The sequence below is a fragment of the Massilia norwichensis genome, from assembly GCF_024753245.1.
Lineage (GTDB): Bacteria > Pseudomonadota > Gammaproteobacteria > Burkholderiales > Burkholderiaceae_D > Telluria > Telluria norwichensis.
The window spans coordinates 1-108,283 of record NZ_JANUGX010000024.1 but is presented as its reverse complement, the minus strand read 5'-3'; the positions used below and the strand labels follow the sequence as shown (position 1 = coordinate 108,283).

Genomic DNA, 108,283 nt, shown 5'->3' with positions numbered 1-108,283 from the left:
CACCCCGTGCCCACGTCCACATCAACCGGCGCGCTTCGCCAATAAGGCATTCCCGGCCCGGCTCACGCCCTTGCGGCCCAGATGCTGCGAAATGAAGGCCCCCGCATCCACCACCTGATCGAGATCGATCCCGGTCTCGATCCCCAGCCCGTTCAGCATGTAGATGACGTCTTCAGTCGCCACGTTGCCGGTCGCGCCCTTCGCATACGGGCAGCCGCCCAGGCCGGACACCGAGGAGTGGAAGATCGCCACGCCCACTTCCAGGCTGGCGTAGATGTTGGCCAGCGCCTGGCCATAGGTATCGTGGAAGTGGCCGGAGATGCCTTCGAGCCTGAACGCGCGCGCCGCGGTCTCCATCACCGCCTGGGTTTTACGCGGGGTCGAGACGCCGATGGTGTCGGCGATGTCGATCTCGTCGCAGCCGAGGTCGCGCATGCGGCCCACCACGTCGGCCACGGACGCCAAAGGGACCTCGCCCTGATACGGGCAGCCGAACGAGCAGCTGATGCTGCCGCGCAGGCGCAGGCCGTGTTCCTTGGCGGCGCGTGCCACCGCTTCGAAGCGCGCGATCGATTCGGCGATCGAGCAGTTGATGTTCTTCTGCGAGAAGGCTTCCGAGGCCGAGCCGAAGATCACGACTTCATCGGCGCGGCTGGCCAGGGCCGCCTCGAAACCCTGCATGTTCGGCGTCAGCGCGGAATAGAGGGTGCCGGCACGGCGCTCGATGCCGGCCATGACCTCGCTGCTGGTGGCCATTTGCGGCACCCATTTCGGCGACACGAAGGACGCCGCCTCGATGTTCGTAAAACCGGCGCGCGACAGGCGGTCGACCAGCTCGATCTTCACCGCGGCGGAGACATTTTCTTTTTCGTTCTGCAGCCCGTCGCGCGGGCCGACTTCGACGATCTTGACGTGTTTGGGCAGGCTCATTTTTCAGTATCCTCGTTGGCGGTCGACCACGTCGGCGACGTGTTCTCCCTGTTCCAGCAGTGTGATCTTGTGCGCGATCTGGCGCACGGCTTCCTCGCGGATCGTGAGCGCCGAGATGTGCGGCGTGATGGTGATGCGCGCTTCGCTCCAGAACGGGTGCGGCGCCGGCAGCGGTTCGTTGCGGAACACGTCCAGCATGGCGCCGGCGATGTGACCCGAGCGGATCAGGGCCAGCAGGTCCGGCTCGGCCACCAGGGCGCCGCGCGCGACGTTAACCAGATAAGCGCCCGCGGGCAGCTGCGACAGCCGCGCGCGGTCCAGCAGGTTATTCGTTTCCGGCGTCAGCGGCAGCAGGCAGACCAGCACCTGGGTCCCGCGCAGGAAGTCGTCGAGCGCCGCCATGCCGGTATAGCAGTCGACGCCGGCGATCGCCTTGTGCGAGCGGCTCCAGCCGCGCACCGGAAAGCCGAGCTGGCGCAGCGCCTGCACCACCGGCAGGCCGAGCTTGCCGAGGCCCAGCACGCCGACCGTGAAATCTTCTTTTCTACGCGCGGCCAGCGGCTGCCACATGCCCTGGCGTCCCTGCCGTTCGTACTCGTCGAAGCGGCGGAAGTAGCGCAGCACGGCGTAGGCCACGTACTCCGCCATCTGCTCGGCCATGCCGGCGTCGCCGAGGCGGATCACCGGCACGTTGGGCAGCGCATCGCCGAATTTCAGGATGGCGTCGACGCCGGCGCCCATCAGGAAGATCGCCCTGACGTGCGCGAGCTGGCCGAGCAGGGCAGGGGTGGGCGCCCACAAAATCGCGTAGTCGCAGGGCGCCAGTTCGCGGCCTTCTTCCCAGACCACGGTCTCGGCCTGCGGCAGCACCTGTGCCAGATCGCGCGCCCACGGCGCGATCACGCCGTCGCCGCGGTACAGGAGAATGCGCATGCCTGGCCTCAAGCCGCGGCCTTGAAGGCCAGCAGCGGGGCGCCATCGGCCACCTGGTCGCCGACCTGGTACAGGATCTCCTCGACCAGGCCGTCGCCCGGCGCGGCGATCGTGTGCTCCATCTTCATCGCTTCCATGATCACCAGCGGCTCGCCCTTCTTGACGGTCTGGCCGTTCTTCGCGATCACAGCGACCACCTTGCCCGGCATCGGCGCGGTGAGGCGCCCGCCCGCCGCTTCGGCTTCGCCGGCGTGCGCCATTGGATCGTTGTACTGCAGCGTGTAGTGCTGGCCGCCGGTGAAGACGTGCAGCAGCTCGCCGTCGCGGCGCACGGTGCCGTGCAGGGCGGTGCCATCCAGGCGGATCGCGTATTCGCCGCCGCGCTTGCCGACCAGCGCCAGCGGGTGGGCTGCGCCGTCCAGCTCCAGCACCCAGCCGTGCGGGTGATAGGCCAGGCTGGTGGTATAGGCCTTGGCGTCGAGCGTGGCGCTGTATTCGTCGCCGAAGGAGAGCTGGCGGCGGTAGGTGCCGTTCAGGCGCCAGCCGTGGGTGCTGGTCCACGGGTCGGCCGGGTTGGCCGAGACGGACAAGGCCTGCTCGGCGTCAAGCAGCGCCACCGCGGCCAGTGCCAGCGCGCCCTTGGGCGCCGGACCAGCAGCCGGGAACAGAGCATCGTGGTTGCGTTCGATGAGCCCCGTGTCCAGGTCGGCGCTGGAGAAGGCCTGGCCTTCGACCAGGCGTTTCAAAAAGGCGATGTTGGTTGCCAGGCCGACGATGTGGAACTCGGACAGCGCCTGCGCCATCCGCGACAGCGCCTGGGTGCGGTCCGCGCCCCAGACGATCAGCTTGGCGATCATCGGGTCGTAGAACGGCGAGATCGCATCGCCTTCGTGCACGCCCGAATCGATGCGCACGCCGGCCGGTGCGTTGATTGTGCCGCCCAGTTCAAACGACACGTGCGCCGGCACGTCCATGAAGCGCAGCGTGCCGATCGAAGGCAGGAAACCCTTCTCCGGATTCTCGGCGTAGACGCGCGCCTCGATCGCATGGCCGTTGATCGTCAGTTCGTGCTGCTGCTTCGGCAGCGGCTGGCCGGCGGCCACGCGCAACTGCCACTCGACCAGGTCGGTGCCGGTGATCATCTCCGTCACCGGGTGCTCGACCTGCAGGCGCGTGTTCATCTCCATGAAGTAGAACGAGCCGTCCTGGTTGGCGATGAATTCGACCGTGCCGGCGCCGACGTAGTCGACCGCCCGCGCTGCGGCGACGGCCGCTTCGCCCATCGCCGCGCGGCGTTCGAGCGTCATGCCCGGTGCCGGCGCTTCTTCCAGCACCTTCTGGTGACGGCGCTGCACCGAGCAGTCGCGCTCGTGCAGGTAGACGCAGTTGCCCAGTTTATCGGCGAACACCTGGATCTCGATGTGGCGCGGCCGGGTCAGGTACTTCTCGACCAGCACCTTGTCGTCGCCGAAGGAGGAGATGGCCTCGCGCTTGCAGGAAGCCAGCGCGGCCTGGAAGTCTTCCGAACGTTCCACCACGCGCATGCCCTTGCCGCCGCCGCCGGCGCTGGCCTTCAGCAGCACCGGATAGCCGATGCGATTGGCCTCGCTCTGCAGCAGTTCCGGATCCTGCTCGTCGCCGTGGTAGCCCGGCACCAGCGGCACCTTCGCCTGCTCCATCAACTGCTTGGCCGCCGACTTCGAACCCATCGCCCGCATCGACGCGCCCGACGGGCCGATGAAGACCAGGCCGGCCGCCTCGACGGCTTCGGCGAATTCCGCGTTCTCGGACAGGAAGCCATAACCCGGGTGGATCGCCTGGGCGCCGGTCGCTTTCGCGACTTCGAGGATCTTGTCGCCGCGCAGATAGCTGTCCTTGGCGCTTGCGCCGCCGATCAAGACCGCCTCATCGCAGACCGCGACGTGCTTCGCGCCGGCGTCGGCTTCCGAATAAACGGCAACGGTACGGATGCCCATGCGGCGCGCGGTAGCGGCGACACGGCAGGCGATTTCGCCACGGTTGGCGATGAGGATCTTGGTGAACATGTGGTGTCTCGTCTTTATTTATAAGTGTTAGCGTTCGATCCGTCGTTCCCGCGAAGGCGGGAACCCAAGTTCTGCATGCATCTCGACTACTTGACCAACTTGGGCCCCCGCCTTCGCGGGGGCGACGTGCTTAGGTACGTGGGCTTAACAACCGCAGCTTTCCTTCTGCACCGACTCCAGCGTCGCCGAGCGGGTCTTGAGGCCCAGCTTCTCCAGCAGTGCACGGTCGTCGTTGGCTTCCGGGTTATCGGTGGTCAGCAGCTTGTCGCCGTAGAAGATGGAATTCGCGCCGGCCATGAAGCACATCGCCTGCACCGCCTCGCCCAGCTCGCGCCGGCCGGCCGACAGGCGCACGCGTGCCTTCGGCATCGTGATGCGGGCCACGGCGATGGTGCGCACGAATTCGATCGGGTCCAGCGGGTCCAGGCCGTGCAGCGGCGTGCCCTCGACCTGCACCAGATGGTTGATCGGCACCGATTCCGGATACGGGTTCATGTTGGCCAGCTGGGCGATCAGGCCGGCGCGCTGGGCACGCGTCTCGCCCATGCCGACGATGCCGCCGCAGCAGATCTTGAGGCCCGCATTACGCACGCGGCCCAGCGTATCGAGGCGGTCGTTGTACTGGCGGGTCGAGATCACGTCGCCGTAGAAGTCGGGCGAGGTGTCGATGTTGTGGTTGTAGTAGTCCAGGCCGGCCTGCTTCAGCTGCTCGGCTTGTCCTTCTTCGAGCATGCCGAGGGTGGCGCAGGTTTCCATGCCGAGCGCCTTCACGCCGCGCACCATGGCTTCGACTTTCTCCATGTCGCGCTCTTTCGGGCTGCGCCAGGCGGCGCCCATGCAGAAGCGGGTTGCGCCCTTGGCCTTCGCTTCGGCGGCAGCGGCCAGCACGGTGTCCAGCTCGAGGATTTTTTTCGCTTCGACGCCGGTGTCGTAGCGCGCCGCCTGCGGGCAGTAGCCGCAGTCTTCCTCGCAGCCGCCGGTCTTGATCGACAGCAGCGTGGCCAGTTCGACGTCGCCGTCGGGGAAGTTGGCGCGGTGCGCTTGGCTGGCGCGGAACATCAGCTCCGGCAGCGGCAGCTCGAACAGGGCCAGCACCTCGTGCAGGGGCCAGGTGGCGTCCTTCGGCAGCGAGGCCGGGGTGACGGGCGGGTGGAGGGTGACGACTTGGGTCATGCTGTGATTCCTTGTTCTGAAGTTCAGGCGTATTTCAAACACCACGCGACGGCCATCCCGGCACGCCCGCGAGCTCGATGTAGGAGGCCGCCGCGGCAGCCGTCGGTTGGTCCAGGCGCGGCACGCGGCCCAGCAGCGGTGCCGGCATGCGCTGCTCGAGCGCGGCCACGTTTTCGTCGGCGAAGCGCATGTCCGGGTCGACCTGGTTGGCGACCCAGCCTGCCAGCACCAGGCCGCGCGAGATGACCGCTTCGGCGGTGAGCAGCGCGTGGTTGATGCAGCCCAGGCGCAGGCCGACCACCAGGATCACGGGCAGGCCGAGCTGCACCGCCAGGTCGGCGCTGTCGAAATCGTCGGAGAAGGGCACGCAGAAGCCGCCCACGCCCTCGACCACGGTGGCGTCCGACGCCGCCAGGATCTCGGCATAGGCGGTCAGGATAGTCACCGGTTCGATGCGCACGCCTTCGAGTTCGGCCGCGATGTGCGGGGCGCAGGGCTCGCGCAGCATGAAGGGCGTGGTGATCGACTGCGGCAGGTGCACGTTGCCGGCGGCGCGCAGCATGGCGGCATCGTCGTTGTGCAATTCGCCGTCGCGCTCTTCGGCGCCGGCCGCGATCGGCTTCATGCCGCAGGCGCGCTGGCCGCGCTGCACCAGCTTGTACAGGATCGCCGCGGAGATCAGGGTCTTGCCGATCTCGGTGTCGGTGCCGGTGACGAAGCAGGCGAAGCGCGTCGGCACGCCTTCCGCCGCCAGCGGTGCCGGCACGGTGGCGACCGCCGGTGCGCTGCTGGTGGCCGGTTCGGCAAAGCCGACCTCGGGCTGCGACGGCGTGCCGCCTGTTTGTTCGGGATCGTTGAGGGTCATGCTGCGTTCCTTTCCAGCTGCTCGGGTGCCAGCTTCTGCTCGAGCGTGTTCAATGCGGCGGCCAGCTGCGCCACGTCTTGTTCGGTATGCGATGCGCACAGGGTTACGCGCAGGCGCGCGGTGCCCGGCGCCACGGTCGGCGGACGGATCGCCGGCACCCACAAGCCTTGCGCGTGCAGGTGCGCGGCCACCTGCAGCGCTTCGTCGTTGGCGCCGATGAGGATCGGTTGAATCGCCGTGTGCGAGCGCGGGCGCTGCCAGCGCCGCAGCTGCAGTTCGCTGTCGAGCAGCGCGATCGACTGCGCCAGCTGCGTGCGGCGCTGCCGGCCTTCTTCGCCCTCGATGATGTCGAGGCTGGCCAGCAGCGCATGCGCCAGCGCCGGCGGCGCCGCGGTCGTGTAGATATACGGGCGCGCGCGCTGGATCATCAGCTCGACCACCGAAGCGTGCGCGGCGATGAAGGCGCCACCCACGCCGGCCGCCTTGCCCAGTGTGCCGACGTAGACCAGATTCGGCGAACGCAGACCGAAATGCTCGAGGGCGCCGCGGCCGTTCGCACCCAGCACGCCGAAGCCGTGGGCATCGTCGACGACCAGCCAGGCGCCGTACCGTTCGCACAGGGCCAGCAGCGCCGGCAGCGGTGAAAGAATGCCATCCATGCTGAACACGCTGTCGGTGACGACGATGTTGGTCGGCGCCGTGCTGGCCGCGAGTTTCGCTTCCAAGGCGGCCACGTCGCCGTGCGGGTAGACCGTGACCCCGGCCCGCGCCAGGCGTGCACCGTCGATCAGCGAGGCATGGTTCAGCGCCTCCGAAAAGATCATCGCTTCCGGATCGCTGCCCAGCGCAGTCAGCACCGCCAGGTTGGCCATGTAGCCGGTGCAGAAGTAGAGCGCACGCGCATCGACCAGGTGCGGCGCTTCGAACGCGGCCAGCCGCTCTTCCAGCAGCGCGTGCGCGCGGCTGTGGCCGGACACCAGGTGCGAGGCGCCGCTGCCGGCGCCATACAGTTCCGCACCCTCGCGCAAGGCCGCGACCACCTTTGGATGCGCGGCCAGGCCCAGGTAATCGTTGCTGCAGAAAGCGAGCATGGGACGGCCGTCGACGACCTGGCGCGGCGCGGCAGGCGAGTCGGCGGTGCGGCGGCGGCGCGTGAGGCTCTGCGCCGCCAGCGCATCCAGCTGCCGGGTGATGCCTGCGATCAGATCCACGCTCATTCCGCGATCACCTTTTCGAACACGGTGCGCGTGCGCGCCGCCAGGCCGACGATGTCTTCTTCGTCCAGCACATACGGCGGCATCAGGTAGACGGTGCGGCCGATCGGGCGCAGCAGCAGTTCGTTCTCGACCGCGCTGGTGAAGAAGCGGCGCGCGAAGGTCGAGGCACGCTTGGCATCCGGCTCGACCGCGTCGAAGGCCAGGATCATGCCGCGCTGGCGGAAGTTGGTGACGCGCTCGTGCTCGAGCAGCGGCGCCATTTCCAGCATCAGGCGGGTGGCGGTTTCGCGGTTTTTGTTCAGCACATCGTCCTCGCGGAAGATCTGCAGCGTCGCGAGCGCGGCGCGGCAGGCCAGCGCGTTGCCGGTGTAGGAGTGCGAGTGCAGGAAGCCGCGCGTGATGTCTTCGCTGTAGAAGGCTTCGTAGATCTGGTCGGTGCTGAGCACCAGCGACAGCGGCAGGTAGCCGCCGCTGATTCCTTTCGACAGGCACAGGAAATCCGGCCAGATCGCGGCCTGCTCGCAGGCGAAGAAGGTGCCGGTGCGGCCGCAGCCGACCGCGATTTCGTCGGCGATCAGGTGCACGTGGTGCTTGTCGCACAGCTCGCGCAGCAGTTCCAGGTAGAGCGGATCGTGCATCGCCATGCCGGTCGCGCACTGCACCAGCGGCTCGACGATGATGGCGGCGATGCTGTCGCCGCTCTCCTCGAACAGGGTTTCGACATCCTTGATCGCACGGCGCGCCACGTCCTGCGCCGACTCCCCGTCGACGGCGTTGCGGGCGTCGGGCGAAGCCACGGTGCGCGATGCCCTCAGCAGCGGGCCGTAGGCATCCTTGAACAGGGCGACGTCGGTGACCGACAGCGCCCCGATGGTCTCGCCGTGATACGAGCCCTGCAGGCAGACGAACTCGCGCTTGTTCGGGTAGCCGGCGTTGCGCCAGTAATGAAAACTCATCTTCAGCGCGATCTCGACGGCGGAGGCACCGTCGGAGGCGTAGAAGGCGTGGCCCAGCGCATGGCCGGTCAGGCTTGCGAGCTGCTCGGACAGTTCGACCACCGGCTCGTGCGTGAAGCCGGCCAGCATCGCGTGTTCGAGCTTATCCAGCTGGTCCTTCAGCGCGGCGTTGATGCGCGGGTTGGCGTGGCCGAACAGGTTGACCCACCACGAGCTGATCCCGTCCAGGTAGCGCCGGCCCTCATGGTCGTAGAGCCACGGGCCTTTGCCGTGGCTGACGGCGATCAGCGGCACCTCTTCGTGGTGCTGCATCTGCGTGCATGGGTGCCAGACGCTGCGCAGGCTGCGCGCGATCCAGTCGGAAGAGCTTTGGTGTGTCGGGTGATTCAAGATACTTATTCCAGCCAAGAGGGTTTGCGCTTTTCGAGGAAGGACGCGACCCCTTCGCGTCCCTCGGCGGATGCACGGATATTGGCGATGCGCCCGGCGGTATCGGCCAGCAGCACATCGTCGATCGGCAGCCCGGCGATGTCGCGCACCAGCTTCTTCGCTTCGCGCACCGCATTCGGGCTGTTGTTCACCAGGGCCTTGGCGATGCCGGCCACGGTGGCGTCTAGTTCTTCGCTCGGCACGACTTCGTGGGCCAGGCCCAGGCGCTTTGCGCAGCTGGCATCGAAGCGCTCGGCGGTGAGGAAATAGCGGCGCGAGGCCTGGTCGCCCATCGCCTTGATGACGTAGGGCGAGATTGTCGCCGGGATCAGACCCAATTTGACTTCGGACAGGCAGAAGTTCACGCCCTCGGCGGCGACCACGATGTCGCAGGCCGCGACCAGGCCCATGCCGCCGGCGTAGCAGTCGCCCTGGACTTTCGCCACCACTGGCTTGGGGCTGAAGTAGATGGTGCGCAGCATGTCGGCCAGACGCAGCGCATCGGCTTCGTTCTCTTCGAACGAGTAGCCGGCCATCTTCTTCATCCAGTTCAGGTCCGCGCCGGCGCAGAAGGCCGGGCCGTTCGCAGCCAGCACGATGGCGCGGATATCCGCTTCCTGGCTGACTTCGTCGAAGGCCATGGTGAGATCCGCAATCGCCGTTTCGTTGAAGGCATTGCGCACGTCCGGGCGGTTCAGGGTGATGGTTGCGACCTTGCCTTCAACCGTGATCTCGAGGGTGTCGTAGGTGTCCATGTTCTCTCCCTTACATCCTGAATACGCCGAACTTCGTGTCTTCGATCGGGGCGTTGAGCGCGGCCGAGAGACCCAGGCCCAGCACCATGCGGGTGTCGGCCGGATCGATCACGCCGTCGTCCCACAGGCGCGCGCTGGCAAAATACGGGTGGCCCTGGTGCTCGTACTGGTCCTTGATCGGCTGCTTGAACGCGGCTTCTTCCTCTGGCGACCACTGGCCGCCCTTGGCTTCGATGCCGTCGCGCTTGACGGTGGCCAGCACCGACGCCGCCTGGTCGCCGCCCATCACCGAGATGCGCGCGTTCGGCCACATCCACAGGAAGCGCGGCGAGAACGCGCGGCCGCACATACCGTAGTTGCCGGCGCCAAAGGAGCCGCCGATGATCACGGTGAACTTCGGCACCGCGGCGGTGGCCACCGCGGTCACCATCTTGGCGCCGTTGCGGGCGATGCCTTCGTTCTCGTACTTGCGGCCGACCATGAAGCCGGTGATGTTCTGCAGGAACACCAGCGGGATTTTTCTCTGGCAGCACAGCTCGATGAAGTGGGTGCCCTTCAGCGCCGATTCCGAGAACAGGATGCCGTTGTTGGCGATGATGCCGACCTTCATGCCGAAGATGTGGGCGAAGCCGCAGACGAGGGTGGTGCCGTAGCGTGCCTTGAACTCGTCGAACTCGCTGCCGTCGACGATGCGGGCGATCACTTCGCGTACGTCGAAGGGTTTGCGGGTATCGACCGGGATCACGCCGTACAGCTCTTCCGGCGAATATTTCGGCTCGACCGCTTCGCGCAGCGCGCCCTGTTGCGGCTTGGTGCGGTTCAGATTCGAGACGATGGTGCGCGCCAGCGACAGCGCGTGGGTGTCGTTCTGGGCCAGGTGGTCGGCCACGCCGGACAGACGCGTGTGGACGTCGCCGCCGCCCAGGTCTTCGGCGCTCACCACTTCGCCGGTCGCCGCTTTTACCAGAGGTGGGCCGCCCAGGAAGATGGTGCCCTGTTCCTTGACGATGATGGACTCGTCGCTCATCGCCGGCACGTAGGCGCCGCCGGCGGTGCAGGAACCCATCACCACCGCGATCTGCGGGATGCCTTTGGCGGACAGGTTCGCCTGGTTATAGAAGATGCGGCCGAAGTGGTCGCGGTCCGGGAAGACGTCGTCCTGGTTCGGCAGGTTGGCGCCGCCTGAGTCGACCAGGTAGATGCACGGTAAATTGTTCTGCTCGGCGATCTCCTGGGCACGCAGGTGTTTTTTCACCGTCATCGGATAGTAGGTGCCGCCCTTGACGGTGGCATCGTTACAGACGATCACGCATTCCTGGCCGGCGACGCGGCCGATGCCGGTGATGATGCCGGCTGCCGGGGCGGCATTGTCGTACATCTCGTAGGCCGCCAGCTGAGAGAATTCCAGGAAGGGCGTGCCCGGATCGAGCAGCATCTGCACGCGGTCGCGCGGCAGCAGCTTGCCACGGGCGACGTGCTTGGCGCTGGCGGCCTCGCCACCACCTTTGGCGATGGCGGCGACTTTCGCGCGCAGGTCGTCCACCACGGCTTGCATGGCCGCGGCATTGGCCTTGAAATCCTCGCCGCGCGGGTTGAGCTTACTTTCGATCTGGGGCATCGCGTCTCCTGCGTATTCTATTTGGTTCCTTGCTCGGGGAAGCTGCCGTCCACATAGAACCAGCGCGGGACCCCGCCCGGCGTTTCAGGTTCGCGCACGAAGTTGCTGATCTCGTGCAGCCGCTGGCCGCGGCCCTGGACCCTGAAGCGGGCGACGAATTCGACGGTGTCCTGGTCTATCTGTTCCGGCAGATCTGCTTTACGTTGACGTAAACGTAAAGCAGATTTTATCTCAAGTCCGAGCCATTGAATCTTTTCATTTTTGTCGATGATCGGCTCTTCCGGGCGGGTGCTGGGATGCCAGGTGGCGCGCAGGTAGGCTTCGTCTCCCATCACATAGGCGGTGTAGCGCGAACGCATCAGCGCCTCGGCCGTGGGCGGCAGCTCGGCGCCGGCGATGTAGGGGCCGCAGCAGCGCAGGATGGGCAGATTGCTGCCGCAGGGGCAGCCGGGTTTGGACGGGGTAGACATGGCGGCAATTATCCGCCATTTCAGGAGCGCAGGTGAGGGGGCGTGCCTGTTCGGAATTTCCAAGAAGAAAGCACGTTACGCGCAGTTGCCGCATCTTCGGCCATCTTTTGCCGAAAATAAATTTAACGAACGCGAAAAAATTTCCAAAACGCGGGGTCAGACACCGATTTTAGGAAATTGCCCAAAATCGGGGTCTGACCCCGGTTTGATTTAGCGCAGGGTGAGGCCTTCGAGCGTGAACGGTGGGGCTTTGCCCTGTACCAGGTCGGTCAGCACGCTGGCGGTGCCGCAGGCGAAGGTGAAGCCGAGCGGGCCGTGGCCGATGTTCAGCCACAGGTTCGTATAGGGCGAGGGACCGACGATCGGGGCGCTGTTCGGGGTGGCGGGGCGCAGGCCGGCCCAGGGGGTGATGTTGTTGTAGTCGGCCGCCTGCGGCATGGTCTCGCGCACCTGGCGCGTGAGGCTGTCCAGGCGGCGCGCGTCCAGGCGCAGGTCTTCGCCCATCATGTCGACCATGGCCGCCACCCGCAGGTTGCCGCCGATGCGCGCATACAGCACCTTGCGTTCAAAGTCGGTGACGCTGATTTCCGGCGCCACGTCCTGCGGGCGGATCGGCGCTGTCAGACTATAACCTTTCAGCGGATAGATCGGCAGCGAGATGCCGGCGCTCTTCGCCAGCGTGCGGCTCTGCATGCCGGCCGCCAGCACGTAGGCGTCGGCTTTCGCCAGGCCGGTGCTGGTCTGCAGGCCGGTGACTTTATCGCCGGCGGTGACGAATTTCAGCGCGTCGGCATGCAGGAAACCCGCAAAGCGCGGATGCGAGGCGATGCGTTCGGCCAGCGTCACGCAGAAGGCGTAGCAGTCGGCCACGGCTTCGCCGCCGTTGTAGATGCCGCCTTCCAGCTTGTCCTCGACCGCCGCCAGCGCCGGCTCGTGGGCCACGCAGTCGGCCGCGCTCCAGACCTGGGCCGTGCTGGACGAATCGGATTTGGCGGTGGCGGCCTCGAAGGCCTTACGGGTGCGGTAGACCACCAGCTTGCCGGCGTCGCGCCATTCGAAAGAGGCGGGCGGCACCACGGTGTCGAGCTGCACCATCGCGCGGCGCGACAGCTCGCCCAGCTGCAGCAGCTTGTTCGTGGTCTTGCGGTTGGCGTCGGCGCGGCAATTGGCCAGGAAGGCGGCGAGCCAGGTCCATTGGTGCAGGTCGAGCTGGGGTTTGAAGCGCAGCGGACCGTATTCCTGGAACATCCATTGCAGGGCTTTGAAGGGCACGCCGACGTCGGCCAGCGGCGACACATAACGGTAGCTCAGCTGCCCGCCATTGCTGAAACTGGTGCCGGTGCCCACTTGTGGTGCACGTTCGAGCAGCGTGACCTTGTGGCCTGCCTCGAGCAGCCACCAGGCCGAGGTCAGGCCGACGACACCTCCGCCGATCACGATGATTTCTTGCATCTGCGCACACTATTTTTATTCGACAATAGGCAGGAGCTTAGGGGCTGCCCCCGGCTTTCGCTAATGAATGTAGCGCAGGAAGGCATAACCGCCAGTCATGCACGCACCAGGATGGCGCCCCGGTGCATCGCGGTGAGGATCTGTTCCTGGAAACGGGCCAGCGACGAATATGCGCCCTTGTAGGCCAGCGGATCGGTCGAGGTGCCGCCCACCAGCGCGATCATGCCGTTGCGCTTCTTTAGATCCGCAGCGAACACCGACATCAAACCGTAGGCGTCGCCCAGGTGGCCGACCGCCGCGAAGCCGCCGCCCTCGACCAGGCGGGTGCGCTTCGCCGGATCGTCCGGGAACTGCTCGTTGCCCAGGCCCCAGCAATTAAATAAGCCGTCGAGGCTGTCGCCGTTGGCGCCTTTGCCGCTCATTGCTTCCTGATAGGTCCACTGGCGCGCGAACATCCGGTCCAGCGTCGCCTGCTGCAGGATGCGTCGGCAGTCGTGCACGCCGCCGTTCATCAGCATCCGCATCACGGAGCCCATGTCGCGCGCGGAGATGCGCAGGCCGCCGGTCGGGCTGAACGGCGTCGCATTCGCGCCGACCACGTAGCGCTCGATGCCCGGCGGCGGCGCTGGCGGCTTGCTGCTGTAGTCGTCGGCCTGCGCGATCCAAGGGCCGTTCGCATCCCAGACTTCGGTGTCGACGGTGCGCTTGCGGTACAGCGTGGCGATGTTGGCGATGTCGCTTGCCGGCAGTTCCGACGGGTTGTAGCCGGCGTGCAGGCCCAGCGGCTCGATTAGCAGGCGCCGCATCAGGCGGTCGAAGCGTTCGCCGCTCACCTTTTCCATCAGCGTGCCGATCACGCCCCAGCCGAGGTTGCAATACGTGAAATAAGCGCTCGGCCCGGCGTTCGCCGCCCACATCTTGCCTTCGCCGTACAGGCGGCTGCCCGGGACCAGCACGTCCTTCAAGGCCGTATCGGCACCCCAGGAATAGCCGGCTTCGTCGCGCAGGGAAGACGTATGCGTCAGCAGGTGGCGCAGCAGGATGGGCTGGTCCGGGAAGTGCGGATTGCGCAGGCTGAAACCCAGGTAGCCGGAGACGTCGGCGTCCAGGTTGACTTTACCTTCCTCGACCAGGCGCATCAGGCCGAGGGTGGTCATCATCTTCGAGATCGAGGCGATGCGGAACAGGGTGTGCGCATCGACCGGCTTGTCGGACAGGCCATTCACGCCAATGGAGCGGCGGCCGAACTGCGCCTCGTAGGCGATGCGGCCGTCGCGGATCGCCAGCACCGACAGGCTGGCCAGCTCGCAGGCCGGGTTGGCGACGATCGCCGCCAGTTCGCGGTCGAGTGTCCGCTTCAGCGCGGCCGGCATCGCGGCAACCGCTGCGCCGGCGGGGCAGGGCGTGGCCGCCATCAGCGGATCGAGCATGCCCAATAAAGCCATTCCCAACACCTTGCGTCTGCCCTGCTGCATGCGGTCTCCTCGTTTTGATCGTTTCCAGCATACGGAGTCGGCGTACACCCTGCCAATGAATAGGCCGCAGCTGTGCATAACTTTTCGGAATGATAACGCCCGATCCTTTCATGGCAGGCTGTTGTGATTGGTATTACACTGGTTTTACTATGCTGAACACCGAAACCCCCGCCGCACAACACGCTTCCCTGGACCAATATCCCACCACCGAGCTGGTGAATGTGCTGGTCGACGACCAGTTCAAGGCCGTCGAGGCCGTCCGCGCCGCCGCACCGCGCATCGCCGCCGCCGTGACGGCCGCGCTGCCGCGCATGGAAGCGGGCGGACGCCTGATCTATGTCGGTGCCGGCACCTCTGGCCGCCTGGGCGTGCTGGACAGCGTCGAACTCTACCCCACTTTCTCCTGGCCGCATGGACGCGCGGTGGCGCTGCTGGCCGGCGGCAGCGATGCGATGTTTGTCGCCGTCGAGGGCGCCGAGGACGACCTCGAACAGGGCGCGGCCGACCTGCAGAGCGTGAACGTCACCAGGGACGACGTGGTGCTGTGCATCGCCGCATCGGGCGGTACCCCTTACGTGCTGGGCGCCCTGCGCGCCGCCCGCGCCGCCGGTGCGCTGACGGTCGGTTTCGCCAACAACCCGGACGCGCCGGTCGCGAACGAGGCGGAAATCGGCGTCACCCTGGATACCGGTCCGGAAGCCATCTCGGGCAGCACCCGCCTGAAGGCCGGCACTTCGCAGAAGATCGCGCTGAACAGTTTTTCGAGCGCCCTGATGGTGCGTTTGAACAAGGTTTATGGCAACCTGATGGTAGACTTGAAGGCAACCAACGCCAAGCTGGTGCGCCGGGCGATCCGCCTGACCACCTTTGCGACGGGCGCCGACGACGAATCGGCGCGTCAGGTGCTGGAGCAGTGCGGCTTCCACGTCAAGGTTGCGATCGTGGCCTTGTCCAAGAAAATCCAGGTCGAGCAGGCGCGCGCTTTATTGGACAGCGCGAACGGCAGCGTGCGCGAAGCCCTCGCCAGCTGACTCAGTTCAGCTGACCAGGCGGCAGCGCGCCGCGGCCCGGGATCACGAAAGAGTTATGCAGACATCGCAAGCAAAGAGCCCGTGGCTGTGGGTACCTTCTCTGTACTTCGGCCAGGCGATTCCCTACATCGTCGCCAACTACCTGTCGGTCGTCATGTACAAGGACATGGGGATCTCCAACACCGACATCGCGTTTTACACCAGCCTGCTCTACCTGCCCTGGGTGATCAAGCCGCTGTGGTCGCCGCTGGTCGACATGTTCGGCGCCAAGCGCGGCTGGACCGTCTCGCTGCAGCTGGCGATGGCCGCCGCCCTCGCCGCGGTCGGCACCACACTGCATTTGCCCGCCTTCTTCATGGTCAGCCTGGCCGTCATGTGGCTGATGGCCTTCGCCTCGGCCACCCACGACATCTCGGCCGACGGCTTTTATATGCTCGGCCTGCGCCAGCAGCAGCAGGCGGCCTTCGTCGGCGTGCGCTCCACGTTTTACCGGCTTGCCACATTGGCGGGGCAGGGACCGCTGGTGATCCTGGCCGGCACGCTGGCAGTGACCTTGAACGACGTGTACCAGGCCTGGGCCATCGTGTTCTTCGTGCTGGCCGGCCTGTTCCTGGCGCTGTTTGCCTGGCACCAGGCGGTGCTGCCGCGGCCCGAGGCCGACCGGCCGGCGGCGCCGGGGACGAATCCGCTGCGCGCCTTCCTCGCCACCTTCGGCAGCTTCTTCGGCAAGCGCGACATCTGGCTGATCCTCGGCTTCATTCTGACCTTCCGCCTGGGCGAGGCGCAGCTCCTGAAACTGGTGGCGCCCTTCCTGAAGGACCCGCTGGACAAGGGGGGCCTCGGCCTCACCACCGCCCAATACGGCACCGCCTACGGCACCATCGGCATCATCGCGCTGACCGTCGGCGGCCTGTTCGGCGGCTGGCTCATTTCGCGCCTGGGCCTGAAGCGCTGCCTGTGGCTGATGGTGTTCGCGGTGCACCTGCCGGACCTGGTGTTCGTCTACCTGTCCTCCGCGCAGCCGCAGAACTTCGCCGTGATCTCCGCCTTCCTGGCGATCGAGCAGTTCGGCTACGGCTTCGGCTTCACCGCGATGATGCTGTACATGATCATGGTCTGCGAGGGTCCATATAAAACCGCGCACTACGCGATCTGCACCGGCCTGATGGCGCTGGGGATGATGGTGCCGGGCATGTGGAGCGGCAAACTGCAGGAGATGATCGGCTACCAGCACTTCTTCGTCTGGGTGTGCGTGGCGACGATCCCGGCCTTCGTCATGGCGGCGCTGGTGCGCATCGATCCGGAATTCGGCAAGAAGTGAAGCAGGTGCGCGACGCAAGCAGCCGCCTGGTGTCGCTGGACGCCTTCCGCGGCTTCACCATCGCCGCGATGGTGCTGGTGAATAACCCCGGCGACTGGGGCCATTTGTATTCGCAGCTCGAGCACGCGAAGTGGAACGGCTGGACCTTCACCGACTGCATCTTCCCCTTCTTCCTGTTCATCGGCGGCGTCGCGATGGCGCTGTCGCTGGGCCGCCTGGCCGCCGCCGGCGCCGACCGCCCGAAGCTGCTGCTGAAACTGGCCAAGCGCGCCGCGCTGATCTTCCTGATCGGCTTCCTGCTCAACTTCATGCCCTATTTTAATGTGGAGAAGGTGCGGATACCCGGCGTGCTGCAGCGGATCGCGCTGTGTACGCTGCTGGCCGCGCCCATCGTCGTCTACTGCGGCTGGCGCATGCAACTGGCCGTGATCGCCGGCTTGCTGAGTCTCTATAGCGTGCTGATGCTGCTGGTGCCGGTACCCGGCATCGGCGCCGGCGTGCTCGAGCCCGGGCAGGATTTCGGCGCCTGGATCGACCACGCCTTGCTGGGCAATCACCTGTGGGTGCAAAGTAAAACCTGGGACCCGGAAGGGCTGGTGTCGACGCTGCCGGCCCTGTGCAGCCAGCTGTTCGGCGTGCTGGCCGGGCGCTGGCTGGCCGCCAATGTGAACCGCACCGAACAGACCGTCTGGATGCTGCTGGCTGGCCTGCTGTGTTGCTGGATCGGCGTGATCCTGGATACCATTCTGATGCCAATAAACAAGAGCTTGTGGACGCCGGCCTATTGCTTCCTGATGACGGGCTGGGCGCTGATCGTGTTCTCGAGCTTTTACTGGCTGCTGGACGCCAATCCCTACGCCGCCGTGCGCGAGGCTGCAGCACGCTGGACCAGGCCCTTCGTCATCTACGGCATGAACGCGCTGTTCATCTTCGCGCTGTCGGGTTTCCTGGCCAAGATGTTCGGCTTCATCAAATTCACCCAGCCGGATGGCAGCCTGCGCTCGCTGGGCAAGGCGCTGTATGCGCCGATCGCCGCGCTGCCCATCGGTCCGGTGAATACCTCGCTGCTGTACGCGCTGCTGTTCAACCTCTGCATGTTTGCGGTGGCCTGGGGCATGTGGCGCAAAAAATGGTTCGTCAAAGTCTGAGAAGAATACGGAGTAGTTGTGCAAGCTAATAGGAAACGACGCGCGTTCGCGCTTGCGGGAATGGCCGGTGCGCTGGCGATGAGCGGCCTGTTCTCGGCCTGTACCACGACCCCGGGCGCCGGCAAGATCGCCAGCGCCGGTGCCGGCAATGGCGACACCCCACCACCGGCGCCACGCGAATTTCGCGCCGCCTGGGTCTCGACCGTCGCCAACATCGACTGGCCCAGCAAGCAGAACCTGAACGCCGCCCAGCAGCAGGCGGAAGCCATCGCCATCCTCGACCGCGCCAAGGCGATGAACCTGAATGCCATCGTGCTGCAGGTGCGTCCGTCGGCCGATGCCATCTATCCTTCGCAGATCGAGCCATGGTCGGAATACCTGACCGGGCGCCAGGGCCAGGCGCCCCAGCCCTGGTATGACCCGTTGAAATTCTGGGTCACGCAGGCGCATGCGCGCGGGCTCGAACTGCATGCCTGGTTCAATCCCTACCGTGCGCGCCACAACATCGCCAAATCGCCGGCGGCGCCGAACCACATCACGCGCACCAACCCGGCCGCCGTCAAAACCTACGGCAAGTACGAATGGATGGACCCGGGCGAGGAATCCGCCGTCAAGCAGACGCTGGACGTGGTGCTGGATGTGGTGCGCCGCTATGACATCGACGGCGTCCACATCGACGACTATTTCTATCCCTATCCAATCGAGGCGCCCAATTCGACGGCCGGCAACGAGACTGCGCTGAACGGCAAGGCGGCCAAGGCGGAACTCGACTTCCCGGACCAGCCGGCCTGGCAGCGCTACCTGGCCTCCGGCGGCAAACTCGACCGCGCGTCCTGGCGCCGCCAGAACGTGAACCACCTGATCCAGGCCATGTACGAGGGCATCCACAAGGAGAAGAGCTGGGTGCGCTTCGGCATCAGCCCCTTCGGCCTGGGCCGCCCGGACCGCCGCCCGCCCGGCATCGTCGGCTTCTCGCAGTACGACAAGCTGTACGCGGATGCCGAGACCTGGCTGCAGAACGGCTGGCTCGATTACTTCACGCCGCAGCTGTACTGGTCCATCAAGCAGCCGGGCCAGGCCTATGACGTGCTGCTCGATTACTGGATCGGCCAGAACACCCTCGGCCGCCACATCTGGCCGGGCATGTACACCAGCCGCGTCGGCATCGCGGCGCCGGCCAAGGATTACCCGCCGCAGGAAATCATCGAGCAGATCGCCGTCACGCGCTCGCGTCCGACCGCCGGCGGCCATGTCCACTTCAGCATGGTGGCGCTGATGGAGAACCGCAAGGGCCTCACCGACCAGCTGCGCACCATCTCCTACGCCACGCCGGCGCTGGTGCCGGCCACGCCCTGGCTGGGCAAGGCGGTGCCGGAAGCGCCCTCGGTGGCGGCGACCCGCAAGGGCAGCGCCGTGCGCCTCAAGCTCGCAGCGGGCAAGGTCCACACGATGTTTGCGGTGTGGTCGCGCTTCGGCGGACAGTGGAAGTTCGCGGTGGTGCCGGCCGGGCAGAGCGAATACCTGGTGACCGACGATGCGACCCTGGGCGCGGCCGACCTGGTGGTGGTCAGCGGCATCGACCGCCTGGGCAACGAAAGTGCGCGCGTCAAAGCCTGGAAGAAGGCTTGAGCACGCGCCGCTTGGCGCCTAGCGGGTTTCGGTACCGGCAGCCAGGCGCTCGGCAAGAACGGCGGACACCACGGCCTGAATGACGTGGATCGCCCAGCGCTCGCTGGCCTTGCGCGGCCCGGCCTTGATCTCGCCTTCGGTGATGCCCAGCAGCGGGGCGATGCAGCCGATATTGATGGCATACAAGGCGGTGCCGTACAGCGTGCCCAGGGCGGCCGGCGACAGGGACGGCGCCAGCTTGCGCAGTGCCGGCAGCGCCGCCGCGAAGGCCGCCGACGCACCCAGGTGATTGGTAAATTCGACGAGGCTGGTGCCGGTATCGCCGATCAGCGCGCGCGAACCCGTCAGATGGTCGATCCAGTCGACCGCGTCGCGGTCGAGCGTCTTGGTCAGCGCACCGCTCTTGCGGCCCGCGATCATGACCGCGGTCGTCACCACGCCTGCAATCAGTCCGCCCACGACGGCCGCTTTATATTCTTTCATGAAAGTTCCGCCTCAAAATGTAATGGCAATCGGATGGATACCTTGAGCACCTTACGCTGCCTTGCCGGACGCTTCGGTTCGATATCGAACGGAATGCGCGCCGATGGACAGGTTCAAGCTCGCCATAACATTTAGTCATGCGCATACGTCGGCCTTTCATTCGCGTGCGCTGCCCGGAGAAGCGTACACTTCGCTTCGACCATGATTCAAGCTGCTTCCACCACCCCTGAACTCGGCCTCGGCATCGATGCCGGCGGCACCCAGACCCGTTGGGCGCTCGCCGCGCCGGATGGCGCCATCCTGGCCGAGGGGACCGTCGCCGGGCTGTCCGCCCTGCAGATGGGCACGCCACATGGGCGCGAGTCGGTGCGCGCCACCTTTGCCGAACTGGCTGCCGGCGTGCTGCTGCACGGCGTGCCGACACGCGTGCAGGCCGGCCTGACCGGCTTCGGCGGCGACAGCGAACAATTGCAACGCTGGCTGGCCGAGCTGCTGCATGTGCCGGCGGCCGGCATCCGTTTTTGCAGCGACATGGAAATCGCCTACCGCGCCAGTTTCATGCCCGGCGAGGGCTACCTGGTCTACGCCGGCACCGGCTCGATCGGTGCCTTCATCGATGCCGACGGCCAGTTTCATCGTGCCGGCGGACGCGGCGTGGTGCTGGACGACGGCGGCGGCGGTTTCTGGATCGCCAGGGAAGCGCTGCGCCACATCTGGCGCCTCGAAGACGAAGAGCCGGGCGCCTGGCGCACCTCGAGAATGGCGCAGGCCGTGTTCGACTATGTCGGCGGCGACGACTGGGCCTATTCGCGCCAGTTCATCTACGGCCAGGAACGCGGCGCCATCGGCAAGCTGGCGCTGGCCGTGGCCGCGACCGCGGAGCAAGACCCGGCCGCCGCCGCCATCCTGCGCAATGCCGGCGCCGAACTGGCGCGCCTGGCGCAGGCCCTGATCAAGCGTTTCGGACCGCGTCCGGTGGCGCTGTCGGGCCGCGCGGCCGAACTGCACCCGTCCATCGTGGCGGCGATGCGCGCACTGCTGCCGGCGGAACTGGCATTCCGGCAGACCGCCGGCGGCGCCCATTACGCTGCGGCGCGCATGGCGCTCGAAGGTCCAGGCGCCTCTGCTGCATAATCCCCCTATTGAACATTCGACGAGACCAAGCACACCCATGAAGATCCTTGCCGCCACCCTCCTGGTCGCCCTGCTGGCAGGTTGCGCCACCGGCCCGCAATACGACAAGACCTACACGGCCAAGGGCCAGAGCTCGCGCTCGCGCTTCCTGGTGCTGCATTACACCGTGGCCGACCGCGCGTCCTCGATCAAGATCCTGACCGAGCAGCAGGTGAGCGCCCATTACCTCGTGACCGACGATGCCAAGCCGGTCATCTACAACCTGGTCGACGAGAACAACGCCGCCTGGCACGCCGGCAATTCGAGCTGGAAGAATTTTACGCAGCTGAACAACAGCTCGATCGGCATCGAGATCGTCAACGCGGGCTGGAAGGACACGCCGAACGGCCGCGTCTACGCGCCTTTCCCGCAGTCGCAGATCGACGCCATCATCCCGCTGGTGCGCGACATCGTCACGCGTCACCACATCGCGCCGGAAAACGTGCTCGGCCACAGCGACATCGCCCCGCTGCGCAAGCAGGACCCGGGTCCGATGTTCCCGTGGAAGCAGTTCGCCGACGCCGGCCTGGTGGTCTGGCCGGACGCCACCCGCGTCGCCGCCGTGACCCCGATCTTCCAGACCCAGCTGCCGGATGTGGCCTGGTTCCAGAAGAAGCTGGCGACCTGGGGCTATGGCCTGGTCCAGTCCGGCGTGCTGGACGAGCAGACCCGCACCGTGCTGTCGGCGTTCCAGATGAAGTACCGTCCGGCCAACATCGACGGCATGCCCGATGTGCAGACCGCGTCGCTGCTGGAAGCGCTGACCAATCCGGCCGGCCCGCTGCCGCCGGTACCGGTGGCGCCGCTGCAGACCGCGCCGGTGCTGCCGCCTGCAAGCTCGACCTCGGCACCGGCACCGGCACCAGCACCAGCATCAGCCGTTGCCGAGCCGGCTGCCGTTCCTGCAACACCGCCTGAAAAAGTGCAACACTGATGCTTTGCGGCAGCGCCAGTTTTCCGTATCCTTCTTCCTTCCACTTGAAGGATTGAAGCGATGCGCCTGCGCCATATCGAAGTTTTCCACGCCATCATGCAGGTCGGCACCATCAGCGGTGCCGCCCAGGTTCTGCACATCTCGCAGCCGGCCGTGACCAAGGTGCTGCAGCATGCCGAGCTGCAGCTGGGCATGCCCTTGTTCGAACGCGTGCGCGGCAAGCTGTACCCGAAGCCGGAAGCGCATCGCCTGTTCGCCGAAACCGAGAAATTGAACCGCGACCTGCAGGGCATCCGCCGCCTGGCCGCCAGCCTCAAGAATCGCGCTTGCGAGACAGTGCGCCTGATCTCCACGCCGACCATCGCGATCAGCGTGCTGCCGGCCGCGTTGACGGTCTGGCGCCGCGATTTCGTCCAGACCCGGTGCGAGCTGGCGACCTTCCACACCAGCGAGATCGTGAACGCGCTGCGCCTGGGCGAGGCCGATCTGGCGCTGTCGCTGCAGGACCCGCGCCATCCCGGCATCGAAGCCGAACCGATCGCCTCGGGCAACCTGATGGTGATGGCGCCGAAGGGCACCTGGACCGAGGAAGAATGCCGCGAGCCGATGACGCCCAACGGCCTCAAGGGCGAGCTGATCGGCATGGCCGACCGCGACCCGCTCGGCGAGATGGTGGTCGCGGCCTGCGAAGCCCAGGACGTGCACCCGGTCTTCCACACCGTGGTGCAGACTTACCAGATCGCCCGTTCGCTGGTCGAAGCGGGCGCCGGCAGCGCGGTCCTCGATCCGTTCACGGCCGCCTCCGCGGCGCGCGACAAGGTGCAATGCCGCCAGTGGGCGCCGGCGATCCCGGTCCAGCTCTACCTGCTGACGGCCAGCCACGCGCCGCTGTCGCACGGCGCGCGCGAGCTGGCCAACTGCATCGGCGCGACCGCGCGTGCGCTGTTAGACAAAGGAACGCAGTAAAGCATGACCATCAGTTCTACCGGACCCTTGACGATCGCCAGCGAAGACATCGCCGGCGATCCCGAGTTCCGCCACCTCTCCACCATCGCCGGCATCGCCGTCGACCTGCGTTACGCCACCCCGCATAACTTCATCGGCCGCGACCTGTACTCGCCCTACGACTGCGCCTGGCTGCACGTCGATGCCGCCGCGGCGCTGGAGCGCGTGGTGGCCTGGCTGGCGCAGCAGCGTCCCGGCTATACGGCGCTGGTGCTGGACGCCCTGCGTCCGCAGCGCGTGCAGCAGCAGCTGTGGGATGCCCTGGCCGGCACCGGCCTGCAGATGTACCTGGCCGATCCGGCGCGCGGCTCGATCCACTCCTACGGTATGGCGCTGGACATCACCATCCTCGACGAAGACGGCCGCGAGCTCGACATGGGCACCGGCTTCGACGACATGACCGAACTCTCGCATCCGAAGCTGGAAGAAGGTTTTCTGCAGACCGGCGCACTGACCGACGCGCAAGTCGACAACCGCCGCCTGCTGCGCGACGCGATGTTCCAGGCCGGCTTTGTCGGCATCAACACCGAGTGGTGGCACTTCGATTGCGGCGACCGCAATCTGGTGCGTGCAAGCTTCCGCCGCGTGCTCTGATCTCTTCCCGCACCCCTGTGGCGCCACGCTGACGACTCTCGCACACGCTTGAGCTAACGCATGCACGGTGCATAAGCGACCCTGAAAATTGGACGGTCACAGACATCCAAACACAGGGAGGTGCGTCATGAGAGGCAGGACGAAGGCTCGCGCAATGGCGGTCATGACAGCGGCCGTGGCGGGCGCGCTGGCAGGGTGCGGCACCGGGAACGGCGGCAATCCGCTGGCCTCGCACAGCACGACGGTGGAGTACTACCGCGTATTCGACATCAAGACCGACGTCCCCACGCCGGTGGTCGCCAAGGCAGCCACCGACGGCATCAACCGCAACGTCAAGGACGCGGTGGTGGCGGCGGCGCCCGGGGTCGAGGCAACCGAGCTGCCCGGCCACTTCAAGATCGCCGATCCGACCAGCGCGCCGCCAGGCGCCCCGGTGGCCAAGGGCCTCAGCTGCGACGGCGCCGCCTGGACCGCCAAGGCGACCCCGCGCGTGCGCGGCAGCGAGGACATGAACCTGGTCGCCTGCCTGTTCCCCTACAAGAGCGGCTACCACCTCGACATGGTCGCCGTCTTCACCAAACCCGAAGGCGGCATCATGCAATGGCCGCGGCGGCTCACCGGTGCCGTCCTGGGCACGCCGGAAAAATTCACCGAATCGACGATGATGGACCTGGTGCGCGCGATCCGCGAGAGCACCGGCGCCAACGTCTCGCTGGTGGAAGCGAAACCGAACCTGGCCGGTACGCCGTGGCTGGAGCCGGGCAGCAAAACCGCGCAGGCCGACACGGGTGGTGGTGCTGCGAATAGCGCGGGGAGTAGCGCGGGAAGCAGCACGGCAACCGCCAGCGCGGCAGGCGCGACCACGGCCGCGGCGGCGCCCACGACGGCGGCGCAGCCGGGCAGCGCGCCCGGTGCGGCGAAACCGAGTTCGGTGCCGGAGTAGCCGGAGTAGCCGGCGTAGCTTACAGCGCCAATTGCATGGCCTGCTCGAGCAGGGCCGAGCCGGGGCGGATGGGCGCGGGCACACCGGCATTGCGGAAGCCTTTACGCTCGTAGAGCCGGATCGCGTCCTGGTTGTCGACCACGACGCCCAGCTGGACCAGGCGGGCGCCGATGCTGCGCGCCCAAGCCAGTGCTTCGTCGACCAGGGCGGATGCGGCGCCGCGACCGCGTGCCTCCGGTGCGACCCACATCTGGAACAAATTCACGATGCCGGCATCGTCGGCGTCGCATTTGGCCCAGAGCAGGCCGAGCATGGCGCCGTCCGCGGCGGTCGATTCCGCGACCAGCGGGCAGTCGCGGCCCGACACCTCGGCTGCCATCAGGCGCGCCATCCACAGTTCGTGGGCCCAGCTTTCTTCGAGCGCGAGGCTGCTGCCGAAAGCGTTCGGCGCATCGGCCAGCGAGCGCAGGCGCAGGGCGCGGTAGGCCGGCCACTCGCGCGCCGTGAAGCGGCGGATGCGGACGTCGCTGCTCACTGGCTGACCGGCGCGGGTGCGGGTGCGGCGGACGGCAGCGGCTGGCCCTGCTGTTGCGTGTTTTGTTGCGTGCCTTGCTGCGGCAGCGTTTGCGGCTGGGCCGGCGGTGTGGCCAGCATGCCTTCCGGCGTCGGCTGCGGACCCGGCGTGGTCTGGTTCGGCGCCGCCTGCCCCGGTATCGGCAGTACGGGCTGCGCAGGGCCGCCCAGGCGCGTCACCCAGTCGACCAGGCTGTCGACCACGGCGCGGCCGCGGCCATTGCCGGCCAGATTGCTGTTGACCATGGCCACCACCACCAGCTGCTTGCCGGTGGCGTCAGGCACATAGCCGGCCAGGGCGACGACGTTGCTGAGGGTGCCGGTCTTCATGCGCGCGCGGCCGGCAGCCGGGGTGCCATGGAGGCGGCGGCGCATGGTGCCGTCGACGGCGGCGATCGGCATGCTGGACAGGAATTCGGGTGCCCAGGGGCTGCGCAGGCCGGCCTGCAGCAGGCCGCCCATCGTCAGCGGCGTAATGCGCTCGGTGCGCGACAGGCCGGAACCGTTTTCGAGCACCAGGCCGGCATCGTCGATGCCGTGGGCGCGCATCCAGTTGCGCACGGCGGCGTCGCTGCGCGAGAAAGTCGTCTCGGCGCTGCCGGCCTGGGGACGGCTGCCCAGCAGCGGGTCCGCTTCCAGCGCACCCAGGCTCAGGAAGATCAGGCGCGCCAGCAGGTTGTCCGAAGGCTTGTTGGTATCGCGGACGATTTCCGGCAGCGTGCGCGACAGGTGCGCCGCCAGCTGGCGCGCGTCGGGCGGCGTCGCGCCTTCGATGGTGGTGCCGCTGATGCTGCCGCCGAGCCGTTTCCAGGTCGCGCGGAACAGGCGGTCCACGTATTCCTGGCGGTCGACCACGTTGATCGAATAGCTCTGGTTGCAGTTCTTCGGGAAGGTCCCGTGCAGCATCACCTTGATGCTGCCGTCTTCCTGCGACACCGCTTCCGGCAGCTTCCAGCCGCTTTCCCAGTTCTCGCAGTTGGCGTCGATCAGCTTCATGTCGTGCGCCACCGTCACGCCCTGCAGCGCCGGCTGCATCTGCACCTTCAGCTGCTTGCCGGTCGAGCGCAGGTCCAGCTGCAGCATGTTCTTGTTGATCATGGCCGCATCGGGGATCACGTTGTAATACGCTTCCGGCGATTCGTCGAAGGGCGCCACGCCGAGATCCGCGCGCGCCGGATTGAACAGCTGGCGGTCGATCACGAGGCGGCCCTGGATCTTGCGGATGCCCTGGTAGCGCAGGCTGCGCAGCATGTTTTCGAGTACTTCGCCCGAGAGATCGGTGTCGCCGCCGCCGCGCAGCACCAGGTCGCCCTTCAGGGTGTCGCCCTGCAGTTCGCCGGTCGTGCGCAGCTCGGTGCGGCTGCGGAACACCGGTCCCAGGGTCTCGAGGCCGACCAGGGTGCTGACCAGCTTCATGGTCGAGGCCGGCTGCATGGGACGGTCGGCCAGGTGCGAGATCACGGTCTGGTTATCGCGCAGCACCAGCACGCTGACGGCGTCTTCCGCGATGCCGGTCGTGCGCAGGGCCTGGGCCACCGGTTCCGGCAGCTGGGCGTGGGCGAGCGCAGGGATGAGGGCGGCAAGGGCGGTAGCGAGGGCAAGCGAACGAAGACGGAACATGCTGGTCCTTTAAAAAATTATCCGAAGAACACGTAAGCCACGGAGATGGCGGCGATGATACCGGCCAGGTCCGCGATCAGGCCGCAGGAGATGGCGTAACGGGTCTTCTTCACGCCCACCGAACCGAAGTACAGGGCGACGATGTAGAAGGTGGTATCGGCCGAGCCCTGGAAGATGCAGGCCAGGCGGCCGACGAAGGAATCCACGCCATAGGTCTTCATGGCGTCGATCATCATCGCCTTCGAGCCGCTGCCGGACAGTGGCTTCATCAGCGCGGTCGGCAGGGCCGGGGTGAAGGCGGTGTCGATGCCGGCCAGGCGGATCAGCCATTCCAGGCCCTGCACCACGAAGCCCAGCACGCCGGAATTGCGGATCACGGAAATCGCCACCAGCATGCCCACCAGGTAGGGGATGATGGTCAGCGACGTCTGGATGCCGCCCTTCGCGCCCTCGATGAAGGCTTCGTACACGTTCACGCCCTTGCGCATGGCGCCGACGATGAACACCACGATGATCGCGAACAGGATCAGGTTGCTGGTGACCTTGGAAAAGGTTTCGATTTCCGGTTTGCTGAGGTAGGTGGTGAGGTACCAGATGAAGGTGACGATGGCCGCCGTCATGCCGCCCAGCCAGCTCAGCACCACGCCGTTGAGCAGGTTGATGCGCTGGCGGATGCTGACGGCGATGATGCCGGTGACGGTGGCGACATAGGTCGCGATCATGCAGGGAATGAAGATGTCCGACGGGTCGCGCGCGCCGAGGATGGCGCGCTGGGCCATGATCGCCAGCGGAATCAGGGTCAGGCCCGAGGTGTGCAGCACCAGGAACATGATCTGGGCGTTGCTGGCCGTGTCCTTTTGCGGGTTGAGCGTTTGCAGGCTTTCCATTGCCTTCAGGCCGAAGGGCGTGGCGGCGTTATCGAGGCCCAGCAGGTTGGCCGAGAAATTCATCACCATGTGGCCGGTGGCCGGGTGGTCTTTCGGGACTTCCGGGAAGATGCGCGAAAAGAAGGGCGAAATCACTTTCGCCAGCCAGCCGACCGCGCCGGCCTTTTCGCCGATGTTCATGATACCCAGCCACAAGGTCATCACGCCGGCCAGCGGCAGGGCGATGTCCATCACGCCCATCTTGGCGGAATCGAAGGTGCCGTCGATGATGCGTTTGAAGATCTCGGTATCCCCGAGAAAGAGCCATTGGGCCAGCGCCGCGACGAAGCCAACCAGGAAAAAGCCGATCCAGATGTAATTCAGAGCCATGGGATGAAAGTCAGGGCGCGCCTGCGCTCGATTGTGCAGCGGAGAGTATAGGCGCAGTGCAAGCTGCCATGATGAAAGAATGCGCCGAGGCTATGTGAAAAAGTTATGGTAGCCTTTCGGCATGCACAGACCAGGCGTCACTTACCGCGGTACATCGCACCGCTTCGTCCTCGACAGCGAACTTCTCCGGAACAATCCCCTCGGCGATCCGGCCGCACGCGAACTCTTCGTGTACACGCCGGCCCATGCCCCTGAACGGCTGCCCCTGCTGGTCGACCTGCCGGGTTTTAACAGCGCCGGCCCCGACCACGTCGTCCGCCGCAACATCGGCGAAAACGTGCCGGAACGCCTGGACCGGCTGATCGGCAGTGGCGCGATGCCGCCCGTCGTGGTCGCTTTCCCCGATTGCATGACCAGCCTCGGCGGCAACCAGTACATCAACAGCGCGGGTACCGGCCGCTACATGGATTACCTGGTCGACGAGGTGTTGCCCTTCGTGGAGAGCCGGTTCGGCTGCGGCGGTCCTGGCCGGCGTGGCGTGTTCGGCAAGTCTTCCGGCGGTTTCGGCGCCCTGAGGCATGGCATGGCGCGGCCCGACGTGTGGTCGGCCGTGTCCTGCAATTCCGGCGACATGGACTTCGAGTCGGTGTACCGCATGGGTCTGTACGCGGCGGTGCGCACGCTCGAACGCTTCGACTATTCGGTAGAGCGTTTCTTTGCCTGTTTCGACACGGCGGACAAGGCGACGCCGGACGAGAAGAGCTGCCGCATGCACCTGGCGCTGGCCGCGACCTACGACCCGGATCCGCAGGCTTACCGGGGCATTCGCCTGCCTTGCGACCTGCGCACCGGCCAGTTCGATGCGCGCCGCTGGGATGCCTGGCTGGCCCACGATCCGGTGCGGGCGCCCGAGGCCTGCCTGCGTAACCTGCAAAAGCTGGCCTTGCTGTGGATCGATTGCGGCGTGCGCGACCAATATTTCCTGAACCTCGGCGCGCGCCAGTTCAGCCGGCGCCTGGCGCAGCTGGACATCGCCCACGTCCACCAGGAATACCCGGACGAGCACCTCGACGTCGATTACCGCATGGACCGCTTCCTGCCCGCGCTGGCGAAGGCGCTGAGCCAATAGGATGGTTGCCTGCGCATAAGTCCTCGGCCTATGATACCCACCATCATGCCGAAACTCCGCTTCCTCGCCGCCACCGCGCTGGCTGTCTCCTTCCTGCATTTGCCGATACAAGCAGCCGAGCCCAAGGTGCTGCACATGTTCCTCTCGACCAGCGAAGCCGGTCTCGATCCGGCGGTCGGTTCGGACCTGGCCAGCCTGTCGCTGCTGGAAAACCTGTTCGATCCCTTGCTGCGCTACGACTACCTGGCGCGTCCGGTGAAGCTGCAGGGGAATACAAGCACCGGCCTGCCGACGGTCGAGGATGGCGGCCGCACTTACACCTTCCGTCTGCGCCCCGGCATTTATTTCACGCCGGACCCGGCCTTCAAGGGCAAAAAACGCGAAGTCACGGCCGAGGACTATGTCTACAGTTTCAAACGCCTGTACGACCCCAGCCTGCGTTCGCCCTTCGGCTATATCTTCGACGGCAAGCTGGCCGGCGACGAAGCGCTCAAGAAGCATTTCAGTTACGCCACCGAGATCCCGGGCCTGCAGGCGCTCGACCGCTACACGCTGCGCATCCGCCTGAAGGAACCGGACAATAATTTCCTGTTCTACATGGCGATGCCGGCGGCCTCGGTGGTCGCGCGCGAGGTGATGGAGGCCTACCCCGGCCAGGCCGGCAACCACCCGGTTGGCACCGGTCCCTTCATGATCGGCGAGTGGAAGCACAGCGACCGCCTGGTGCTCTTGCGCAATCCAGAGTCCAGCGCCGTCTTCCATACGGACCTGGGCCCGGCCAACGATGCCGGCGACAAGGCCATCGCCGCCGCCCTCGAAGGGCAGCGCCTGCCGCGCGTGGACCGCGTCGACGTGAAAATCGCCGAGGAATTCCAGGGCCGCATGCTGGGCTTCCTGAACAGCGAATACGATTACCTGGAGCAGGTGCCGGAATCGATGACGGAAATGGTCATCCAGGACGGCAAGCTCAAGCCCGAGCTGGCGGCGCGCGGCATGCAGCTCTACCGCTTTCCGGTGCTGCAGACCTACTACATGTGGATGAACATGCAGGACCCGGTGGTCGGCGGCTACACCAGGGACAAGGTGGCGCTGCGCCGGGCCATCTCGCTCAGCTATAACAATGCCGAAGACATCGCCCTGCTGAAGAAGGGTTTTGCGATGAAGGCCGATTCGCCGCTGCCCGCAGGCGTGCTCGGCTATGACCCGAACTACCGCAGCCCGGTGCCTTACGATCCGGCGCTGGCGAATGCGCTGCTGGACCGCTATGGCTACGACAAGCGCGATCCGGACGGGTTCCGGCGCCAGCCGGACGGCACGCCGCTGACCCTGGCGATGAGCAGCGAAGCCACCGTCAGTGGCCGCCTGCGCGACGAACTATGGCGCAAATGCCTGAACGCGATCGGCCTGCGCGTGGTGTTCAAGTCGGACAAGAAGACCGAGATCATCAAGGCTTCGCGCCTCGGCAAGGTGCAGATGTTCGAGAGTAACTGGGTCGCCGACTTCCCCGACGGCGACAATTTCTACCAGCTGCTGTACGGCCCGAATGCGGGCCGCGCCAACTATGCGCGCTTCAACCTGCCGGCCTACAACGAACGCTATGAAAAAGCGCGCGTCCTGCAGGATGGGCCCGAGCGCCAGAAGCTGTATTTCGAGATGAACCAGCTGCTGCACGCCTATAACCCCTGGGTGCCGCTGACCCACGTGCTGTCGGCCGATATTCGTCAACCGTGGCTGAAAAACTACAAACGTCATCCGGTGGAATTCACCCAATGGCGCTATCTGGACCTCAATGTTGCGGAAAGAGCACGCGCTACCCGAGCGAAATGAGAGTTTTGTTGAGTTTTTCCGTAGCTAAACATTCCCTATAGTTATACTCAGCTCCGGATTTTTCATTGGAACGCGCAAATACGTGCGCGTACCCTCGAATTGAAATAATAACGTAATGCAAAGACATTACTTCCCCAAGACATCGCCGCAGCACTACCCAAGGAGAGACGCGTGAAGTTAAAGAAGTTAGCCCAGATGATTGCCCTGATCGGCGTCGTCGGTCCGGCCATTGCACAGGATGTGCAGGCGGACAAACCCATGCAACGCGTCGAGATCACCGGTAGTAGCATCAAACGTATCAACGTCGAGGGTGCGCTGCCTGTGCAGACCATCACCACGGATCAACTCGACAAGCAGGGCATCACCAACGCCGAACAGCTGATGCAGCTGATCTCGGCCAATGGTAACGGCGCCGATAACATGACCTCGGGTAACAACGTGTTCGGCGCCGACGCCGACCGCGTGAGTGGCGGCGCTTCGTTCGCTTCGCTGCGCGGCCTGGGCCCGAGCGCTACCCTGGTGCTGCTCAATGGCCGCCGCGTTGCCGGTTACGGCCTGTCCGGCAAGTCGGTCGACCTGAACACGATTCCGATGTCGGCCATCGCCCGTGTCGAAGTGCTCAAGGATGGCGCATCGGCAATCTACGGCACCGATGCTGTCGGCGGCGTGATCAACTTCATTCTGAAGACCAATTACGAAGGTCTGGACGCGAATATCACGGGTAACTTCACCGAGCATGGCGGTGGCGCACAGCGCCGCCTGTCCCTGATTGCCGGTAAGGGCAACCTGGACACCGATCACTTCAACGTCATGGCCACCATTACCCATGACAAGAACGAGCGCCTGGATTCCAGTCAGCGTGCGTTCGCGAACGGCTTCCAGCCAGGCCGCGGCCTGTCGCCCGACACCACCGGCACCCCGGCTGCCAACCAGCTGACCGGCGCCGGTTCCGCGCTGGGCACCGGTTTCAAGATGCCGGGCGATCCGAACACCTACCTGCAGGCTGGCCTGCTCAGCCTGCAAGGCAAGTGCGACAGCGTCGAAGGCATGTCGCAGTACCAGACCAACCTGTGGAAAGACGTCACCTCGCCGCTGCGCTCGACTTATTCCTGCGCCTACGATTACGGTGGCGATTACGTGATGCAGCTGCCGACCGAGCGTACCAACGGCGTGGCGCGTGCGACTTACCAGATCAACCCGGACCATCGTGTATATGCCGAGGCCGTGCTTGCGCATACCAACAGCCTGTCGATCCTGACCCCGGTCCAGATCTCGGCCAGCTTCGCCTCCGGCAACGCCTATCCGGTGAACGGCCCGTACTACCAGGACCTGTCGGCTTACATCCCGACCTTCGACAAGACCAAGCCGATCCTGTACAAGTGGCGCGGCTGGCCGCTGGGTGACCGTACCCAGAAAAACGTGACCGATACGGCCCGCCTGCTGCTGGCCGCCGAAGGCACGATCGCCTCGAAGTGGGATTACAAGCTGGGCCTGTCGCACAACCAGAGCCGTTCCACGACCGACCTGGTCGACGGCTATGCCTTCACCAAGCCGTTCTACGCCGTACTCGGCAGTGGCGTGGTCAATGTGTTCTCGCCGCCATCCGCCGGCCAGAGCCAGGCCGCCATGGACGCACTGGAAGCCACCAAGTTCTACGGCCGCCTGCAGCACGGCCAGACGACCCTGACCCAGCTCGACGGCTCGGTGTCGGGCCAGATTTTCGACCTGCCGGCCGGTGCCGTGTCGGGCGCGGTCGGTGTCGACCTGCGCCGCGAAAGCTACCAGTTCGCCCAGGACGTGGACGCCACCACCATCCTGCTGGCGCCGGGTAACGCCAACCAGTCCCGTGTCTCGCGCAACATCAAGGCGGTGTATGCCGAAATGATTATTCCGGTCATCAAGAACCTGGAGCTTCAGCTGGCGATCCGCCGCGATGACTACAGCGTGATCGGCGCGACCACGAACCCGAAGGCGGCGTTCAGCTACCGTCCGACCAACTGGCTGATGCTGCGTGGTTCGGCCAACAAGGGCTTCCTCGCACCGAGCTTCGTGCAACTGTATTCCGGCCGCCTGGACCAGGAACTGCCGAACGGTATCATCGACCCGGTCGGCTGCCCGACCCACCCTGGCGATCCGCGTTTCTGCGCGATCGAGCGCCTGAATTACTTCTCGGGCGGCAATCCAGGCCTGCGTCCGGAGACTTCGAAGCAGGGTAGCCTCGGCTTCATCGTCGAGCCAAGCAACAATTTCTCGGTGTCGGTCGACTACTGGGCCGTCAACATCAAGGACCGTATCCTGAACCGTACTCCGCAGGTGATCCTGGCCAATGCCGCCCAGCTGTCGGAGTACATCGTGCGTGACGCGAACGGCGTGATCGACTACGTCAACGCCGGCTGGATCAACGCCGCAGGCCTGAAGACCCGTGGCGCCGACGTCGGCCTGCGCGGCCGCGGCAACCTGCCGGGCGGTTACAAATGGAACGCCTCCCTCGACGGTACCTGGACCCAGAGCTACCAGTTCGCCGAGTTCGAAGGCCAGCCTTACAAGGAATACGTCGGTAACTTCTATACCCGCGACCTGTACCTGCGCTGGAAGCACAACGCCACCTTCACCGTGGCCAAGGGCGACTGGAGCGCAATGCTGAGCAACCTGTACCGCAACGGCTACATGGACCAGGTGCCAAACGCGGGCAAGGGCACGCCGCCGGCAGGCTTCAACCCGCGTGTGGCCAGCTACACCACCTGGGGTCTGTCGGGCACTTATACCGGCCTGAAGAGCACGACGATCACCGTCGGCATCCAGAACCTGTTCGACCGCGATCCGCCGTTCACCGCCCACAACGTGGACGAAGTCGTGGGTGCAGGCTGGGATCCGCGCGTGGGCAACCCGCGTGGCCGTTCGCTGAGCTTCGACGTCAAGTACAAGTTCTTCTGATCGATCGAAGGTGGGCGGCCCGTGCACGGGAAGGCTGGTCCTTTCCGCAGCACGGGCCGTTTTCCATTTCACACGGGGCCAGCATGTCAGGCATGAACAACATCGGCAGGCGGCGCTTCACGGCGCTGATGGCGGCAACGCTGCTGCCCTCTTCGCCGGTCGCAGGCCGGACGCGTGACCGCCAGCTCCATCCTTCCCGTCCCATGACACACCTGATCAAACCGCCGCGCCTGCAAAAAGGCGACCTGGTCGGCCTCATCGCCCCCGGCGGCTATACCAGCGACGCCGCGATCCAGAAGGCCGTGAAAAACATCGAGGCGCTGGGTTTCCGCGTCAAGCCGGGCAACTACCTGCGCGAAGTCTGGGGCAATTACGGCGGCACCGTCGCCGCCCGCATCGCCGACCTGCACGGCATGTTCCGCGATCCGGACGTGAAAGCCATCTGGGCGATCCGCGGCGGCTCGGGCTGCATCTCGCTGTTGAAGCACCTCGATTTCGCGCTGATCCGCAAGCACCCGAAAATCCTGCTCGGCTACTCGGACATCACCGCGCTGCACCTGGCCATCCACCGCCATGCCGGCGTGGTGACTTTCCACGGCCCGGTGGCGTCGAGCACGCCCTCAAGCTATTCGAACGAGCACATGCTGGCGGTGCTGATGGAGCCGCGCGCAAACTACACGATCCCGATGGCGCCTGAAAACGCGCGCCGCGCCGTGCTGGAGCCGCACTACGCGGTGCGCACCGTCCACGGCGGCACGGCCACCGGTCCGCTCATGGGCGGCAACCTGTCGCTGGTGAGCGCGCTGGCCGGCACGCCCTACGCCGCCGATTTCCGGGACAGCCTGCTGTTCGTCGAAGAGGTCAACGAAGAGCCCTACCGCATCGACCGCTGGATGACCCAGCTCGACCTCGCGGTCGGCCTCGATAAGGCGGCCGGCGTCATGGTCGGCATCTGCGAGAACTGCGGGCCGCAGGGCAACGGCTCCTCGCTCACGCTGGACGAAACCTGGGATGTGCACCTGCAGCCGCTGCATATACCCGCCGTCACCGGCTACTCCTTCGGCCACATCCGCAACCAGTTCACGATCCCGGTCGGCGTGCGCGCGACGCTGGATACGGCCGCACAAACGCTGACTCTGCTGGAGCCTGCAGTCAGCTGATTCAGTCAGCTGATTACTTGATGTCGAAGACCAGGCAGGTGGTGGTCGCGTGCGCGTACAGGCGGCCCTGCGCATCGACGATCCTGCCTTCGGCGGTGGCCAGCTGGCGGCCGCAGTGCAGCACCGTGCCGATCGCGCGCAGCGGTCCGCCGTCCAGGCGCGCGCCGCGCACCAGGTTCACGCTCAGTTCGGCCGTCGTGTAGCCCTGGCCGGGTTCGAGCATGGTCTGCACCGCGCAGCCGACCGCCGAGTCGAGCAGGGTGGCGTACCAGCCGCCGTGCACCGTGCCCATCGGGTTCAGATGTTTTTGCTGCGGCATGCCCTGGAAGGTGGCCACGCCGCGCTCGACCTCGACTAAATGAAAATCCAGGGTCTCGGCGATCGGCGGATACGGGAAGCGACCCTCCAGCAGCGCCTGCATGATGTCCAGGCCGCGCATCGAGCGCGCCTGCTCGACCGGCACCACGCCGGCCTGCGCGCCGTTCTCGCGCGCCCGTGCGCGTACCGCGTCCAGTTGCTGCTGCCATTGTTCGATCGTCGCCTGGGTGTCCATGTCCGCTCCTCTTCATGTGCAAAGATGCATTCTGCACCGCCGGCGCAAACTCTGCTGGCGGCGGCTTCAGGCACCCAATAAAGTCTTGCAGCGGCCCACCAGGAATTCGCGCAGCACCCGCACCGCCGGCGACACCTGCTTGCGGTTCGCCACCAGCATCGTCAGCGGCGCGTTGACGCCTTCCCACTCCGGCAGGATCAGGCGCAGGCGGCCGCTGGCCAGGTCCTGGTGGACGTCCAGGCGCGAGCGGTAGCAGATGCCCAGGCCTGCCAGCGCCCAGCGTTTGACGATCTCGGAATCGTCGGCCACGCGGTCGCCCTGCACCAGGATCTCGATCTCTTCATCGCCCTTGCGGAAGCGCCAGCGGTCGTTGACGGTTTCGTCGAGCATGAAGCACAGGCAGTTGTGCTGTTCCAGTTCGCGCGGCGAGGCCGGCATGCCATGGCGCGCCAGGTAGGCCGGCGAAGCGCACAGCACGCGCCGGTTCTCGGCCAGCAGCGGCAGCGCCACCATGCTGGACTCCGGCTGCACGCCGAAGCGCAGGGCAATGTCGACCGGTTCCCGATAGATGTTGGCGAGGCGGTCGGTCAGCTGCAGGCGCAGTTTCACGCCCGGGTAGCGCGCCTGGAAATCGTTCAGCCAGGGCAGGACGACATGGCGCCCGAGATCGGACGGCATCGAGATCTGCAGCTGGCCTTCGATCGCATCCTGGCCGGCGCGCACCTCATCTTCCGCTTCGCGCAGGCCGTCCAGTAAAGCCTTGCTGCGCCCGAGCAGGCGTTCGCCGGCCAGGGTCAGGCGCATGCTGCGCGTGCTGCGGATGAACAGCGCCACGCCGAGATCCGCCTCCAGCCGCTTCAGGCTGGCGCTGGCGACGGCCGGGGAGGTTTCCAGCAGGCGCGCGGCCGCGGACAGACTGCCCCGCTCGGCGGTGGCGACGAAGGTTTCCAGATCCTGCAGGTTGCGGATTTTCAAAGCATTGTTGAAAGTGATTTCGGGATTGCCCAGTTTATCAAAAAGCCGGGACTGGTCAGAATGGTATCCATCGCAATATCAATCAACACAGGAGCCTGCACATGAAAGCCATCGGATACCAGAACAACCTTCCCGCCACCGACGCCGCATCGCTGGTCGACATCACGCTGCCGGACCCGGTCGCCCAGGGCCACGACCTGCTGGTCGAGGTGCGCGCCGTGTCGGTCAACCCGGTCGACACCAAGGTGCGCAAGAGCGCCAAGCCTGAAGAAGGGCAGTGGAAGGTGCTGGGCTGGGATGCGACCGGCATCGTGAAGGCGGTCGGCCCCGACGTCACCCTGTTCCAGCCGGGCGACCGCGTCTGGTACGCCGGCTCGATCGCCCGCGCCGGCAGCAACAGCGAACTGCAGCTGGTCGACGAGCGCATCGTCGGCCGCATGCCGGCTTCGCTCGACTTCGGCGCCGCCGCGGCGCTGCCGCTGACCGGCCTGACGGCCTGGGAGATGCTGTTCGACCGCCTGCAGGTGCCGACCGACGAAGAAGGCAAGGGCAAGACCGTGCTGGTGATCGGCGCGGCCGGCGGCGTCGGCTCGATCCTGGTCCAGCTGGCGCGCCAGCTGACCCAGCTGACCATCATCGGCACCGCCTCGCGCCCGGAAACGCAGGACTGGGTGCGCGAACTGGGCGCCCATCACGTGATCGACCACAGCAAGCCGCTGGCCGAGCAGATCGCCGCCGCCGGCCTGAGCGCGCCGGAATACGTGTGCAGCCTGACCCACAGCGACCAGCACTTCGACCAGGTGGTGGAAGCCATCGCGCCGCAGGGCAAGTACAGCCTGATCGACGACCCGGCCACGCCGATCGACATCATGAAGTTCAAGCGCAAGGCGATCTCGCTGCACTGGGAGCTGATGTTCACCCGTGCGCTGTTCACGACGCCGGACATCATCGAACAGCACAACATCCTGACCCGCCTGGCCGAGCTGGTCGATGCGGGCACGATCCGCACCACGGCCAACGAGAACTACGGCACCATCAATGCGGAAAACCTGCGCCGCGCGCATGCGATGATCGAGTCGCATCAGGCGCGTGGGAAGATTGTGCTGGAAGGCTTCTGATCAGCGCAGCCGGTAGCGCATATAGCTGAGATCATGGCTCACGCCATCGATCTCCAGCATGTCCTCGATCCGCGCCGTCATCGCAAACCCTGCACGCAGGTAGAGCGCGACGGCCGGGTGATTCTCGGCCAGCACCTCCAAATCGACCCATTTCAGGCCGTCCTGCTGGCGCGCCCAGTCGATGGCGGTAGCGAGCAGCTGCGCACCCAGGCCGCGCCGCCGGTAGGCGCGGTGCACGCCCATCCCCAGCATCGCCCGATGCCGCGCACCCGGCTCCGGCCGCGCACGCAGGTCGACGTGGCCGGCGATCGAGCCGCGCGCATCCAGTGCCAGCCACAGGCGGCGCCATCGCGGTTCGCCGACCGAAATGGCCAGGCCATCGACGAACGACGCTTTCAAACCGGGCGGCAGCTGCGACTGCGCCCGCGAGAGCGGCTGGAACAGCGGCGTGCCGTCCGCGCCGTTGTCGCGCAGGTGGTCGTCGAGATAGACGAAGAAGGCCGGCAGGTCGGCCGCCTCTGCCGGCCGGATCTTCACAGCGCCCGCGCGATCAGGATTTTTTGAATATCGCTGGTGCCTTCGTAGATCTGGCACACGCGCACGTCGCGGTAGATGCGCTCGATCGGGAAATCGGCCACGTAACCGTAGCCGCCGAACACCTGCATCGCGCTGGAGACGACCTTTTCCGCCATCTCGGAGGCGAACAGCTTGGCCATCGCCGCTTCCTTCAGGCAGGGCAGGCCGGCATCCTTCATCGAGGCCGCGTGCAGGATCAGCTGGCGTGCCGCTTCGATCTGCATCGCCATCTCGGCCAGGCGGAACTGCACGGCTTGGTGGTCGAAGATCGCGCTGCCGAAGCTGGTGCGCTCCTTGGCGTAGGCAAGCGCCGCTTCATACGCCGCGCGTGCCATGCCGACCGATTGCGAAGCGATGCCGATCCGGCCGCCCTCCAGGCCGGACAGGGCGATCTTGTAGCCTTGCCCCTCTTCGCCGATCAGGTTCTCCGCCGGGACGCGGCAGTTCTCGAACACGATCTGCGCCGTGTCCGAGGAATGCTGGCCCATCTTGTGCTCGATGCCGGCGACGATGTAGCCGGGGGTATTCGTCGGCACCCAGAACGCGCTGATGCCCTTCTTGCCCGCGGCTTTGTCGGTGACGGCCATGACGATGGCGACGTCGCCGTTCTTGCCGCTGGTGATGAACTGCTTGGTGCCGTTGAGGACGTAGTGATCGCCATCGCGGGTGGCCGTGGTGCGCAGTGCGGCGGCGTCGCTGCCGGTGTGCGGTTCGGTCAGGGCGAAGGCACCCAGCATCTCGCCCTGGGCCAGCGGGCGCAGCCATTTTTCTTTTTGCGCCTCGTTCGCATACATCATCGCGATCGAGCATACCGGGCAGTTGTTCACCGAGATGATGGTCGAGGTGCCGCCGTCGCCGGCCGCGATCTCTTCCAGCACCAGGGCCAGCGACACGTAGTCGAGGCCCGCGCCGCCGTACTGCTCCGGCACCGCCACGCCGAAGGCGCCCAATTGCGCCAGTTCCTTCAGCTCATCCTTCGGAAAATAGTGTTCGCGGTCCCAGCGGGCCGCTTGCGGCGCCAGGCGCTCCTGCGAATAGCTGCGCAGGGCGTCGCGGATCATCTGGTGTTCTTCGCTTAAGATCATCTTGTCTCGTGTGTCGTTATCGTTATTCAGTGATGGCTTACCACGCGATCGGCGTGCCGTCGTGGTTGAGAAAAGCGCCGTTCTGCGATGCATTCGCAGCCGCCAGGGTCGCGCGCAGCGTGCGCACGCTTTCCTCGACGCTGAGCGGGGCGCCGGCGCCGCCCATGTCGGTCTGCACCCAGCCCGGGTGGAAAGTCAGGCAGGTCACGCCCTGCGGTCCGAAGCTCAGCGATGCATCCTTCAGCACCGAGTTCAGCGCGGCCTTGCTGGCGCGGTACAGCGAACCGGAAGCGCTGTTGCGCTCGCCGATGGAGCCCATGCGCGAAGAAATCACCGCCAGCTTGCCGCGCGCGTTGGCGACCAGCGGGCCGACGATCGGCAGCAGGCGCATCGCCGCCAGCACGTTGGTGTGCATGACGCTGTCGAACTCCTGCTGGGTCGGGAAACCGTCGTGGCGCGGACCGTAGACGCCGGCCACCAGCCAGGCATGGTCGATCTTCTCGTCGTCCAGTTTCCAGCCCAGGCCGCCGATCGCTTCCGGATTGGTCACGTCGAGAGGGTAGCATTCGGCGCCGAGCTGGCGCAGTTCTTCGCAGTCTTCCGGTTTGCGGGCGGTGGCGATCACGCGCCAGCCGTCGGCGCGGTACTGGCGCACCATTTCGTGGCCGATGCCGCGCGAGGCGCCGATGATGAGGGCGGTGGACATGGAATTCTCCTTGGGCGGGTGTTCGAAACCGCCAGCATAGCGTAGGGTGGGCACACCGTGCCCACGCGAACGCCGAACGTGGGCACAGTGTGCCCACCCTACGATCAGATCATCTCGATCGCCATCGCCGTCGCTTCACCGCCGCCGATGCACAGCGAAGCCACGCCGCGCTTGCCGCCGGTCTTCTTCAGCGCGCCCAGCAGGGTGACGACGATGCGCGCGCCCGAGGCGCCGATCGGGTGGCCCAGTGCGCAGGCGCCGCCGTGGATGTTGACCTTGCTGTGCGGGATGTCGAGGTCGCGCATGGCGGCCATCGGCACCGCGGCGAAGGCTTCGTTGATCTCGAACAGGTCGACGTCGCCGGCCTTCCAGCCGGTCTTCTTGAACAGCTTCTGCATCGCGCCGATCGGGGCGGTGGTGAACAGGTTCGGTTCCTGGGCGTGGGTGGCGTGGCCGATCACGCGGGCGATCGGGGTCAGGCCCAGTTCCTTGGCCTTCGATTCGCGCATCATGACCAGCGCGGCGGCGCCGTCGTTGATCGACGAGGACGAGGCGGCGGTCACGGTGCCTTCCTTCTTGAATGCCGGACGCAGCGACGGGATCTTGTCGACCTTGGCCTTCAGCGGGCCTTCGTCCTTGCTGATGATCTGCTCGCCCAGGCGATTCGCGACGCTCACCGGCGCGACTTCCCAGTCGAATGTGCCGTCGGCGTTGGCGTTTTGTGCGCGCTTGACCGACTCGATCGCGAAGTTGTCCTGGTCTTCACGGGTGAACTGGTAAGTGGCGACGCACTCTTCGGCGAAGGTGCCCATCGAACGGCCTTCGCCGGTCTTCTCGTTGCGCGAGTAGGCGTCTTCCAGGCCGTCCAGCATCATGTGGTCGAACATCGGCGCGTGGCCGATGCGGTAGCCGCCGCGTGCTTTCGGGATCAGGTAGGGGGCGTTGGTCATCGACTCCATGCCGCCGGCGACGACGATGTCGGCGCTGCCGGCCACCAGCTGGTCGTGCGCGAAGATCGCGGCCTGCATCGCCGAACCGCACATCTTCGACAGGGTCACGGCGCCGGTCGACAGCGGCAGGCCGGCCTTGATCAGCGCCTGGCGCGCCGGGGCCTGGCCCTGGCCGGCCATCAGGCAGTTACCGAAGTAGACGTGTTCGACGGTTTGCGGGTCGACGCCGGCGCGCTCGACGGCGGCCTTGATCGCCACCGCGCCCAGGTCGCTGGCGGTCTTCGAGGAGAAATCGCCCTGGAAGGCACCCATCGGGGTACGGGCTGCGCCGACGATAACGACTGGATCATTCATTGTATTGTCTCCAAACAGGAAGTTGACGGACTGGCCGCCGGGTTGGTCTTGTTGATAAAGCGGATCTGCTGCGGATACGGGAACACGTCCTCGACGATGCCCGCCTGGATGCGCTCCTTGTGCGACTGCCACCAGGCGCGCTGGAGCAGCTCGGCGTGATGCTGCATGAAGATGGTGCGGATTTTCGGATTCCCAAGCAGGAAGCGTTCGAACTGCTCGGGAAAGACGTCGTGTTTTCCAACTGGGTACCACGGCTCGGCCGCCATCTCGTCCTCCTCGTTGCGCGGGGCCGGGATGTCGCGGAACTGGCAGTCGGTGAGGTACTCGATTTCGTCGTAATCGTAGAACACGACGCGGCCCTGGCGCGTGAGGCCGAAATTCTTGTACAGCATATCGCCGGGGAAGATATTCGCCGCCACCAGGTCGCGGATCGCATTGCCGTATTCGATCACACCGTGTTCGAGGCGGGCCTGGTCGTTGGCGCGTTCCGCGTCCTGCAGCCACATATTCAGCGGCACCATGCGGCGTTCGATGTAGAGGTGCTTGATGATGATGCGGTCGCCCTCGATGGCAAGCAGCGAGGGCGCGTCGCGGCGCAGCTGCTCGAGCAGCTGGTCCGAGAAGCGCGCCAGCGGGAAAGCCACGTCCGAGTATTCCAGCGTGTCGGCCATGCGGCCCACGCGGTCGTGGTGCTTCACCAGCAGGTACTTTTCCTTGATCTGCGCGCGCGTGGTTTCCTTCGGCGGCGGGTAGCGGTCCTTGATCACCTTGAACACGTAAGGGAAGGACGGCAGCTCGAACACCAGCATCACCAGGCCGGGAATGCCGGGCGCGATGCGGAACTCGTCCGAGCTGTGCTTCAGGTGCTGCAGGAAGTCGCGGTAGAACAGGGTCTTGCCCTGTTTTTGCAGGCCGAGCAGCGTGTAGATTTCGCTGCGGGGCTTCTTCGGCATCAGGCTGCGCAGGAACTGCACATAGCTCGACGGTACCTCCATGTCGACCATGAAGTAGGCGCGCGTGAACGAGAACAGGGTCAGGATCTGGTCCGGTTCGGTGAGCACGGTATCGAGCACGAGACCTGACTGCGTGCCGTCGCCGCCGTGCAGGACCGGAATCACGAACGGGGCTTCGCGCGCGCCGTTGATGGCACGGCCGACGATGTAGGCGCCCTTGTTGCGGAAGAACAGGCTCGACAGGACGTGCAGCTGCTGGTTCGGCTCCATCCTGTCCAGGCCGAAGCGTTCGATCATGCGCTGCTCGACCAGGGCGACATCGCGATCGAGGTCGGCGAAGGGACAGGCCAGTTGAAAATTGGTGACGATGCGCCGCAAGGCGAAGCGCAAGCCGTCCGCGGCCGGGTAGTAGACGCGGTAGGTCGGCTGCGGTTCTTCGGTCTCGATGTAGTCGGTCGAGACGGCCGGGCGCACGAAGATGAATTCGTTGCGGTAGTAACTGCGATGCAGCAGGCGGCAGCTGACGGAATTGAAAAAGCTTTCGGCCAGCTCGGGGCGCTTGTGGCCCTTGAGCAGGCCGCTCAGTAGCCCGATAAAGTGCAGTTTGGTCTCGCGCCAGGTATCGTCGTTCAGCTCCTCGGGCGCGTAGTCGTCCTCGAGGATCTGCACGCATTCCTGCACGCGCTTGTCGTAGAAATCGATGCGTTCGCGCGCGGCGCGCTGGGCGGTGGCCCAGTCGGCCCGCTCGAAATGGCCCTTCGCGGCCTGGCTGGCCTGGCGGAACAGCGCGTAGTGACGGTCGAAGCCGTCCAGGATGGTACGCGCGATGTCGAAGGCGATCTGCGACGAGAGCAGTTTGGGGAAACTTGCCTGTGTCATCGGTGTTCTCGCGCGCGTTGGAAAGAGTGAGCGGATATTGTAATCGCTACTAGTACGTCGTTCCCGCGGAGGCGGGAACCCATTCTGAAGATCCGGCATCGTTGCCGGCGTATTCATCGCACACTCAGCATGGATTCCCGCTTTCGCGGGAATGACGGTTATACGGTGCGGGCTGGCGGCGGCCTTTGCAGCTCTATCGCCAGCCCGCGTCTCCTCTCCGCTCTCGCCTTGAAGCTCGTTACGCGGTTTCGCCGAACAGCTCGCGGCCGATCAGCATGCGGCGGATCTCGCTGGTGCCGGCGCCGATTTCATACAGCTTGGCGTCGCGCCACAGGCGGCCGACCGGGTACTCGTTGATGTAGCCGTTGCCGCCCAGGGTCTGGATCGCTTCGCCCGCCATCCAGGTGGCCTTCTCGGCGCTGTACAGGATGGCGCCGGCGGCATCCTTGCGCAGGGCGCGCACGGCGGCCGGGTTGTCGGCGCGGTCGCAGGCCTGGCCGACCGCGTACACATAGGCGCGGCAGGCCATCATGGTCGAATACATGTCGGCGATCTTGCCCTGCATGAGCTGGAACTCGCCGATCGCCTGGCCGAACTGTTTTCTCTCGTGGATGTAGGGGACGACCACGTCCATGCAGGCCGACATGATGCCCAGCGGGCCGCCGGACAGCACGGTGCGTTCGAAGTCCAGGCCCGACATCAGCACGTTGACGCCTTTGCCCACGCCGCCCAGCACGTTCTCGACCGGCACTTCGCAATCCTGGAACACCAGTTCGCCGGTGTGCGAACCGCGCATGCCCAGCTTGTCCAGCTTTTGCGCGATCGAGAAGCCCTTGAAACCTTTTTCGATCAGGAAGGCGGTCATGCCGCGCGGGCCGGCTTCGATGTCGGTCTTGGCGTAGACGACCAGGGTGTCGGCGTCCGGACCGTTGGTGATCCACATCTTGGTGCCGTTCAGCACGTAGCGGTCGCCCTTCAGGTCGGCACGCAGCTTCATGCTGACGACGTCGGAACCGGCGTTCGGCTCGGACATGGCCAGCGCGCCGACGTGCTCGCCCGAGATCAGCTTGGGCAGGTATTTGCGCTTCTGTTCTTCGTTGCCGTTGCGCTTGATCTGGTTGACGCACAGGTTCGAGTGGGCGCCATACGACAGGCCGACCGAGGCCGAGGCGCGCGAGATCTCTTCCATGGCGACGATGTGGGCCAGGTAGCCCATGTTGGCGCCGCCGTATTCCTCGCCGACGGTGATGCCCAGCAGGCCCAGTTCGCCCATCTTCTTCCACAGGTCCATCGGGAACTGGTCGGTACGGTCGATCTCGGCCGCGCGCGGCGCGATCTCGCTGGCCGCGAACTGTTGCACTGCTTCGCGCAGCGCGGCGATGTCTTCGCCGTGGTCAAAGGTCAAGCCTGGGAGATGCAGCATGTCGTCCTCTCGTTTGTCTCGTGTGTGTCGTTATGGCTGGAATGGCTGAACGGGATGATAGCGCGGAGTGACGTTAACGTAAACGTCAAGGGATGAACCACGTCGTTCCCGCGAAAGCGGGAACCCATGCTGAGTGTGCAGAACAGGGACGCTGGCTATCCCACGGGCTCATTATGGATACCCGCCTTCGCGGGAAGTCGTTCCGGGCAATGCCCGGAACGACGGGTGTAGAAGTAAGCGGTTACTTACGCCGCGCTGCGCTCCTGCGGCTCGACATTGCCATCGGCCCCGGCTTCGGCCAGCAGGCGCCGGCACTCTTCCTCGTGCACCGCGATCTCCGCCAGCGACATCTCGATGTCGGCGCGCTGCTGCTCGAGCGTATCGCGCTGGTGCGACAGCACGCCGAGGAAGCGGTTGATCTGGGCCACGGTGTCCTTGGGCGATTCGTACATGTCGATGATGCTTTTGATCTCCGACAAAGTCAGGCCCAGGCGCTTGCCGCGCAGGGTCAGCTTCAGGCGCGTACGGTCGCGCGGGGTGTAGACGCGGTTGCGGCCGCCCTGGCCTTCGCGCATCGGGCTCAGCAGTCCCTGGTCTTCGTAGAAACGGATGGCGCGAGCGGTGATGTCGAATTCGCGCGCCAGTTCGGCGATGGTGTAGGTAGGGCCCATATTTTTCTGCATGGTCGAAAATCACATAGAATCGCAGTTTGCGCCGACGTTTCCGTTTACGTCAACGTCAATGTTGATTGCATTGTAGCTTGCAGCGCCTGGACCAACACGAAAGATTTTCGGCATGAACCCTCTCGAATCCCAGCTGGCTTACCCCTTCGGCGACACCATCCCGCCGCTCGGCACGGTGCACGACATCGCGCCGGGCTTGCGCTGGCTGCGCATGCCGCTGCCGTTCGCCCTCGATCACATCAACCTGTGGCTGCTGGACGACCGGCTGGAGGGTAGGGAAGGACTGGCGCTGGTCGACTGCGGCGCCAGCACCGAGGCGACCCGTGCCGCTTGGGAGCAATTGTTCGATGGCGCGATGGGTGGGCAAGCGCTGCTGCGCGTGTTCGCCACCCACTGCCACCCGGACCACGTCGGCCTGTCCGGCTGGCTGTGCGAGCGTTTCAGGGCGCCGTTCTGGACCAGCGCCGCCGAGTTCGGCTTTGCGCGCATGATGGCGGCCGCGCTGCCGGGCGTCGACGGGCCGTCGGCCATCCCGCATTTCCAGAAGCATGGCCTGGTCGACGCGGGCATGCTCGAGCAGATGCAGAGCCGCCGCAATTACTATCCCTCGCTGGTGCCGGCCGTGCCGCCTGCCTATACCCGGCTGCAGGATGGCCAGCGCGTGCGCATCGGCGGCCGTGAATGGCGCGTGATCACGGGCTTCGGCCATTCGCCCGAGCACGTCTCGCTGTATGCGGAAGAGGGGAAGATCCTGATCTCCGGCGACATGGTGCTGCCGCGGATTTCGACCAATGTCTCCGTGTTCGCGGTCGAGCCGGAAGGCGATCCGCTCACACAATATCTCGCTTCGCTGGACAAGTTCGCCGGTCTGCCGGACGACACCCTGGTGCTGCCTTCGCACGGCAAACCCTTCCGCGGCCTGCATGTGCGCATCCAACAGTTGCGCGCACACCACGCTGCGCGGCTGGACGAGGTGCGCGCCGCCTGCAGCGAACCGCGCTCCGCAGTTGACATTGTCCCGCTGATGTTCCGTCGCCAGCTCGACGCCCACCAGCTCAGTTTTGCCGTCGGCGAGGCGCTGGCCCACCTGCATGCGCTCTGGTACGCCGGTATCCTCGACCGTGTAACCGGCGACGACGGCATTATCCGCTTCGGATTGCGCTGATCCCGGCGGCTTCAACACCATATTCTGTATTGCAGGCAACCCTTGGGTTGCCTGTTTTTGTTTACACGAGTGCATTCCCCCGAGCAAACGTTTTCTTTTTCCTGTAGGATATTTTTCACACCCGCCTACTCTCTTACCGGAAAGCACAATTATTGCTGGACAGCACTGTGAGAATCGGTCAATACTCACATGTTTGTTACTTTCAGACTTTCGTGCTTTACATAAGGTCTGAACCATGGAGAAACCATGACAGCCTTGCATGAACCTTTAGCACCACCGATGAATTCCACCAATGAGCGTGAGAGCTTTAGCGAGCGTTTGCAGCAAGCGCTAAAGAATGCCCACTACTCGCCGGACAGCCCGACCAGGCTGGCGCGCGAATTTAACATTCGTTTCGAAGGCCGCCCGATCACGGTCCACGCCGCCCGCAAGTGGCTGGTCGGCGAAGCCATTCCGACCCAGGAAAAGCTGCGCATGATCGCCCAATGGCTGGGCGTACCGGCCGACTGGCTGCGTTTCGGCGGTTCCGAGAATACCCCGGCCAACGGCGAAGCTGCCGACGCCTCGGCACGTTTCGAATCGGCCGACGTCAAGCTGATCGCCGACCTGCAGCGCCTGGACGAGCATCACAAGCAACTGGCACGCGAGTTCATCCGCATGCTGGTGCGCATGAATCACCAGTCGAAGTAAGGCCTGTCTATACAAGAACGGCCCGGCCCGGGAGCAATCCCCGGCCGGGCCGTTTCTATTCCATACTGCAATTTATCTTCAAGCGGGCGGCACAAATGGTCGAGTCTCGCGCATAATCTGCTTGTCTCACCTCCAACGTTATCGGTCATATAAGGATGCAGCGCCCTCATGATTAATAACTACAGCAGTACCGCGCAGTTGAAAGACCTCATGACCGCGCCGCCGATGACTGCGGCGCAACACGCAGAAATCATGCGCAAGCGTAATGAGCAGCGCAGGAAAATCGAAGACGCAAGGGAAGCAAGGAAGGAAGAGCAGGAACGCTACGGCGAACGGCGCTGATTCAGGCGTCTTTCATGCCCGCCCAGCGGGGCGCGAGATCGTTCTCGATGCCCAGCAGGTCGATGACGCGCGCAAGCGTGTGGTCGACCATCTCGTCGATGGAGCCCGGCTTGTTATAAAAGCTCGGCAGCGGCGGGAACACGATGCCGCCCATCTCGGTGACGGCCGTCATATTGCGCAGGTGCGCCAGGTTGAATGGCGTTTCGCGCACCATCAGCACCAGGCGCCGGCGCTCCTTCAGGATCACGTCGGCCGCGCGTGCGATCAGGTTGTCCGACAGCCCGTGCGCCACCGCCGCCAGGGTCTTCATCGAACAGGGGGCGATCACCATGCCGTCCGACTGGAACGAGCCGCTGGCGATCGGGGCGCCGATCTCGCGATTCTTGTGCACCACGTGGGCGAGCGCTTCCACGTCGCGCCTTTGCAGGCCGACTTCCTGGTGCAGGGTCAGGGTAGCGGCGTCGGAAATGACCAGATGGGTCTCGACGCCGGGAATCGCGCGCAGCCGCTCGAGCAGCCGCACGCCGTAGACCGCGCCGGTCGCGCCGGTGATGGCGACGACGATCCGGCGTGGCCTCGGATCAGCCATTCTGCTGCTTGCTGATCAGGGCTTGCAATTCGCCGGATTCGTACATCTCGGTCATGATGTCCGAGCCGCCGACGAATTCGCCGTTCACATACAGTTGCGGGATGGTCGGCCAGTTCGAGAATTCCTTGATGCCCTGGCGGACTTCCGCGTCTTCCAGCACGTTCACGGTGGCGATGTTATCGACGCCGCAAGCCTTCAGGATTTGGATCGCACGGCCGGAAAAGCCGCACTGCGGGAACTGGGCGGTGCCCTTCATGAACAGCACGACGGGCGTGTTGGTCACGGTTTCTTTGATCCAGGTTTGTACGTCGCTCATTTGGATTTGCCTTCAGGGTGAAATTAGGTGGATGGCGGCATTTTATAAGAAATCCGCCAGCCAGGTATGCAGTCACTACGCCGTAGGGTGGGCTCCCCGAGCCCACGCTGAACGCTGGTATTGTGCGAACCTCAAGCGTGGGCACGGGGTGCCCACCCTACAGATGCTTGCCCAGGCAGACAGCTTCGGCGCGGCCAACATATTTGCCATAGTTGGGAACGACCCGGTACCCGTGCTTTTCATAGAACGCCACCGCCCGGCCATTCACCCTGCGCGTCTCCAGCCAGACTTCGGCGTAGCCGAAGGCTGCAGCCTGGCGTTCCAGCGCTTCCAATATAAAACGCCCGGCGCCGCTGCCGGGTCGCGCATACATCCGCTTCAGCTCGGCCACGCGCTGCGCCAGCGGCCGCAGTGCGCCGCAGCCCACTGCCAGCCCATCCGCATCGTGGGCGACCAGGAAGCAGGCGCCTGGCCCGCGCACGTCGGCGGCGTCGAAGGAAGCCGTGCCGTCGCTGCCGGTGATCGCCGCCAGCGCCGCGCCCAGTTCGCCGAGCAGCACCCGTGCGGCGGGGCTGTCCGGATCGGCGGATGCGACGGTCGGCACAGCGAGGATTACTTCTTCAGCTTGGCAAACGCCGCCGCCATCGCGCCCCCGCTCGGGGCCGCGGAGCGTTCCTGGCGCTGGTTGTCGCGCTGGTGCTGACCCATCCTCTTGCGGTCGTCGCGGTCGCCGCGCTGCTGGGGCTGCGAACCGGCCTGCGGCGCCGAGTCCGACAGACGCATGGTCAGGGCGATGCGCTTGCGCTTGACGTCGACTTCCAGCACCTTCACTTTCACCACCTGGCCGGCCTTCACCACCGTGTGCGGATCCTTGACGAAGGTATTCGACAGCGCCGAGATGTGCACCAGGCCGTCCTGGTGCACGCCGATGTCGACGAAAGCGCCGAAGGCGGCGACGTTGGTCACCACGCCTTCCAGGATCATGTCCGGGCGCAGATCCGAGATCTCTTCCACGCCTTCCTTGAACGTGGCGGTGGTGAACTCCGGACGCGGGTCGCGGCCCGGCTTTTCCAGCTCCTTCAGGATGTCGGACACCGTCGGCACGCCGAACTTGTCGTCGGCATACCTGGCCGGGTTCAGGGTTTTCACCAGCGAGCCATCGCCGATCACGGTCTTGATGTCGCGCTTGATGTCAGCCAGGATTTTTTCCACGACCGGGTACGATTCCGGGTGCACCGCCGAGGCGTCCAGCGGATTGTCGCCGTTCATCACGCGCAGGAAGCCGGCCGCCTGCTCGAAGGTTTTATCGCCCAGGCGCGGCACTTTCTTCAGCGCCGCGCGCGAGGGGAAGGCGCCCTGCATGTCGCGGTAGGTGACGATGCTCTGGGCCACGCTGGCCGATAAACCCGACACCCGCGCCAGCAGCGGTGCCGAGGCGGTGTTGACGTCCACGCCGACCGCATTCACACAATCCTCGACCACGGCGTCGAGCTGGCGCGCGAGCTGGGTCTGCGAGACGTCGTGCTGGTACTGGCCGACGCCGATACTTTTCGGGTCGATCTTCACGAGTTCCGCCAGCGGATCCTGCAGGCGGCGCGCGATCGAGACCGCGCCGCGGATCGAGACGTCGAGGTCCGGCAGCTCGCGCGAAGCGAATTCGGAGGCCGAATACACCGAGGCGCCGGCTTCCGACACGACGATCTTGGTCAGCTTCAGCTCCGGACGCTGCTTGATCAGGTCCTGCGCCAGTTTGTCGGTCTCGCGCGAGGCGGTGCCGTTGCCGATCGAGATCAGCGACACATTGTGCTTGGCTGCCAGCTGGCCCAGCACATGCAGCGAACCGTCCCAGTCGTTGCGCGGCGCGTGCGGGTAGATGGTGGCGGTGTCGACGACTTTACCGGTCGGGTCGACCACGGCCACCTTGACGCCGGTGCGCAGGCCCGGGTCCAGGCCCATGGTCGCGCGCGGACCGGCCGGGGCGGCCAGCAGCAGGGCCTTCAGGTTGCGCGCGAAGACCTGGATCGCGTCCGTCTCCGCCTTGTCGCGCAAGGCGCCCATCAGTTCGGTCTCGATGTACATGAAGCTTTTTACGCGCCAGGTCCAGCGCGCGGTGTCGAGCAGCCATTTATCCGCCGGGCGGCCGGCGCCCTTGATACCGAAGCGCGCCGCGATCCGGCTTTCGCAGGGATTGTGCGGGGCGTCCCACTTCGGCTTTTCTTCTTCGGTGTCGAGGCGCAGGGTCACGTCCAGGATGCCTTCGCGGCGGCCGCGCATCAGCGCCAGCGCGCGGTGCGAGGGGACCGAAGACAGCGGCTCCGAATAATCGAAGTAGTCGGCGAACTTTTCGCCTTCTTCCTGCTTGCCCTCGACAACTTTCGATTCGACCACGCCGTGTTCCTGCACATATTCGCGCAGCGACTGCAGCAGTTCCGCGTCTTCGGCGAAGCGCTCCATCAGGATCTGGCGCGCGCCGTCCAGCGCCGTCTTGGTGTCCGGCACGCCGGGGTTGTTCACGCCGTCGGCGTTGGTGAAGGCTTCGCGCACATAGCGCGCGGCGGCTTCTTCGGGACTTTGCGACGGGTCGGCCAGCAACGCGTCCGCCAGCGGCGCCAGGCCGGCTTCGATCGCGATCTGGGCCTTGGTGCGGCGCTTCTGCTTGTACGGCAGGTAGAGGTCTTCGAGGCGGGTCTTGTCTTCCGCGAGCGAGATCGCCTGCAGCAGATCCGGCGTCATCTTGTTCTGTTCCGTGATCGAGGCGATCACCGCGGCGCGGCGCTCTTCGAGTTCGCGCAGGTAGCGCAGGCGTTCTTCCAGCAGGCGCAGCTGGATATCGTCCAGGCCGCCCGTCGCTTCCTTGCGGTAGCGGGCAATGAAGGGAACGGTTGCGCCCTCGTCGAGGAGGGCGACGGCGGCGGCCACCTGGGCCGGTTTGGCGGACAGTTCTGAAGCGAGGCGTTGTTCGATCGAAGGCAGCATGGTGCGCAAAATCCGTGAGTCAGGCGAGCAATGATACGCAAACCGGCCGGATGCGCCAGTCTTGACAGCCGCCGCAATCGCCGGAACCGCCCGGATGCCGGCGCTGTCCACCATTTATTGGCCGCGCTCGTTCGTGTGGGGGTGGTGCAAACGCGCGGAAAAGTGTAACTTTTACTCCTTTTGCTCTCTTTCGGGCAGTAAAGATTTCTTGGCAAGGTGCGATTCCGAACAAAACAGAATGGATCGCATCAACGATAATATCGGTTGTTGTTTTTTTTCATACAGACTCGTGAGACCCATGCACACAGTTGATCTTCATCGCGACGACATCAGCGAGGCACCACCTGCCAGAGCGCCTGCCCGCGCTCCGGCCTTGCCCGCTCCCGTGTTGAGCTGGCTGCAAAGGGTCGAAGCGGCAGCACATCCCCAGCCAAAGCTGACCGCGGAAGTCGCCGACCCCAAAGCTGTCCAGTACAAATTCGTTTATGTCATGGCACCGACCAGCGGCGGCCGTCACGTCGCGGTGTGCCTGTGCAAGGCGCGCCTGCGCCCGAACGGCGACGTGGCATCGGCCAGCCCGGTCGGCGAAGTGTTTTCGCTGCTGTCGGCGCCGCCCGCTTACCTGGAAGGCGAGGACGAAGACCTGGTCCGGTTCTTCATCGCCATGCGCAGCGGATCGAACCAAAGCACCAGCGCGACCGAGCCCAAGGGCAAGGTCGGCGCCATCCTGCTCGAGCAGCTGCTCGCGCAGGGCAAGCTGCTGTGGGCCAACTCGTGGTCGGACATGAGCAATGGCCTGCTGTATCCGCTGCAGCAGGGGCCGGTACGCAAGGCCAGCCTGGCCTGGCGCGACGAAGGCCGGGTTGCCAAGCTCGGCTGGTCGGTGGAGCCGGCCAAGGGGGCCACCCACGCCGGCGCCGACCTGGTCGACTACATGCTGCCGACCGATCCGCCGTGGTACATCGACAACCTGTCTTGCGGTGCTCTCGAGCTGAACCGTGGCGGGATCGACATCTCGCTGGCCGACCTGCAGGCATTGGTGGCGCAAGCCCCGGCCCTGGGCGGCAACGACAAGAAACGCGTCTCGCAACTGCTGCTGGCACATGGCCTGCAGCAGCTGATGCCGCTGCCGCAGCCGCTCACGCAGCGCCTGCGCGACGACGTCAAACCGGTGCCGCACCTGCTGCTGGACGCGATTCCGGTGGCCGAGGGTAGCGGCCAGCGCTGGCAGGACTTCGCCGTCCTCGCCTTCGACTACGACGGCCAGCGCATCTCCTTCGACCCGGCCCAGCGCGTGGTGCGCCAGATCGGCGACGTCACCGAGGTCATCGCGCGCGACGAAGCTGCCGAAGCAAAAGCGCTCGACATCCTGAACAAGATGGGCTTCCGCAAGCCGGCCTCGGCGCCACTGAGCTCGTTGTCCGGTGCGCTGCTGATGGACGGCCAGGCGCAATGGCTGCGCTTTGCCGGCAACGACCTCGAATCGCTGGCCGATCTCGGCTGGAATGTGCAGAAGTCGGCCAAGTACCGCTACGACGTGGTGCCGGTCGAGGACTGGTATGCCGACATCGACGAGCCGGCGGAAGCCGGTAACGCCTGGTTCGAGCTGGAACTGGGGATCGTGGTCAACAGCAAGCGCGTGCCGCTGCTGCCGGTGCTGGTCCAACTGATCCGCAGTGCGCCGCTGGATTTCAATCCGGAAGTGCTGGCCGTGCACCAGGAAGCCGACCAGATGCTGGCGACCCTGCCTGACGGCGTGCGCGTGGCGCTGCCATGGGGCCGCGTCAAACCGATCCTGTCGACGCTGGGCGAGCTGTATTTCAACGACAAGATCAAGGCCAAGGTGCGCCTGTCGACGCTGGATGCAGCGCGCCTGGAAGAGCTGGCGCGTGGCGCCGAGTTCACCTGGACCGGCGGCGAACGCCTGCGCGAGACCGGCCGCAAGCTGAGCCAGTTCGGCAAAGTGAAGAAGGTCGACGCCCCGAAAGGCTTGCAGGCGACCCTGCGCGACTACCAGCTCGACGGTCTGGCCTGGATGCAGTTCCTGCGCGAATACGACCTGGGCGGCATCCTGGCCGATGACATGGGTCTCGGCAAGACCGTGCAGACCATCGCCCACATCCTGACCGAAAAGGAAGCGGGCAGGCTCACCAGCCCGGCGCTGGTGATCGCACCGACCAGCCTCATGATGAACTGGATGGAAGAAGCCGCGCGCTTCGCCCCCAGCCTGAAGGTGCTGTTGCTGCAGGGCAAGGAGCGCATGGAGCTGTTCGACCAGATCGACAGCGCCGACATCGTGCTGACCACCTACGCACTGCTGCCGCGCGACGAGGAAAAGCTGCGCGAGCACCAGTACCACCTGGTGATTCTGGACGAATCGCACTACATCAAGAACACCCGCTCGAAGGCGGCGCAAACGGCCGGCTCGCTGAACGCACGCCACCGCCTGTGCCTGTCCGGCACGCCGCTGGAAAACCATCTGGGTGAACTGTGGTCGCAGTTCCACTTCCTGCTGCCGGGCCTGCTCGGCGACGAGAAGACTTTTAATAGTCAATTCCGCCATCCGATCGAACGCCAGGACGATCCGGTGCGCCGCACCTTGCTGAATCGCCGCATCCGGCCGTTCCTGTTGCGCCGCACCAAGGACCACGTGGCCAAGGAACTGCCGGAAAAGACGGAAATGATCCGCCGCATCGAGATCAGCGGCCCGCAGCGCGACCTCTACGAGACCGTGCGCCTGGCGATGGACAAGAAGGTGCGCGAAGAGATCGACCGCAAGGGCGTGGCCCGCAGCCAGATCGTGATCCTGGAAGCCCTGCTGAAACTGCGCCAGGTCTGCTGCGATCCGCGCCTGGTGAAGTCCATGCCGTCGCGCAAAAATACGGCGGCGGTTTCGGCCAAGTTGACCGACCTGATGCAGATGGTCGACGACCTGCTGGGCGAAGGACGCAAGATCCTGGTGTTCTCGCAGTTCACCAGCATGCTGGCGCTGATCGAGGAAGAGCTGGAAGCGCGCGGCATTCGCTATGCGCTGCTGACCGGCGAAACCCGCGACCGCTCGGCGCAGGTGGCCGCCTTCCAGCAGGGCGCGGTGCCGATCTTCCTGATCAGCCTGAAGGCGGGTGGCGTCGGCCTGAACCTGACCGCGGCCGATACCGTGATCCACTACGACCCCTGGTGGAACCCGGCCGCCGAGAACCAGGCCACCGACCGCGCCTGGCGCATCGGCCAGGACAAACCCGTGTTCGTCTACAAACTGATTGCGAAAGGCACGCTGGAAGAAAAGATCCAGCTGCTGCAGCAGAAGAAGTCGGAGCTGGCGCAGTCGATCCTGTCCGAAGGCGAATCGCAGAAGATGGCACTAACGCAGGAAGATCTGCAGGCGATCTTCGCACCGCTGGAAGACTGAAGAGGCTTGATGTAACACGCATCTTGCGTTCGTCATGACAAAACATGCCGAAATATGCAGGATGCGTGTTCAACGCAACGCCTTAGAGTCACCGTTCTATACAAATCCGCAAGTCGGGCACTATACTTCCTGAAAGCAATCAACTTCTCGAAGGTTCATATGGTCCGCAGCGCACCCGTTCTTCCGCCTGGCGATGCGCTGCCCACGTCCAGCCTGGTCACGGCCGACGCCTTCCGCACCATCGCCGAACTCGGCGGCGACCTCGTCTTCATCCTCGACTGCGCCAGCGGCCTGCCGGTGTACCTGAGTCCACATGTCAACGATATGCTGGGTTATGGCGTTGTCGATGTTCATGAACATTTTGCAAGAAATCGAGCCGGTCCCCTGGCGCCGCTGTCTGCCGGCCTGCAGGAGCGTCTGCGCCGCTTTGCTGCCGGCGACGGCTCGCGCCTGCGCGTCGTACGCGAGTTCGACCTGCGCCGCCCGGACGGCCGCGAGGTGCCGGTGGAAGTGATCTCGACCCTGTTGCTGGACGAGGCCGGCAAGGCCCGGGCGCTGGCCGGGATCGTACGCGACCTGTCGGCGCGGCGCGAACGGGAGCGCGAGCAGAAGCGCTTCGCCAGCATGCTGAACCACGAATTCCGCACGCCGCTGTCGACCATCGACGGCGCCATCCAGCGCCTGGAGGCGACCAACGCGAACGCCGACGAGCCGACCCGCCAGCGCCACCGCAAGATCGCGACCGCGACCGACCGCCTGATCGCGATGATGGACGATTACCTGTCGCCGGAGCGGATGGCGGCCATCGGGCGCCAGCGCCAGGCCAATACCGTGCCGCCGCGCCTGCTGCTGGAAGAGGTGGTGGCGCAGGCCCGCGTGGCCGGCCGCAAGGTCACGCTGGTGGCGGAGGAATTGCCGGCGCAGCTGCGCGGCGATCCGGCCGGGCTGCGCCTGGCGCTGAAGATTTTGCTGGACAACGCGGTGCGCTACACCCCCACCGACAGCAGCCTGAGCGTGCTGGGCCGGCGCCATGGCAAGGGCGTCGAGCTGGCGCTACGCGATACCGGCCCGGGCGTGCCGGCGGAAGACCTGCCGCGCATTTTCGACAGGGGCTATCGCGGCAGCAATGCGGCCGGTGTGCCGGGCAGCGGCCTGGGCTTGTACATGGCCCGCTCGGTGGTCGAAGTGCATGGCGGCACGCTGGAGCATGCGGCGCCGAAAGGAGGCGGGGCGGAGTTCCGGCTGTGGCTGCCGGTACAGGATGCTCCGGGTAAAGGTCTTGCTTCCGGAGAGAGCAGCAGTGATAATCGGGGCGGCTTACGGGGATAAGCGCCCGACGCAAGAGTTCCGGGAATAATAACTAAAGAACCCATGACGCAAATACTGATTGTTGAAGACAATGGCGAATACGCCGGCGACATGGCTGACTTCCTCAAGGAGCTCGGCCATGAGGTCACGATCGCGACCACGGCCGGCGACATGTGGGCAGCGCTGACCCGCACGCCCGCTGCCGTGGTGGTGCTCGACCTCGGCCTGCCCGATGAAGACGGATTCAATGTCATTCCGCGAATGCGCCAGCTGTATCCCGAGATCGGCTTGCTGGTATTGACGGGGCGGGTCGCCTTCGACAACCGCATCCTCGGCCTGCGCCTGGGCGCGGACCACTATCTGACGAAGCCGATCAAGTTTCCGGAACTGGCTGCCCACATCGAGGCGCTCGACCGCCGCGTGCGTCCGCAGGAGCCGGCGCCGGTGCCGAGCAAGTGGACCTTGCGCGTGTCGGCCCGCCAGCTCGAGCTGATGGGCAAGGTCATCGACCTGACGGAAAAGGAGTGCAACTTCCTGCACCTGCTGACCATCAACACCCGGCCGGTGCCTCGCCAGGTGATCGTGGCCGGCATGGGGGGCGACGACCCGGATGCCAGCCGCCGCGTCGACATGCTGGTCTACCGCCTGCGCAAGAAGGCGCGTACCGGCCTCGGCCAGGACCTGCCGCTGCGCAGCGCCTACGGCGAAGGCTACAGCCTGTCGGCCGGATTCACGCTGGCCTGATGGCGTGTCGCGCGCCTGGCTCAGACCTGGGCCAGGAAACTGCTGAGCATGCGCGGCTCGGTGATCATCGGATCGTGATGGGTCGCCAGCTCGACCCAGTTCCAGCTTTTCTCGCGTTTCAGGTTCTTCTTGACCTCGACCAGCGGCTCGAAGGGTGAGGCCGTGCAGTCGACATAGGTGCGCGGCACACCATTGCCCAGAGGATTGTTCAGCACCAGTTTTTCCTGGTAAGTGCCGACCGGTTGCGGCGCCAGCCGCATGCGCATCCAGGCCAGGGTGATGGAATCGGCGCCGCGATACGAGTCTTTGTTGACTGGCGGAACCGGAATGGCGACGCCTTTCCCCTGGGCTGCCACCTGCTCCAGGCGCTTTTTGGTGACCGCAGCCGGCTGGCCCTCGAACACGGACATGCCGCTTTCCAGCACCATCGCGTCGACGTAGACCAGGCTCTTGAGCTGGGTCGGGATGCGGTCGGCCACGCCGCTGATCACCACCCCGCCAAAGCCACTGCCCACCAGGATCACATCGTTCAGGTTCTCGTAGAGGATGTGATTGGTGATGCTCGTAATAAAAGTCGTCAGCGAAATGTCCTTGGACAGAAGATGGGCATGTTCGCCAAGTCCGGGGCAGGTCGGGGTCGTGACCTTATGGCCCTGTGCACGCAGGTCCTGCGCGACCTTCTCCCAGCACCAGCCGCCATACCAGGCGCCATGCACCAGCACAAAGGTCTTTGGCGTGTCCGTCGGTGCGCGCACGAGGCTCATGCCCGTCGCTTTGGCGGCCGTTGCCTGGCCGATCAGCAAACCCAGCGTCGTCGCGCCGAAGGAACGTCGATCCATTGTTTTCCAGCTCATAGTATCCTCGTTATTGTTAAGCGCAGCATTCGTTGATTTAATAATTTCCGTACAGCAATGGGTAGTGTGGAGAATTTGGCGCGCCCTTATCATGAGCGTGCTCAAGTCATGTACATTTGCCTCACGCATTGCCTGAATGAGTAAGCCATGACGTTCTGCTGCCCTTGGGAAGAAGTCGACGCTTTCGTCAGCCTGGCCGAGTTCCGCAGCTTCGAACGCTGGATGCTGGGGCAGGTCAGCGGCGGACTGGCCAGGCAGGTGCCGGTCGCCACGCCCTACCGCCACGCCGACGGGCAGGGGAGTATCGTCGTGGTCGAGGTCTGGTATCTGCACTTGCCGAGCCGCGAGCAATGGCGGCTGGTGTGGCCGGAGCCGCCGTTCAATGGCATCTTCAAGAAAATTGCATAAATAGGGACATGGTCGAGCATATTTTGCGGCTTTTCGCATATAATCGGGGACAGAGTAATTCTTCGATGACACCATGGCCCGCCAACCCCGACTGATCCTGCCCAGGCAACCCCACCTCATTCTCCAGCGCGGCAACGACAACCAGACCATCTTCCGCGAAGACGAAGACCATGCGCGCTTCCACGGCTGGCTGCAGGAATGCGCCCGGCTCTACAAGGTAGCGGTGCACGCCTGGGTGTTGATGCCGAATCACGTCATCCTGCTGGCCACACCCGACGACGAAGACGGGTTGGCACTGATGATGCAGAAGGTCGGCCGCCATTACGTCCCCTGGTTCAACGCCAAGTATGGCCGTTCGGGCACCCTGTTTCAGGGGCGCTTCCGCACCTCGCTGGTCGATGCGGCGCCCTATCTGCTGGGAGCCAGCCGCTACCTCGAGCTGGCGCCGGTGCGGGCCGGTCTCGCCGCCGATCCCGGCCGCTACCGCTGGTCGAGCTATGCCCACCATGCCGGCATGGGCTCCGACACGCTGGTTACCGACCACATGCTGTACTGGGGCCTCGGCAACACGCCCTTCCAGCGCGAAGCCGCCTATACCGACTTCGTGCAGCAGGGGCCCGGCAGGGAAGAGGAAGAACTGATCGGGACTGCGCTCGCCAAAGGCTGGCCGGTCGGGTCGCACGCGTTCAAGGCCGAACTGGAAAAGAAGACCCAGAGGCAGATCCTGCCGGCCAAGCGCGGCCGGCCGTTCAAGGCGAAACCGGCCGAAGACGGGGCCAGTGCGGCGCTGGAATAAGCGCGTCCACCGCATCCGGCTGCCGTTCGTCGCACCGGCTGTCGATTCGTCGCAGCGGGCTCGCCAGCACGTCCGGCAGCCGCTACACTTGCCTGTATGTCAAGTACAAGCAATCTGCGCCGCGCCTGGCGCTCGCTGTGGGAGCTGCGTCCGAAGCATGACGTCTCCACCGGTGCCCGCCTGGCCGTCATTTCCCTGCTGGCGCTAAGCCTGGCGCTGGGGCTGATGAGCATCGTCGCCATGGTCGGCCGGGTCGACCGGCCCGGCTGGTGGTGGGCCTCCCTGCTGCCGAATGTCGCCATCAGTTTATGTATCCTGCATACCCTGTTCGGCGTGCTGTGGCTGGCGGAAAGGCTGCTGCCGGCGCCGCTGCTTGCGCGTATGTCCGACCTGCGCGACCTGCGCGCCGGCCTGGCGCTGATCGCGATTGCCTTCTGCGGTCTTATCCTCGGGACCACGCTCGGCTTCACCATCGTGCTGACGCTGGTCGGGTTCGCGCTGTCGGAGATGTTCATGTCACCGCCGGTGGCCCTGGTGAAGATCGCGGTATCCCTGCTGTTCCTGATGGCAGCCAACTGGGCCTGGTGGCGCTCGCGCCTGCGCCGCCAGCAGCTGCAGAACGAGGCCCTCGAAGCGCGCCTGCGCCTGCTGCAGGGGCAGATCGAACCGCACCTGCTGTTCAACACCCTGGCCAATGTCCAGAGCCTGATGGACTACGACCCGCCGCGCGCCAAGCGCATGCTCGAGACCTTTTCCGGCTACCTGCGCGCCGGCCTGACGCAGCTGCGCCAGACCGACAGCACGCTGGGCGCGGAGCTGGAGATGGCGCATAGCTACCTGTCGCTGCTGCAGATCCGCATGGAAGAGCGCCTGCAATTCTCGATCGAGGCCAGCGGGGAAGCGCGGGCCTTGAGCATGCCGCCGTTGATGCTGCAGCCGCTGATCGAAAACGCCATCCACCACGGGCTGGAGCCCAAGCTCGACGGCGGCAGGGTCAGCGTCAGCGCGGTGATCGCCGGCGGCCGTCTCGCCATCCGCGTGAGCGACGACGGCATCGGCATCGATACGCCCTCGCGCCGCCTGCAGCCCGGGGCCGGCATGGCGCTGGCCAACCTGCGTTCGCGTTTGCAGACCCGCTTCGGCGCGGACGCCAGCCTGCGTCTGCGGCCCGGCGCCGCCGGCGGCACCGAGGCCGTGCTCGAGCTGCCGATGACGAAGGTGGCGGGGGCGGCCCGATGACACGCGCCCTGATCGCCGACGACGAACCGCACCTGTCCCAATACCTGCGCGACCAGCTGCTGGCGCTGTGGCCGGAACTGCAGATCGTCCACCTGTCGCGCAACGGCGTCGACGCCGCGGCCCGCATCGCCGAACTGGAACCGGACCTGGCCTTTCTCGATATCCAGATGCCAGGCCTGTCCGGCCTCGAGGTGGCGCAGGGCATCGAGGGCGATACCCGGGTCGTGTTCGTCACCGCCTTCGACGCCTACGCGCTGCAGGCTTTCGAGCACGCGGCCCTCGATTACGTTCTGAAGCCGGTCAGCACCGAACGGCTGGCGAAGACCGTGGCGCGGCTGAAGGAAGCACTGGCCCGGCCGGCGGCGGCTGGCGGCGAGGGCCTGGCCGCGGCCCTGCGCCAGCTGACGGCGGCGCCGGGCGGTCCGCAGCTGCGCTACATCCTGGCCGGCCAGGGTGCCACAACCCGCAACCTGGACGTGGCCGAGGTGCGCTTCTTCCAGGCCGACGACAAGTACACGGTGGTCGCCAGCAGCCATGGCGAATTCCTGATCCGCACGCCCATTACCGAGCTCGTCTCCCGGCTCGACCCGGGCCAGTTCTGGCAGGTGCACCGCTCCACCATCGTCAACCTGGCCTGGCTGGAGGGCACGCGCCGCGACGAGACCAGCCGCCTGTTCCTGCGCATGCGCGGCCACGCCGCCGAGCTGCCGGTGAGCCGGGCCTACGTCCACCTGTTCAAGGCGCTGTAGTTCCAGCCCATTCTGCGGCCTGCCATCCATCGGCCCTGCCGTCGATCCGTCGCACGGCGGCTGCATGCGGCGCGCCCGGCTGCGATGCTGGCGTTTTCAACCCGACCATGAGAACGCCCATGTCCACACTGTTCCGCGCCCTGATCCTGCCCATCTTCTGGCTTGCCGCCGCCTGCGCCGCCGCGCCCTTGCCGGTGGTGGAGACCATCGGCGGACGCCGCATCGAATCGCTGACCATCCGCCATCCCGCGTCGCCGCTCACGCTGGTGTTCGAAGGCGGTTCGCGCGGCACCATCGACAAGTGGGGCAGGGTGCTGGAGGGCGCCAGCCGCGACGCCACCGTGTTCGCTTACAACCGGCCCGGATACGGTAACAGCGATGTCCCCATGACCCCGCGCGACGGCCGCACGGTGGTCGAGGAATTGCGGCGCGTGCTGCGCCACAAGGGCCTGAATCCACCTTATGTGCTGGTCGGCCATTCGCTCGGCGGGCTGTACATGCAGCTGTTCGCGCGCGCCTATCCGGACGAGGTGAAGGGGCTGGTGCTGGTCGACGCCATGTACCCACGCGCAGTCAAGGCGACCCGCGACTTTCCCTGGGCGGTACGTCTGGCCGCGCGCGTGGCGTACTCGCGCACTGTCTGGCGCGAGATCGAAAAATTGGACGAGACCGGCGAAGCCGTGCTGGCGCTCGCCGGCATCGACGACAAACCGATCGTCCGCCTGATCAACCAGCCGAAAGCGAAGCCGGGCGAGATACCGCCCATTGCCCTCGATCTTGGCGTCTTCCGTAACGACAAAGCCACCTTCGAGATGATTCGCGACCTGTATCCGAAAGCCAGGACCGAGTTCGTCGACTCGGACCACCAGATGCCGCTGTTCTCACCCGAGGTCGTCGTCAAAGCGATCCACGAAGTGGTTGAAATGGCTTCTGCACCGCGCTCCACAAGTCGCTGAGGACCGGCCGTTCACTATGTCCCCGTTTATTTAGAAAGGATAAGTTTCGAAATTTAATTCGACTCCGACCCTAATTGTTCTAATTGATGTTTATTGCGCAGTGCACTATTCTCGGCCTTCACCTATTCAAAATGCCGTGGAGTCCCTCATGATTGCCCAAGGTTTGTACGATCCTGCCAATGAACACGATGCCTGCGGCGTCGGTTTCATCGCCCACATCAAGGGCAACAAGAGCCATTCGATTATTGAACAGGGTCTGATGATCCTGAAGAACCTGGACCACCGCGGCGCGGTCGGCGCCGACCCGTTGATGGGCGACGGCGCCGGCATCCTGATCCAGATCCCGGACCAGTACTACCGCGACGAGATGGCCAAGCAAGGCGTCGAACTGCCGCCGCCCGGCGAATACGGCGTCGGCATGGTGTTCCTGCCGAAGGAGCACGCCTCGCGCATCGCCTGCGAGCAGGAGATCGAGCGTGCCGTGCGCGCCGAGGGCCAGGTCGTGCTGGGCTGGCGCAACGTGCCGGTCGACGACACGATGCCGATGTCGCCGCGCGTGCGCGAAAAAGAGCCGGTGATCCGCCAGATCTTCATCGGCCGCGGCCCGGACGTGATGGTCACCGACGCCCTCGAGCGCAAGCTGTACGTGATCCGCAAATCCTCGGGCCACGCGATCCAGGCCCTGAAACTCATGCACGGCAAGGAGTTCTTCGTGCCGTCGATGTCGGCGCGTACCGTGGTCTATAAGGGCCTGCTGCTGGCCGACCAGGTCGGCGTCTACTACAAGGACCTGCAGGACCCGCGCTGCGTGTCCGCGCTGGCCTTGGTACACCAGCGCTTCTCGACCAACACCTTCCCGGAATGGCCGCTGGCCCACCCCTACCGCCTGATCGCCCACAACGGCGAGATCAACACGGTCAAGGGCAACTTCAACTGGACCCGCGCCCGCGAAGGCATGATGAAGTCGGCCGTGCTGGGCGAGGACCTGCCCAAGCTGTTCCCGCTGATTTACGAAGGCCAGTCGGACACCGCCTGCTTCGACAACGCGCTGGAACTGCTGGTCATGGCCGGCTACCCGATCGGCCAGGCGATGATGATGATGATCCCGGAAGCCTGGGAAAACCACGCGACCATGGACGAGAACCGCCGCGCCTTCTACGAATACCACGCCGCGATGATGGAGCCGTGGGACGGCCCGGCCGCGATGGCCTTCACCGACGGCCGCCACATCGGCGGCACCCTCGACCGCAACGGCCTGCGTCCGGCGCGCTATGTCGTGACCGACGACGACCTGGTCGTGATGGCTTCCGAATCCGGCGTGCTGCCGATTCCGGAATCGCGCATCGTCAAGAAGTGGCGCCTGCAGCCCGGGAAGATGTTCCTGATCGACCTCGAAGCCGGCCGCATCATCGACGACAAGGAACTGAAGGACACCTATTCGAACGCCAAGCCCTATAAAGCCTGGATCAAGTCGGTGCGCATCAAGCTCGGCGAAATCAAGGTCACCGACAGCCAGCTGGCGCAAAGCCGCGTGAAGGACACGCCAGCCCAGGGCGAGAAGGCCGCGATCTCGCTGCTGGACCGCCAGCAGTCCTTCGGCTACACCCAGGAAGACCTGAAGTTCCTGATGGCGCCGATGGCGGTGCTGGCCGAGGAAGCGACTGGCTCGATGGGCAACGACTCGCCGCTGGCGGTCATGTCGAACAAGCTGAAACCGCTGTATTCCTACTTCAAGCAGCTGTTCGCGCAGGTGACCAACCCGCCGATCGACCCGATCCGCGAAGCGATGGTGATGTCGCTGGTGTCCTTCATCGGCCCCAAGCCGAACCTGCTCGACACCAACAACGTCAACCCGCCGATGCGCCTGGAAGTGTCGCAGCCGATCCTGAGCTTCAACGACATGGCGCGCCTGCGTTCGATCAGCCTGCACACCGGCGGCAAGTTCAAGTCGTATGAGCTGAACATCTGCTATCCGGTCAGCTGGGGCAAGGAAGGCATCGAAGCGAGCCTGGCCTCGCTGTGCGCGGAAGCGGTCGATGCGGTCAAGTCCGGCCATAACATCCTGATCGTGTCGGACCGCGGCATGTCGGGCGAGCAGGTCGCGATTCCGGCCCTGCTGGCGACTTCCGCGATCCACCAGCACCTGGTGATGCGCGGCCTGCGCGCCTCGACCGGCCTGGTCGTCGAAACCGGTTCGGCGCGCGAGACCCACCACTTCGCGCTGCTGGCCGGCTACGGCGCCGAAGCCGTGCACCCGTATCTGGCGCTGGAGACCCTGGTCGACCTGGCGGCCCACCTGCCGCACCCGATGTCGCCGGAAGACGCGGTCTACAACTACACCAAGGCGGTCGGCAAGGGTCTGATGAAGGTGATGTCGAAGATGGGCATCTCGACCTACATGTCCTACTGCGGCGCGCAGATTTTCGAGGCTGTGGGCCTGAACAAGTCGCTGGTCGACAAGTACTTCAAGGGTACCTCGTCGACGGTCGAAGGCATCGGCCTGTTCGAAGTGGCGGAAGAGGCGCTGCGCCTGCACCACCTGGCCTTCGGCAAGGACCCGGTCCTGGCCAACAACCTGGACGTCGGCGGCGAATACGCCTACCGCGTGCGCGGCGAAGACCATTTGTGGACGCCGGACGCCATTGCGAAACTGCAGCACTCGACCCGTGCCAACAACTTCAACACCTATAAAGAATACGCGCAGCTGATCAACGACCAGAGCCGCCGTCACCTGACCATGCGCGGCCTGTTCGAATTCAGGATCGATCCGAGCAAAGCGATCCCGCTGGGCGAAGTGGAGCCGGCCAAGGAAATCGTCAAGCGTTTCGCGACCGGCGCGATGTCGCTGGGTTCGATCTCGACCGAAGCCCACGCCACGCTGGCGATCGCCATGAACCGCATCGGCGGCAAGAGCAATACCGGCGAGGGCGGCGAAGACCCGGCCCGTTACCTGAACGAGTTCAAGGGCATCAAGATCAGCAAGGGCGAAACCCTGGCTTCGATCCTGGGCTCGGAGCGTGTGGTCGCCGACATCCCGCTGGAAGAGGGCGACTCGCTGCGCTCGAAGATCAAGCAGGTGGCCTCGGGCCGCTTCGGCGTGACCGCCGAGTACCTGGCATCGGCGGATCAAATCCAGATCAAGATGGCGCAGGGCGCCAAGCCGGGCGAAGGCGGCCAGCTGCCGGGCCACAAAGTGTCCGAGTACATCGCAAGCTTGCGCTTCTCGGTGCCGGGTGTGGGCCTGATCTCGCCGCCGCCGCACCACGACATCTATTCGATCGAAGACCTGGCGCAGCTGATCCACGACCTCAAGAACGCGAATCCGAGCGCCTCGATTTCCGTGAAACTGGTGTCGGAAGTCGGCATCGGCACCGTCGCCGCCGGCGTCTCGAAGGCCAAGGCCGACCACGTGGTCGTCGCCGGCCATGACGGCGGCACCGGCGCCTCGCCGCTGTCGTCGGTGAAGCACGCCGGCACGCCGTGGGAGTTGGGTCTCGCAGAGACCCAACAAACATTGGTGCTCAACGGCCTGCGCAGCCGCATCCGCGTGCAGGCCGACGGCCAGATGCGTACCGGCCGCGACGTCGTCATCGCCGCGCTGCTGGGCGCCGACGAAATCGGCTTCGCCACCGCGCCGCTGGTGGTGGAAGGCTGCATCATGATGCGCAAGTGCCACCTGAACACCTGCCCGGTGGGCGTCGCGACCCAGGACCCGGTCCTGCGCGCCAAGTTCCAGGGCAAGCCGGAACATGTGGTGAACTACTTCTTCTTCGTCGCCGAAGAAGCGCGCCAGCTGATGGCGCAGCTGGGTATCCGCACCTACGACGAACTGATCGGCCGTTCCGACCTGCTCGACAAATCGAAGGCGGTCAAGCACTGGAAGGCGCAGGGCCTGGACTTCACCAACATCTTCTACCAGCCGAAGACCGACAGCCCACGCGCCCTGCTGCACAGCGAAGGCCAGGACCACGGCCTGGACCGCGCGCTGGACCACAAGCTGATCGCGCAGGCGAAACCGGCGCTGGAGCGCGGCGAACGCGTGTCCTTCATCTCGCCGGTGAAGAACCTGAACCGCACGGTCGGCACCATGCTGTCGGGCGAAGTCGCCAAGCGCTACGGCCATGCCGGCCTGCCGGACGACACGATCCACATCCAGCTGCAGGGCACCGCGGGCCAGTCGGCCGGCGCCTTTTTGGCAGCGGGCATCACGATCGACCTGGTTGGCGAGGGCAACGACTACGTGGGTAAAGGCCTGTCGGGCGGGCGCATCATCGTGCGCCCGAACACCGAGTTCCGTGGCTGGGCGGTCGACAACATCATCGTCGGCAACACGGTGCTGTACGGCGCGATTGCGGGTGAGGCCTTCATCAACGGCGTGGCCGGCGAACGCTTCGCAGTACGTAATTCGGGCGCGACGGCCATCGTCGAAGGCCTCGGCGACCACGGCTGCGAATACATGACCGGCGGTACCGTGGTGGTGCTGGGCGACACCGGCCGCAACTTCGCTGCCGGCATGTCGGGCGGCGTGGCCTACGTGTATGACCCGAAGGGCGAGTTCGAACAGAAGTGCAACACGACGATGGTGAACCTGGAGCGCGTGCTGTCCACCAAGGAGCAGGGCGACAAGTCGACCTGGCACGCCCAGGGCCGCGGCGGCGAGCGCGAGTCCGACGAAGCGATCCTGAAGCGCCTGATCGAACGCCACTTCAAGCACACCGGCTCGACCCGTGCGCGCAACCTGCTGGACGACTGGGCGACTAGCCGCAGCAAGTTCGTGAAGGTCTTCCCGACCGAGTACAAGCGCGCGCTGGAGGAGATGCACAACTCCAGCATGGAAGAAGCGAACGACAAGATCGAACTGGCTGCGTAAGAACACCAACGTCGTCCCCGCGGAGGCGGGGACCCAAGTTTGCTTGAGCAGTCGAATCGCAAACAGAACTTGGACCCCCGCCTGCGCGGGGGCGACGGGAGCAAGCGCTCCCGACGGAACTGATAAGGAAAATATCGTGGGTAAAATCACCGGCTTCATGGAATTCCAGCGCCAGGAAGAAGACCACCTGGAACCCGCCGCACGCCTGAAGAACTACAAGGAATTCACGCTGACGCTCAGCAACGAGCAGGCCAAGGTGCAGGGCGCGCGCTGCATGGATTGCGGCATCCCCTTCTGCAATACGGGCTGCCCGGTCAACAACATGATCCCCGACTGGAATGACCTGGTCTATCACGGCAACTACCGCAACGCCGTCGAGAACCTGCACTCCACGAATAACTTCCCGGAGTTCACCGGCCGGATCTGCCCCGCACCCTGCGAGGCCGCCTGCACGCTGGGCATCAACGACGACCCGGTCGGCATCAAGTCGATCGAGCGCAAGATCGCCGATGCCGGCTGGGAGAACGGCTGGGTCGTGCCGCAACCGGCCGCCGCCAAAACGGGCAAGAAAGTCGCGATCGTCGGCTCGGGTCCTGCCGGCCTGGCCGCGGCCCAGCAGCTGGCGCGCGTCGGCCACGACGTGACGGTGTTCGAGAAGAGCGACCGCATCGGCGGCCTGCTGCGCTATGGCATCCCCGATTTCAAAATGGAGAAGGGCCTGATCGACCGCCGCGTCGAGCAGATGCAGGCCGAGGGCGTCACCTTCCGCACCAGCACCCTGATCGGCAAGGACTTCCCGACCACGGTCAGCAACATGGCGCGCGAAACCATCTTCCCGGAAGACCTGGCCAAGGAATACGACGCGATCGTGATGGCCGGCGGCGCCGAGCAGCCGCGCGACCTGCCGGTGCCCGGCCGCGACCTGAAGGGCGTGCACTTCGCAATGGACTTCCTGCCGCAGCAGAACCGCGTCAACGCCGGCGACAAAGTGAAAGACCAGATCAAGGCCACCGGCAAGCACGTGATCGTGATCGGCGGCGGCGACACCGGTTCCGACTGCGTCGGCACCTCGAACCGCCACGGCGCCGCATCGGTCACGCAGTTCGAACTGATGCCGATGCCGCCCGAGCACGAGAATAAGCCGCTGGTCTGGCCCTACTGGCCGACCAAGCTTCGCACCTCGTCCTCGCACGAAGAAGGCTGCGAGCGCGACTTCGCGGTGGCGACCAAGCGCTTCGAGGGCAAGGGCGGCAAGGTCGAGAAGGTGATCGCCTGCCGCGTCGAGTGGAAGGACGGGAAGATGATCGAAGTGCCGGACACCGAGTTCGAGCTGAAGGCCGACCTGGTGCTGCTGGCGATGGGTTTCGTGTCGCCGGTACAGCAGGTGCTGGACGCCTTCGACGTGCAGAAGGACGCACGCGGCAATGCGCGCGCCAGCGTCGACGGCGAGACCTCGTACCAGACTTCGGTGGCCAAGGTATTTGCCGCGGGCGACATGCGCCGCGGGCAGTCGCTGGTGGTGTGGGCGATTCGCGAAGGACGGCAGTGTGCGCGGGCGGTGGACGAGTTCCTGATGGGGTCGTCGGAGTTGCCGCGCTGATTGCGCGCATTGCGTTAAAGAGGGGCTTTCCCTTTTCAGCGGTCTGCGGGCCGCTTTTTTGTTTTAGGTTGGTACACTGCGCATTCAATCGGTCATCCCAACTGTCAATATGAAGCCTAGGTACCTTGTCGAGGCCGTCGGGCCATTAATCCCGAACCGGGGACGCACCGATTTATGTGACCTGTCCTTGGGATTTTCCGGTCTGCGTGTTGCAGTCGCTCTAGGCGAGGACGAGCGTGGGAATGACCAATTCCTCGAAATCGTGTTCACGGCACCAAGAGGATTCCGATACCTTGATGAAGGCGATTTGCTTCCCTATTGGAGCAGCCGGGCCTTTGACACATCGCGTTACGTCGTCTTCGAAATCAAAAGTGGGGGTTGGGCCGAGCAGGAAACGGCGCATGGCATGCTCAACGTAACTGCGGCATTCGGCGGTTTTAGAGAGTGGGTCATCGTCAGCTCGAACGCTTGTCTCAACGTCATTTCTACGGTCGAACCTCTAATTCGTTTTCTGTAATACGACAAGGAAGCCAGCCGAAGCCGCCCCAGGCATAGGCGACTCACTGCGCTGGACCACCCGAAGCACCCCGGCGCGCAAAACACCCGCCAAACCACACGCTCGCCAGCCGCGCCACCTCTTCCAGCGTCCCCGGTTCCTCGAACAAATGCGTCGCCCCAGGCACGATCGCCAGCTCGCGTGGACAGTGCAACTGCTCGAACGCCAGCCGGTTCAGTTCGATGACCCTGGTGTCTTCGCCGCCCACGATCAGCAGGGTCGGCGCGGTCACGCCGTGCAGGGCCGCCACGCCGGCGAGATCCGGTCGGCCGCCGCGCGAGACCACGGCGGCAATCGAAGGGTAGGGGCCGGCATGGCCGGGCGTCAGTTGACCAAGATAAGGCTCGCCCAGATGCGGCTCGCCCGCCAGGCGCAAGGCGGCCGCCGCGCCGGTGCTGGCGCCGAACAAGCCCAGCGGCAGCCCGATTGTCGCCGGCTCGCGCACCAGCCAGCGCGCGGCGCTGCGCAGGCGCAGGGTCAGCAGGGCGATGTCGAAGCGGGTGTCGGGGTGGGTTTCTTCGTCGGCGCTCAGTAAATCCAGCAGCAGGGTGCCGATGCCGGCTTCGCGCAGGATGCGGGCGACGTAATTATTGCGCGGGCTGAGCCGGCTGCTGCCGCTGCCGTGGGCAAACAGGACGATGCCCAGCGGTTCGTGCGGCAACTCCAGCATGCCTTCCATGCTGATGTTGTCGTGCTGGATGTGGATCAAGGCTTTGGCAGTCACGGTCGCCCCCACGTCGTTCGACCCATAATGCACCCAAAAATTCACGCTGTCGAACCACCCTGGTGCCGCGGAAATTTCAGCTCTTCAACAAAGCCTCAAGCTGTTGTTTCCATAAGGAATTTGTTAATGGAAATGAGCGTCGCGCAACAATGCTGCATATGCATATCTCATTTAAAACAAATACTTACGTAAAGAAAATATCTGACTCATTGTTCAGCAATGTTGTAATATCACGTCGATCCAGGCGTCCAAATTGGGCTGCCTCCAGCAGGGATTAACGTTTCTGCACTACAATACGAGATTCACCAAATACCAATATTCACTGTGTCCAACCTTGTCGAAATCCGCGATCTGCATTTTTCGTATGGAGATCGCCCCATCCTGTCGAATCTGAGCATGGATTTCCCACGCGGCAAATTGATTGCCGTGATGGGCGGTTCCGGCTCCGGCAAGACGACGGTGCTGCGCCTGATCGGCGGGCAGATCCGTCCCCAGCGCGGCACGGTCTCGGTGAACGGCGAAGTCGTCCACCGGCTCGACACGGAAAACCTGTACCGCCTGCGTCGCAAGATGGGCATGCTGTTCCAGTTCGGCGCGCTGTTTACCGACCTTACCGTCTTCGAGAACGTGGCTTTCCCGCTGCGCGAACACACGGAGCTGCCGGAAGAAGTGCTGCGCGACCTGGTGCTGATGCGCCTGAACGCCGTCGGCCTGCGCAACGCCGCCAAACTGAAGCCGAACGAGATCTCGGGCGGCATGGCGCGCCGCGTGGCGCTGGCGCGTGCGATTGCGCTCGATCCGGAACTGATCATGTATGACGAGCCCTTCGCCGGCCTGGACCCGATCTCGATGGGCGTCACCGCCAACCTGATCCGCAACCTGAACGACACGCTGGGCTCGACCTCGATCCTGGTCTCGCACGACGTGAACGAAACCTTCAGCATCGCCGACTACGTCTACTTCCTGTCCGGCGGCAAGATCGTTGCCCAGGGCACGCCGGCGGAAATGCGCGCTTCCAGCGACCCGTACGTCAAACAGTTCGTCAATGCCGAGCCCGACGGGCCCGTGCCCTTCCACTATCCAGGCAAATCGCTGGCCGAAGACCTGGGCCTGGGAGGCAAGCAATGATCGCGCGTTTTCTCGGCTTCATCGGCGCCTTCGTGCTCGATACCATCGCCCGCATCGGTTTTGTCACGCGCTCCTTCTTCAAGCTGCTGGGCCGGTTGCCCGGCGCGCTGAAGCGCCCGGCGCTGATCTCGGAACAGATCCATTTCATCGGCAACTACTCGCTCTTGATCATCGTCGTGTCCGGCCTGTTCGTCGGCATGGTGCTGGGCCTGCAGGGCTATTACACGCTGAGCCAGTTCGGCGCCGACGAAAAACTCGGCCAGCTGGTGGCGCTGTCGCTGCTGCGCGAACTCGGCCCGGTCGTGACGGCCCTGCTGTTCGCGGGCCGCGCCGGTACCTCGCTGACCGCGGAAATCGGCCTGATGAAAGCCGGCGAGCAGCTGTCGGCGATGGAAATGATGGCCGTGAACCCGGTGCAGCGCGTGCTGGCGCCGCGCTTCTGGGGTGGCATGATTGCGATGCCGGTGCTGGCCACCATCTTCTCGGCGATCGGCGTGATCGGCGGTTACCTGGTCGGCGTGCAGCTGATCGGCGTGGACGAAGGCGCGTTCTGGTCGCAGATGCAGGGCAATATCGACGTGCGCCGCGACATCCTGAACGGCGTGCTGAAGAGCTTCGTGTTCGGTATCGCCGTCACCTTTACGGCCCTGTTCCAGGGTTACGAAGCGCAGCCGACGCCGGAAGGCGTGTCGCGCGCGACGACCCGTACTGTCGTGATCGCTTCGCTGATGGTCCTTGCTCTGGACTTCATCATGACCGCACTCATGTTCAATAAGTAATCAAGTAATTAGAACTTTGGCTGATTAATCGCCGCTATATATTAGGAAATCTTATGCATCGCAAAACTATTGACGTTTGGGTCGGACTTTTCGTGCTGTTGGGTGCGGTATCGCTCCTTTTTCTCGCACTTAAGGCAGGTAACATGAGCACGATCTCATTTACCAAGACGTACGCGATCGTCGGCAAGTTCGACAACATCGGTGGCTTGAAGCCACAGTCGGCGGTCAAGAGCGCGGGCGTGGTGGTGGGCCGTGTCGGCGATATCAGCTTCGACGACAAGACCTTCGCCGCCATGGTGCGTCTGGACATGAATCCGGCTTACAAGTTTCCGAAAGACAGCTCGCTGAAGATCCTGACCTCCGGCCTGCTGGGCGAACAATACGTCGGCATCGAAGCCGGCGGCGATACCAACAACCTGGCCGATGGCGACCGCATCACCCGCACGCAATCGGCGGCGGTGCTGGAAGACCTGATCAACCAGTTTATCTATAGCAAAGCTGCAGAAGGAAAGGACGGCGATAAATGACCCTTCGTAATTCACTGGTATTGGCGGCGGGCGCTGCTGTGCTGCTGAGCGGTTGTGCGAGCACCGTCACCAATCCGCGTGATCCGTTCGAGAAATTCAACCGGGCAGTCTTCAGCTTCAACGACGCGGTCGACCGCACCGCGCTGAAACCGGCCGCCACCGCCTACAAGAACGTGACCCCGGACTTCGTGCAGACCGGCGTGAACAACTTCTTCGGCAACCTGTCGGACCTGTGGAGCTCGGTCAACAATTTTGCCCAGCTCAAGGGCCAGGACGGCCTGAACGACTTCACCCGCTTTGCCGTGAACTCGACCCTCGGCCTGGCCGGCGTGCTCGATATCGCGACCCCGGCTGGCCTCCGCAAGCACAACGAAGACCTGGGCCAGACCCTGGGTTATTGGGGCGTGCCGTCCGGTCCCTACTTGATGTTGCCGCTGTTGGGCCCATCTACGGTACGTGACACCGCGGCCCTGCCGGGCGACTTCTGGGGCGACCCGTGGGACCATGTGAACGACATCCCGTGGCGTAACAGCGGCATCGCGCTGCGCGCCGTCGACCAGCGCGCCAGCGTGCTGGATGCCTCGAACCTGCTGGAGGACGCTGCCCTCGACCGCTACGAATTCATCCGCGACGGTTACCTGCAGCGCCGCAGCAGCAAGGTTCTGGACACCGACAAGGCGCAGGTCCGCGCCGAGAAGGTCCAGGAGCGCATCGACAAGGTGCAGGAGCGGGTGCAGGAAAAGCTGGGCGTCAAGAAGGCGGAAACGCCGGGCGACGACGGCGCCCCTGCCGACGCTGCCCCGGCACAGAACAATTCGGCGCCGAATAATCCGCCGGTGCCGGCACCGGTGTCATCCGAACCGGTGCAAAAGTAGTTAACGGGATACACATTGGAGGCGCAGAGCCTCGACCAAGATAAAGGAAGCGTATGAAGCCCATCGCACAACTGATCGTGACCGCCGCCGTGGCGGCCTTTTCCACCAGCGTGATCGCTGCCCCGGCTGCGGCCACCAACGAAGCGCCGGACGTGCTGGTCAAGCGCGTCAGCACCGACGTGATCGACTCGGTCAAGTCCGACAAGGACATCCAGGCCGGCAACAGCCGCAAGATCATCGACCTGGTGAACACCAAGATCCTGCCGTATGTCGACTCCGACAAGATGACCGCGCAGGCGGCCGGCCGCTTCTGGCGCCAGGCAAGCCCGGAGCAGCAGAAGCAGCTGTCGGCGGAATTCCGCGACCTGCTGATCTACACCTACGCCGGCGCGCTCGCCCAGATCAAGAACGAAACCGTCGAGTTCAAGCCCTTCCGCGCCGACCCGGCCGACACCGACGTCGAGGTGAAGTCCCAGGTCAACCTGACCCGCGGCGAGCCGATCACCCTGAACTACCGCCTGAGCAAGGGCGCGCAGGGCTGGAAGATCTACGACCTGAACGTGATGGGCGCCTGGCTGGTCCAGACCTACCAGTCGACCTTCGCCTCCGAAATCAGCAAGGGCGGCGTCGATGGCCTGATCAAGAAGCTGCACGATCGTAACCAGCAGCTGGCCAACAAGCCGCTGAAGTCCCCGCAGAAGTAAGCATGGCCGAGTCCAATCCCATGCTCTCGCTGGATGCCCTGACCTTCCAGAACGCCCAGGCGGCGCTGGAGCAGGGCTGCGCCGCCTTGAGCGCCGGCGAGACCGTGTTCGACCTCGGCGGCGTACGTGCCGCCGATTCCTCGGCCCTGGCCCTGATGCTGGCGTGGCAGCGCCGCGCCCAGGGCCACGGCCGCAAGCTTACCTTCATCAATGTGCCGGCCAACGTCGATGCGCTGGCACGTCTGTATGGCGTCGATGGCCTGATCGGCCGCGCGTAATTGCCAGGGTGCGTGGGCACGGGGTGCCCACCCTACGACCGATCGCTCAATGTAGGGTGGGTGCCCCGCGCCCACGGGCCATCGCCGACCCGTCATGACGATTTCTTCTATAATGGCTCGTTTCCCCTGCACGGTCCGCCATCCCGGCGCGCCCCTATCGCATGACAGCAGCCATCCAGATTGACAGCGTCGAGAAAAGCTACAAAGGCTTCAAGGCCTTGAAGGGCGTTTCACTGACCATCGAACAAGGCGAGTTCTTCGGCCTGCTCGGCCCGAACGGCGCCGGCAAGACCACCCTCATCTCCTGCATCGCCGGTTTGATCCGGCCGGACGTCGGCAGCGTGCGCATCCACGGCCACGACGTGGTCAAGGATTTTCGCTCCGCGCGCATGGCGCTCGGCGTGGTGCCGCAGGAACTGGTGTTCGATCCCTTCTTCACGGTGCGCGAGACGCTGCGCCTGCAGTCCGGCTACTTCGGCCTGAAGAACAACGACAAGTGGATCGACGAGGTCATGGAAAACCTCGACCTTACGCCTAAGGCCGACGTCAACATGCGCGCCCTGTCCGGCGGCATGAAGCGGCGCGTGCTGGTGGCCCAGGCCCTGGTCCATAAACCGCCCGTGATCGTGCTGGACGAACCGACCGCCGGCGTCGACGTCGAACTGCGCCAGACCCTGTGGAAGTTCATCTCGCGCCTGAACCGCGAAGGGCACACCGTGGTGCTCACCACCCACTATCTCGAAGAAGCGCAGGCGATGTGCCAGCGCGTGGCCATGCTCAAGACCGGCAACGTGGTCGCGCTGGACACCATGTCGCAGCTGCTGCGCCGGGTGTCGGGTTCTTCGCTGATCGTGCACCTGAAGCAGGGCGCGCTGCCGGAAGGCCTGCGCCACCTGGTCGCGCACGACGAACACGACGACGCCTCCAAGCCGAATGGCCATGGCAACAAATACACCCTGCGCGTGAACGAGTACGGCGAAGTGGAGCACATCCTCGCGCGCCTGCGCGAATCGGGCGCCCAGATCGACGAAATGCAGCTGCAGCAGGCCGACCTGGAAGACATTTTTATCCAGATCATGGAAGGCGAATCTCAAGCCGGAGTCTCGATTCGATGAATTTCTTTTCCGTGGGTTTCAAGACCCTGTTCTATAAAGAGATCCTGCGCTTCTGGAAGGTCGCCACCCAGACCATCGCCGCGCCGATCGTCACCTCGATGCTCTACCTGCTGATCTTCGGCCACGTGCTCGAAGGCCGCGTGCAGATGCTCGAAGGCGTCGACTACACCGCCTTCCTGATCCCGGGCCTGGTGATGATGAGCGTGCTGCAGAACGCCTTCGCCAATTCCTCGTCCTCGCTGATCCAGTCGAAAATTACCGGCAACCTGGTGTTCATCCTGCTGCCGCCGCTGTCGCACTGGGAGATCCTGTCGGCCTACGTGACCGCGTCGATCGTGCGCGGCCTGTGCGTGGGCGCGGGCGTGTTCGTCATCACCGCCTGGTTCGCGCACCTGTCGTTCACCTTCCCGCTGTGGATCATCGTGTTCGCGCTGCTGGGCGCGGCGATCCTGGGTGCGATGGGCGTGATCGCCGGTATCTGGGCCGAGAAGTTCGACCAGCTGGCCGCGTTCCAGAACTTCCTGATCATGCCTGCAACATTTTTGGCCGGCGTGTTCTATTCGATTAAGAAACTGCCGCCGTTCTGGCTGGCAGTCTCGCATTTCAACCCGTTCTTTTATATGATTGACGGGTTCCGTTACGGTTTCTTCGGCAAGTCGGACGTCTCGCCCTGGACCAGCCTGGCCATCGTCGCCGTGTTCTTCGTGGTGCTGGCAGGCGTCGCCATCAATATGCTCCGCCGCGGCTACAAGCTGCGTCACTAAGATTTATTCAGAATTCATCATGGCTACCACACCTGAACTCATCCACGGCTACATCAAGGCCGGCCTCGAGACCACCCACCTCGAAGTGGAAGGCGACGGCCAGCACTTCAGCGCCGTCATCGTCTCGCCCGCGTTTGCGGGTAAAAGCCGCATCCAGCGCCACCAGATCGTCTACGCCGCGCTCGGCGATCGCATGCGCGAAGAGATCCACGCGCTGTCGATGAAGACCCTGACCCCCGACGAGTACCAAGGATAACCAGCATGGACAAGCTCCAGATCACCGGCGGCAAGCGCCTGAACGGCGACATCGTCATCTCCGGCGCCAAGAACGCCGCGCTGCCCATCCTGTGCGCCGGCCTGCTCACCGGCGGCGACCTCGAACTGTCGAACGTACCGCGCCTGCACGACGTGCGCACCATGCTCAAGCTGCTGGCGCAGACCGGTTTGAAGGTTACCCAGGACGACGAAAACGTCACCCTGAACGGCGCCGACATCAGCAGCCTCGAAGCGCCATATGAGCTGGTGAAGACCATGCGCGCCTCGATCCTGGTGCTGGGCCCGATGCTGGCGCGCTTCGGCGAAGCCAAGGTTTCGCTGCCGGGCGGCTGCGCGATCGGCTCGCGTCCGGTCGACCAGCACATCAAGGGCCTGCGCGCGATGGGCGCCGAGATCACGATCGAAGGCGGCTACATCCACGCCAAGTGCCCGAAGCTGCAGGGCGCGCGCATCCTGACCGACATGATCACCGTGACCGGTACCGAGAACCTCTTGATGGCGGCGGTGCTGGCCGAAGGCGAGACCGTGCTGGAAAACGCCGCGCGCGAGCCGGAAGTGACGGACCTGGCCAACATGCTGGTGGCGATGGGCGCGAAGATCGACGGCATCGGCACCGACCGCCTGGTGATCCAGGGCGTGAACGAACTGCACGGCACCAGGCACGCGGTGATTTCGGACCGCATCGAAGCCGCGACCTTCCTGTGCGCGGTGGCGGCCACCGGCGGCGACATCCGCATCGTCAACACCCGCACCGACATCTTCGACGTCGCGCTCGATAAACTGCGCGAGATGGGCGTGCAGCTCACCGTCGAAGGCGACAGCATCCGTGCGCGCATGGATGGCCGTCCGCATCCGGTGTCCTTCCGCACCACCGAATACCCGGGCTTCCCGACTGACATGCAGGCCCAGTTCATGGCCGTGAACACGATCGCCGACGGCCCGAGCCGCGTGACCGAGACCATCTTCGAGAACCGCTTCATGCACGTGCAGGAGCTGAACCGTCTGGGCGCGCAGATCTCGACCGAGGGCAACACCGCCTTCATGCGCGGCGTCGAACGCCTGGTCGGCGCGCCGGTGATGGCGACCGACCTGCGCGCGTCGGCCTCGCTGGTCATCGCCGGCCTGGCCGCCGAGGGCACCACCATCGTCGACCGCATCTACCACCTGGACCGCGGCTACGACCGCATGGAAGCCAAGCTGTCGGCGGTGGGCGCCGACATCGTTCGCATCAAATCATGAGCAAACCAACGCGGGATGACTCCCAGCTGATCCTGGCCCTGTCCAAGGGCCGCATTTTTGAAGACACGCTGCCGCTGCTGGCCGCGGCCGGCATCGAGGTCACGGAAAATCCGGAAACCTCGCGCAAGCTGATCCTCGCCACCAACGACCCGAATGTGCGCGTGCTGATCGTGCGCGCGACCGACGTGCCGACCTATGTCCAGTACGGCGCCGCCGACTTCGGCGTGGCCGGCAAGGACGTGCTGCTCGAGCATGGCGGCGAAGGCCTGTACCAGCCGGTCGACCTGCGCATCGCCTGCTGCCGCATGTCGGTGGCGGTGAATGCCGGCTTCGACTACGAGACCGCGGTGCGCCAGGGCGCGCGCCTGCGCGTCGCGACCAAGTTCGTGAACACCGCGCGCGAGCACTTCGCCAAGAAGGGCGTGCACGTCGACCTGATCAAACTGTACGGTTCGATGGAACTGGCGCCGCTGGTCGGCCTGTCGGATGCCATCGTCGACGTGGTCTCGACCGGCGGCACGCTGCGCGCCAACAATCTGGTCGAAGTCGAGAAGATCATGGAGATCTCATCGCGCCTGGTGGTCAACCAGGCTGCGCTCAAGCTCAAGCGCGAGCGCCTGCAACCCATCATCGAGGCCTTCGAACGCGCCTCGAAACAGCAAGGCTAAAGCAATGACAAGGAATGTAGAACTGCGGGTCCGCAAACTCGATTCCACCGCCGCCGATTTCAAGCAGCAGCTCACCAGGCTGCTGGCCTTCGAAGCGGAGACCGACGACGCCATCGAGTCCGCCGTCGCCAGGATCCTCGCCGACGTCAAGGCGCGCGGCGATGCGGCCGTGCTCGAGTACACCAACAAATTCGACCGCATCCCGAACGGCGCCACCAGCATGGCCGCCTTCGACCTCGGCCAGGACGAGCTGCAGGCCGCCCTGGCGGCACTGCCGGCCGCCCAGCGCGCCGCGCTGCAGACCGCCGCCGACCGCATCCGCGTGTTCCACGAGCGCCAGAAGCAGGAGCTGAACGGTTTTACTTACACGGAGCCTGATGGCACCGTGCTCGGCCAGCGTGTGACGCCGCTGGACCGCGTCGGCATCTACGTCCCGGGCGGCAAGGCCGCGTATCCGTCGTCGGTGCTGATGAATGCGATTCCTGCTAGGGTCGCCGGCGTGAAAGACATCGTGATGGTGGTGCCGACCCCGGACGGCGTCAAAAACCAGATGGTGCTGGCCGCCGCCGCGATTGCCGGCGTGACCCGCGTGATCACCATCGGCGGCGCCCAGGCCGTGGCCGCGCTGGCCTACGGCACCGAGATCATCCCGGCGGTCGACAAGATCGTCGGCCCGGGTAACGCCTATGTGGCCGCCGCCAAGCGCCGCGTGTTCGGCACGGTCGGCATCGACATGATCGCCGGTCCGTCCGAAATCCTGGTGCTGTGCGACGGTACCACCGATCCGGACTGGGTCGCGATGGACCTGTTCTCGCAGGCCGAGCACGACGAGCTGGCCCAGGCCATTCTGCTGTGCCCGGACGCCGACTACATCGCCCAGGTCGAGGCCAGCATCCACAAGCTGCTGCCGACCATGCCGCGCAAGGACACGATCACGACCTCGATGACGGACCGTGGCGCGCTGATCAAGGTGCGCGATATGGAAGAGGCCTGCGAGATCGCCAACGACATCGCCGCCGAGCACCTGGAAATCTCGGCTGCCGAGCCGCAGCAGTGGGCCGACCGCATCCGCCACGCCGGCGCGATGTTCCTGGGCCGCTTCTCGTCGGAGTCGCTGGGCGATTACTGCTGCGGCCCGAACCACGTGCTGCCGACTTCGCGCACGGCGCGCTTCTCGTCGCCGCTGGGCGTGTACGACTTCCAGAAGCGCTCTTCGGTCCTGTTCGTGTCCGAAGCCGGCGCGCAAACGCTGGGCAAGGTCGCGGCCGAGCTGGCGTACGGCGAGGGTTTGCAGGCGCATGCCCGCAGCGCAGAACTACGGATCCAAGAAAAGTCATGACGGGCTGGGTCGACCAGGTCTTCTGCGAGGATGCGCTGGAGGGGATGGCGCGCATTCCGGATGGGGCCATCGACCTGATCCTCACCGACCCGCCCTACAACCTCGGCAAGGACTACGGCAACGCCTCCGACCAGCAGAGCGTGGACAATTACCTGGCCTGGACCGAGCGCTGGATCGACATCGCGCTGCCGAAGCTGAAACCGAACGGCAGCCTGTACATCTTCCTGACCTGGCGCTTCGCGCCGGAGATCTTCGTCATGCTCAAAAAGCGCCTGACGATGATGAACGAGATCATCTGGGACCGCCGCGTGCCCTCGATGGGCGGCAGCACCCGCAGCTTCAGCTCGGTGCACGACACGATCGGCTTCTTCGTGAAGCGCAAGGATTATTATTTCGACCTGGACGCCGTGCGCATTCCGTACGACGCCGCGACCAAGAAGGCACGCTCGCGCTCGATCTTCATCGGCGCCAAGTGGCTGGAGGTCGGCTACAACCCGAAGGATTTGTGGAGCGTGTCGCGTCTGCACCGCGAGCATGCCGAGCGCGTCGACCATCCGACCCAGAAGCCGCTCGAGATCATCGAGCGCATGCTGAAGGCCTCGTGTCCGGCGGGCGGCGTGGTGCTCGATCCCTTCATGGGCAGCGGCACCACGGCACTGGCGGCGCGCAAGCTGGGCCGGCATTTCGTCGGCTTCGAGCTGAACCCGGCGTATTGCGAGATCATCCAGCAGCGCTTGGCGCAACCCGAGCCGCCGGTAAAGAAAAAGGCCGCTAGCGTGCGCAAAAAGGACAAAGCTGAAACCGTCATTCCCGCGAAAGCGGGAATCCATGCTGAGCGCGACAGCAAGCGCAGCATGGGTCCCCGCTTCCGCGAGGACGACGGTGTTATTGACGACATCACCGAAGAAAGCACACCATGACCGACATCGACACCCTCATCGCCAACACGATCCGCGAAGACGTCCGTGCCGGCCATATCTACAACGTGCCCGACGCCAGTGGCTACATCAAGCTCGACGCGATGGAAAACCCGTACGAGCTGCCGGACCCGCTGCGCCAGGAACTGGCCACGCGCCTGGCCGAGGCCGTGCTGAACCGCTATCCGGTGGCCTCGTACGCCACCCTCAAGCAGAAGATCTGCGACAAGCTCGGCGTACCGAACGGCTACGACGTCATCCTCGGCAACGGCTCGGACGAGATCATCAGCATCATCGCCACCGCCACCGCGCGCCAGGACAAGCGTGCGGTCCTGATGGCGCCGAGCCCGGCCTTCGTCATGTTCCAGCGCTCGGCCCAGTTTGCCGGCATGGATTACGTCGGCGTGCCTTTGAAAGCCGACTTTTCGCTCGACCGCGCGGCGATGCTGGCGGCGATCGAACAGCACAAGCCGGCGGTGGTGTTCCTGGCTTACCCGAACAACCCGACCGGCAACCTCTACGATGAAGACGACATGATCGCCATCATCGAGGCGCTGGGCGAGACCGGCATCGCCGTGGTCGACGAGGCCTATCAGCCCTTCGCCCGCACCAGCTTCATGGACCGCCTGCCGCAATACCCGAACCTGATGGTGATGCGCACGCTGTCGAAGCTGGGCCTGGCCGGCATCCGCCTCGGCTACCTGGCCGCGGCGCCGGCGCTGCTGGCGCAGTTCGACAAGGTGCGTCCGCCCTACAATGTCAACGTGCTGACCCAGGTGGCGGCCGAGTTCGCGCTCGACCACGTCGCCGTGCTCGACGAGCAGGCGGCAAAGCTGAACGAAGCGCGCGGCGAACTGGCTGCCGCGCTGGCGGCGCTGCCGGGCGTGACCGTGTTCCCGTCGAGCGCGAATTTCATTACCCTGCGCGTACCGGACGCCGAGCGCACCTGCGCTAAACTGTTCGCCGAACGGGTACTGATTAAAAATTTGAGTAAAATGCATGTATTGCTGGCCAACTGCATCCGCGTGACGGTCAGCACCCCGGAAGAGAATTCCGTATTCCTGAATGCCCTGAAGGCTTCCCTGTAATGACCCGCACCGCAGAAATCACCCGCAACACCAGCGAGACGCAAATCCGCGTCGCGCTGAACCTCGACGGCACCGGCCGCCAGAAGCTCAACACCGGCGTGCCCTTCCTCGACCATATGCTGGACCAGATCGCCCGCCATGGCCTGATCGACCTCGAAGTCGAAGCCGTCGGCGACCTGCACATCGACGACCACCATACCGTCGAGGACACCGGCATCACGCTGGGCATGGCGGTCGCCAAGGCGATCGGCGACAAGAAGGGGATCCGCCGCTATGGCCATGCCTACGTGCCGCTGGACGAGGCGCTGTCGCGCGTGGTGATCGACTTTTCCGGCCGTCCGGGCCTGGAATGGCATGTGCCGTTCACCCGCGCCACCATCGGCAAGTTCGACGTCGACCTCACCATCGAGTTCTTCCGCGGCTTCGTCAACCACGCCGGCGTGACCCTGCACGTGGACAACCTGCGCGGCGTGAACGCCCACCACCAGTGCGAGACCGTGTTCAAGGCCTTCGGCCGCGCGCTGCGCATGGCGTCCGAGCTCGACGAGCGCGCGCTCGGCACGATCCCTTCCACCAAGGGCAGCCTGTAATCGGGATCACTGAGCGACATCACTATGGCAAACAAGATTGTTGTGGTCGACGGTTTGGGCAACCTGCGCTCGGTGGCGCAGGCGCTGCGCGCCGCCGTCCCTGAAGCCGAGATCGTCGTGTCCAGCCAGGCCGCCGACATCGATGCGGCCGACCGCGTCGTGCTGCCGGGGCAGGGCGCGATGCGCGACTGCATGCGCGGCCTGCGCGAATCCGGCGCCGAAGACGCGGTGCTGCGCGCCATGAAGACCCGTCCGGTGATGGGCGTGTGCGTGGGCGAGCAGATGCTGTTCGACATGAGCGAGGAAAACGAGGGCACGCCGGGCCTGGGCCTGCTGCCTGGTCGCGTCGTGCGCTTCCAGCTGGACGGCAAGACGCAGGCCGACGGCTCGCGCTTCAAGGTCCCGCAGATGGGCTGGAACCGCGTGCGCCAGGTGCGCGCGCACCCGCTGTGGGAAGGCGTCGAGGACGGCGCCTGGTTCTATTTCGTGCACAGCTATTACGCCCAGCCCGAAAACCCCGCCGACACCATCGGCGAGGCCGACTACGGCGGCGCCTACTGCTGCGCAGTCGCGCGCGATAACATCGTCGCCACCCAGTTTCACCCCGAGAAGAGTGCAGACGCCGGCCTGCGCCTGTACCGCAATTTCATCCACTGGAATCCTTAACCTTTTTACGACCATGCTGCTGATCCCCGCCATCGACCTGAAAGACGGTCACTGCGTTCGCCTGAAACAGGGCGATATGGACCTCGCCACCGTGTTCTCCGAAGATCCCGCCGAGATGGCGCTGCACTGGCTCAAGAAGGGCGCGCGCCGCCTGCACCTGGTCGACCTGAACGGCGCATTCGCGGGCAAGCCGAAGAACGAAGCTGCCATCAAATCGATCATTCAGGTGGTGCAGGAATACGCCGTCGAGAATGACCTGGACGAGATCCCGGTCCAGCTCGGCGGCGGCATCCGCGACCTCGACACCATCGAGCGCTACCTGGACGACGGCATCACCTACATCATCGTCGGCACCGCCGCGGTGAAGAACCCGGGCTTCCTGCACGACGCCTGCGGCGCCTTCCCGGGTTCCATCATCGTCGGCCTGGACGCCAAGGACGGTAAAGTCGCGACCGACGGCTGGAGCAAGATGTCGGGCCACGAAGTCATCGACCTGGCACAGAAATTCGAAGGCTACGGCGTCGAGTCGATCATCTACACCGACATCGGCCGCGACGGCATGATGGGCGGCGTGAACATCGAAGCGACCGTGCGCCTGGCGCAAGCCGTCAAGATCCCGGTCATCGCTTCCGGCGGCCTGCACAACCTGGCCGACGTCGAAGCGCTGTGCGCGGTGCAGGACGAAGGCATCGAGGGCGTGATCTGCGGCCGCTCGATTTACGAAGGCACGCTCGACCTGGCAGCTGCGCAGGAGCGCGCCGACGAGCTGACCGAGGGCGCACAAGCCTGATATACCCAAACGTCATTCCCGCGCAGGCGGGAATCCAAGCTTGCATGAGCAATCGAAACGCATACAAACTTGGGTTCCCGCCTCCGCGGGAACGACGAGCCGATACTTAAATTATGCTCGCAAAACGCATCATCCCCTGCCTCGACGTCACCGGCGGCCGCGTGGTCAAGGGCGTCAATTTCACCGAGTTGCGCGATGCCGGCGACCCGGTCGAGATCGCACGCCGCTACGATGGCCAGGGCGCCGACGAGATCACCTTCCTCGACATCACCGCCTCGAGCGACGGCCGCGACCTGATCCTGCCGATCATCGAAGCGGTCGCGTCCACCGTGTTCATTCCGCTCACCGTCGGTGGCGGCGTGCGCAAGGTCGAGGACGTGCGCCGTCTGCTGAACGCCGGCGCCGATAAAGTGTCGATGAATACCTCGGCGGTCACCAACCCGCAACTGGTGTTCGACGCCTCGCAGAAGCACGGCTCGCAATGCATCGTGGTGGCGATCGACGCCAAGCAGGTCGCGCCCGGCAAGTGGGAAGTGTTCACCCATGGCGGCCGCAACCCGACCGGCCTCGACGCCGTCGAGTGGGCCCGTAAAATGGAAAGCCTGGGCGCCGGCGAACTGCTGTTGACCAGCATGGACCGCGACGGCACCCGGTGCGGCTTCGACCTGGGCCTGACGCGCGCCGTCTCGGACGCGGTCGGCATTCCCGTGATCGCTTCCGGGGGCGTCGGCAGCCTGCAATGCCTGGCGGACGGCGTCCTCGAGGGCCACGCCGACGCGGTACTGGCCGCCAGCATCTTCCACTACGGGCAGCACACGGTCGGCGAAGCCAAGCGCTTCATGCAGGAACGCGGCATCCCGATGCGATTGGACTGAACTGGACACGACACAGATGGTTACCCCGACGACGACCCCATCGATTCCGGCCCAGCCCTGGCTGAAGAAGGTCAAATGGGACGAAAACGGCCTGGTGCCGGTGATCGCCCAGGAAGCCGCAACCGGCGACATCCTGATGTTCGCCTGGATGAACCGCGAAGCCCTGGCCAAGACCGTGGAACTCGGCGAAGCGGTGTATTGGAGCCGCTCGCGCAAGAAGCTGTGGCACAAGGGCGAAGAGTCCGGCCACGTGCAGAAGGTGCTGGAAATCCGCCTCGACTGCGACGAAGACGTGGTGTTGCTGAAGGTCGAGCAGGCCGGCGGCATCGCCTGCCATACCGGCCGTCACTCCTGCTTCTTCCAGAAGTTCGACAATGGCGACTGGCAGGATACCGATCCGGTGCTGAAGGATCCGGACACGATTTACACGAACCCGAAAAAAACAAAATGAGCACCACCCTGAACCGCCTGGCGGCGGTGATCGAATCGCGCAAGCCGGAAAACGGCGGCGATCCGGACAAATCCTATGTCGCGCGCCTGTTCGCCAAGGGTGACGACGCCATCCTCAAGAAGATCGGCGAAGAAGCCACCGAGACCGTGATGGCGGCCAAGGACGTGCGCGCCGGTGCCGATGCGTCGAAGCTGCTGTACGAAGTGGCCGACCTGTGGTTCCATTCCGCCGTGCTGCTGGCGCGTTTCGGCCTGACGCCGGAACAGGTGCTGGACGAGCTGGCGCGCCGCGAAGGCCTGTCCGGCCTCGACGAAAAGGCGGCCCGCAAGCAGGATTGATACCGTGGGCACGGTGTGCCCACCCTACCTGGAGAGAACATGGACAACTGCATCTTTTGCAAGATCGTCGCCAAGCAGATTCCGGCAGGCGTGGTGTACGAAGACGAGGATTTGCTCGCGTTCAAGGACATCAACCCGGCGGCGCCGGTCCACCTGCTGGTGATTCCGAAGCAGCACGTGGCCACGCTGTCCGACTGCACGGATGAACACGCGGCGGTGCTGGGCAAGATGCTGGCGCTGGCGCCGAAGCTGGCTGCCGAACATGGTATCGCCGTCAAGCAGGGACCCGATGGCCAGCGCAGCGGCGGTTATAAAACGCTGATCAACTGCGGGCCGGACGGCGGGCAAGAGGTCTATCACCTGCACCTGCACGTGTATGGCGGTCCGCGTCCATGGCGCGGGCTCGGGACCTGACGCCTAGAGCTTAAAAACAACTTCCGGGTGGAAAGAAGCCATGCCGGGGAATCATCGCGTATACTGCGCGTACGCTGTATGCGAATTCGGGCGTACGCCTGCAAGGAGAAAACAATGGGTTCGTTTAGTATTTGGCACTGGCTGATCGTGCTGGTGGTGGTTGTGCTGGTGTTCGGTACCAGCAAGCTGAAGAACGCAGGTTCCGACCTGGGTAAGGCTGTCAAAGGCTTCAAGGACGGCGTCAAGGGCAGCGAGGAAGAGCGCCAGGCGAATGCCAACGTGCCGCCGGCACCGCCTTCGCAGGTGGTCGACAAGTCGACCACCACGATCGACGTCGAAACGCGCGAAAAGAACCGCTCGTAATTCCTGTCCATGATCGATCTCGGGCTTTCCAAACTTGCCGTCATCGGGGTGGTCGCGCTGATCGTGATCGGCCCCGAACGCCTGCCCAAGGTGGCGCGCATGGCCGGCACCCTGTACGGCCGTGCCCAGCGCTACCTGCACGAGGTGAAGTCGGAAGTCTCGCGCGAGATCGAAATGGAGGAGCTGCGCAACCTGCACAAGGAAGTGCAGGAAACCGCGCACAGCTTCAAGACCGAGGTCGAGAGCTTCGGCACCGAGGTCGAGAGCACGGTCTCGTCGCACCTGGGCGAGGTCGAATCGGCCTGGCGCGGCGACGCCATGGCCTCGTCGGCACCGACGCCGACCGCCACCCCGGACGACATCGAGCGCAAGGCGCGCGAATTCCGCCGCAAGAAGCTGGTCAAAACCTCCAGCATTCCATCCTGGTACAAGAACCGCCACGGCGGCCGCCAGCACGTGCTGTCGGGCGCGGCGCGCGTGCGCAAGTTCCGCCCTGGCGCCAAGTCCAACACTTCCTTTTTCTAGAGTCTAGATGACTGACGAAGCTGCAGGCGAAACTTTCATTTCGCACCTGGTCGAATTGCGTGACCGCCTGGTCAAGGCCGTGATCGGGGTCGCTCTCGTCTGCATCGCCCTGCTGGCCTGGCCCGGTCCGGCGATGATCTACGATTTCCTGGCCGCCCCCATGCTGGCCTCGCTGCCGGTGGGTGCCAAGATGATCGCCACCGGCGTCAGCGCCCCCTTCCTGGTGCCGATGAAGGTCACCCTGGTGCTGGCGCTGATCCTGTCGCTGCCCTGGGTGTTCTATCAAGCCTGGGCCTTCATCGCGCCTGGCCTGTACGCCCACGAAAAGCGGCTGGTGCTGCCGCTGGTGATTTCGTCCTCGCTGCTGTTCATCGCTGGCGTCGCGTTCTGCTATTTCTTCGTGTTCGGCCGCGTGTTCCACTTCATCGCCAACTTCGCCCCGACCTCGATCGCGGTGATGCCCGACATCGAGAACTACCTCGATTTCGTGATCTCGATGTGCCTGGCCTTCGGCGCCACCTTCGAGGTGCCGGTGGTGGTCGTGATCCTGGTGCGGATGGGCATCGTCAGCGTCGAGAAGCTGAGGTCCTTCCGTCCCTACATCATCGTCGGCGCCTTCGTGATCGCCGCCATCGTGACGCCGCCGGACGTGGTCAGCCAGCTGGCCCTGGCGGTGCCGATGTGGCTGCTGTTCGAACTCGGCCTGCTGCTGGCGCCGGTGTTCGTGCGCGTTTCCCGCGCGCCGGAAGAGCACGCCTGATTTCCTAGCCGGCAGCCATGCTGTCGGCATATCTTACAGTGCACCCGCTACCCGGATGGCGCATGCCATTAAGTGACTGATTCGGCATAATAATTTCCTCTAGGCATCGATCTTGCTTCTGTCTAGGCAACGAATCAGGAGCCAGGATGAAACCCAGCCGCCACCGCATCACCGTCGCCTTGCTGAGCGCCTTCGCGCTCGGGGCGGCCGTCGCGCCGATGTTTGTCACCTCATCGGACGATGCGGTGCCGGAACCGCTCTCGGTCGGCCTGATGGGGATCGGCCTGCTCGGCCTGGCCCTGGTGCGGCGGCGCTGAAGGCCGCCGCTGACGGAGAACTCAAGCCCGCGGTGCGGCCGCGGATGCGCACAGCATGGCAGCCGGCGCCGCTCCCTGTGCCTTGGCGGGCGCTGCCGCCACGTCGCGGATCACTGGCGTCGCCGCGCCGGAAGTCGCTTCCGGCATACCGTCGATGACCATCGTACCGAGGCCGACGGTGGCCAGTGCGACGATGAAGATGGCTTCCATGTGTTTGTGGATGTTCATGCTGTTCCCCTTGAATGGCTGGTTTCGGAAAGTGCGGAGCGCTGTTTGCGTTCACGATCTCCATTCAGCACGCGGCGTGCCAGCCCCTGGAAAAGGAAAAACGCCCTTGCGGGCGTCGAACAGGCCGCCAGGAAGTCGGGCCGGGGACAACATCTTGCGCAGCAGTGTCGGATCAAACCCAACACCGCCGGCGATGAGCTCAATTGGTCTTCAGGACGCCGCCGTTACCGAGGCCGCCTTCGACCGACTGCGCCTTGTAGGCACGCACGGCTTTTACCATCTGGTTGTACGAATCCATGAACGAGGCCGCCAGCACCTTGCCTTCCGGCGTATTGCTGAAGCCGCTGGCACCGGCCAGGCCGTGCTGGAAGAAGCCGGCCATGAAGCCCAGGTCCCAATTGCGGGCACTGCCTTCGGCGGCCGCCAGCTGGATGCCCGAGCGGTTGTCGGTCAGCAGCAGCATGGTCGAGGCTTCGTTGGACTTCATCGAGCCGCCGACCAGCGAAGCGACCACGCCGATGCGCCCACCCACCAGGCCGTTGACGCCGCCCGTGCCTTTCTGGCTGAAGGTGATCGACGGCGTCATCGTGTAGTCGGCCGCCACCATCTGGCCCTTGCCGATGTTGCCGAGGTTAGTCTTAGCGTTGCGCAGTTCGCCGGTAGCCATCAGCTCGCGCTCGCCCTGCATCTGGCGGAAGGCCTGGCCGCGCTCAACGATCACGAAGCAGTTCGACTGCTGGATGATCATGCGCAGCAGCGGCACCGTGCTTTGCGTGCGGTACTGCGCGGTGAGCTGGTTGATCCAGGGCTGGTTCGATTCCTCGACGATGGTGAGGGTGCCGAGCGAGCGGTCGCAGCGTTCGAGCTGGCCGTTGGCATCGACGGCGTTGGCGCCGCCAGCCGCACCGGTGGCGACGGTCTTGGCGCCCGAGGCACCGATGGTGGGCGCGGTGGCGCAGGCAGACAGGGAGAACAGCAGGGGAAGCCGCAGGCAGGCCGGGCGATGCGGCAGGTTCATGGAGGCGTCCTTCGCGGTTGAGGGGAAACCGCGCAATCCTAAGGCCTGCCTGGGGTGGGCGCTTGTGGGCAATCAAGCGGCGGCAGGACGGTCGATCTGCCTCATGCCGCCGCCTTATGCCTTACTGCATCAGCTGACCGATGATGCGCACCGGCGCGTTGCCGTAGCTGAGGAACTGGTCGTGGAAAGCCTTCAGGTTGAAGCGCTCGCCCAGTTGCTGCTTGCGGCGCTCGCGCAGTTCGACGATGTCGCTGTAGCCGCTGAAGTAGCTGGTCAGCTGCACCGACGACAGTTGCACCCGGCGCCATTTTTCCACGGCTTCCTGCGGGGTCTGGAAGGCCTGGCGCACCAGCAGGTCCAGCGCCTGCTCGCGGTTCATGCCGAGCACGTGGACGCTGTAGTCGAGGATGGTGTTCGACACGCTGCGCAGGTTCCACTTGCACCACATGAGCATCAGTTCCGGCGCGTTGTTGCCGTAGCCGGATTCGAGCATCATGCGTTCGCCGTACACGGCCCAGCCCTCGATCATAGCGCCGTTACCGAACAGCGACTTGACCAGCGAAGGCGAACGGTTGGCGTTCATCAGCTGGGTGTAGTGGCCGGGGATCGCCTCGTGGATGTTCAGGATCTGCAGCATCCAGTTGTTGTACTCGCGCAGGCTGCTTTCGGCCTGCTGCGGCGTGAGCCCATCCAGCGGCGTGACGTTGTAATAGGTCTTGTCCTTCGGCCGATACGGTCCCGGCGCATCGATGCTGGCGCCGGCCACGCCGCGCTGGTACAGCGGGGTCTCGCGCACCACCAGCGGTTTGCTCGGATCGATCGTCACCAGGTTGTTCTTGATGACGTACTCCTGCAGTTGCGGGATCTGGCGGCGGATCTCGGGCAGGAAGTCGGCGGGGGCGACGTGCTGCAGCGAGAGCTTGTCGATCACCATGCCGATCTTGCGGAAGCGGTCATTCGGCTTGCTCGCATTGCCCATGGTCTGCGGCCACAGCTGGTCGGCCAGCGCATCCATGCGGGTGAGGAGGTCGTCGCGCGCGGCCAGCGCCTTGCGGTAGGTCTGCTCGGCCGTGCTCGAAGACTGGATCTCGAACGCGAACTTCTGCTCGTACAGCTCTTTACCGAGGCGGAACGAACGGGCGCGCTGCATCTGCTCCTGGGATTTATCGAGGTCGCTCAGATAGTCGACCCAGGCCAGCACCGCGCTGCCGGCGTTCGCCACGCGCTGCGCGAAGATCGCCTTTTCCTGCGGCGTCAGCTGGCTTGACTCCTGGGCTGCCTTGCCGACGTCCGCCAGCACCACCAGCGTGCCCGGGGCTTGCGAGATCGCCAGTTGGGTGTGCTCGCGGGTCGGGTGCAGGATCGAGGCTTGCGCCGCCTGATAGTAGGCCGGCACGTCGGCCAGGCGCTTGAGGATGGTGCGCAGGCGCTGCGGTTTCGCGGCGTACTCGGTGTTCAGGATCAGGTCGAGCGGCTGGGCCACGTTGAACTGGGCCGGATTCCATTCGAAGTCGCGGTAGACGGTCAGCTTCCAGCGGTCGTATTGCAGCTTGTTGAGCAGGACCGCGAGGTCGGTGCGCTGGTTGGGCGACAGCTTGTCGGCATTCAGCTTGCGGAATTTTTCCAGCCACTCGTCGGTGAAGGCCAGCTCCTTGGCGCGGGTCGGCGCGTCCGGAATGGTCAGCTTGGCGGCGGCGTCGAATTTGCCGACGTAGATGCCGCCTTCCGGATCGACGCGCCACAGCGCGGTGAGGAACTGCATGGACAGCGAATCCATGTAGCGGTCGTTGCGGTTCTGCGAAGTCGGGGCCGGCGAAGGTGCCGGCGCTGCCGCAGCCACCGCGGCGGCAGCGACCGGCGCGGCGACGGCGGCGGCCTTGCCTTTGCCCTTCGCGGCGGATTTGCCCGCGCCTTTGCTCTTGGCCGAGGACTTGGCCTTGGCGCTGCTGGTCTGCTTCGGCTTGGCCGCCTTGCTGGTGCGCGCGCTTGCCGGCGCCAGCGCGAAGCTGGTGAGCAAAACTGCAAGAGCAAGCTTCGGCGCGATTTTCGTTTTCATCATCGTGGTCTGTCTGCCTGATTAAAAAATTGGCGGGCGCCAGATTAGCACCATTCCCCACCTTTGCGGAATCTTGAAACAATACGTCACGTATCGAGCGCCGGCGCGCGCACGCCCGTGAGCCCGGCCTGCAGCATGGCCAGCATGTCGTCGGGCGACATGCGCGCCGAGACGTCGCTGCCTTCGAGCAGGCTGTCGGCCAGGTCGCGCTTGTGGCGGTGCAGGTCGACGATGCCTTCCTCGATCGTGTGTCGCGCCACCAGGCGGTAGATCGTTACCGGCCGCTGCTGGCCCATGCGGTGGGCGCGGTCCGAGGCCTGGTCTTCCACCGCCGGGTTCCACCACGGGTCCATGTGGATCACGTAATCCGCCGCGGTCAGGTTGATGCCGACCCCGCCGGCCTTCAGGCTGATCAGGAACAGGTCGCCGTCGCCGGCCTGGAAGGCATCCACGCGGCGTTTGCGTTCCTGCATCGGCGTGGCGCCGTCGAGGTACTGGTAGCGGATGCCGCGCTCGTCGAGGTGCTGGCGCAGCAGGGACAAGTGGTCCACGAACTGGCTGAACACCAGCGCCTTGTGGCGGTTCTCGAGCAGCTCGTCGACCAGGCGCGCAAAAGCTTCCAGCTTGCTGCTGCGGATGCCGCTGTCGGGCGCCACCAGCACCGGATTGCAGACCGCGCGGCGCAGCTTCATCATCTCGGCCAGGATCTGGATCTGTTTTTGCGCCTGCGGTGCTTCCAGCGTGGCGATGCGTTCCAGCGCGTCGCGGCGCAGCGATTCGTACAGCGCCGTCTCCTCCGCACTAAGCTCCACCGGCAGCACGATCTCGGTGCGCGGCGGCAGTTCGGACAGCACCTGGGCCTTGGTCCGGCGCAGGATGAAGGGCTGCGTGAGCCGGCGCAGGCGCGTGCGCGCGGCCAGCTCGGCGCGTTTGTCGCTGGCCTTTTCGATCGGCCCGGCAAAGCGCAGGTTGAACTGGTCGCTGGTGCCGAGCAGGCCCGGGTTGATGAACCTGAACAGGTTCCACAGCTCGCCCAGGTGGTTTTCCAGCGGCGTGCCGGTGGCCGCCATCCGGAAGTCCCCACGCAGCGACATCACCGCCTGCGAGCGGCGCGTGTGCGCGTTCTTGATCGCCTGCGCTTCGTCGAGCACGATGGTGTGCCAGCGCTGCTCCTTGAACAGCCCCGCTTCCAGTTGCAGCAGGCCGTAGCTCACCACGATCACATCGAAGGCGCCGGCATCCTTGACCATGGCGGCGCGGTCGCCGGCGCCGAACAGCTTCATGTTCAGGGTCGGTGCGAAGCGCTCCGCTTCCGCCATCCAGTTGGTCGCCACCGAGGTCGGCGCCACCACCAGGGTCGGGCCGCCGGGCGCGCGCGACAGGATCAGGGCCAGCGCCTGCAGGGTTTTGCCGAGACCCATGTCGTCGGCCAGGCAGGCACCCACGCCCCAGTGCGCAAGCCGCGACAGCCATTCGAAGCCTTCGACCTGGTAGTCGCGCAGCTCGGCCTGCAAGGTGGTCGGCAGTTTGGGCTGGTAGTCGGCATTTGCCTGCATGTGCTGCAGGTGCTTGCGCCAGGCGACGTCGGCGTCGACTTCGCCGGCTTCGAGCGCCATCTCTTCCAGTGCGAAGCTGGCCAGCGGGTGGAAGCGCAGCGCCTCCTCATCCGCATCGGTATAGGCCGACAGGTCGGTCAGGCGGCGGTGCAGCTCGTCGGTGAGGGCGATGAACTGGTTGTCGCCGAGGGCGATAAAGCGGTCTTCGCGCAGGCGGCCCAGCAGCTCGCGCAAGTCCATCACCTTGTTCTCGTCGATCTTGACCTCGCCGTTGGCGGCGAACCAGTCCTTGTCGCGGCGGATGTTCAGGCGCACCGATTTCGACGACAGCTTCCTGGTGACGCGGAAGGATTCGCCCTCCGGCCAGGCGACCACCACGCGCGACGCATCCACCTGCTGCAGCTCGGTGATCAGCTCCAGGCAGTGGAAGGGTTGACCGAGCAGCCATTCGCCGTGTTCGTGCTCGGCGTTCTCGAGCGCCTTGCAATCGGCCAGCAGCTGGCGCTCGGCTTCGCGCTCGGCGTTCAGGTCGCGCTTGGCCTCCACGCGCACGCCTTTTACATCCGCGATAATGCTCTCGGCGCCGTCGCCGGGCTGCAGATAGGGACCGGCATCCGGCAGCGGACGCACCAGCACGCGCACGCGCAGGCCCTGCTGGTAGGGCAGCAGGTGCACGTGCAGGCGCATGTCGGCTGCGACCGATTCGATGTCGGCCGGGCTGCCGCCGATGTCCGACTGCACCGTCACGATCGAAGAAATCGCGCTGATCGCCTGCAGCACGCGCTTTTCCGCCTCCAGCGGCACTTCCAGGCCCGCGCCGACGATGGCGCCGATGCGTTTATGCTCGTCCTTGATGCGCACGATGCGCAGCCGGGTCGGCGTCTCCTTGGTCACCACGACCTCGCCCTGCTGCTCGCGCATAGTCGGGTTCAGCGAGATCGTCACCTTGCCGCCGCCGGCGCGCACCATCAGTTGCGGCTCGCCGGGCAGCAGCTCGATGCGGGTGCCGGGCGAATCCATCCAGAACAGCAGCGGGTGGCCGGCCAGCAGCGCCACCGCCTTGTCGAGATCGAACTCGTAGCGCATGCCGGTGCCGCTGTAATAGCGGTAGGCGCCGATCGTGCTCGCCACCTGCACGTCTTGCGCGGTCAGGAAATCGAGTTCGGCCGCATCCTCGGCCAGGCGCTTCAGGGCCATTGGCCGGCCGCGGGTCCAGCCGCCTTGCACGTCGCGCTTCTGTTCGCGCGGTTCCAGCGCGCGCACGCCCAGGTGCTCGTCCCAGCCGACCAGCCAGGCCAGGCGCGATTCCTTCACCACCTCGACGTTGACGGCCGGCTGCAGATTGATCAGGGCGTTGAGCTGGCGCTCCCATGGCTGCTCGCGCTCGAACCACAGCGCCATGTCGGTAAAATGGTGGCGCTGGCGCAGCGCGATCGCGCGCTTGTCAGCTGCAACTGAGCCGCCCATCCCAAGCTGGCCCAGCACCGAGCCGATCTGCGCGGCGATGAAGTCGAAGCCGGCCGCTTCCGCCGTCTCCATCTGCTGCTCGAGGAAGGCTTGACGATCCACCAGCTGCGGTACGCCCAGCCACCAGTGCAGCAGGGCGCGGAACATCACCGGCTGCAGCGAGGTCTCCCAGTTGCGCGAGGGGAGGACGTCGGCGTCGACGGTGCCGCCGCGGATCTGGCGCAGCATCGACAGTTGCTGGTAGACGGCCGTATCGTGGCTTTGCACGGCGCGGGTGGCCGATTCGAGATAGCTGTCCAGTGCCTTGGCATGCTTCGGATCGCTGCTTCTTAACAGCGCCGTGATGTACAGGTGGCCGCCGATGCCCTCGAAGATGGCTTTTCTCTTGCCGGTCTCCTTGCGCAGCGCCTTGAGCGCCTTGTCGAAGCCGCCCAGGGACTCGTCGAGGTCGCCGCGCAGCAGCTGCAGCACGCTGCGGTAGTACAGCGTCGCCGACTCGTCGAGGTCGATCAGCAGCTCGGCGGCGGTATCCAGACGGCCGCACAGGATCAGGTGCTCGGCCAGCGCCATGCGCAGCGCCATCGAGGCCCCGCCCTGGGCCACGTGTTCCTCGGCATAGGCACGGATCGGCGGCGCGCTGCCTGGCTCGCGCTGGACGTGATTGACCAGCACCGCCAGCACCTCGTCGCGCACCGCGCCGTTGATGCGTTCGATGAGTTCCGGTTCGAAGGGGCGGGCGCAGATGTCGACCAGCGGGTGCAGGTAGGCCGCTTCGTGGCAGCGCAGGCAGGCGCTCAGGAGCGGCGCGATGGTCTTCGGGCCCTCGCCGGCCAGCAGCGCCATGCGCAGCAGTGCCACGCCCTGGCGATAGCTGCGCAGCATGGGCGTGCCCTGCCAGTCCAGGCGCAGCGGTGTGACGGTCTGGTAGACCTCGCGGATGTCGTTCAGGCGGCGCGTGCGGATGGCCCAGGCGATCGCCGGCCAGGCCAGGTCCGGGGTGATCACGTAGCCACGTCCCGTCAGCTCGCCGATCAGGCCATCGGCACGTAGTGCCGTCAGGTCGTCGGCCAGGTCGTTTTCGGTCGCGCTCTCGCCCAGCGGCAGCAAATGCTCGTGGATGCGCCGCCGGCCCATCGGCTCGCCGGCCAGGGCCAGCAGCGCCAGGACCAGCTTGCGCTTTTCGCTGCACGCTTCGAGGATCGCGCTTAAAACCTCGACACTCATGCGGCGAGGTTCTCGATCTCGATCGCGGGCAGATCGGCAGGTAGCGGAATGCCGAACACGCGCAGGTAAAAATACAGCTCCGCCTCCAGCGTGCGCACGATGCTGTCCGCCTTGCGGAAGCCATGACCTTCGCCTTCCAGGGTCAGATAGGCCACCGGCACGCCGCGTGCGCGCAGGGCGTCGACCATCACCTCGGACTGCGGCGGCGGCACCACCTTGTCGTCCAGGCCCTGGAAGAAGATCATCGGGCGGCGCAGTTTATCGGTGTGGTTGATCGGCGAACGCTCGGCATACACGGCGTCGGCGCGGGCCTTTGGCGCGATCAGGTATTCGTTGTAGTGCGACTCGAACTTGTGCGAGTCCGCATCCAGGCCCTTCAGGTCGGACACGCCGTAATAGCTGGCGCCGGCCTTGAACACGTCGTGGAAGGCGAGCGCGCACAGGGTGGTCAGGCCGCCGGCGCTGCCGCCGCGGATCACCAGGCGTTCGCGGTCGACCAGGCCCTGGTCGGCCAGCTCGTAGTTAGCCATATGCAGGGCGCCGGCCACGCAATCCTCGACGTCGACCACGCCCCATTGTTCCTTCAGCAGGTCGCGGTAGGCACGGCCGAAGCCGGTGCTGCCGCCGTAGTTCACGTCCAGCACGGCGATGCCGCGGCTGGTCCAGAACTGGGTCGCCAGTTTCAGGGTGCTGCTGGCCATGCCGGTCGGGCCGCCGTGGCCGATCACCATCAGCGGCGGCAGTTCGCCGGGCAGCGGTGCAAAATCCGCATTCGTCGGCGGATAATAAAAGGCGTGCGAGGTGCGGCCGTTCATGCTCGGATAGCTGACCGTGCGCGGCACCGACAGATAGCCGACCGCCGGCAGCTCCTCGATCGAACGCGCCAGCACTTCACGCGCGCCGCTCGCCAGGTCGATGCGCACCACTTCCGCGGCGATGGTCGGGGCGCCGGCCAGCAGCACCAGGGTGTCGCCGCTGACCCGCAGCTCGCGGATTTCCTGATACGGATTGTCGATGGGGCTCAAGGCACCGCTGGCCGTGTCCAGGCGCGCCAGCCGGCTGACGCCATTCTCGATATAGGTGCAGACGATCTCGCCGTCCGTGCGGAAGCCGTACATGCTGTTGCCGAATACCCAGTGCGGACCGCCGAACTCCGCCTCGCGCGGACACACCGGGTGCACCACGCCATGTTCGTAGCGGTGCAGGTTCCACCAGCCGCTGCGGTCCGACACGAAATACAGGAGGCCGCCCGGCGACCATTCCGGCTGCACGATCGCCTCCTGCGGCCCGCCGGCGATCAGGCGGCCGTTGGCCAGGCTGCCGTCCGCGGCGATGTCGGCCAGCCACAGCTCGGTGCCTTCCCAGGGCATGCCCGGGTGGTTCCAGCACAGCCAGGCCAGCTGTTTGCCGTCCGGCGAGATGCGCGGCGACGAATAAAAATCGTAGCCGTCGTCGAGCACCAACTGCCGGCCGTCGGCGCCGAGCGCGCACAGGGTATTCACCGGATAGGTGGCGCCGGCCGAGTGGTCTTCGCGCACGCCGACCAGGCGGGTATGCACACGGTCGAGCACGAAGTCGGCCCAGCGCAGGGCGCCGCCTTCGCTGACCGGCAGCGGTTCGGCGCCGGCAGTCGGATTGATCCTGTAAATACGGTTGTCGGCAAAATTCGAGAACCACACGCGCCCGTCCGCCACGAGCACCGCGCCGCCGCCGTATTCGTGCACGCGGGTGCGGGCATTGAAGGGCGCCGGCGTGAGTTCTTCGACCTCGCCGCCGCGCTGGCGCAGCAAGGTGGTGCGGCCGCCTTCGCTGGCACGGCCGGCCAGCCAGAACAGGTCGGCGCCGTCCAGCAGGACGCCGGACAGCGGAGTCGAGCCGGCGGCGACGACGGCGGCGGTGATTGGGGAGGCCCAGGCGCCGCACGGGGCAGCCTGCTTGCGGGAAGAGTTGGTCATGATCGGTCCTGGCGACGGATGGACGCCCATTATAAGTGGCATCCGCGCCTCACGAAGGACAGGTCAGGACGGCCCAACAGTGCGATAATAGAAGTTTGCCCGCGATTCGGGCGCCGACTTCCAGGTTGCCAGCCATGCCACAATTCGCCCCGCTCCAGAATGACACCTTCCTGCGTGCACTGCTGCGCCAGCCGACCGATTACACCCCGGTGTGGCTGATGCGTCAGGCAGGGCGCTACCTGCCGGAGTACCGCGCCACCCGCGCGCGCGCCGGCTCCTTCCTGGGCCTGGCCAAGAATCCGGATTTCGCGACCGAAGTCACGCTGCAGCCGATCGACCGCTATCCGCTGGATGCCTCGATCCTGTTCTCGGACATCCTGACGGTGCCGGACGCGATGGGCCTGGGCCTGTATTTCGAGGATGGCGAAGGCCCGAAATTCGAGCGCACCGTGCGCACCGAGGAAGACGTCGCCAAATTACAGGTGCCGGACATGGCATCGCTGCAATACGTGTTCGACGCCGTGACCCAGATCCGCACCGCCCTGAACGGCCGCGTGCCGCTGATCGGCTTTTCCGGCAGCCCCTGGACCCTGGCCTGCTACATGGTCGAAGGCGGCGGCTCGCGCGAATTCCACACGATCAAGAAGATGCTGTACGCGCGCCCGGATCTGATGCACCGCATCCTGGACGTGACCGCGCAAGCCGTGACCCAGTACCTGAACGCCCAGATCGACGCCGGCGCCCAGGCCGTGATGATCTTCGACTCCTGGGGCGGCGCGCTGGCCGATGGCGCCTACCAGGCCTTCTCGCTGGCTTATATGCGCAAGATCGTGGCCGGTCTGCAGCGTGAGAAGGACGGTGTGAAGATTCCGGCGATCGTCTTCACCAAGGGCGGCGGCCTGTGGCTGGACGAGATGGCGGACATCGGCGCCGACGCGCTGGGCCTGGACTGGACCGTGAACCTGGGCCGCGCGCGCGCCCTGGTCGGCGACCGCGTCGCCCTGCAGGGCAACCTGGACCCGGCGGTGTTGATGGCCGGTCCGGAGCAGGTAGCGGCGGAAGTCGAAAAGGCGCTGGCCAGCTACGGCACCCCGACGCAGGGCCACGGCCATGTGTTCAACCTGGGCCACGGCATCTCGCAGTTCACGCCGCCGGAGTCGGTCACGGCGATGGTCGAGGCTGTGCACAGCTTCAGCCGCCGCCAGCGCCAGGCTTGAATCCGGATGCTGCCTACGGCGTAATAAATCACACTTATTCACATATTCGTGAACCCAGCCCTGCCTTCCTGTGGAAATGTACAGTACTGGATGGGCTGTCGTAAGTACTTGATTCTTATGGATTTGCTGCCGGGCTGACAGGGTGCGCCAGAGTGGCGCGCGGACTGCCCGGCAGGGACTTGCCCAAGTTGGCAGCGCCTTGTTCACAAAGTTATGCACAGCTTCTGTGCATAATCCCGAAAAGTGCTTGGTTTACCGGGGTTTACGCGATTTCTTCAAGTGTTGCATCAAGTTTTTGCTGCACTGCGCTCAAGTTCTTCACCGGAAATGCCCAGTTATGCACAGAAGCGGCCGAGCGATGCCGAATTTCGCTCTTGACAAGGTTGCGTAGGCAAGTGCCTGAATTTAAAAGAGAAAATTTTTTGTGAACTTAGGGAATTGCTAAGTGCTTTGAGCTAACGTAAACCTTTGTCCCGGTCAAGTTTTCCATTTTCCACAAAGTTTTCCACAGCGCTCCGCAGTGCTTATCCTAAAGGTCCGGTTTGGCGTATTGCATCTTACAAATCGCGCTCGATACCCCGCTCGACAGCGTGTTCGACTATCGCTGGCCATGCGAGCCCGGCAGCGAACCCGCGGTCGGGCAACTGGCGCTGGTCAACTTCGGGCGGCGCGAAGCCGTCGGCGTGATCGTCGCCGTCAAGCAGGAAACCGATGTCCCGCTCGAGAAGCTGAAGGACGCGCTGGCCGTGCGCAGCCAGCTGGCGCCCTTATCGAGCAAATGGCTGGCGCTGGCGCGCTTCGCCGCCGATTATTATCATCGGCCTCTCGGCGAAGTCGCGATGCCGGGCCTGCCGAAGAACCTGCGCCTGTCGACCACGGTGGCGCTGGACCGCGCGCTCAAGAAGCTCGCCAAGCTGGAAGACGCCCACGATCCGAGCCCGGCCGCGATGCCGGTGCTGAACCCCGCCCAGCAGCAGGCCGCCGACGCCATCGGCCAGGCCCAGGGCTTCACGCCGCTGCTGCTGTACGGCGTCACCGGCAGCGGCAAGACCGAGGTTTATCTGCAGGCCTGCGCCCAGGTGCTGGCCAAGGATGCCGAGGCGCAGATCCTGATCCTGGTCCCGGAAATCAACCTGACGCCGCAGCTGGAAGCGAACATCCGCGCGCGCTTCCCGGGCGTGATGCTGGCCACCCTGCACAGCAGCCTGTCCGAGGGCGAGCGCATGCTGCACTGGCTGGCCGCGCACCAGGGCCGCGCGCGCATCGTGCTCGGCACCCGGCTGGCGATCCTGGCCTCGCTGCCGCATCTGAAGCTGGTCGTGATCGACGAAGAGCATGACCCCTCGTACAAGCAGCAGGAAGGCCTGCGCTACTCGGCGCGCGACCTGGCTGTCTGGCGCGCGCACCAGCTGCAGATTCCGATCGTGCTGGGGTCGGCCACGCCTTCGCTGGAGAGCTGGCATCACGCGCAGACCGGACGCTATCGCCGGCTGGAGCTGCGCGAGCGCGCCGTGAAGGATGCCGTGCTGCCGCGCGTGAAACTGGTGGACATGGAGAAGGACAAGCCGAAGGAAGGCCTGACCTCGGCCCTGATCGCGGCGCTGCGCCATCGCATGGAAGTGGGTGAACAGTCGCTTTTGTTCCTGAACCGGCGCGGCTATGCGCCGGTGCTGTGCTGCGACGCCTGCGGCTGGATCAGCAACTGCACGCGCTGCACCGCCTTCATGGTCCTGCACCGGCCCGAGCACCGGCTACGCTGCCACCACTGCTCATTGGAGCTGCGCATTCCGCATTCCTGCCCGACCTGCGGCAACATCGACCTGCAGCCGCTGGGCCGCGGCACCCAGCGCATCGAAGAGGGTTTGCAGGCGCTGTTTCCGGAGGCGCGCGTGCTGCGCATCGACGCCGATTCCACGCGCCGCAAGGGCAGCGCCCAGGAAGCCTTCGACACCGTGCACCGCGGCGACGTCGATATCCTGATCGGCACCCAGATGGTCGCCAAGGGCCACGATTTCAAAAACCTGACCCTGGTCGGCGTGCTGAACCCGGACACGGCGCTGTTCTCGCAGGACTACCGCGCCAGCGAGCGCCTGTTCGCCCAGCTGATGCAGGTGGCCGGCCGCGCCGGCCGCGCCGGCCTCGAATCCGAGGTGCTGATCCAGTCGCGCTACTGCCAGCATCCGCTGTACGGCGCGGTGATGCGCCACGATTACGACCGCTTCGCGGGCAGCCTGCTGGCCGAGCGTGCGCAGGCCGGTCTGCCGCCCTTCATGTACCAGGCGCTGCTGCGCGCGGAAGCGCCGGAACTGGCCACCGCCATCGGTTTTCTCGAGCAGGCACGCGATGCCGTGCCCAGCGAGGACGTGGTGATCAACGATCCGATCCCGATGACCATGACGCGGGTGCATAATGTCGATCGTGCCCAGCTGCTGGTGGAGTCGAGTTCGCGGCCCGCACTGCAGGCTTTTCTGCGGGTCTGGGTCGATGCGCTGCGCGCCATGAAGTCGCGGGTGCGCTGGTCGCTGGAAGTCGACCCGATGGATATCTGATTCACTGTTTTAGGAAACATCAGCTTGCAACTCTCCCCCTTTTCCTGGCAGGCCATGCTGGCCGCCAGTCTCGCTGTCCTGCCGTGCATGCCCGCGGCGGCCGAAGAGTCGAGCGCCGGCCAGAAAGCCGCTGCCGTCGTCACCGACCGAATCACTTCGCGAGACTGCGCCGGCGCAGTGGCCGACCTGAAGACCGGATTGAAGAACGACTTCCCCGAAGTCGCGCTGCTGGCGGGTTCGATGTACGAGCATGGCGTATGTGTGCCGCGCGACTGGAACCGTGCGGTGCCCTTCTATATCCAGGCTTGGCAGGGCGGGGTCGAGAGCGCCGCCGATCGCTTGGCGGCAGGTTATGCGGCGCCCGAAAACGGCACCGACACGGCGGCGGCACTGTGGTGGGCCAGTCGCCGGCCCCGCCATGTGGTGCGTCCGGAAGGCATGGCGACCTGCGCCGTCAGCGACGACGCGGCCAAGGACATCGACCGCTTCGTTGCTGAGCTACAGACCTGGCAGCCGGAACGCCTTGCGGCCTGCAATTACATGACCGGTGTGATGAATATGCTGTCGGCCGAGAGCAATTATCCGGTGTTGGCACTGCGATACCATGTCTCGGGAGACGTGATCCTGCGTTTCCTGCCGGGCGTGCCGCGGGTCGAGGTACAGCAAGGCGTGCTGCCCGAGTTGCAGCATGAAGGTTCGGTCGAACAGGACTTGAAGCGGGACCGCGCCAAAACCCGCCTGGCGGGCTTTGAAAACGCGTTGCGCGAAGTGGCCGACCGCGCCCTGGCGCGTTACCCGCGCCCGGCAGGCATCCCGGCCGATGCCCTGGTCCGGGTCCAGTACCGTTTCGACACCCAATAGAGCATCTCCCCAAAATAGCGTATCTTCATGTCCGCGAACACTCCGGAGATGAAGATGCAGAAACTGAAGGTCGATGTCGCCGTCATCGGCGCCGGCACCGCCGGCCTGGTGGCCTACCGTTCCGCCAGGGCGCAGGGCGCGCGCGCCGTGATGATCGAGGGCGGGCCCTACGGCACCACCTGCGCACGCGTGGGCTGCATGCCCAGCAAACTTCTGATCGCGGCCGCCGAGGCCGCACACATGATCGATGCCGCCCCCGGCTTCGGCGTGCATGCGGGCGAAAAGCGCGTGGACGGCGTGGCCGTGATGGAACGCGTGCGGCGCGAGCGCGACCGCTTCGTCGGCTTCGTGCTGGAAGGCGTGGATAATATCCCGGATGAAGACAAGCTGCGCGGCTATGCGCGCTTCACCGGCCCGCACACGCTGGTGGTCGACGACCATACCGAAGTCGAGGCCGCACGCATCGTGATCGCCACCGGCTCGACGCCGACCAGATTGCCGAAGCTGGAAAACGTCGGTCCCGGCGTGATCACCAGCGACGACGTGTTTTACTGGCAGGACCTGCCGCGCTCGGTAGCCGTGATCGGCACCGGCGTCATCGGGCTGGAGCTGGGCCAGGCCCTGACGCGCCTGGGCGTGCGCGTGAGCGTGTTCGCGCGCGGCGGCAGCGTGGCCCAGCTGACCGACCCGGCGGTGCTGCGTAACGCGGCGCGCGTGATGGCGGAAGAGCTCGACCTGCATTTCCAGTCCGAGATCGTCAGCGCGATGCAGGATGGCGACGAGGTGGCCTTGACCATCCGCCAGAACGGCGAGGAGCGCGCCATGCGCTTCCAGTACGTGCTGCAGGCGGCCGGGCGCACGCCCAATGTGACGGGCATCGGCATCGAGCAGCTGGGACTAGAACTGGGCGCGAACGGCGTGCCGCTGTTCGACAGCCGCACCATGCAGTGCGGGACCAGCCACGTGTTCATCGCCGGCGATGCCAACAACGAGCGGCCGGTGCTGCCGGAGGCGGCCGACCACGGCAAGATCGCCGGCGACAATGCCGGCCGCTACCCGGACATCCGCCCGGGCCTGCGCCGTGCAGCCTTGACCATCGCGTTTACCGAGCCGAACATCGTCAGCCTGGGCGCCAGCTACAAGCAGCTGTGCGCGCCGGGCAAGCCGAAATTCGCGATCGGCCAGGTCTCGTTCGAAAACCAGGGCCGCAGCCGCGTCATGTTGCAGAACAAGGGGATGCTGCGGGTGTACGGCGAATACGGCACCGGACGTTTCCTGGGCGCCGAGATGATCGGCCCGCGCACCGAGCACATCGGCCATTTGCTGTCCTGGGCCGTGCAGGGCCGCCTGACGGTCGAGCAGATGCTGGAGATGCCCTTTTATCACCCGGTGGTGGAGGAGGGCGTACGCACCGCGCTGCGCGACCTCGCCGCGAATATCGCCAAGGGTTGCAGCGATATCGATCCAGACGAGGTGGAGCCGGGTACGTAAAGCGTGGCGCGGCGTGCCACGCCGGAAGTAGGGTGGGCACCCCGTGCCCACGCCTGGCATTAATTCAGATACGACGCGTCCAGCTTCCCCTCAGCCGCCAACTGGCGCAAAATCTTGACCGTATCGATATCGGCCTCCTGGTAGGCGGATTTCTTGAAATCCTCATACATCTTGCCCATCTCGTCGTTGGCCGAGGCATTGCCGTCGTCGTACAGGAAGCGCACCCACATCACGCCTTCGCTGGGCGCCTCGATCGTCATCGTCATGCGCGAAGCGGCGATCTCGCCCTGGGCCGGCACCTCGTAGCGCACCTCCTGCAGCGGGGTCAGGTACACGACATCGTCGATCACCAGCTCGCCGTAGCGCAGGCGGCGGGAAAAGCTGCCGCTCTCGCGTTCGCCGAGGGTGCATTCGTCCAGGTGCGGCATGAACATCTTCGGGTCTTCGGCGCGCAGCACCAGGCCGCGCCACAGTTGTTCGCGGGTCATGGTATCGGCCAGCGGGTTGAGCGGGTCGTTAATCTCGATCAGGTGTTCAAATTTCATGTTTCTGTTCTCTCGCTTGGGCAGCCCCGTTTAAAGGGGCTATGTGGTGGCGGGATGGCGTGCTGACAAGCCACAACATCGTCCAATTTTATTTAAATGATTTTAGCGTGCGCGGCCGGGCTTCGTTAAAATGATGAGCTCTTCTAAAGCAGTCCTGCAGGAAATATTCCCACATGTCGACCCCGAATTTCGGCCTCAACGGTCCGCAGAGCGAAGCCGTGCTCTACCTCGACGGCCCCTGCCTGGTGCTGGCAGGCGCCGGCTCCGGCAAGACCCGCGTGATCACCCAGAAGATCGCCTACATGATCGAGCACCGCGGCTACGATCCGCGCACGATCGCCGCGCTCACCTTCACCAACAAGGCCGCGCTGGAGATGCAGGAGCGGATCGGCAAACTGCTCAAGCAGCCGAAACAGGCCAAGCAGCTGACCGTGTCGACCTTCCACTCGCTGGGCGTCAAGATCCTGCGCCAGGAAGCGGCCGGGGTCGGCCTGAAGGACAAGTTCTCGATCATGGACAGCGACGACTGCTACACCGTCGTCTCGGACCTGGCGGTCACCACCGACAAGCAGGAAATCCGCCGCATCCAGAACGCGATCTCGCTGTGGAAGAACGGCCTGGTCGACCCTGATGACGCGATCAACCAGGCCAAGGACGAAGACGAAGCCCAGGCCGGCCGCGTCTACCGCAACTACGTGGCGACGCTGCAGGCCTACCAGGCGGTCGACTTCGACGACCTGATCCGCCTGCCGGTGGAACTGTTCCGCAACAACGAACCGATCCGCGACCGCTGGCAGCGCCGCCTGCGCTACCTGCTGATGGACGAGTACCAGGACACCAACACCTGCCAGTACGAACTGGTGAAGCTGCTGGTGACGGGTCTCGGCAAGAAGCCGATGTTCACGGCGGTGGGCGACGACGACCAGGCGATCTATGCCTGGCGCGGCGCCTCGGTCGAGAACCTGAAAACCCTGCAGACCGACTTTCCGGACCTGCGGGTCATCAAGCTCGAGCAGAACTACCGCTCGACCACGCGCATCCTGCAAGCCGCCAACGCGGTCATCGGCAACAACCCGAAGCTGTTCGAGAAGGCACTGTGGTCCGAGCACGGCCTGGGCGAACCGATCAAGGTGCTGGGCATGCCGAACGAGGAGACCGAGGCCGACCAGGTGGCGATGATGATCTCGTCCGAGCGCTTCCAGCGCAAGAACAAGTGGGCCGACTACGCGATCCTGTACCGCGGCAACCACCAGGCCCGCATCATCGAGCAGGCGCTGCGCAAGGAGCGCATTCCGTACACGATCTCGGGCGGCCAGAGCTTCTTCGACAAGGCCGAGATCAAGGACGTCATCGCCTACCTGCGCCTGATCGCTAACCAGGACGACGACCCGGCCTTCATCCGCGCCATCACCACGCCCAAGCGTGGGGTCGGCATGACCACCATCGAAGTGCTGGGCGAAGTCTCGAAGCAGTGGAACTGTTCGCTGTTCGCCGCCGCGTTCAAGGGCGGCCTCGAAGCCAGGCTGCAAGACCGCCAGCTGTATCCGCTGCGCGAGTTCTGCCACTGGATCAACGAACTGGAAGACCGTGCCACGCGTCCCGGCCCGTCCGGCAGTGGCGACAATGCCGCCGAGCTGCTCGACGACATGATGAAAGAGATCAACTACGAGCACTACCTGTACGAGAACTTCGACGACAAGGCGGCCCAGGGCAAGTGGCAGAACGTGCTCGAGTTCACCAACTGGCTGAAGGAGCGCGGCCGCGGCGGGCGCGAGCGCGATGGCGAGGAAAAGAACCTGCTCGAGCTGACCCAGATGGTGGCGCTGATGTCCATGCTGGAAGGCCAGGACGAAGAGCAGGACGCGGTGCGCATGTCGACCCTGCACGCGTCGAAGGGCCTGGAATACCCGCACGTCTACCTGGTCGGCGTCGAGGAAGGCATCCTGCCGCACAAGGGCGACGTCGACGACCCGGTGGAAAAGATCGCCGCCCGCATCCAGGAAGAACGGCGCCTGATGTACGTCGGCATCACGCGCGCCCAGCGCACCCTGCACATCACCTGGTGCAAGAAGCGCAAGCGTGCCGGCGAGCTGATGCATTGCGATCCGTCGCGCTTCATCAAGGAGATGGCGCTCGAGGTCGGCGATGCACCGCCCAAGGAAGACGAAGTGCTGAGCCCGAAAGCCCGTCTAGCCAATCTGAAGGCCTTGTTGGCGACGCCGAAGGTCCCGGCGCCGGAATAAACGCATTTGCCAGGAGTTGGCGGCGAGATATTGTCCATAATCGTTCAATATCTATGCGTTGCGCATAAGCCTTGATTAGGTGGCAAGGGGTGCGCACGATTGAAACTCTTATTTGACTTCAACTGTTGAGCAGGAAATACTTTCCTCAAGTGACTTTGTCACAATCAACGTTCAAGTTAAGAGCATGGCAACTGTATCCGACATTACTGTTATTCCAACTTCTGGGTTAAAACACATCGACGCTCTACTCGATACGGGCCCGGACTGGAACTACCTTAGCGCTGCCAATAATACTATCTATTACACATTCTCCATTACGTCTGGTAATGAAGATCCTGCCTCAGCACAGAAAAACTTTACAGGATCTCGGCAGATGTTTAGTGCTGAGCAGCAAGCTTGGGTAAAGCAGTTACTAAAAGACGGGGGGCAGCTTAACCAGTTGACTGGTATTAACTTCGTTGAAACAACTAACGGTACCGATGCTCAGATTCATTTGTGTAACGTGAACCTTATTGTGAGCAACGTAACTGGTTTATGTAGCTGGAACAGTTCATACCAGTACCAATACGGCACTAACAATTTGGTCACCTACAACGCTGATGCGTATGTGTATCTGGATAACGTCGAGTTCGGAGCGGCAAATGCGGATCTGACTCCAGGGAAGAGCGGCTACGAGACTTTGCTCCATGAGATGGGGCATGCTCTTGGTCTCAAGCACTCTTTTTACGAGCCTACTGAAGACAATCCCGATCCGATCTACCTGCCAGGATCACAGGACAATACAAGTAATACCTTGATGTCCTATCACCATGAGCCGATAGGTAGTGCTTATTCGACGTACCGCCCATACGACATCGCCGCACTCAACTGGCTGTACGGCGGCGATGGCCTGGGTGGCGCATTGGGCATCAATTCAACCAGTGGCGGCCGGTATATCACCGGCACCAGCGGCGCAGATACCCTGACGGGTACCGCCGCCAACGATAAGCTTGAAGGCGATGGAGGAAATGACATGATTGACGGAGGAAATGGATTCGATACGGCCGTGTTCCGCAGCGCGCGCAGCAACTATGCATTCAATGCCCTGGCGAACGGCGACCTCGTGGTCACGAGCCTGGACGGCATCGACGGCACCGATACGCTGCGCTCGATCGAGATGCTGCAGTTCTCGGACATGAGCGTGTCCCGTGCCGACATCGTGGTCGACACGACGGCACCGGACAAGCCGACCATGGTCGTTACCAAGAACGTGAACGGCTACGCGACCGGCAGCACGCCGCTCGTGACCGGCAAGGCCGAGGCCGGCTCCACCGTCAAGATCTACACTGCGGGCGACAATAAAGTGGTCGGCACCGTCACGGCCGATGCCAACGGCCTGTACACGCTGACGCTCAATAAATTCGCCGATGGCGTCAATTATCAGGTCTACGCCACCGCAACCGATGCGGCAGGCAACGTCTCGTCGAGCAGCGATCCCATGAGCTTCAATGTCGACGGCACCGCGCCGGTGCGGCCGACCTTCAATATGACCCAGGCCCCTGGCAGCAACCAGGCGCATTTCGACGGGACTGGCGAAGCCGGCACCACGATCGAACTGGTGCGCCTCGGCGACCTGCAGACCATTGCACGTACCACGGTCGGCAACGACGGCAAATGGACGGTGGACACGTCGCCGCTGCCGAACGGCAGCTATACGCTCCGCGTGGTGTCGATGGACAAGGGCGACAATGGCACCAACGCGCTGACCAGCGCCACCCTGACGGTCAACAGCACGGCCAACATCACCGGCACTGCCAACAACGACATGCTCAAGCCGGGTGCCGGCAACAACGCGGTCGACGGCGCCGACGGTCTCGATACCGTCGTCTACGCGGGTCCGCGCAGCAATTACTCGCTCGAGCAGGCAGCCTGGGGCTATGACATCGTCGACAAGGTCGGCAACAACGGTCACGATTCCCTGATCAACATCGAGCGTGTGCAGTTCGACGACGCCTTCGTGGCGCTGGATACCGAAGGCATCGCCGGCCAGATTTTCCGCCTCTACACCGCCTCCCTGGGACGTCCGGCCGAGGCCGCGGGTATGGGCTACTGGATGTGGCGCATGGAAAACGGCACCTCGATCCAGACGGTCGCCAGCGAGTTCATGAAACAGGTCGAGTTCGACACCCTGTACGGCAAGAACCCCAGCGATGCGACCTTCGTCACCAAGCTGTACAACAACGTGCTGCACCGTGACCCGGAGCCGGCAGGTTTCGAGTACTGGATGAATGCCCTGACCAACAACAGCAACACCAACAAGAACGAGGTGCGCACCCAGATGGTGATCGACTTCAGCAACAGCCTGGAAAACCAGGCGAACGTGGTCGGCACCTTCAAGCTCGGCATCGACTACGTGCCCTGGCACCAGGCCTGATCCCGAGATCGTCGCCCATCAAGAGAGCCGCTGTCATAATGCGGCTCTTT

The 108,283-nt window shown here is 65.0% G+C and carries 96 protein-coding genes; 59 read left to right on the top strand and 37 right to left on the bottom strand.

Features of this window, described 5'->3' with window-relative positions:
• Window positions 1–21: 21 nt before the first annotated feature.
• The 12 genes from NX782_RS18795 to NX782_RS18740 all read right to left on the bottom strand — a co-directional run bounded on the left by NX782_RS18795 (window position 22) and on the right by NX782_RS18740 (window position 14,318).
• Window positions 22–930, bottom strand: coding sequence for a hydroxymethylglutaryl-CoA lyase (locus NX782_RS18795; RefSeq protein WP_258847007.1), 909 nt, complete (start codon window positions 928–930; stop codon window positions 22–24).
• 3 nt (window positions 931–933) lie between these two features.
• Complete coding sequence (locus tag NX782_RS18790) at window positions 934–1,863, bottom strand: 2-hydroxyacid dehydrogenase (protein ID WP_258847006.1); 930 nt, start codon at window positions 1,861–1,863, stop codon at window positions 934–936.
• Between the two features lie 8 nt (window positions 1,864–1,871).
• Window positions 1,872–3,908: an acetyl/propionyl/methylcrotonyl-CoA carboxylase subunit alpha gene (locus NX782_RS18785; protein ID WP_258847005.1), complete on the bottom strand. Its 2,037-nt coding sequence runs from the start codon at window positions 3,906–3,908 to the stop codon at window positions 1,872–1,874.
• Window positions 3,909–4,052: 144 nt separating this feature from the next.
• Entirely contained in the window at window positions 4,053–5,081 is a 1,029-nt protein-coding gene (gene bioB / locus NX782_RS18780) for a biotin synthase BioB (protein WP_258847004.1), read from the bottom strand.
• Between the two features lie 34 nt (window positions 5,082–5,115).
• Window positions 5,116–5,946: a dethiobiotin synthase gene (gene bioD, locus NX782_RS18775; RefSeq protein WP_258847003.1), complete on the bottom strand. Its 831-nt coding sequence runs from the start codon at window positions 5,944–5,946 to the stop codon at window positions 5,116–5,118.
• On the bottom strand, window positions 5,943–7,157 hold the full coding sequence (bioF, locus tag NX782_RS18770; RefSeq protein ID WP_258847002.1) for an 8-amino-7-oxononanoate synthase: 1,215 nt from the start codon (window positions 7,155–7,157) through the stop codon (window positions 5,943–5,945). Before bioF ends, bioD begins: the two co-directional genes overlap by 4 nt.
• A gap of 2 nt (window positions 7,158–7,159) precedes the next feature.
• Window positions 7,160–8,509, bottom strand: a complete 1,350-nt coding sequence (gene bioA, locus NX782_RS18765; RefSeq protein ID WP_258847001.1) for an adenosylmethionine--8-amino-7-oxononanoate transaminase — start codon at window positions 8,507–8,509, stop codon at window positions 7,160–7,162.
• Window positions 8,510–8,514: 5 nt separating this feature from the next.
• Window positions 8,515–9,303 (bottom strand): enoyl-CoA hydratase/isomerase family protein, encoded by a 789-nt coding sequence (locus NX782_RS18760; protein ID WP_258847000.1) that lies wholly within the window; start codon window positions 9,301–9,303, stop codon window positions 8,515–8,517.
• Window positions 9,304–9,313: 10 nt separating this feature from the next.
• Entirely contained in the window at window positions 9,314–10,921 is a 1,608-nt protein-coding gene (locus NX782_RS18755) for a carboxyl transferase domain-containing protein (RefSeq protein ID WP_258846999.1), read from the bottom strand.
• A gap of 17 nt (window positions 10,922–10,938) precedes the next feature.
• The gene (locus tag NX782_RS18750; RefSeq protein WP_258846998.1) at window positions 10,939–11,391 is read right to left on the bottom strand and encodes a YchJ family protein; all 453 of its coding nucleotides are present in this window, start codon (window positions 11,389–11,391) and stop codon (window positions 10,939–10,941) included.
• Between the two features lie 210 nt (window positions 11,392–11,601).
• Window positions 11,602–12,843: a D-amino acid dehydrogenase gene (locus tag NX782_RS18745; RefSeq protein WP_258846997.1), complete on the bottom strand. Its 1,242-nt coding sequence runs from the start codon at window positions 12,841–12,843 to the stop codon at window positions 11,602–11,604.
• Window positions 12,844–12,938: 95 nt separating this feature from the next.
• Window positions 12,939–14,318 (bottom strand): serine hydrolase domain-containing protein, encoded by a 1,380-nt coding sequence (locus tag NX782_RS18740; RefSeq protein ID WP_258846996.1) that lies wholly within the window; start codon window positions 14,316–14,318, stop codon window positions 12,939–12,941.
• 149 nt (window positions 14,319–14,467) lie between these two features.
• Here NX782_RS18740 and murQ point away from each other — a divergent pair, with 149 nt between their 5' ends.
• The 4 genes from murQ to NX782_RS18720 are packed head-to-tail and all read left to right on the top strand — an operon-like array spanning window position 14,468 to window position 19,447.
• Window positions 14,468–15,349, top strand: coding sequence for an N-acetylmuramic acid 6-phosphate etherase (gene murQ / locus NX782_RS18735; protein ID WP_258846995.1), 882 nt, complete (start codon window positions 14,468–14,470; stop codon window positions 15,347–15,349).
• Between the two features lie 55 nt (window positions 15,350–15,404).
• Entirely contained in the window at window positions 15,405–16,670 is a 1,266-nt protein-coding gene (locus NX782_RS18730; protein ID WP_258846994.1) for an MFS transporter, read from the top strand.
• A gap of 5 nt (window positions 16,671–16,675) precedes the next feature.
• Entirely contained in the window at window positions 16,676–17,818 is a 1,143-nt protein-coding gene (locus tag NX782_RS18725) for an acyltransferase family protein (RefSeq protein WP_258846993.1), read from the top strand.
• A gap of 60 nt (window positions 17,819–17,878) precedes the next feature.
• The gene (locus NX782_RS18720; RefSeq protein WP_258847011.1) at window positions 17,879–19,447 is read left to right on the top strand and encodes a glycoside hydrolase family 10-like protein; all 1,569 of its coding nucleotides are present in this window, start codon (window positions 17,879–17,881) and stop codon (window positions 19,445–19,447) included.
• Between the two features lie 18 nt (window positions 19,448–19,465).
• On the opposite strand, the gene NX782_RS18715 is transcribed toward NX782_RS18720, so the two are convergent.
• Window positions 19,466–19,930, bottom strand: a complete 465-nt coding sequence (locus NX782_RS18715; RefSeq protein ID WP_258846992.1) for a hypothetical protein — start codon at window positions 19,928–19,930, stop codon at window positions 19,466–19,468.
• Between the two features lie 201 nt (window positions 19,931–20,131).
• Here NX782_RS18715 and NX782_RS18710 point away from each other — a divergent pair, with 201 nt between their 5' ends.
• The 5 genes from NX782_RS18710 to NX782_RS18690 all read left to right on the top strand — a co-directional run bounded on the left by NX782_RS18710 (window position 20,132) and on the right by NX782_RS18690 (window position 24,579).
• On the top strand, window positions 20,132–21,064 hold the full coding sequence (locus NX782_RS18710; protein ID WP_258846991.1) for an N-acetylglucosamine kinase: 933 nt from the start codon (window positions 20,132–20,134) through the stop codon (window positions 21,062–21,064).
• 37 nt (window positions 21,065–21,101) lie between these two features.
• On the top strand, window positions 21,102–22,037 hold the full coding sequence (locus tag NX782_RS18705; protein WP_258846990.1) for an N-acetylmuramoyl-L-alanine amidase: 936 nt from the start codon (window positions 21,102–21,104) through the stop codon (window positions 22,035–22,037).
• 60 nt (window positions 22,038–22,097) lie between these two features.
• On the top strand, window positions 22,098–23,003 hold the full coding sequence (locus NX782_RS18700) for a LysR family transcriptional regulator (protein WP_258846989.1): 906 nt from the start codon (window positions 22,098–22,100) through the stop codon (window positions 23,001–23,003).
• A gap of 3 nt (window positions 23,004–23,006) precedes the next feature.
• Window positions 23,007–23,636, top strand: coding sequence for a M15 family metallopeptidase (locus NX782_RS18695; RefSeq protein ID WP_258846988.1), 630 nt, complete (start codon window positions 23,007–23,009; stop codon window positions 23,634–23,636).
• A 154-nt stretch (window positions 23,637–23,790) separates the two neighbouring features.
• On the top strand, window positions 23,791–24,579 hold the full coding sequence (locus NX782_RS18690; RefSeq protein ID WP_258846987.1) for a hypothetical protein: 789 nt from the start codon (window positions 23,791–23,793) through the stop codon (window positions 24,577–24,579).
• Window positions 24,580–24,598: 19 nt separating this feature from the next.
• Here the strand turns inward: NX782_RS18690 and NX782_RS18685 are convergent, their stop codons facing one another.
• From NX782_RS18685 to NX782_RS18675, 3 genes are read right to left on the bottom strand one after another with little or no spacing between them, the layout of a single operon-like run.
• Entirely contained in the window at window positions 24,599–25,114 is a 516-nt protein-coding gene (locus NX782_RS18685) for a GNAT family N-acetyltransferase (RefSeq protein WP_258846986.1), read from the bottom strand.
• On the bottom strand, window positions 25,111–26,772 hold the full coding sequence (dacB, locus tag NX782_RS18680; protein ID WP_258846985.1) for a D-alanyl-D-alanine carboxypeptidase/D-alanyl-D-alanine endopeptidase: 1,662 nt from the start codon (window positions 26,770–26,772) through the stop codon (window positions 25,111–25,113). Before dacB ends, NX782_RS18685 begins: the two co-directional genes overlap by 4 nt.
• A gap of 17 nt (window positions 26,773–26,789) precedes the next feature.
• Window positions 26,790–28,028 carry a spore maturation protein gene (locus NX782_RS18675; protein ID WP_258846984.1) on the bottom strand — a complete coding sequence of 413 codons (1,239 nt, stop codon included), beginning with the start codon at window positions 28,026–28,028 and terminating at the stop codon, window positions 26,790–26,792.
• A 121-nt stretch (window positions 28,029–28,149) separates the two neighbouring features.
• On the opposite strand from NX782_RS18675, the gene NX782_RS18670 reads away from it, so the two are divergent.
• The 4 genes from NX782_RS18670 (at window position 28,150) to NX782_RS18655 (ending at window position 35,078) form a co-directional block, all read left to right on the top strand.
• Window positions 28,150–29,157, top strand: a complete 1,008-nt coding sequence (locus NX782_RS18670) for an alpha/beta hydrolase (protein WP_258846983.1) — start codon at window positions 28,150–28,152, stop codon at window positions 29,155–29,157.
• 45 nt (window positions 29,158–29,202) lie between these two features.
• Window positions 29,203–30,984 carry an ABC transporter substrate-binding protein gene (locus NX782_RS18665; RefSeq protein WP_370661810.1) on the top strand — a complete coding sequence of 594 codons (1,782 nt, stop codon included), beginning with the start codon at window positions 29,203–29,205 and terminating at the stop codon, window positions 30,982–30,984.
• A 171-nt stretch (window positions 30,985–31,155) separates the two neighbouring features.
• Window positions 31,156–33,918 carry a TonB-dependent receptor gene (locus tag NX782_RS18660; protein ID WP_258846982.1) on the top strand — a complete coding sequence of 921 codons (2,763 nt, stop codon included), beginning with the start codon at window positions 31,156–31,158 and terminating at the stop codon, window positions 33,916–33,918.
• Window positions 33,919–34,010: 92 nt separating this feature from the next.
• Window positions 34,011–35,078, top strand: a complete 1,068-nt coding sequence (locus NX782_RS18655) for a S66 peptidase family protein (RefSeq protein WP_258846981.1) — start codon at window positions 34,011–34,013, stop codon at window positions 35,076–35,078.
• A gap of 13 nt (window positions 35,079–35,091) precedes the next feature.
• Here the strand turns inward: NX782_RS18655 and NX782_RS18650 are convergent, their stop codons facing one another.
• Together NX782_RS18650 and NX782_RS18645 are read right to left on the bottom strand one after the other, a co-directional pair.
• Window positions 35,092–35,631: a PaaI family thioesterase gene (locus NX782_RS18650; protein WP_258846980.1), complete on the bottom strand. Its 540-nt coding sequence runs from the start codon at window positions 35,629–35,631 to the stop codon at window positions 35,092–35,094.
• 66 nt (window positions 35,632–35,697) lie between these two features.
• A complete protein-coding gene (locus tag NX782_RS18645) occupies window positions 35,698–36,606 on the bottom strand; it encodes a LysR family transcriptional regulator (RefSeq protein WP_308633024.1) in 909 nt (302 codons plus the stop codon).
• Between the two features lie 101 nt (window positions 36,607–36,707).
• Here NX782_RS18645 and NX782_RS18640 point away from each other — a divergent pair, with 101 nt between their 5' ends.
• Window positions 36,708–37,724 (top strand): zinc-binding alcohol dehydrogenase family protein, encoded by a 1,017-nt coding sequence (locus NX782_RS18640; RefSeq protein WP_258846979.1) that lies wholly within the window; start codon window positions 36,708–36,710, stop codon window positions 37,722–37,724.
• On the opposite strand, the gene NX782_RS18635 is transcribed toward NX782_RS18640, so the two are convergent.
• From NX782_RS18635 to NX782_RS18605, 7 genes are all read right to left on the bottom strand, one after another.
• Entirely contained in the window at window positions 37,725–38,261 is a 537-nt protein-coding gene (locus tag NX782_RS18635) for a GNAT family N-acetyltransferase (RefSeq protein ID WP_258846978.1), read from the bottom strand.
• Window positions 38,258–39,385 (bottom strand): acyl-CoA dehydrogenase family protein, encoded by a 1,128-nt coding sequence (locus NX782_RS18630; protein WP_258846977.1) that lies wholly within the window; start codon window positions 39,383–39,385, stop codon window positions 38,258–38,260. Before NX782_RS18630 ends, NX782_RS18635 begins: the two co-directional genes overlap by 4 nt.
• A gap of 37 nt (window positions 39,386–39,422) precedes the next feature.
• On the bottom strand, window positions 39,423–40,091 hold the full coding sequence (locus NX782_RS18625) for an SDR family oxidoreductase (RefSeq protein WP_258846976.1): 669 nt from the start codon (window positions 40,089–40,091) through the stop codon (window positions 39,423–39,425).
• 104 nt (window positions 40,092–40,195) lie between these two features.
• On the bottom strand, window positions 40,196–41,395 hold the full coding sequence (locus NX782_RS18620; RefSeq protein WP_258846975.1) for an acetyl-CoA C-acyltransferase: 1,200 nt from the start codon (window positions 41,393–41,395) through the stop codon (window positions 40,196–40,198).
• Window positions 41,392–43,227: a bifunctional isocitrate dehydrogenase kinase/phosphatase gene (gene aceK, locus NX782_RS18615; RefSeq protein WP_258846974.1), complete on the bottom strand. Its 1,836-nt coding sequence runs from the start codon at window positions 43,225–43,227 to the stop codon at window positions 41,392–41,394. Before aceK ends, NX782_RS18620 begins: the two co-directional genes overlap by 4 nt.
• 238 nt (window positions 43,228–43,465) lie before the next feature.
• Window positions 43,466–44,650 carry an isovaleryl-CoA dehydrogenase gene (locus NX782_RS18610; RefSeq protein ID WP_258846973.1) on the bottom strand — a complete coding sequence of 395 codons (1,185 nt, stop codon included), beginning with the start codon at window positions 44,648–44,650 and terminating at the stop codon, window positions 43,466–43,468.
• Window positions 44,651–44,895: 245 nt separating this feature from the next.
• The gene (locus NX782_RS18605) at window positions 44,896–45,321 is read right to left on the bottom strand and encodes a MerR family transcriptional regulator (protein ID WP_258846972.1); all 426 of its coding nucleotides are present in this window, start codon (window positions 45,319–45,321) and stop codon (window positions 44,896–44,898) included.
• A 124-nt stretch (window positions 45,322–45,445) separates the two neighbouring features.
• On the opposite strand from NX782_RS18605, the gene NX782_RS18600 reads away from it, so the two are divergent.
• From NX782_RS18600 to NX782_RS18590, 3 genes are all read left to right on the top strand, one after another.
• Complete coding sequence (locus NX782_RS18600; protein ID WP_258846971.1) at window positions 45,446–46,498, top strand: MBL fold metallo-hydrolase; 1,053 nt, start codon at window positions 45,446–45,448, stop codon at window positions 46,496–46,498.
• A 279-nt stretch (window positions 46,499–46,777) separates the two neighbouring features.
• On the top strand, window positions 46,778–47,188 hold the full coding sequence (locus NX782_RS18595; RefSeq protein WP_258846970.1) for a hypothetical protein: 411 nt from the start codon (window positions 46,778–46,780) through the stop codon (window positions 47,186–47,188).
• A 168-nt stretch (window positions 47,189–47,356) separates the two neighbouring features.
• Window positions 47,357–47,530 (top strand): hypothetical protein, encoded by a 174-nt coding sequence (locus tag NX782_RS18590; protein WP_230026923.1) that lies wholly within the window; start codon window positions 47,357–47,359, stop codon window positions 47,528–47,530.
• Window position 47,531: 1 nt separating this feature from the next.
• On the opposite strand, the gene NX782_RS18585 is transcribed toward NX782_RS18590, so the two are convergent.
• From NX782_RS18585 to NX782_RS18570, 4 genes are all read right to left on the bottom strand, one after another.
• Entirely contained in the window at window positions 47,532–48,119 is a 588-nt protein-coding gene (locus NX782_RS18585) for a UbiX family flavin prenyltransferase (protein ID WP_258846969.1), read from the bottom strand.
• Window positions 48,112–48,435: a Grx4 family monothiol glutaredoxin gene (grxD, locus tag NX782_RS18580; RefSeq protein WP_258846968.1), complete on the bottom strand. Its 324-nt coding sequence runs from the start codon at window positions 48,433–48,435 to the stop codon at window positions 48,112–48,114. The genes NX782_RS18585 and grxD overlap by 8 nt, the downstream gene beginning before the upstream one ends.
• A gap of 157 nt (window positions 48,436–48,592) precedes the next feature.
• A complete protein-coding gene (locus NX782_RS18575; RefSeq protein ID WP_258846967.1) occupies window positions 48,593–49,039 on the bottom strand; it encodes a GNAT family N-acetyltransferase in 447 nt (148 codons plus the stop codon).
• An 8-nt stretch (window positions 49,040–49,047) separates the two neighbouring features.
• A complete protein-coding gene (locus NX782_RS18570; protein ID WP_258846966.1) occupies window positions 49,048–51,411 on the bottom strand; it encodes a Tex family protein in 2,364 nt (787 codons plus the stop codon).
• A 298-nt stretch (window positions 51,412–51,709) separates the two neighbouring features.
• On the opposite strand from NX782_RS18570, the gene NX782_RS18565 reads away from it, so the two are divergent.
• The 3 genes from NX782_RS18565 to NX782_RS18555 all read left to right on the top strand — a co-directional run bounded on the left by NX782_RS18565 (window position 51,710) and on the right by NX782_RS18555 (window position 56,872).
• Window positions 51,710–54,820 (top strand): DEAD/DEAH box helicase, encoded by a 3,111-nt coding sequence (locus NX782_RS18565; RefSeq protein WP_258846965.1) that lies wholly within the window; start codon window positions 51,710–51,712, stop codon window positions 54,818–54,820.
• Between the two features lie 159 nt (window positions 54,821–54,979).
• Window positions 54,980–56,149, top strand: a complete 1,170-nt coding sequence (locus NX782_RS18560) for a PAS domain-containing sensor histidine kinase (RefSeq protein WP_258846964.1) — start codon at window positions 54,980–54,982, stop codon at window positions 56,147–56,149.
• Window positions 56,150–56,191: 42 nt separating this feature from the next.
• Window positions 56,192–56,872 carry a response regulator transcription factor gene (locus NX782_RS18555; protein WP_258846963.1) on the top strand — a complete coding sequence of 227 codons (681 nt, stop codon included), beginning with the start codon at window positions 56,192–56,194 and terminating at the stop codon, window positions 56,870–56,872.
• Between the two features lie 20 nt (window positions 56,873–56,892).
• Here NX782_RS18555 and NX782_RS18550 read toward each other — a convergent pair whose 3' ends face one another.
• The gene (locus NX782_RS18550; RefSeq protein ID WP_258846962.1) at window positions 56,893–57,726 is read right to left on the bottom strand and encodes an alpha/beta fold hydrolase; all 834 of its coding nucleotides are present in this window, start codon (window positions 57,724–57,726) and stop codon (window positions 56,893–56,895) included.
• Window positions 57,727–57,873: 147 nt separating this feature from the next.
• Here NX782_RS18550 and NX782_RS18545 point away from each other — a divergent pair, with 147 nt between their 5' ends.
• The 8 genes from NX782_RS18545 to NX782_RS18510 all read left to right on the top strand — a co-directional run bounded on the left by NX782_RS18545 (window position 57,874) and on the right by NX782_RS18510 (window position 68,861).
• Complete coding sequence (locus NX782_RS18545; RefSeq protein WP_258846961.1) at window positions 57,874–58,134, top strand: hypothetical protein; 261 nt, start codon at window positions 57,874–57,876, stop codon at window positions 58,132–58,134.
• Between the two features lie 73 nt (window positions 58,135–58,207).
• Window positions 58,208–58,930, top strand: coding sequence for a transposase (locus NX782_RS18540; protein WP_258846960.1), 723 nt, complete (start codon window positions 58,208–58,210; stop codon window positions 58,928–58,930).
• 96 nt (window positions 58,931–59,026) lie between these two features.
• Window positions 59,027–60,169: a sensor histidine kinase gene (locus tag NX782_RS18535; RefSeq protein WP_258846959.1), complete on the top strand. Its 1,143-nt coding sequence runs from the start codon at window positions 59,027–59,029 to the stop codon at window positions 60,167–60,169.
• Window positions 60,166–60,918: a LytR/AlgR family response regulator transcription factor gene (locus tag NX782_RS18530; protein WP_258846958.1), complete on the top strand. Its 753-nt coding sequence runs from the start codon at window positions 60,166–60,168 to the stop codon at window positions 60,916–60,918. Before NX782_RS18535 ends, NX782_RS18530 begins: the two co-directional genes overlap by 4 nt.
• A gap of 119 nt (window positions 60,919–61,037) precedes the next feature.
• Window positions 61,038–61,874, top strand: a complete 837-nt coding sequence (locus tag NX782_RS18525; RefSeq protein ID WP_258846957.1) for an alpha/beta fold hydrolase — start codon at window positions 61,038–61,040, stop codon at window positions 61,872–61,874.
• A 148-nt stretch (window positions 61,875–62,022) separates the two neighbouring features.
• Window positions 62,023–66,744 carry a glutamate synthase-related protein gene (locus NX782_RS18520; protein WP_258846956.1) on the top strand — a complete coding sequence of 1,574 codons (4,722 nt, stop codon included), beginning with the start codon at window positions 62,023–62,025 and terminating at the stop codon, window positions 66,742–66,744.
• Between the two features lie 136 nt (window positions 66,745–66,880).
• Window positions 66,881–68,344 (top strand): glutamate synthase subunit beta, encoded by a 1,464-nt coding sequence (locus NX782_RS18515; protein ID WP_258846955.1) that lies wholly within the window; start codon window positions 66,881–66,883, stop codon window positions 68,342–68,344.
• A gap of 109 nt (window positions 68,345–68,453) precedes the next feature.
• Window positions 68,454–68,861 carry a hypothetical protein gene (locus NX782_RS18510; protein ID WP_258846954.1) on the top strand — a complete coding sequence of 136 codons (408 nt, stop codon included), beginning with the start codon at window positions 68,454–68,456 and terminating at the stop codon, window positions 68,859–68,861.
• A 43-nt stretch (window positions 68,862–68,904) separates the two neighbouring features.
• Here the strand turns inward: NX782_RS18510 and NX782_RS18505 are convergent, their stop codons facing one another.
• On the bottom strand, window positions 68,905–69,579 hold the full coding sequence (locus NX782_RS18505) for a dienelactone hydrolase family protein (RefSeq protein ID WP_258847008.1): 675 nt from the start codon (window positions 69,577–69,579) through the stop codon (window positions 68,905–68,907).
• 369 nt (window positions 69,580–69,948) lie between these two features.
• Here NX782_RS18505 and NX782_RS18500 point away from each other — a divergent pair, with 369 nt between their 5' ends.
• From NX782_RS18500 to NX782_RS18380, 25 genes are all read left to right on the top strand, one after another.
• Entirely contained in the window at window positions 69,949–70,752 is an 804-nt protein-coding gene (locus tag NX782_RS18500; protein WP_258846953.1) for an ABC transporter ATP-binding protein, read from the top strand.
• Window positions 70,749–71,531, top strand: coding sequence for a lipid asymmetry maintenance ABC transporter permease subunit MlaE (gene mlaE, locus NX782_RS18495; protein WP_258846952.1), 783 nt, complete (start codon window positions 70,749–70,751; stop codon window positions 71,529–71,531). The genes NX782_RS18500 and mlaE overlap by 4 nt, the downstream gene beginning before the upstream one ends.
• Window positions 71,532–71,584: 53 nt before the next feature.
• The gene (gene mlaD / locus NX782_RS18490) at window positions 71,585–72,058 is read left to right on the top strand and encodes an outer membrane lipid asymmetry maintenance protein MlaD (RefSeq protein ID WP_258846951.1); all 474 of its coding nucleotides are present in this window, start codon (window positions 71,585–71,587) and stop codon (window positions 72,056–72,058) included.
• A complete protein-coding gene (locus NX782_RS18485) occupies window positions 72,055–72,933 on the top strand; it encodes an MlaA family lipoprotein (RefSeq protein WP_258846950.1) in 879 nt (292 codons plus the stop codon). Before mlaD ends, NX782_RS18485 begins: the two co-directional genes overlap by 4 nt.
• 53 nt (window positions 72,934–72,986) lie before the next feature.
• Window positions 72,987–73,637, top strand: a complete 651-nt coding sequence (locus NX782_RS18480) for an MlaC/ttg2D family ABC transporter substrate-binding protein (protein WP_258846949.1) — start codon at window positions 72,987–72,989, stop codon at window positions 73,635–73,637.
• A 2-nt stretch (window positions 73,638–73,639) separates the two neighbouring features.
• Window positions 73,640–73,915: an STAS domain-containing protein gene (locus NX782_RS18475; protein ID WP_258846948.1), complete on the top strand. Its 276-nt coding sequence runs from the start codon at window positions 73,640–73,642 to the stop codon at window positions 73,913–73,915.
• A 161-nt stretch (window positions 73,916–74,076) separates the two neighbouring features.
• Window positions 74,077–75,030, top strand: a complete 954-nt coding sequence (locus tag NX782_RS18470; RefSeq protein WP_258846947.1) for an ABC transporter ATP-binding protein — start codon at window positions 74,077–74,079, stop codon at window positions 75,028–75,030.
• Window positions 75,027–75,794, top strand: a complete 768-nt coding sequence (locus tag NX782_RS18465) for an ABC transporter permease (RefSeq protein ID WP_258846946.1) — start codon at window positions 75,027–75,029, stop codon at window positions 75,792–75,794. The genes NX782_RS18470 and NX782_RS18465 overlap by 4 nt, the downstream gene beginning before the upstream one ends.
• A 19-nt stretch (window positions 75,795–75,813) precedes the next feature.
• Window positions 75,814–76,050, top strand: coding sequence for a BolA family protein (locus NX782_RS18460; RefSeq protein ID WP_258846945.1), 237 nt, complete (start codon window positions 75,814–75,816; stop codon window positions 76,048–76,050).
• 5 nt (window positions 76,051–76,055) lie between these two features.
• Window positions 76,056–77,309, top strand: a complete 1,254-nt coding sequence (gene murA, locus NX782_RS18455) for a UDP-N-acetylglucosamine 1-carboxyvinyltransferase (protein ID WP_258846944.1) — start codon at window positions 76,056–76,058, stop codon at window positions 77,307–77,309.
• Window positions 77,306–77,977 carry an ATP phosphoribosyltransferase gene (gene hisG / locus NX782_RS18450; protein ID WP_258846943.1) on the top strand — a complete coding sequence of 224 codons (672 nt, stop codon included), beginning with the start codon at window positions 77,306–77,308 and terminating at the stop codon, window positions 77,975–77,977. The genes murA and hisG overlap by 4 nt, the downstream gene beginning before the upstream one ends.
• Window positions 77,978–77,981: 4 nt before the next feature.
• Window positions 77,982–79,316: a histidinol dehydrogenase gene (gene hisD / locus NX782_RS18445; protein WP_258846942.1), complete on the top strand. Its 1,335-nt coding sequence runs from the start codon at window positions 77,982–77,984 to the stop codon at window positions 79,314–79,316.
• Entirely contained in the window at window positions 79,313–80,236 is a 924-nt protein-coding gene (locus tag NX782_RS18440) for a DNA-methyltransferase (protein WP_258846941.1), read from the top strand. Before hisD ends, NX782_RS18440 begins: the two co-directional genes overlap by 4 nt.
• A complete protein-coding gene (gene hisC / locus NX782_RS18435; RefSeq protein ID WP_258846940.1) occupies window positions 80,233–81,321 on the top strand; it encodes a histidinol-phosphate transaminase in 1,089 nt (362 codons plus the stop codon). Before NX782_RS18440 ends, hisC begins: the two co-directional genes overlap by 4 nt.
• Window positions 81,321–81,911 carry an imidazoleglycerol-phosphate dehydratase HisB gene (gene hisB / locus NX782_RS18430; protein WP_258846939.1) on the top strand — a complete coding sequence of 197 codons (591 nt, stop codon included), beginning with the start codon at window positions 81,321–81,323 and terminating at the stop codon, window positions 81,909–81,911. The genes hisC and hisB overlap by 1 nt, the downstream gene beginning before the upstream one ends.
• Window positions 81,912–81,935: 24 nt before the next feature.
• Window positions 81,936–82,577: an imidazole glycerol phosphate synthase subunit HisH gene (hisH, locus tag NX782_RS18425; RefSeq protein WP_258846938.1), complete on the top strand. Its 642-nt coding sequence runs from the start codon at window positions 81,936–81,938 to the stop codon at window positions 82,575–82,577.
• A 13-nt stretch (window positions 82,578–82,590) separates the two neighbouring features.
• A complete protein-coding gene (gene hisA, locus NX782_RS18420) occupies window positions 82,591–83,367 on the top strand; it encodes a 1-(5-phosphoribosyl)-5-[(5-phosphoribosylamino)methylideneamino]imidazole-4-carboxamide isomerase (RefSeq protein ID WP_258846937.1) in 777 nt (258 codons plus the stop codon).
• A 113-nt stretch (window positions 83,368–83,480) separates the two neighbouring features.
• A complete protein-coding gene (gene hisF / locus NX782_RS18415) occupies window positions 83,481–84,242 on the top strand; it encodes an imidazole glycerol phosphate synthase subunit HisF (RefSeq protein WP_258846936.1) in 762 nt (253 codons plus the stop codon).
• A 16-nt stretch (window positions 84,243–84,258) separates the two neighbouring features.
• A complete protein-coding gene (hisI, locus tag NX782_RS18410; protein ID WP_258846935.1) occupies window positions 84,259–84,693 on the top strand; it encodes a phosphoribosyl-AMP cyclohydrolase in 435 nt (144 codons plus the stop codon).
• Entirely contained in the window at window positions 84,690–85,031 is a 342-nt protein-coding gene (locus tag NX782_RS18405; protein ID WP_258846934.1) for a phosphoribosyl-ATP diphosphatase, read from the top strand. The genes hisI and NX782_RS18405 overlap by 4 nt, the downstream gene beginning before the upstream one ends.
• A gap of 39 nt (window positions 85,032–85,070) precedes the next feature.
• Window positions 85,071–85,445: a histidine triad nucleotide-binding protein gene (locus NX782_RS18400; RefSeq protein WP_258846933.1), complete on the top strand. Its 375-nt coding sequence runs from the start codon at window positions 85,071–85,073 to the stop codon at window positions 85,443–85,445.
• A gap of 114 nt (window positions 85,446–85,559) precedes the next feature.
• Window positions 85,560–85,808: a Sec-independent protein translocase subunit TatA gene (tatA, locus tag NX782_RS18395; RefSeq protein WP_258846932.1), complete on the top strand. Its 249-nt coding sequence runs from the start codon at window positions 85,560–85,562 to the stop codon at window positions 85,806–85,808.
• A 9-nt stretch (window positions 85,809–85,817) separates the two neighbouring features.
• Entirely contained in the window at window positions 85,818–86,333 is a 516-nt protein-coding gene (tatB, locus tag NX782_RS18390) for a Sec-independent protein translocase protein TatB (RefSeq protein ID WP_258846931.1), read from the top strand.
• Between the two features lie 7 nt (window positions 86,334–86,340).
• A complete protein-coding gene (tatC, locus tag NX782_RS18385) occupies window positions 86,341–87,093 on the top strand; it encodes a twin-arginine translocase subunit TatC (RefSeq protein ID WP_258846930.1) in 753 nt (250 codons plus the stop codon).
• Between the two features lie 146 nt (window positions 87,094–87,239).
• Window positions 87,240–87,410 (top strand): PEP-CTERM sorting domain-containing protein, encoded by a 171-nt coding sequence (locus tag NX782_RS18380; protein WP_258846929.1) that lies wholly within the window; start codon window positions 87,240–87,242, stop codon window positions 87,408–87,410.
• Window positions 87,411–87,431: 21 nt separating this feature from the next.
• Here the strand turns inward: NX782_RS18380 and NX782_RS18375 are convergent, their stop codons facing one another.
• The 5 genes from NX782_RS18375 to NX782_RS18355 form a co-directional block, all read right to left on the bottom strand.
• A complete protein-coding gene (locus NX782_RS18375; RefSeq protein ID WP_258846928.1) occupies window positions 87,432–87,638 on the bottom strand; it encodes a hypothetical protein in 207 nt (68 codons plus the stop codon).
• Between the two features lie 199 nt (window positions 87,639–87,837).
• The gene (locus NX782_RS18370) at window positions 87,838–88,656 is read right to left on the bottom strand and encodes a CsgG/HfaB family protein (protein ID WP_258846927.1); all 819 of its coding nucleotides are present in this window, start codon (window positions 88,654–88,656) and stop codon (window positions 87,838–87,840) included.
• 121 nt (window positions 88,657–88,777) lie between these two features.
• On the bottom strand, window positions 88,778–90,715 hold the full coding sequence (locus tag NX782_RS18365; RefSeq protein WP_258846926.1) for a DUF885 domain-containing protein: 1,938 nt from the start codon (window positions 90,713–90,715) through the stop codon (window positions 88,778–88,780).
• Between the two features lie 83 nt (window positions 90,716–90,798).
• Complete coding sequence (locus NX782_RS18360; protein ID WP_258846925.1) at window positions 90,799–94,959, bottom strand: DEAD/DEAH box helicase; 4,161 nt, start codon at window positions 94,957–94,959, stop codon at window positions 90,799–90,801.
• Entirely contained in the window at window positions 94,956–96,914 is a 1,959-nt protein-coding gene (locus tag NX782_RS18355) for an alpha/beta hydrolase family protein (RefSeq protein ID WP_258846924.1), read from the bottom strand. The genes NX782_RS18360 and NX782_RS18355 overlap by 4 nt, the downstream gene beginning before the upstream one ends.
• A 134-nt stretch (window positions 96,915–97,048) precedes the next feature.
• Here NX782_RS18355 and hemE point away from each other — a divergent pair, with 134 nt between their 5' ends.
• From hemE to NX782_RS18335, 4 genes are all read left to right on the top strand, one after another.
• Window positions 97,049–98,131 (top strand): uroporphyrinogen decarboxylase, encoded by a 1,083-nt coding sequence (hemE, locus tag NX782_RS18350; protein WP_258846923.1) that lies wholly within the window; start codon window positions 97,049–97,051, stop codon window positions 98,129–98,131.
• 542 nt (window positions 98,132–98,673) lie between these two features.
• Window positions 98,674–100,680 (top strand): primosomal protein N', encoded by a 2,007-nt coding sequence (locus NX782_RS18345; RefSeq protein ID WP_258846922.1) that lies wholly within the window; start codon window positions 98,674–98,676, stop codon window positions 100,678–100,680.
• 24 nt (window positions 100,681–100,704) lie between these two features.
• Complete coding sequence (locus NX782_RS18340) at window positions 100,705–101,541, top strand: hypothetical protein (RefSeq protein WP_258846921.1); 837 nt, start codon at window positions 100,705–100,707, stop codon at window positions 101,539–101,541.
• A gap of 54 nt (window positions 101,542–101,595) precedes the next feature.
• Entirely contained in the window at window positions 101,596–103,032 is a 1,437-nt protein-coding gene (locus tag NX782_RS18335) for a dihydrolipoyl dehydrogenase (RefSeq protein ID WP_258846920.1), read from the top strand.
• A gap of 59 nt (window positions 103,033–103,091) precedes the next feature.
• Here NX782_RS18335 and NX782_RS18330 read toward each other — a convergent pair whose 3' ends face one another.
• Window positions 103,092–103,577, bottom strand: coding sequence for an SRPBCC family protein (locus NX782_RS18330; protein WP_258846919.1), 486 nt, complete (start codon window positions 103,575–103,577; stop codon window positions 103,092–103,094).
• 173 nt (window positions 103,578–103,750) lie between these two features.
• On the opposite strand from NX782_RS18330, the gene NX782_RS18325 reads away from it, so the two are divergent.
• Window positions 103,751–105,820: a UvrD-helicase domain-containing protein gene (locus NX782_RS18325; protein ID WP_258846918.1), complete on the top strand. Its 2,070-nt coding sequence runs from the start codon at window positions 103,751–103,753 to the stop codon at window positions 105,818–105,820.
• Between the two features lie 184 nt (window positions 105,821–106,004).
• On the top strand, window positions 106,005–108,233 hold the full coding sequence (locus NX782_RS18320; protein WP_308633020.1) for a DUF4214 domain-containing protein: 2,229 nt from the start codon (window positions 106,005–106,007) through the stop codon (window positions 108,231–108,233).
• Window positions 108,234–108,283 lie beyond the last annotated feature (50 nt).

What these genes read in the sequence shown, in the direction of transcription:
- NX782_RS18465 (WP_258846946.1), top strand. Translation starts at nt 75,027, where the DNA reads ATGAATTTCTTTTCCGTGGGTTTCAAGACCCTGTTCTATAAAGAGATC.
- mlaE (WP_258846952.1), top strand. Translation starts at nt 70,749, where the DNA reads ATGATCGCGCGTTTTCTCGGCTTCATCGGCGCCTTCGTGCTCGATACC.
- hisC (WP_258846940.1), top strand. Translation starts at nt 80,233, where the DNA reads ATGACCGACATCGACACCCTCATCGCCAACACGATCCGCGAAGACGTC.
- NX782_RS18375 (WP_258846928.1), bottom strand. Translation starts at nt 87,638, where the DNA reads ATGAACATCCACAAACACATGGAAGCCATCTTCATCGTCGCACTGGCC.
- hisI (WP_258846935.1), top strand. Translation starts at nt 84,259, where the DNA reads ATGGTTACCCCGACGACGACCCCATCGATTCCGGCCCAGCCCTGGCTG.
- NX782_RS18665 (WP_370661810.1), top strand. Translation starts at nt 29,203, where the DNA reads ATGCCGAAACTCCGCTTCCTCGCCGCCACCGCGCTGGCTGTCTCCTTC.
- NX782_RS18360 (WP_258846925.1), bottom strand. Translation starts at nt 94,959, where the DNA reads ATGAGTGTCGAGGTTTTAAGCGCGATCCTCGAAGCGTGCAGCGAAAAG.
- NX782_RS18715 (WP_258846992.1), bottom strand. Translation starts at nt 19,930, where the DNA reads ATGAAAGAATATAAAGCGGCCGTCGTGGGCGGACTGATTGCAGGCGTG.
- NX782_RS18590 (WP_230026923.1), top strand. Translation starts at nt 47,357, where the DNA reads ATGATTAATAACTACAGCAGTACCGCGCAGTTGAAAGACCTCATGACC.
- NX782_RS18320 (WP_308633020.1), top strand. Translation starts at nt 106,005, where the DNA reads ATGGCAACTGTATCCGACATTACTGTTATTCCAACTTCTGGGTTAAAA.
- NX782_RS18710 (WP_258846991.1), top strand. Translation starts at nt 20,132, where the DNA reads ATGATTCAAGCTGCTTCCACCACCCCTGAACTCGGCCTCGGCATCGAT.
- dacB (WP_258846985.1), bottom strand. Translation starts at nt 26,772, where the DNA reads ATGTTCCGTCTTCGTTCGCTTGCCCTCGCTACCGCCCTTGCCGCCCTC.
- NX782_RS18330 (WP_258846919.1), bottom strand. Translation starts at nt 103,577, where the DNA reads ATGAAATTTGAACACCTGATCGAGATTAACGACCCGCTCAACCCGCTG.
- NX782_RS18520 (WP_258846956.1), top strand. Translation starts at nt 62,023, where the DNA reads ATGATTGCCCAAGGTTTGTACGATCCTGCCAATGAACACGATGCCTGC.
- murQ (WP_258846995.1), top strand. Translation starts at nt 14,468, where the DNA reads ATGCTGAACACCGAAACCCCCGCCGCACAACACGCTTCCCTGGACCAA.
- NX782_RS18570 (WP_258846966.1), bottom strand. Translation starts at nt 51,411, where the DNA reads ATGCTGCCTTCGATCGAACAACGCCTCGCTTCAGAACTGTCCGCCAAA.
- NX782_RS18760 (WP_258847000.1), bottom strand. Translation starts at nt 9,303, where the DNA reads ATGGACACCTACGACACCCTCGAGATCACGGTTGAAGGCAAGGTCGCA.
- NX782_RS18640 (WP_258846979.1), top strand. Translation starts at nt 36,708, where the DNA reads ATGAAAGCCATCGGATACCAGAACAACCTTCCCGCCACCGACGCCGCA.
- NX782_RS18400 (WP_258846933.1), top strand. Translation starts at nt 85,071, where the DNA reads ATGGACAACTGCATCTTTTGCAAGATCGTCGCCAAGCAGATTCCGGCA.
- NX782_RS18670 (WP_258846983.1), top strand. Translation starts at nt 28,150, where the DNA reads ATGCACAGACCAGGCGTCACTTACCGCGGTACATCGCACCGCTTCGTC.
- NX782_RS18620 (WP_258846975.1), bottom strand. Translation starts at nt 41,395, where the DNA reads ATGAATGATCCAGTCGTTATCGTCGGCGCAGCCCGTACCCCGATGGGT.
- hisA (WP_258846937.1), top strand. Translation starts at nt 82,591, where the DNA reads ATGCTGCTGATCCCCGCCATCGACCTGAAAGACGGTCACTGCGTTCGC.
- NX782_RS18730 (WP_258846994.1), top strand. Translation starts at nt 15,405, where the DNA reads ATGCAGACATCGCAAGCAAAGAGCCCGTGGCTGTGGGTACCTTCTCTG.
- NX782_RS18365 (WP_258846926.1), bottom strand. Translation starts at nt 90,715, where the DNA reads ATGATGAAAACGAAAATCGCGCCGAAGCTTGCTCTTGCAGTTTTGCTC.
- aceK (WP_258846974.1), bottom strand. Translation starts at nt 43,227, where the DNA reads ATGACACAGGCAAGTTTCCCCAAACTGCTCTCGTCGCAGATCGCCTTC.
- NX782_RS18335 (WP_258846920.1), top strand. Translation starts at nt 101,596, where the DNA reads ATGCAGAAACTGAAGGTCGATGTCGCCGTCATCGGCGCCGGCACCGCC.
- NX782_RS18630 (WP_258846977.1), bottom strand. Translation starts at nt 39,385, where the DNA reads ATGATCTTAAGCGAAGAACACCAGATGATCCGCGACGCCCTGCGCAGC.
- mlaD (WP_258846951.1), top strand. Translation starts at nt 71,585, where the DNA reads ATGCATCGCAAAACTATTGACGTTTGGGTCGGACTTTTCGTGCTGTTG.
- NX782_RS18600 (WP_258846971.1), top strand. Translation starts at nt 45,446, where the DNA reads ATGAACCCTCTCGAATCCCAGCTGGCTTACCCCTTCGGCGACACCATC.
- NX782_RS18700 (WP_258846989.1), top strand. Translation starts at nt 22,098, where the DNA reads ATGCGCCTGCGCCATATCGAAGTTTTCCACGCCATCATGCAGGTCGGC.
- NX782_RS18380 (WP_258846929.1), top strand. Translation starts at nt 87,240, where the DNA reads ATGAAACCCAGCCGCCACCGCATCACCGTCGCCTTGCTGAGCGCCTTC.
- NX782_RS18560 (WP_258846964.1), top strand. Translation starts at nt 54,980, where the DNA reads ATGGTCCGCAGCGCACCCGTTCTTCCGCCTGGCGATGCGCTGCCCACG.
- NX782_RS18610 (WP_258846973.1), bottom strand. Translation starts at nt 44,650, where the DNA reads ATGCTGCATCTCCCAGGCTTGACCTTTGACCACGGCGAAGACATCGCC.
- NX782_RS18625 (WP_258846976.1), bottom strand. Translation starts at nt 40,091, where the DNA reads ATGTCCACCGCCCTCATCATCGGCGCCTCGCGCGGCATCGGCCACGAA.
- bioB (WP_258847004.1), bottom strand. Translation starts at nt 5,081, where the DNA reads ATGACCCAAGTCGTCACCCTCCACCCGCCCGTCACCCCGGCCTCGCTG.
- NX782_RS18595 (WP_258846970.1), top strand. Translation starts at nt 46,778, where the DNA reads ATGAATTCCACCAATGAGCGTGAGAGCTTTAGCGAGCGTTTGCAGCAA.
- hisD (WP_258846942.1), top strand. Translation starts at nt 77,982, where the DNA reads ATGACAAGGAATGTAGAACTGCGGGTCCGCAAACTCGATTCCACCGCC.
- NX782_RS18585 (WP_258846969.1), bottom strand. Translation starts at nt 48,119, where the DNA reads ATGGCTGATCCGAGGCCACGCCGGATCGTCGTCGCCATCACCGGCGCG.
- NX782_RS18525 (WP_258846957.1), top strand. Translation starts at nt 61,038, where the DNA reads ATGTCCACACTGTTCCGCGCCCTGATCCTGCCCATCTTCTGGCTTGCC.
- NX782_RS18695 (WP_258846988.1), top strand. Translation starts at nt 23,007, where the DNA reads ATGACCATCAGTTCTACCGGACCCTTGACGATCGCCAGCGAAGACATC.
- NX782_RS18505 (WP_258847008.1), bottom strand. Translation starts at nt 69,579, where the DNA reads ATGGAAGGCATGCTGGAGTTGCCGCACGAACCGCTGGGCATCGTCCTG.
- NX782_RS18745 (WP_258846997.1), bottom strand. Translation starts at nt 12,843, where the DNA reads ATGCAAGAAATCATCGTGATCGGCGGAGGTGTCGTCGGCCTGACCTCG.
- NX782_RS18355 (WP_258846924.1), bottom strand. Translation starts at nt 96,914, where the DNA reads ATGACCAACTCTTCCCGCAAGCAGGCTGCCCCGTGCGGCGCCTGGGCC.
- NX782_RS18565 (WP_258846965.1), top strand. Translation starts at nt 51,710, where the DNA reads ATGCACACAGTTGATCTTCATCGCGACGACATCAGCGAGGCACCACCT.
- NX782_RS18755 (WP_258846999.1), bottom strand. Translation starts at nt 10,921, where the DNA reads ATGCCCCAGATCGAAAGTAAGCTCAACCCGCGCGGCGAGGATTTCAAG.
- NX782_RS18750 (WP_258846998.1), bottom strand. Translation starts at nt 11,391, where the DNA reads ATGTCTACCCCGTCCAAACCCGGCTGCCCCTGCGGCAGCAATCTGCCC.
- NX782_RS18655 (WP_258846981.1), top strand. Translation starts at nt 34,011, where the DNA reads ATGAACAACATCGGCAGGCGGCGCTTCACGGCGCTGATGGCGGCAACG.
- bioD (WP_258847003.1), bottom strand. Translation starts at nt 5,946, where the DNA reads ATGACCCTCAACGATCCCGAACAAACAGGCGGCACGCCGTCGCAGCCC.
- grxD (WP_258846968.1), bottom strand. Translation starts at nt 48,435, where the DNA reads ATGAGCGACGTACAAACCTGGATCAAAGAAACCGTGACCAACACGCCC.
- NX782_RS18535 (WP_258846959.1), top strand. Translation starts at nt 59,027, where the DNA reads ATGTCAAGTACAAGCAATCTGCGCCGCGCCTGGCGCTCGCTGTGGGAG.
- NX782_RS18795 (WP_258847007.1), bottom strand. Translation starts at nt 930, where the DNA reads ATGAGCCTGCCCAAACACGTCAAGATCGTCGAAGTCGGCCCGCGCGAC.
- NX782_RS18545 (WP_258846961.1), top strand. Translation starts at nt 57,874, where the DNA reads ATGACGTTCTGCTGCCCTTGGGAAGAAGTCGACGCTTTCGTCAGCCTG.
- NX782_RS18405 (WP_258846934.1), top strand. Translation starts at nt 84,690, where the DNA reads ATGAGCACCACCCTGAACCGCCTGGCGGCGGTGATCGAATCGCGCAAG.
- NX782_RS18740 (WP_258846996.1), bottom strand. Translation starts at nt 14,318, where the DNA reads ATGCAGCAGGGCAGACGCAAGGTGTTGGGAATGGCTTTATTGGGCATG.
- murA (WP_258846944.1), top strand. Translation starts at nt 76,056, where the DNA reads ATGGACAAGCTCCAGATCACCGGCGGCAAGCGCCTGAACGGCGACATC.
- NX782_RS18540 (WP_258846960.1), top strand. Translation starts at nt 58,208, where the DNA reads ATGGCCCGCCAACCCCGACTGATCCTGCCCAGGCAACCCCACCTCATT.
- NX782_RS18460 (WP_258846945.1), top strand. Translation starts at nt 75,814, where the DNA reads ATGGCTACCACACCTGAACTCATCCACGGCTACATCAAGGCCGGCCTC.
- NX782_RS18480 (WP_258846949.1), top strand. Translation starts at nt 72,987, where the DNA reads ATGAAGCCCATCGCACAACTGATCGTGACCGCCGCCGTGGCGGCCTTT.
- NX782_RS18790 (WP_258847006.1), bottom strand. Translation starts at nt 1,863, where the DNA reads ATGCGCATTCTCCTGTACCGCGGCGACGGCGTGATCGCGCCGTGGGCG.
- NX782_RS18530 (WP_258846958.1), top strand. Translation starts at nt 60,166, where the DNA reads ATGACACGCGCCCTGATCGCCGACGACGAACCGCACCTGTCCCAATAC.
- NX782_RS18550 (WP_258846962.1), bottom strand. Translation starts at nt 57,726, where the DNA reads ATGAGCTGGAAAACAATGGATCGACGTTCCTTCGGCGCGACGACGCTG.
- NX782_RS18325 (WP_258846918.1), top strand. Translation starts at nt 103,751, where the DNA reads ATGTCGACCCCGAATTTCGGCCTCAACGGTCCGCAGAGCGAAGCCGTG.
- NX782_RS18510 (WP_258846954.1), top strand. Translation starts at nt 68,454, where the DNA reads ATGAAGCCTAGGTACCTTGTCGAGGCCGTCGGGCCATTAATCCCGAAC.
- NX782_RS18720 (WP_258847011.1), top strand. Translation starts at nt 17,879, where the DNA reads ATGGCCGGTGCGCTGGCGATGAGCGGCCTGTTCTCGGCCTGTACCACG.
- tatB (WP_258846931.1), top strand. Translation starts at nt 85,818, where the DNA reads ATGATCGATCTCGGGCTTTCCAAACTTGCCGTCATCGGGGTGGTCGCG.
- NX782_RS18675 (WP_258846984.1), bottom strand. Translation starts at nt 28,028, where the DNA reads ATGGCTCTGAATTACATCTGGATCGGCTTTTTCCTGGTTGGCTTCGTC.
- NX782_RS18475 (WP_258846948.1), top strand. Translation starts at nt 73,640, where the DNA reads ATGGCCGAGTCCAATCCCATGCTCTCGCTGGATGCCCTGACCTTCCAG.
- tatC (WP_258846930.1), top strand. Translation starts at nt 86,341, where the DNA reads ATGACTGACGAAGCTGCAGGCGAAACTTTCATTTCGCACCTGGTCGAA.
- NX782_RS18690 (WP_258846987.1), top strand. Translation starts at nt 23,791, where the DNA reads ATGGCGGTCATGACAGCGGCCGTGGCGGGCGCGCTGGCAGGGTGCGGC.
- hisF (WP_258846936.1), top strand. Translation starts at nt 83,481, where the DNA reads ATGCTCGCAAAACGCATCATCCCCTGCCTCGACGTCACCGGCGGCCGC.
- NX782_RS18485 (WP_258846950.1), top strand. Translation starts at nt 72,055, where the DNA reads ATGACCCTTCGTAATTCACTGGTATTGGCGGCGGGCGCTGCTGTGCTG.
- hisH (WP_258846938.1), top strand. Translation starts at nt 81,936, where the DNA reads ATGGCAAACAAGATTGTTGTGGTCGACGGTTTGGGCAACCTGCGCTCG.
- NX782_RS18470 (WP_258846947.1), top strand. Translation starts at nt 74,077, where the DNA reads ATGACAGCAGCCATCCAGATTGACAGCGTCGAGAAAAGCTACAAAGGC.
- NX782_RS18605 (WP_258846972.1), bottom strand. Translation starts at nt 45,321, where the DNA reads ATGGGCCCTACCTACACCATCGCCGAACTGGCGCGCGAATTCGACATC.
- NX782_RS18650 (WP_258846980.1), bottom strand. Translation starts at nt 35,631, where the DNA reads ATGGACACCCAGGCGACGATCGAACAATGGCAGCAGCAACTGGACGCG.
- hisG (WP_258846943.1), top strand. Translation starts at nt 77,306, where the DNA reads ATGAGCAAACCAACGCGGGATGACTCCCAGCTGATCCTGGCCCTGTCC.
- NX782_RS18785 (WP_258847005.1), bottom strand. Translation starts at nt 3,908, where the DNA reads ATGTTCACCAAGATCCTCATCGCCAACCGTGGCGAAATCGCCTGCCGT.
- NX782_RS18370 (WP_258846927.1), bottom strand. Translation starts at nt 88,656, where the DNA reads ATGAACCTGCCGCATCGCCCGGCCTGCCTGCGGCTTCCCCTGCTGTTC.
- hisB (WP_258846939.1), top strand. Translation starts at nt 81,321, where the DNA reads ATGACCCGCACCGCAGAAATCACCCGCAACACCAGCGAGACGCAAATC.
- hemE (WP_258846923.1), top strand. Translation starts at nt 97,049, where the DNA reads ATGCCACAATTCGCCCCGCTCCAGAATGACACCTTCCTGCGTGCACTG.
- NX782_RS18555 (WP_258846963.1), top strand. Translation starts at nt 56,192, where the DNA reads ATGACGCAAATACTGATTGTTGAAGACAATGGCGAATACGCCGGCGAC.
- NX782_RS18705 (WP_258846990.1), top strand. Translation starts at nt 21,102, where the DNA reads ATGAAGATCCTTGCCGCCACCCTCCTGGTCGCCCTGCTGGCAGGTTGC.
- tatA (WP_258846932.1), top strand. Translation starts at nt 85,560, where the DNA reads ATGGGTTCGTTTAGTATTTGGCACTGGCTGATCGTGCTGGTGGTGGTT.
- NX782_RS18440 (WP_258846941.1), top strand. Translation starts at nt 79,313, where the DNA reads ATGACGGGCTGGGTCGACCAGGTCTTCTGCGAGGATGCGCTGGAGGGG.